This window comes from Gordonia sp. NPDC003585, assembly GCF_040610755.1.
Lineage (GTDB): Bacteria > Actinomycetota > Actinomycetes > Mycobacteriales > Mycobacteriaceae > Gordonia.
The window spans coordinates 1-82,954 of sequence record NZ_JBEXMX010000010.1; the positions used below are offsets into that span (position 1 = coordinate 1).

47 protein-coding genes and 1 pseudogene are annotated in these 82,954 nt (G+C 63.0%); 28 read left to right on the forward strand and 20 right to left on the reverse strand.

What is annotated here, in order from left to right; translation table 11 throughout:
• Positions 1-332, forward strand: a 332-nt coding sequence (locus ABZW74_RS04185) for an integrase core domain-containing protein (protein WP_355274190.1), incomplete at its 5' end; no start/stop codon positions are given.
• Positions 333-383: 51 nt separating this feature from the next.
• Here the strand turns inward: ABZW74_RS04185 and ABZW74_RS04190 are convergent.
• The gene (locus tag ABZW74_RS04190) at positions 384-1,307 is read right to left on the reverse strand and encodes a hypothetical protein (RefSeq protein WP_355274193.1); all 924 of its coding nucleotides are present in this window, start codon (positions 1,305-1,307) and stop codon (positions 384-386) included.
• 86 nt (positions 1,308-1,393) lie between these two features.
• On the opposite strand from ABZW74_RS04190, the gene ABZW74_RS04195 reads away from it, so the two are divergent.
• Both ABZW74_RS04195 and ABZW74_RS04200 read left to right on the forward strand, forming a co-directional pair.
• Complete coding sequence (locus tag ABZW74_RS04195) at positions 1,394-2,896, forward strand: SIR2 family protein (RefSeq protein WP_355274196.1); 1,503 nt, start codon at positions 1,394-1,396, stop codon at positions 2,894-2,896.
• Between the two features lie 287 nt (positions 2,897-3,183).
• Entirely contained in the window at positions 3,184-3,795 is a 612-nt protein-coding gene (locus ABZW74_RS04200; protein ID WP_355274198.1) for a DUF4190 domain-containing protein, read from the forward strand.
• 181 nt (positions 3,796-3,976) lie between these two features.
• Here ABZW74_RS04200 and ABZW74_RS04205 read toward each other — a convergent pair whose 3' ends face one another.
• Genes ABZW74_RS04205 through ABZW74_RS04215 form a run of 3 tightly spaced genes read right to left on the reverse strand, consistent with a single transcriptional unit; the run spans position 3,977 to position 7,483 of the window.
• On the reverse strand, positions 3,977-4,366 hold the full coding sequence (locus ABZW74_RS04205; RefSeq protein ID WP_355274201.1) for a hypothetical protein: 390 nt from the start codon (positions 4,364-4,366) through the stop codon (positions 3,977-3,979).
• A gap of 30 nt (positions 4,367-4,396) precedes the next feature.
• A complete protein-coding gene (locus ABZW74_RS04210; RefSeq protein WP_355274204.1) occupies positions 4,397-6,967 on the reverse strand; it encodes a trypsin-like peptidase domain-containing protein in 2,571 nt (856 codons plus the stop codon).
• 12 nt (positions 6,968-6,979) lie between these two features.
• Positions 6,980-7,483: a hypothetical protein gene (locus tag ABZW74_RS04215; RefSeq protein WP_355274207.1), complete on the reverse strand. Its 504-nt coding sequence runs from the start codon at positions 7,481-7,483 to the stop codon at positions 6,980-6,982.
• Positions 7,484-7,881: 398 nt separating this feature from the next.
• Here ABZW74_RS04215 and ABZW74_RS04220 point away from each other — a divergent pair, with 398 nt between their 5' ends.
• From ABZW74_RS04220 to ABZW74_RS04270, 11 genes are all read left to right on the forward strand, one after another.
• Positions 7,882-8,271 carry a very short patch repair endonuclease gene (locus ABZW74_RS04220; RefSeq protein ID WP_355274210.1) on the forward strand — a complete coding sequence of 130 codons (390 nt, stop codon included), beginning with the start codon at positions 7,882-7,884 and terminating at the stop codon, positions 8,269-8,271.
• 177 nt (positions 8,272-8,448) lie between these two features.
• Positions 8,449-10,278, forward strand: a complete 1,830-nt coding sequence (locus tag ABZW74_RS04225; protein ID WP_355274213.1) for a UvrD-helicase domain-containing protein — start codon at positions 8,449-8,451, stop codon at positions 10,276-10,278.
• A complete protein-coding gene (locus ABZW74_RS04230) occupies positions 10,275-13,460 on the forward strand; it encodes a helicase (protein WP_355274216.1) in 3,186 nt (1,061 codons plus the stop codon). The genes ABZW74_RS04225 and ABZW74_RS04230 overlap by 4 nt, the downstream gene beginning before the upstream one ends.
• A complete protein-coding gene (locus tag ABZW74_RS04235) occupies positions 13,457-15,196 on the forward strand; it encodes a DUF1998 domain-containing protein (protein ID WP_355274219.1) in 1,740 nt (579 codons plus the stop codon). The genes ABZW74_RS04230 and ABZW74_RS04235 overlap by 4 nt, the downstream gene beginning before the upstream one ends.
• Positions 15,197-15,231: 35 nt before the next feature.
• Positions 15,232-18,048 carry a DEAD/DEAH box helicase gene (locus ABZW74_RS04240; RefSeq protein ID WP_355274221.1) on the forward strand — a complete coding sequence of 939 codons (2,817 nt, stop codon included), beginning with the start codon at positions 15,232-15,234 and terminating at the stop codon, positions 18,046-18,048.
• A gap of 4 nt (positions 18,049-18,052) precedes the next feature.
• Positions 18,053-22,783 (forward strand): restriction endonuclease subunit M, encoded by a 4,731-nt coding sequence (locus ABZW74_RS04245; RefSeq protein WP_355274224.1) that lies wholly within the window; start codon positions 18,053-18,055, stop codon positions 22,781-22,783.
• Positions 22,780-29,031: a DEAD/DEAH box helicase gene (locus ABZW74_RS04250; RefSeq protein WP_355274227.1), complete on the forward strand. Its 6,252-nt coding sequence runs from the start codon at positions 22,780-22,782 to the stop codon at positions 29,029-29,031. Before ABZW74_RS04245 ends, ABZW74_RS04250 begins: the two co-directional genes overlap by 4 nt.
• Positions 29,028-31,187 carry a UvrD-helicase domain-containing protein gene (locus ABZW74_RS04255; RefSeq protein WP_355274230.1) on the forward strand — a complete coding sequence of 720 codons (2,160 nt, stop codon included), beginning with the start codon at positions 29,028-29,030 and terminating at the stop codon, positions 31,185-31,187. The genes ABZW74_RS04250 and ABZW74_RS04255 overlap by 4 nt, the downstream gene beginning before the upstream one ends.
• A gap of 39 nt (positions 31,188-31,226) precedes the next feature.
• The gene (locus ABZW74_RS04260; RefSeq protein ID WP_355274234.1) at positions 31,227-34,163 is read left to right on the forward strand and encodes an ATP-binding protein; all 2,937 of its coding nucleotides are present in this window, start codon (positions 31,227-31,229) and stop codon (positions 34,161-34,163) included.
• Positions 34,141-35,877 (forward strand): response regulator receiver domain, encoded by a 1,737-nt coding sequence (locus ABZW74_RS04265; protein WP_355274237.1) that lies wholly within the window; start codon positions 34,141-34,143, stop codon positions 35,875-35,877. Before ABZW74_RS04260 ends, ABZW74_RS04265 begins: the two co-directional genes overlap by 23 nt.
• Positions 35,878-35,881: 4 nt before the next feature.
• A complete protein-coding gene (locus ABZW74_RS04270; protein WP_355274240.1) occupies positions 35,882-37,669 on the forward strand; it encodes a UvrD-helicase domain-containing protein in 1,788 nt (595 codons plus the stop codon).
• A gap of 3 nt (positions 37,670-37,672) precedes the next feature.
• Here the strand turns inward: ABZW74_RS04270 and ABZW74_RS04275 are convergent, their stop codons facing one another.
• On the reverse strand, positions 37,673-39,988 hold the full coding sequence (locus ABZW74_RS04275) for a DUF262 domain-containing protein (protein WP_355274242.1): 2,316 nt from the start codon (positions 39,986-39,988) through the stop codon (positions 37,673-37,675).
• Between the two features lie 81 nt (positions 39,989-40,069).
• Between ABZW74_RS04275 and ABZW74_RS04280 the strand changes: the two genes are divergently transcribed.
• Positions 40,070-42,967, forward strand: a complete 2,898-nt coding sequence (locus ABZW74_RS04280; RefSeq protein WP_355274245.1) for a DEAD/DEAH box helicase family protein — start codon at positions 40,070-40,072, stop codon at positions 42,965-42,967.
• Between the two features lie 3 nt (positions 42,968-42,970).
• Here ABZW74_RS04280 and ABZW74_RS04285 read toward each other — a convergent pair whose 3' ends face one another.
• From ABZW74_RS04285 to ABZW74_RS04295, 3 genes are all read right to left on the reverse strand, one after another.
• Positions 42,971-44,086: a DNA cytosine methyltransferase gene (locus ABZW74_RS04285; protein ID WP_355274248.1), complete on the reverse strand. Its 1,116-nt coding sequence runs from the start codon at positions 44,084-44,086 to the stop codon at positions 42,971-42,973.
• Positions 44,087-44,158: 72 nt separating this feature from the next.
• Positions 44,159-44,662, reverse strand: a complete 504-nt coding sequence (locus ABZW74_RS04290; RefSeq protein WP_355274251.1) for a hypothetical protein — start codon at positions 44,660-44,662, stop codon at positions 44,159-44,161.
• Between the two features lie 26 nt (positions 44,663-44,688).
• Entirely contained in the window at positions 44,689-46,209 is a 1,521-nt protein-coding gene (locus ABZW74_RS04295) for a hypothetical protein (RefSeq protein ID WP_355274254.1), read from the reverse strand.
• A 190-nt stretch (positions 46,210-46,399) separates the two neighbouring features.
• On the opposite strand from ABZW74_RS04295, the pseudogene ABZW74_RS04300 reads away from it, so the two are divergent.
• Together ABZW74_RS04300 and ABZW74_RS04305 are read left to right on the forward strand one after the other, a co-directional pair.
• A pseudogene (locus ABZW74_RS04300) lies at positions 46,400-48,054 on the forward strand (NERD domain-containing protein/DEAD/DEAH box helicase).
• An 87-nt stretch (positions 48,055-48,141) separates the two neighbouring features.
• A complete protein-coding gene (locus ABZW74_RS04305; protein WP_355274256.1) occupies positions 48,142-51,543 on the forward strand; it encodes a DEAD/DEAH box helicase in 3,402 nt (1,133 codons plus the stop codon).
• A 335-nt stretch (positions 51,544-51,878) separates the two neighbouring features.
• On the opposite strand, the gene ABZW74_RS04310 is transcribed toward ABZW74_RS04305, so the two are convergent.
• The 3 genes from ABZW74_RS04310 to ABZW74_RS04320 all read right to left on the reverse strand — a co-directional run bounded on the left by ABZW74_RS04310 (position 51,879) and on the right by ABZW74_RS04320 (position 55,587).
• The gene (locus ABZW74_RS04310; protein WP_240856788.1) at positions 51,879-52,670 is read right to left on the reverse strand and encodes a DUF3883 domain-containing protein; all 792 of its coding nucleotides are present in this window, start codon (positions 52,668-52,670) and stop codon (positions 51,879-51,881) included.
• Positions 52,671-52,995: 325 nt separating this feature from the next.
• On the reverse strand, positions 52,996-54,000 hold the full coding sequence (locus ABZW74_RS04315) for an ADP-ribosylglycohydrolase family protein (RefSeq protein WP_355274260.1): 1,005 nt from the start codon (positions 53,998-54,000) through the stop codon (positions 52,996-52,998).
• Between the two features lie 312 nt (positions 54,001-54,312).
• Positions 54,313-55,587, reverse strand: a complete 1,275-nt coding sequence (locus tag ABZW74_RS04320) for a VWA domain-containing protein (protein WP_355274263.1) — start codon at positions 55,585-55,587, stop codon at positions 54,313-54,315.
• A 96-nt stretch (positions 55,588-55,683) separates the two neighbouring features.
• Between ABZW74_RS04320 and ABZW74_RS04325 the strand changes: the two genes are divergently transcribed.
• Both ABZW74_RS04325 and ABZW74_RS04330 read left to right on the forward strand, forming a co-directional pair.
• Positions 55,684-56,388: an NUDIX hydrolase gene (locus ABZW74_RS04325; protein ID WP_355274266.1), complete on the forward strand. Its 705-nt coding sequence runs from the start codon at positions 55,684-55,686 to the stop codon at positions 56,386-56,388.
• 172 nt (positions 56,389-56,560) lie between these two features.
• Positions 56,561-56,842, forward strand: coding sequence for a hypothetical protein (locus ABZW74_RS04330; protein ID WP_355274269.1), 282 nt, complete (start codon positions 56,561-56,563; stop codon positions 56,840-56,842).
• A gap of 622 nt (positions 56,843-57,464) precedes the next feature.
• Here the strand turns inward: ABZW74_RS04330 and ABZW74_RS04335 are convergent.
• Complete coding sequence (locus ABZW74_RS04335; protein ID WP_355274271.1) at positions 57,465-59,111, reverse strand: CotH kinase family protein; 1,647 nt, start codon at positions 59,109-59,111, stop codon at positions 57,465-57,467.
• Positions 59,112-59,227: 116 nt separating this feature from the next.
• Here ABZW74_RS04335 and ABZW74_RS04340 point away from each other — a divergent pair, with 116 nt between their 5' ends.
• Positions 59,228-60,916 carry a VWA domain-containing protein gene (locus ABZW74_RS04340; RefSeq protein WP_355274274.1) on the forward strand — a complete coding sequence of 563 codons (1,689 nt, stop codon included), beginning with the start codon at positions 59,228-59,230 and terminating at the stop codon, positions 60,914-60,916.
• A gap of 218 nt (positions 60,917-61,134) precedes the next feature.
• Here ABZW74_RS04340 and ABZW74_RS04345 read toward each other — a convergent pair whose 3' ends face one another.
• Together ABZW74_RS04345 and ABZW74_RS04350 are read right to left on the reverse strand one after the other, a co-directional pair.
• Positions 61,135-64,413, reverse strand: a complete 3,279-nt coding sequence (locus tag ABZW74_RS04345) for a BTAD domain-containing putative transcriptional regulator (protein ID WP_355274276.1) — start codon at positions 64,411-64,413, stop codon at positions 61,135-61,137.
• A 194-nt stretch (positions 64,414-64,607) separates the two neighbouring features.
• On the reverse strand, positions 64,608-66,074 hold the full coding sequence (locus ABZW74_RS04350; RefSeq protein ID WP_355274278.1) for a sugar porter family MFS transporter: 1,467 nt from the start codon (positions 66,072-66,074) through the stop codon (positions 64,608-64,610).
• Between the two features lie 193 nt (positions 66,075-66,267).
• Here ABZW74_RS04350 and ABZW74_RS04355 point away from each other — a divergent pair, with 193 nt between their 5' ends.
• Together ABZW74_RS04355 and ABZW74_RS04360 are read left to right on the forward strand one after the other, a co-directional pair.
• Positions 66,268-67,284: a Gfo/Idh/MocA family oxidoreductase gene (locus ABZW74_RS04355; protein ID WP_355274281.1), complete on the forward strand. Its 1,017-nt coding sequence runs from the start codon at positions 66,268-66,270 to the stop codon at positions 67,282-67,284.
• Positions 67,285-67,395: 111 nt separating this feature from the next.
• Entirely contained in the window at positions 67,396-68,316 is a 921-nt protein-coding gene (locus ABZW74_RS04360) for a hypothetical protein (protein ID WP_355274283.1), read from the forward strand.
• A 74-nt stretch (positions 68,317-68,390) separates the two neighbouring features.
• On the opposite strand, the gene ABZW74_RS04365 is transcribed toward ABZW74_RS04360, so the two are convergent.
• From ABZW74_RS04365 to iolC, 6 genes are all read right to left on the reverse strand, one after another.
• Positions 68,391-69,929: a CoA-acylating methylmalonate-semialdehyde dehydrogenase gene (locus tag ABZW74_RS04365; RefSeq protein ID WP_355274286.1), complete on the reverse strand. Its 1,539-nt coding sequence runs from the start codon at positions 69,927-69,929 to the stop codon at positions 68,391-68,393.
• Positions 69,930-70,164: 235 nt separating this feature from the next.
• Positions 70,165-71,256: a Gfo/Idh/MocA family oxidoreductase gene (locus tag ABZW74_RS04370; RefSeq protein ID WP_355274289.1), complete on the reverse strand. Its 1,092-nt coding sequence runs from the start codon at positions 71,254-71,256 to the stop codon at positions 70,165-70,167.
• Positions 71,253-73,292, reverse strand: coding sequence for a 3D-(3,5/4)-trihydroxycyclohexane-1,2-dione acylhydrolase (decyclizing) (iolD, locus tag ABZW74_RS04375; RefSeq protein WP_355274291.1), 2,040 nt, complete (start codon positions 73,290-73,292; stop codon positions 71,253-71,255). Before iolD ends, ABZW74_RS04370 begins: the two co-directional genes overlap by 4 nt.
• A gap of 111 nt (positions 73,293-73,403) precedes the next feature.
• A complete protein-coding gene (iolB, locus tag ABZW74_RS04380; protein WP_355274295.1) occupies positions 73,404-74,276 on the reverse strand; it encodes a 5-deoxy-glucuronate isomerase in 873 nt (290 codons plus the stop codon).
• Between the two features lie 9 nt (positions 74,277-74,285).
• The gene (locus ABZW74_RS04385; protein WP_240856804.1) at positions 74,286-75,200 is read right to left on the reverse strand and encodes an aldolase; all 915 of its coding nucleotides are present in this window, start codon (positions 75,198-75,200) and stop codon (positions 74,286-74,288) included.
• Positions 75,193-76,203 carry a 5-dehydro-2-deoxygluconokinase gene (iolC, locus tag ABZW74_RS04390; RefSeq protein WP_355274299.1) on the reverse strand — a complete coding sequence of 337 codons (1,011 nt, stop codon included), beginning with the start codon at positions 76,201-76,203 and terminating at the stop codon, positions 75,193-75,195. The genes ABZW74_RS04385 and iolC overlap by 8 nt, the downstream gene beginning before the upstream one ends.
• A gap of 122 nt (positions 76,204-76,325) precedes the next feature.
• Between iolC and ABZW74_RS04395 the strand changes: the two genes are divergently transcribed.
• From ABZW74_RS04395 to ABZW74_RS04420, 6 genes are all read left to right on the forward strand, one after another.
• Positions 76,326-77,531: a Gfo/Idh/MocA family oxidoreductase gene (locus ABZW74_RS04395; RefSeq protein ID WP_240856806.1), complete on the forward strand. Its 1,206-nt coding sequence runs from the start codon at positions 76,326-76,328 to the stop codon at positions 77,529-77,531.
• A gap of 279 nt (positions 77,532-77,810) precedes the next feature.
• The gene (locus ABZW74_RS04400) at positions 77,811-79,214 is read left to right on the forward strand and encodes an MFS transporter (RefSeq protein WP_355274301.1); all 1,404 of its coding nucleotides are present in this window, start codon (positions 77,811-77,813) and stop codon (positions 79,212-79,214) included.
• 122 nt (positions 79,215-79,336) lie between these two features.
• Positions 79,337-80,359, forward strand: coding sequence for a substrate-binding domain-containing protein (locus ABZW74_RS04405; protein WP_240856808.1), 1,023 nt, complete (start codon positions 79,337-79,339; stop codon positions 80,357-80,359).
• The gene (locus tag ABZW74_RS04410; RefSeq protein ID WP_240856809.1) at positions 80,356-81,414 is read left to right on the forward strand and encodes an ABC transporter permease; all 1,059 of its coding nucleotides are present in this window, start codon (positions 80,356-80,358) and stop codon (positions 81,412-81,414) included. The genes ABZW74_RS04405 and ABZW74_RS04410 overlap by 4 nt, the downstream gene beginning before the upstream one ends.
• Before the next feature lie 7 nt (positions 81,415-81,421).
• Entirely contained in the window at positions 81,422-82,240 is an 819-nt protein-coding gene (locus ABZW74_RS04415; protein WP_240856810.1) for an ATP-binding cassette domain-containing protein, read from the forward strand.
• Positions 82,237-82,954 (forward strand): substrate-binding domain-containing protein (locus ABZW74_RS04420; protein ID WP_355274306.1); only part of this gene is annotated, 718 nt, incomplete at its 3' end. The genes ABZW74_RS04415 and ABZW74_RS04420, both read left to right, overlap by 4 nt.

Consider the following 82,954-nt stretch of genomic DNA (forward strand, 5'->3'; position numbering starts at 1 on the left):
ATCATTCCGATGCGGGATCACAGTACACGGCGATTGTGTTCGGGCAGCGACTGGCCGAGGAGGGAATCGCGGCTTCTATTGGCAGTGTCGGGGATAGTTACGACAACGCCCTGGCCGAGTCGGTGAACTCCGACTACAAGAACGAACTCGTCGACAACCAGCCGCGATTTCACGGTGCGACCGAACTGTCACTGGGCACCGCTGAATGGGTGGCGTTCTACAACCGGGAGCGGCCTCACAGCTACTGCAACGACCTCACTCCCGACCACGCTGAGCAACTCCACTACGCTCACATGCGCACCCTCAATCCGGAGGAGGCACTCACAACCTGAGCTCTCCGGAAATGCCGGGATGGATCAATCATCACCTGTCGTGTGTGGCTCTCACGGACCCAGAACGATCGGGGTCGGGGGAGCGAAGCTTGTGTTGTCGGGGAGGGGTTGCTCGTCATTGTCCTCGCCGACCTGCTTTACCGTCTTCGCTTTGTTGAACGGTGAGTCACCTTGGCGGGCCAGCGAGTCCTCGTACCACTGGAACCATGGGTAGTTGTACTGGCGGTACTGTTCGATGGTCAGCGGCTTGTGAGGTGGGTTCGCGTTTGTGAGCTCCTGGCACGCAGCCGAATTGATGATCCGTACGACCGCTTTGGCTGGCGAACTGGTCTCCCAGTTCTCGGTGGGTTCGATCGGCGTCGCGATCGACTGAGTGATCGATCCGCCGGCGCCCAGCCCCATGCCATCGGCGCTGGCGTCGGGCACCGAGCCGCAGATCATCTCGGACATGTAGCGGAACTGGGGGCGCTCAGCCCACTTGTCTGCGCGCAGCGGTGCGACGACGAGTCGGATCGTGCCGTCGTCGGTGCCGGTCAACTGTTCGGCCACCGAGTACCCGCCTCCGAGCGGCATCGCCACGAACTGCCGCACCGTCGTCGGGTCGGCGTAGAAGCCGTCGAGCCACGGCTGGGTGGGAATCTCCACGTAGTCGTCGTCTGCGAAGTCGATCTCAGAGCGGAACGGCTCGCCGGTGATGGCGTTCAGCCCGCCGACACCGATCTTGACGAGAAACGGATAGCCCGAGTTCGTGGAGAAGTTCATCCACATCGCCTCCGACTGCCACATCGGGATCAGCGACTCACGCGCGCGAGGATCGAGAAACACGGGAAACTCGCCGAGGCTCGGCGGCAGGCCGTAGGTGGTCTCGTCGTCGGGCACGCGCAGGGTGCGCTCGAAGGTGATGCGCAGCGTCGCGTCCTCGTGGACCTCGGGGAAAGCGAAGACGAGGCTGTCGAGATCTTTGGTGGACGACATGGTGAATCTCCGTTCGTGATGTTGAAGACCACCGTACGAACCGGGTACGACAACGGGCGCGGGGCGACGGATCTACAGTGCTCAGCGTGACGTCTACTTCAGAGACCCGTGGCCACCTCTTCGTCCTCCATGGGCTCATCCAGAACTTCGACTATGACGCCGTCATCGTCCCGACCGACCACCGCTTCGACATCACGTCGAGCTGGCCGGAGTCGGTCACTGGCGCGCACGACGCGGCCAGACCTCAGAGCTGGCCGCGGCCCTTCGCTCGGAGCGCGGCCGGTAAACCGGTCTGGTTCATCAGCGTCGCCGATGAGCAGTTGCTGTCCGACGAGGAACTGATTCGTCGCGTCGCTGGCACTCTGTCAGAGATCGCCGGCGCGGAGTTGGCCAAGCCGGACGGTCGCGAACTTACTCGCATCGCGATTCCCGTACTTGGCATTGGGCGTGGGGGTCTTGGTGACCAGCGAGGTGCGATTCTCCGATCGTTGTTGGCGACGCTGCTGTCGTTCACGGCTAACAACCACATCGATGTCCTGCTCGTGGCCTCCAACCGGGCCGTCTTCAGCGCCGCGCAGCACGCTCGACGCGAACTCGCGCGGGAGGGATCTTCGGTGTGGGATCTGAACGACGACGAGATGGGCGAGGCGCGTCGGCTTGGTGGGCTCGCCGCCGATGGGCATCTTGCGTTGTTCCTGGGTGCGGGCGTCAGCATTGCCGCCGGACTGCCGACCTGGGATGGGCTCCTGGAAGAAGTAGGCGCCGATGCAGGCGAACGGCCAGCCGACTTCAAAGAGCTCGGAGCTCTCGACAAAGCCGAGTACCTCGCTGTAAAGATGGGGGCAGATGAACTGAATGCCAAGGTCCGGGCGGCGATCGGTGATCCCGCGAAAGTGGCTGTTGCACATGCTCTTCTCGCAGCGATGAATTGCCGCGAAGCCGTCACGACCAACTACGACGCTCTGTACGAGCGTGCCGTCGAAGCAACCGGAAGGCATAGTCCGACGATCTTGCCGTGGGAGTCGGTCGACCCGAAGCGGGAGTGGCTGCTAAAGCTGCATGGTGACGCGAGCCGGCCTGAGACGATAGTGCTCACCCGCAGGGACTTCGTCCTGTTCGACACGAAGTCGAAGCCCGCCGGGTCGCTTCTGCAGGCGCTACTCCTCACCAAGCACCTGCTCATCATCGGCGCCTCGCTCAACGACGACAACGTGATCCGACTCGCAATGGAGGTGGATGAGTACCTCGTACGGAGCGGATCACGCACAGCCCGTGGCACTTTCGTAGACGTGTCTGGGAAGCCAGCGAGGCAAGAACTCTGGACCCAACAATTCCGATGGCTCATCTGCGACGGTGACAGCAGGTCAGCACGTGCTCGACGCATGGAGATCCTGCTCGACGCGGTGAGTGCGTTCTCAACCGCCGACGCCCCGTGGGTACTCGACGAACGATTCGATGGGTTGCTGTCTGATCAAGATCGAGCGGTGACGAAGAACGCGCGAGCGTTGCTGGCCGCGACGGAATCGGGGAGCGGGCTGATTGCGCCGCTGCGGTCGGCGCTCAGCAACCTCAAGGGAGTACGGACGTGAGCGATGCGGCGCGTCGTGGACCGGTTGGTGACTGGACGGCCGGACGGAGTGGCCTGGGCTTTGGAGCGATAGCAGTTTGTTCGCCGAATTACATACTCTGATAGAAACTTTGGCAAGCGACGGTCGGAAGGCGACCCTGTACGCACACGTGCCGTGGTGGCCACCAGCCAAATTCGCAAAGGGCGCTGCCGTTGGTCCGACGAGGCGATGGGCGAGCTTGCCGGACTTCTCGAGAGGTTGGTGACGCGGCAACCGTCCCCAAGTAGATGACGCCTGAAACTTGAGCGATGCTGTGCAAGAATTCCAGCGAGCACTTCACCCGGATTACTGGAGCCGAATTGACCGATTACGAAGACAGTCAAGGCAGGTCGGCTGTACCGACACAGCCGACCGCGAGTGATTCACAGATCAAACCTGTTTGGCCGTTCGTATTCATCTCCGTGCTGTCGCTCCTGCTCGCGGCACTATCGTGGGTTTTCACCGGACTGATCTTCTCGATCGTTTGGATAGTGGTTGCTGTGCTAGGGGTGATCCTGGCAATTGTCCGGTCCCAGGCCAACAGCGCCCATCGTAGTGCGACCCCGTCCGGACCCATTGGCATGACCGTTGACGGCCGCCCGATCTATCCAATTGTTGGGTACACCCCAGATGGAATGCCAGTCACGGCCGACCATGCCGTCGGCGTCCGAACCCAATCCTTCGGGACGAACGGGCTAGCTATCGCATCGTTGATCCTAGCATTCTTCATTCCGATTGTCGGATTGGTCCTCGGATTCATCGCACGGTCCCAAATCGCTAAGAGCGGCCAGCAGGGTAGTGGATTGGCGTTGGCAGGCATACTCATCGGTGGCGTGTTCACCCTCCTTAATACGGTGGCGTTGATTGTCCTTCTCGCATAGCGAGCCAAGCAAGTTAGCGCCGCGCTAGGTGGGAAGATAGAGGTCCGCCAAGGCTCTGCGGATCTGGTACGGCATCGTCCTGTCGAGTCAGTTCATTCGAATTGCAGATGCCGGGCTCGATTTCGGCGTAGCGCGGACACAGCAATAACGGCGAGGTTGTAGTCAAGTCGCTCAATTTCGGCTAGTGAGGGTAGTGAGGCATCAATTCGTCGGCGCGAAAGACCTTGACTGCACCTTCATAGTCACTCTGGAAGGCGACGATGCATGCGGGGCCACCGAGCTCGAAGATCCAATCTAGGCAACCGCCGCAGGGTGTGAACATCTTGCGCGGGCTGACGATCAGGACGGCGATGGCGGGCCCATCGCCGGCGGTCGCCATGGTTGTCAGCGCATTCACTTCCGCATGGACGTCATGGGACCGGAACCGGTGCTCGACGTTGCAGCCGGCATAGATCTTCCCCTGTCGAGAAAGTACCGCGGCGCCCACCCTCGTACTTCCGTGCACCCGCGAGTGTTCACGGGCCGCCCAGGCCGCAGTAGAGAGCTCTTGCCATTCAACCGAATCAGTCAATTGGTCAGTCCCGGTGCTGATCGCGCTCTCTCAGCAGTGCTCTGCGATGAACTGGCTCTGCAATTGTTCAAGATTCGCTTGTTCACGTTCTGTCAAGTCCTCTCGGGGTACGTCGTTCAGCAAGGGCGTCACTGCCTCGCCCCAGCCTGTGTTGGCCCCACGCTGATTCGCCGAGCGTAGCAACTGCATACGACAACGCACGTCGAATGTGCTCAGCAGGTTCCGGCATCCATCGATGACAATCCATCGCATATCGGCGTCCCGCGCAGCAATCTCCATCAGCGAGCGAATAGCGCCATACTTGACCCATGGATATCCGTCGTTTGCTGCCGCGCCAAGTAGTAGTTCTATGACCGAGATAGTATTGGCTGATCCCATTGCGTGAATGGTGCGCCATCGAATTGACCTTGACCGCGAATCCTGATCTTCGAGTCGGCTCAGATAGAGCGTGGACAGCTCTTGGACTTGCTTCTCGGAAAGAGAGGTCCGGCGAATGACATTCGCGGCGGTCCAGCCGTAAAGAGGATCGGCGTGGGTCAATGCTTGAACGGTCCTGTCGGGTAGGCCGCTGTGGCCTGTGAAAAGGGTTCGCCAGGATTGATACCAGTCGGGAATGGTAATTTCATGAATTGTTTCTACAACCTCGACGAGATCGGCGACGTTCGACGCTGTGCGCATGGCGGCGGCGTGGGGGCCTCTGAATTTGGCTAGGAGGGTCTCGGCGTGTTCGGCAGAAGCGACGACCGGATCGAATCTCTTCTCTGCCAGATTCGCCAGCAGGGCAATCCTGAGCGTGGGGCTGATGGCCAGATCTCGCTCCTGTTCGACTATGCCCATTACTCGCATTGTGACCGCCCAGCTCCAGTCCTCAATCTTGCGTAGTAGCGCGTCTCCGTGCTCGGCATCCGCCACCTGGGAGGCCGCGAAGTTGAGTGGATCGATCGAGCTGGTGTGGAAGGTGACTGCATCGAGTAGGTCCTCGGGCCATGAGGCCGGGTTATCTTGAAGCATCCCAACAGATGCAAGATAGTCGTGGTAGAGCTGATGGGCGAAGCGCCACTCTCCGTCATTGCTGACGACAACCCCGGCTTTAGTGAGTAGACCCCAATCCCGTTTGGTTCCCTTTTTCTTGAATTCTTCCCTAGTGAACGACCTGCTGCGACTTGAAAGATATACATCTAGAGCACATTGCGCTACGCGATCTAGTTGATCGTGATTCAAATTGACTTGTTCGGTAAAGAAGAGATTTAGTGCTGATTCGCGGGTGCCGAGCTCTGGAGTGTCCCCTTTGAGCGCGAGTGTAAGGAAGAATGGAACTGAGAGTAGCGCGCGCACGTCGTCTGATAGATTCAGATATGTCCCAGATTCGAATCGCTCATCGACGTATCGGGAAACCACGATCCTGTCGATCGGATTAACTGATGAGGCCGTCCAAGATTCGTACCTAGGTGTAATTTCCCGGTCAGTCACCAGCGCAGATGCTCTCTGATTATTCCGGACGTGGTGATCGAGAATGTCAATTATTCGATCCGCAATTTTCGGCTCGACCTCGTTGAGGCCATCGACCATTATCAGGGCCAAGCCGGATTCTGTTGCACGCTCAAGAGACATTGCCCCAACGTCACCGACCGCGACGGAAAATAGGACGTCGATGGCTGCGGTCGTATTGTTCTTGAAATCGATCTTAGAAATTTCACTGCTCTTTCTTGGGGTCCATCTCTTAAGATCGATCAGAAACGGTACCTGTTCCAGGGCCTCGTCCCGCACTAGGTTTCTCAGGAGCGCTGTTTTTCCTGCGCCGGCTTGACCAGTGAGGACTATTCGACGATGTTCGCGAGTGGCCGATAATATTCTTGACCACTCCGCATTATCGTCGTCGATATGAATGGTTAGCGGAAATTCTGGTTTACTGGGATCGACTGCCAATTCTTCCAAGACTCGCATCGGGTAGTCCCCAAGGAAACTGGAGGCCGCTCGCAGTCCTGATTGCTTTGCAAGATGGGCATCAGTTTCTTTGTGATTCTCCCGAATGAGGTCGGAATCGAGCTCTAAGACTGCAGATATTGGGATTCCCCACCCTCCGCGGTCGGTGTCGCGCTGGCGGCTTGTCTTGAGGACGCCGCAGACCGCATCGCGCGCGGAATCCACCAGGGGGCCTCCACTCATTCCTGCAACGGCCTCACCGCCTTGAAGCTTGAGCAATGATCCACCGGGTGTAGTGTGTTGTCCGACATAGGTGAAGGTGGCGGGTTCCTCAGCGGGTACTTTCGATAGTGTCTTGGTGAATCCAGTTGTCTCAATCCGCGTGCCTGATTGAGGCATCTCGGCATCGAGGCGCATCACGTGCGCGTTTGGGGCTTCGTCGACGGCTATCAAACAGAGGTCTGGAAACGGGGAAATACCCTCTTTGGGCAGATCGTGCGTGAGTGGACGCTGTGCTAACACAGTGCCCCGCAACTCCTTCCCTCGGTGAAACAGGGTGACCGCGTCGCCCACCGCGCATCGCGCGACGTGAGCACACGTCAGGATCTTGTTGGGTGTGACGAAGAACCCCGTTCCATCGTCGCGTGGCCCACAAACTCTGACAATGGCGTCGCGCATCGAGTGCCGTGCCTATGGTTGCTGGTCTGAATAGAGTGCATCCAAAATGGCTACAGCGGCCCTAACGTTGTCGGGTTGCGTTCGAGGCATCGACACATCACTCGGGCCAGACGACGTTGAATCGTCGGAATCCAGCAGGCTTGCGACGGCTGTATAGGCGGCGCGTCCGCGCGCCTCCTCTACAGCAGCTGTGCGTTCGGCTTCCCCTGCGCGTTGAGCCAGCTGTCGGATACTCGCTCTGGCTTCGTTGGCGTCGTCCCTTGCTTCACTCGCATGCATGTCCGCAGCCTTGACGGCAGACTGATTGACTTCTCGGCCGAATAGCCATCCGACAGCCGTAAAGACGATCGCCTGGATGGCGGTGAAGATGTACACGCGCCGTTGCCAAACCTCGGGATCGGTGTCTGCGATGGCCAGAAGAATTACCGCCAAAGTTCCGAAAATCAGCAGGAGAACCACAGTGACGACCAACTGCCAGAGTTGCAGGCCAGCATCGGGGCGATCCTTCTTTTTCATGTGTTCAAGATAGCCTTGCATTCAGATCCGAGGTCGGAGCTCGTCGGATCTTAACCGAACTGCGGCTTCGATTGAGTGAATAGCTGCCCTGCGTGCTCGCGGTCCAGCCTGAAGCGATCGACGGAGGGTCGAGGTGTATCGAGCCCGCACTGAGCTTGGGTGGCTGGCAGTCCTCACAGATGCAGGGGCGGTTGTCGTCGCATCTGCCGCACACCGCGGTCAGAACGAGTGGCCCGCGGCGTGTTAAGTAGTCCACTGCCGACTGTCCCCCTTTTCGGATGAGACCTACAACGATCGGCGGTCAGGACTTGTTTGTACTCGGCGGCGATTGGATTTGATAGAACGATTTCGTGGCCTCTTTTCGACCCCCCGCCTCCTCCGATGTTGTTCGCTCGCGCATGAGTCGTCAGCGTTCCAAGGACACCGCTCCCGAGGTCGAGGTTCGCAAGGCTCTGCACGCGCGAGGACTCCGGTTCCGGACCGACGTGAAGCTCGAGCCGGATCTGCGGACTCGTGCGGATATTGCCTGGCGAGGGATCAGGCTCGCGATCTTCGTTGATGGCTGCTTCTGGCACGGATGTCCAGAGCACGCCACCCGTCCGGCGGCGAACAGGAAGTGGTGGGCCAAGAAGCTGGACGCAAACGTCGCTCGGGATCGTCGCACCGATGCATTGCTGCGGGAGCGTGGGTGGACGGTCAGACGCTATTGGGAGCACGAGTCCCCTGAGGCGATCGCAGCAGACATCGTTCATGTTGTCGAAGAGTTGCGAGAGGGTCGAACACCGTGACGCACGGCGTCGTCTGATCGGCCGACACTGAGGACAAGCCACCGAGAGCGGGAACTCGGACACGGCAGGGGATGTGGCCCATTTGTCCGACTGGGCGGGTACAAATCTTGGGGGAGCCTGCGCTGAACCGTGATTGCAGAAGCGGTTCGTCGGGTTTCATGTGGACAGTAGCGAGTGATGAGTGAGCAGGCACTGATGGCAGATGGTGAGGGACCAGACATCGAGCTCGATGAGACTCAGCGGCACGTCGTCGAGGCCGATGCGTCCGATCGTGTGGTGGTCATCGCCGGCGCGGGGCAAGGAAAAACCGAGGTGGTGACCGCGCGGCTCCAGTCCCTGATCGACGACGAGGACCTGTCCGCGTCCGTGGAGCTCCTCGTCTTGAGCTTCTCGCGGGCTGCCGTTCGCGCTGTCCGTTCCCGGCTGTCCGATCGTGATATCGCCGAGGTCAACGTCCGAACGTTCGACTCCTTCGCATCCCAGCTATTGCTCGAGGCCGATGTCGAGCCTGCAGTCGGATTTGAGGCGAGGATTCGTCAGGCTACCGAGTCGATCACCGGGAATGACGACGTCGCAGACCTGGTGGGATCTCTGCGACATGTCATCGTGGACGAGGTGCAGGATCTGGTCGGGGATCGCGCCGACTTCGTATGGGCATTGCTCTCGGCGCTACGAGAGGATGCAGGATTCACAGTCCTCGGAGACCCGCTCCAAGGCATCTACGACTTCGTCCTCGACGGGTCGGTCACACCCACGACATCGCCCGAACTCCTCAACCGCATTCGCACCGACCTCGGTGCCGACGAAGTCGGGTTGTCGACCAACTACCGAGCCCGAGGCGGAGATTGCATCAGAGCAGCGGAACTGGGTCCTCGTCTGCGAGGCGAGTCTGACGCGGCGGCAGCTCTGACCATTCTCCGCGACCTCCGGGACACGCTTCCGCGCCTCGACAGGGTCGAGAGCTGGTCGTTCCTCGACCTGTACGCCGGCCGAAGCGCAATCCTCTGCCGCAGCAATGCCGAGGTCTTGCGAATCTCCCGCGAACTCGTCGACGAGGGCATCACCCACGCGGTACGCCGGCCCGCCCAGGCATTCGGTGCGGCCAAATGGATCGGCACGGCACTGAGTTCAATGGCCGGTCCGGTGGTCGCCCGGTCCGATCTTGAGCACCGTCTCCAACAGATCCTGGACGAGGCGGACGCTGAAGACGCCTGGTATCTCCTGAAATCCGCCGAGCAACGAGGCCGGAGCATGGATCAGATCGACTTGGAACGTCTTCGCCGCAAGGTGATGGCTGGAACCGTACCGCTGACCCTGACCGAGGGCGATGACGCGAAGGTCATCGTCTCGACGATCCACCGCGCGAAGGGCCTCGAGTTTGACAACGTCTTTATCGCTGACTGGTCTGACCGACCGGATGACGGCGATCAATGGGCGTTGATTCGCCTCGAATACGTCGCGCTGACTCGGGCCCGGGACTCGGTGATCATGGTGTCCACGCCGCGACGGCGCTCGATGGTCGCTGAATACCGGTGGCTTCCGAATCGACTTCAGGAACGCGCCGGTCCCAGGGGCAAGACCAGAGCCCGATCCCTGGAGATCGGCTACGCCGACACATACGCCGCGCGTCCGGTCGCGGTCGGCAACCTCTCGGTAACGCAGGTCCAGGCCGCACTCGACAATCTGACACCTGGTGTGGCAGTTGAGGCGGAATTGGATCGGATGCGCTCCGACCTGCAACGCCCGGTTTATGTGCTGATGGTCGACGGTCAGCCGATCGGCCACACCACCGACGAGTTCGGTGCGGATTTCGCCACGGCGTTCAGGGTTCGACCGGGTCAGTGGCCGGCCGCGCTGACCGACATGGTCTTGATCTCGGTCGAGACAGTGGCAGGTGACCCGAACATCGCTTTCGAGGCAGGAGCCGGTCCGGGAGGGTTCTGGGTCGTGCCGAGAGTGGCAGGTCTTGCGCGACCGTTGTGGGATGTGATGGAGAAGGTGGGATGAGCGTGAACGAAGAGTTGGCCGGGAAGTACCGATTCCGCGAGGAGATGGTCGACGCCCTGCAGGACGACCTCATCGGGCCGGGGGATGGCGACGACGAGGTGATCGCTGAGGCGCCGCTGAGCAGGTACATCATTGGCGCCTTGTGGCCCCGAGCTGCAGATGAGAACGACGCAGAGGACGTAGGTCAGGAGCATGGCTCTGAGCCGGACGGAGCCGACGCGGATGCAGAGTCCGATGAGGGTAGCCCCGTGGCCCAGGCCCGTATGCGATTCCCGTCATCGGTCGGCATGACCTTCTCAGTGCGCGCATCGGCCCGATCTGTGACCATCACCCCGACTGCGGCACGATACGAGCTACTGGTCGACGACGATGAAGCAGCGGAGGGCTGGCGCCGGATCCCACTCGAGGCCGAAGGTGTCGGTCAGCAACTCCAGCGTCCGGGCGTTTATCGCGACGAAATCAGCCCAGGGCTGCAGTTGTATCGCTACGTGCGCCCCGAGCGCGATGGAGTGGTCACGGTTACCGTTGCCCTGAACAACACCGCCATAGCTGTCAAAGGTGATCTGCGCGATGCCATTTCCTGGTTCCAGGTCGGTATCACTGTCCAGACCCAGCACACAGACATCGTCGATCGATCGGTTGCCCGCAACATCGGAACCGACCCAGACCTCGACACTGCTGCATTGATGTATCGCAATGCGCATACCTTTGGGATCGGCCATGGGTGTGCTGCGGAATGGGACCTCGACGACGTTCACGACGGTGCGGTCGCGAAGGTGTCAACCACGTTCATACCCTCGCACGAGGTGCACCGCGCCAAGCCCGGCAAGGTCAAGGATCTCGATCTCTTGATGGCATCACTCGCCGACGACCCGATAGACACGATCAGTGCGAACCTTCGAGGACTCACCACCCAATACCGAGCGTGGATCGACAAGGTCGAAGCCGACGTTGCGGGCGGCGGCGCCTCGGTTGGGGACGATCTGAAACCGGTTGCGTCCCGGCACATCACGGACATGCGCAAGGCGGCCAACCGCATTGATGCCGGCATCCGCCTTCTCGAAGACAATCCGGAGGCACTCAGGGCCTTTCGATTGGCCAATCGCGCAATGCAATTGCAGCGCGCACGCCAGGATTGGGTACGTGGTGGTGCCGAGGGAGAGGTCGGCGACGGCGCGGATGCGGAATGGCGTCCGTTCCAGATCGCCTATGTCCTGCTGAACCTTCCAGGGATCACCGATCCGTCGCACGATGACAGGGAGGTTGCAGACCTCCTGTGGTTCCCGACCGGCGGTGGTAAGACCGAGGCGTATCTGGGCCTGGTGGCCTACGTGATCCTGCTGCGACGAATCCGTAACTCGTCGGCCATGGGTGTGGCAGTGATCATGCGATACACGCTGCGTCTGTTGACCATTCAGCAGTTCGAGCGTGCATCCATGCTCATGTGCTCGCTCGAGACGGTTCGGAAGGACAATTCCGATCTCGGGTCTCGGCCGTTCTCCATCGGCTTGTGGGTTGGTGCGGGTGCCACTCCGAACTCGGTCGCGGAGGCGCGGACATCGCTCAAGAAGCTCGCGATGGGTCAAGATCTCCAGGAAAAGAACCCGGTGCAGCTCACCCAGTGCCCGTGGTGTGGAACGTTCATGAACCACGAGAACTACTCCGCAGAGCGGCGCCCATTCGATCACCTCACGATCGCATGCAAGACACCCTCGTGCGACTTCCGCGGCGGACTTCCTGTTCACCTGGTTGATGAGGATGTCTATCGCGAGCGGCCGGAACTGATCCTGGGAACCGTCGACAAGTTCGCGATGATGGCCTGGAATGAAGACGTGGGCAAGCTTTTTGCCCGTGACGGAAAGGGAACCCCGCCCGAACTGATCATCCAGGACGAGTTGCATCTGATCTCAGGCCCGCTCGGATCGATGGTCGGGTTGTATGAAACGGCGGTCGACGCGGCATGTTCGGTTCCATCGCTCGATGACGAGTACAACCGGGCCAAGCCCAAGGTCATCGCCTCAACCGCGACCATCCGGCGAGCAGACGAACAGATCGAGGCCGTGTTCGACCGTTCCGCAGCGCTCTTCCCGCCACCCGGAATCGACCCCGACGAATCCTTCTTTGCCGAGCCCTCAGGCAAGGATGAACTCGGCACTCGCCGCTACGTCGGGGTGATGGCATCGGGCACCAGCCACGCAACCTTGCTGGTGCGCGTCTACACGGCACTGTTACAGGCAGCCAAAGACATTGACGGTGATGACGCCACCCGTGATCCCTACTGGACCCTGTTGGGCTACTTCAACAGCCTCCGCGTTCTGGGTAGCGCCAACCTTCAGGTCGAGGGGGATGTGAGAGAACGCCTGGGTGTCGTGGCGAAACGCAATGGAACCACCAAACGCGAACTGAAGGTGGTCAACGAGCTGACCAGTCGCGTCCCGTCGTCCGAGATCCCGGGGCGGCTGAAGGCATTGGAACGGAGACTTGGTGGCGCCCACGCTCCTGACGACGCCGTCCTGGCCACAAACATGATCTCGGTGGGCGTTGACATCGACCGACTGGGCCTGATGGCGGTGATGGGCCAGCCGCAGGCCAGTGCGGAATACATTCAGGCGACAAGCCGCGTGGGGCGTCAATACCCCGGTCTCGTGGTGACCATCTTCAACTCCGCTCGCTCACGGGATCGCTCCCACTACGAGAGCTTCCGGCCGTTCCATCAGTCGCTTTATCGCGCTGTAGAGGCAACCAGCGCAACGCCTTTCGCGGCGCGTGCACGGGACCGCGGGCTGCACGGTGTGCTGATCTCGATGGCCCGCCTGCTCATCGGAGCGCTGTCCGGCAATGGGGCCGCGCACCTGGCATCCGACAAGTGGGACGACCTGGCCGACGTCGCGCGCCTGATCGTCGATCGAGTTCGGCAGGTGGCACCGGAGGAGGCGGAGGCGACCGACGATGAGCTTGCCGCCCTGCTCAAGGTATGGGCAGACGCCGGTGATGCACGAGAAAACATGAAGTACCAGAACAAGAATCTGGAGGCTGCGCTGATGGTGCGGCCCGAGGACGCGCTGACCAAGGACGAGATCGAGTACTCCCAGCGTGAAGTCCCGTGGCCGACGCTTCAGAGCATGCGTGATGTCGACGCCGAGAGCAGCCTGTACCAGATTCCGTTGAGGAGGAAGCAATGAAGCGCACCAACGTCAAGGCTCGTCGTAGCCAGCTTCTCAGCACCTACGGCATAGGTGGTCTCTTCCCCTCTGAGACAACGAGTTTTATGATCGTCGGCCTGCACGAATGGCATGAGGACTCTTCCCCGGTGATCAGCGAGCCGCGCCTGGCGCGTTCTCTTGGGGTCCAAGAACTCAAGTCGCCGCCGGCCGGCGGAAAACGCGATGTACCGGTCGTAAGATTCCCGGAGACGCAGATCTGCCCTGGTTGTCGACGCATTGGGACCACGGCTCAACTCGGTGGCGATTGGAACGCATCTCATTGTCGATGCAAGGAAGGCCGCGCCGGTGCAGCGCTGTCACCCTTTCGTCTGATCACCGCATGCACACGCGGGCATATCGATGAGTTCCCCTTCTTTCAGTGGCTCCATCGGGAAAAAGGTGGGCCCAAAGATGTGAAGCACGAAATGCGAATGAGATCGCTGGGACGCACTTCTTCCCTCGATGACCTCGTGCTCGAATGCACCTGCGGGGTGGAGCCCCAGACCCTGGATGGAGCGACCAAGGCCGCGGCGATGAAGGGCATCATCGGGTGCAAGGGTCTGCGGCCCTGGCTCGGCGGCGAGTATTCCGAGGAGTGCGGGGAGACGCCGCGAGTGCTTCAGCGTGGTGCATCCAACGTGTGGTTCCCCGCAGTTCGCTCGGCGATCTCCATTCCGCCCTACTCGGAAGCTCTCGCAAAGTTTGTCAACAAGCACTGGTCGGTCCTGGAGGATCCGACCCTGGCCAGTGAAGCACTCATTCGCAAGGTCGCCAGGGACTCACGCCGCTACTCCTATGAGCAGATCCTCGCCGAGGTCGAGAGACGTCGTGGCGAGGAGGATTCGGACGATATCGACGAGCAACAACTCCGCCGCCAGGAGTTCCAGGCGCTGATGGATGGCCGCGAGGCATCCAAAGACGAGTCCGACTTCGTGTGTGAGATGTCGGTGACCAAAGGACAGTTTCCCGACGGGGTCCCGGACATCTTCACCGATCTCCGTAAGGTCACACGCCTCCGCGAGGTCCGCGCTCTGCGCGGATTCTCTCGCCTCTCCGGAGACTCCGATCCCGATACGCTCTGCAAGCTGTCCCCAGAGCCGCTCTACTGGCTGCCCGCGATCGAGGTCATCGGTGAGGGAATCTTCCTCGCGCTCGACCGCCAAGAACTGAAGGACTGGGCAGCAACACCTTTCGCCCAGGGCCGTCAACGCAAGCTCCAAGTCGCAGCCAACAAGCAGGCGCAGACGTTCAAGCGGCCACCCACCCAAGTCGATATCGCCAAGGTTGCTCTCCACACACTCGCCCATGTGCTGATCGATCAGCTCTCGCTCGACGCCGGGTACCCGGCGTCGTCGCTGCGCGAGCGATTGTTCGTCGACGACGACATGGCCGGAATCCTCATCTACACGGCCAGCTCTGACTCGGCCGGCAGCCTCGGTGGCGTCGCCTCGCAAGCGGACCCGACCAAGTTCGCGGCGGCCATCGAAGAAGGCTTGACCAGGTTGTCCTGGTGTTCATCCGACCCGGTCTGCATCGAGTCGCCCGCATCGGGAACCGATGCACTGAACATGGCCGCGTGCCATGCCTGCGTGCTGGCACCGGAGACATCCTGCGAGCTCAACAACACCCTGCTCGATCGCGCTCTCCTGTTCGGCACGCACGAGCCCGGCGAGGAGGACGCAGGCCTCTTCAGCGGGCACTACGCACAGGCATAGGCTGCGAACCGGACAGGATTCGAGGAGGCTGGGTCGTGGCAGATATCGCTGCAGGTGAACGCGTCATCGTTCGAGACGAGGAGTGGCTCGTCCGTTCGGTGCGTGCCACCGAGGTCGACGGCACCCGGGTCGAGGTCACCGGGGTCAGCGAACTGGTCCGCGACCAGGATGCAGTGTTCTTCGACCATACCGAACTCGACACCATCGACCGGCTCGACCCCCGTCAGGGCAAATTGGTCGCCGACGTCTCGCCCGGTTTCCGGCGAACCCGCCTGTGGTTGGAGTCGGTGCGCCGCAGCAGTCCGGTGCCCGCGGCCGACACGCGGATCGCCGTCGGACATCAGGCGCTCCTCGACCGCATGGACTACCAGCTCCGGCCGGCGGCCCAGGCGTTGGAGAACCTGCGCCCACGCATCCTCATCGGTGATGCCGTCGGGTTGGGCAAGACGCTGGAGATCGGCATCCTGCTCTCCGAACTGATCCGCCGCGGACGAGGTGAGCGCATTCTGGTAGTCACGCCCCGCGCGGTCCTCGAACAGTTTCAGCAGGAGCTGTGGACGCGCTTCGCCATTCCTCTGATCCGACTCGATTCCGCCGGCATCCAGAAGGTCAAGCAGACTCTTCCCAGCTCGCGTAACCCGTTCAGCTATTACAAGCGGGTCATCGTCTCCATCGACACCCTCAAGAACCCCCACCGCTACAAGCACCACCTCAAGAGCCAGCACTGGGATGCCGTCGTGATCGACGAGTGTCACAATCTGATCAACCGCGGAACCCAGAACAACGAGCTCGCCAAACTGCTTGCGGCGCAATCGGATGCGCTCATCCTGGCGAGCGCCACCCCGCACAACGGCAAGCAGGAGTCCTTTGCCGAGTTGATCAGCATGCTTGACCCGACAGCGATCGTCGATCCGAATGAGTACGCGGCCAAGGACATCAAACACCTCTATGTGCGACGTCACCGCAACTCTCCGGATGTCAAACTCGATGTGGCCCACAAGTGGAAGGCCCGCCGCAAGCCCGATGTGCTCGGAGTCGAACCCAACACTGCGGAGTTGCAGGTTCTCCGCGAACTGGAAGACGTGTGGCTGCATCCGACCGGACGCCCCGTCATCGAAGGTAAAGGCCGACAGCTCTTTCCGTGGACCCTGTACAAAGCGTTCCTCTCGTCGCCGCGCGCCCTGCGCGCCAGCATCGGGCGGCGACTGAAGACGATCGGCAACGAGCGTGACCGCGAGGCGGTGGCCCTGCTCCGACTCGACGATCTCGCCGCAAGAGCCGAGAAGACCGCCCCGGCGAAGCTCGGCGAACTCGTTTCCTACCTCGAAGCGATCGGTGTGGGCAAGGATTCCGACACCCGGGTGGTCATCTTCTCCGAGCGCATCGACACACTGGACTGGCTTCGCGCCGAACTGCAAGAGAAGCTCAAGTTCGCCGCCAAGGCTGGCAACGGTCTGCTCCCCGTAGAGGTTCTGCATGCCGGCCTCTCCGACGAGAAGATCCAATCGGTGGTGGAGGGATTCGGGCAGAAGGCGTCCGGGATCCGGATACTGGTCGCCTCCGACATGGCGTCAGAAGGGCTCAACCTCCACAAAGAGTGCCACCACCTGGTGCACTACGACCTGCCCTGGTCGTTCATCCGCATCCAGCAACGCAACGGCCGCATCGACCGGTACGGCCAGGTGCATTCACCCCAGATCACGGCGTTGGCCTTGACGACCGAGGAAGACGTCACTGACGACCTCAACGTCGTCACGAAACTGCTTCTGAAAGAGGACGAGGCCAACCGCGCACTCGGCGACGCTGAAGTGCTCCTGGATCTCCACGACGCCAAAATCGAGGAAGAGACCGTCATGGAGGCCATCCGCACCCATCAAGACCTCAACACGGTGATCTCCGAACCAACCCCGGAGAAGCTCAATCCCTTTGCCCGTCTGATGATCAAGGGCGGTGAGCATGAGAACGAGCCGGCTCCGGACACATCGGTCAGGTTGTCGTTCTTCGACGATGACGACAACTACCTGACCGAAGAGCTGGCCGACATCGCCACCGACAGGGGAGCAAAGAAGCTCGATGTGTACCGCGAGGCCGACAAGGACCTGATCGCCTTCACCCCACCCGACGACTTGATCACCCGATTCCGTGACCTCCCACCGGACTACCGTTCCGAACAAGGAATCGAAGAGCGCTTCCGCCTGACCGGGAGCCCCGACGTCGCCAGGGAGCGTCTCGCCCGCGCACAGAAGGCCGAGGACACCTCGTGGCCCGACGTCCACTTCCTCACCCCGATCCATCCGGTACTGGACTGGGCAGGGGACCGGGCGGTGGGACGCTTCGGGCGTAACGAGATCCCGGTCGTCACCGGCTCTGTCGACCGCATCTACTTCCTGACGCAGGCTGTATGGTCCAACGACGACGGACGACCGGCCATCGCCCACTGGGGTGCGGTCACTGGTTTGCCACGTTCCCCGGAGGTCGACGACTTCGAGACCATCGTCGAGATCTCGGGACTGAGCGAAGACGCCACCAACCCCGGCATCGACGAGGGCCGGCTTGCGGGACTGCAGAAACTCGTGCCCGCCGCAGTCGACGCCGCCCTCGCCCACATCAGGGACCGCCGTGAGGATTTCGAACAAGATCTTCTCGAACGCGTCGACCGATACCGGGCAGGCCTGACCCACTGGGAACAGTCGGCGCTGAAGATCGCCACCGAGCCAGGTAGACGCAAGGACAGCAGACTCGAGGTGGAGCACACCGCGGGCAGCTGGTCCACCATCATCGACTCCCTCGCCGCATCCGGGGACCCGTTTGTGCGCGTGGTCGGTGTCATCATTCCGAAGCCCAAGGGGTGACACGATGTTCGATTCCATCCACAATGTCAACGACTTCCTCTCTGAGCACTGGCTCGCCGAGGTCTTCCCGTCATCCCTGAAAACGCTGACGCGCCAATGGAAAGAATGGTCCGAGCAGGGCAAGTCGACACCCGTCAGAGGGCTGTCGTCCATCGCGGCCGGCTACATCAAGGACCTCGGAGACCTGCCCGATCCGACGGCCGACACCCTCGCCGACACGGTCACCGAGTTACACGGGATGCTGCTCGATGCCGTTGGCCTGAAGACCGATCCGATCATTCTCGAGACCCGGCAGGCCGAGACACCCATCGACGTGCCACTGCTGGCCAGGTATCCGAGTGCGACGACTACCGACTCCCTGCACATCTTGCAGGCGTACCCCGTGGCCAACGCCGATGCGCTGTTCGGCGGCGACGCCGAACTGGTGGAGCCGCTGACCATCCACGTGAGCAGCGAGAAATCCGAGTCGCTTTGCGGGGTCAGCGAGGCGATTACCCAAGTCTTCGTCAGCGACGACGCGCCCCGCTACCTGATGGTGGTCGCCGGCAGCGTGGTGCTCCTCACCGATGTTGTGCGCTGGTCGGAAGGCCGCTATCTCGCCTTCGACGTCGCCACCGCTCTCGACCGACGGGACGACAAGGCCAACGGCGAACTGTCTTGGCACGCCGGACTGTGGTCGGCCAATGCATTACTGCCCGATGAAGACGACGGCAAGGCCGAACTCGACCGGTACACGGAGAGCTCCGAGAAGCACGCCGTCGGCGTGAGCGAAGACCTCCGCGAAGGACTGCGGATATCAATCGAGAAGATTGCCAACGAAGTGCTCACGCGTCGGCGGGACAAAGGCCTCGCCGTCGAAGGCATCCCGGAACTACCACGTGATCTCACCACCCAATCGCTACGGTTTCTCTATCGCATCTTGTTCCTGCTCTTCGCCGAGGCGCGACCCGAACTCGGAGTGCTTCCGGTAGGAGCACGCGAGTACGAATCGGGATACGGGCTGGATCGACTCCGCGAACTCGTCCAAGTGCCGCTCACCGGGCGTTCAGCCGACGGGCATCATCTCCACGACTCTCTCGACCTTCTTTTCAGGCTCGTCAACACAGGCCACAACAGCGGCGGGCGGGACACGGAAGGTCTCGTCTTCGAGCCGCTTCGCTCCGATCTGTTCGATCCGTCGAAGACACCGCTTGTCGACGGCGAGGGCATGCGGATCAGCAACCGTGTGCTCCAGGAGGTATTGAACCTTCTCTTGCTTTCGAAGCCATCCAAGCGCAAGGGTTCTCAGCGTGGGTACATCTCCTACGCGCAGCTCGGCATCAACCAGCTCGGTGCCGTTTACGAAGGTCTGATGTCCTACAGCGGTTTGATCGCCACCGACGACATGGTGGAGGTGGCCAAGGACGGTAACGCCGACAAGGGCTCGTGGCTGGTGCCATCCAGCAAGTCCAGTGACTACGACGAGAAGGATATCGTGTGGCGCGAGGACCGACTCACTGGGCGCAAGGACATCGTCCGACACTCCAAGGGCAGCTTCGTCTTTCGCCTGTCGGGACGGGACCGCCAACGCAGCGCCTCGTACTACACCCCCGAGGTGTTGACCAAGTGCGTGGTGAAACATGCTCTCGCCGAGCTGATCAAGGACGACACCCCGGCGCAGGACATCCTCGAGTACCGCATCTGCGAGCCGGCGCTGGGCAGTGGCGCCTTCCTCAACGAGGCCATCAACCAGTTGGCCGCGGAGTATCTCAAGCGTCGGCAGGATGAGCTCGAAGAGCCGATCAAGCCGGAGAAGTACACCGAGGAACTTCAGAAGGTGAAGGCGTACCTCGCACTTCATCGCGCATATGGAGTCGACCTCAACTCGACTGCTGTCGAGTTGGCCGAAGTGTCGCTGTGGCTCAACGTGATGCACAGCGGACTGCGGGCACCGTGGTTCGGTCTGCATCTCCGCCGCGGCAATTCCCTCATCGGTGCGCGGCGCGCGACATACGATCTCACCGCGCTTGGCCGCGCGAAAAAGAGTTGGCTCAAGACGCCGCCGATGGACCGGCCGTTGTCGGAGGGCGCGATCGGCGACGGCGAGATCCACCACTTCCTGATGCCGGCCGATGGTTGGGCAGCGGTCGCGGACGCCAAACAGGCTAAAGAACTGGCTCCGGAAGCCGCGGCCGCGCTTCGTGAGTGGCGCAAGAGCGTGACCAAGAAGCCGAACCAGAAGCAGGCCGACCGGCTCCGAGCGCTGGCGACACGTGTGGAGCGACTGTGGGCGTTGGTATTACGTCGGATGGAAATCAGCGAGCAGCAAGTCTCCCGGCAGATCGACGTTTGGGGCGCCGACATCCCGTCGATCAGGGCTGCGGTGTCGCGCGAAAAGGTGGAGGAGGACCTTCACAACCCCGAAGGTCCGTATGAACGGCTCCGTCTGGCCATGGATGCGTGGTGCGCACTGTGGTTCTGGCCGCTCACTGGATCGGTCACCGATGATGAACAAGGCCATCCCGGCCCGCCGGATCTCGATGAGTGGATAGTGACGCTCGAAGAGCTCCTCGGCGCGGCGGGAATCAAGAAGGTTCACAAGGATCAGGGCTCTTTCCAAGATCTCGCCGAAGGCTACAAGGAACTCGCACAGATCGACAAGCGAGATCGAGAGTTCACGGGTATGCGATCCATCCCGGATCTGCTGCTGCGTCATCAGTGGTTGGGTGCGGCCCGCGAGATTGCTCAGGACCAGGGATTCTTCCACTGGGAGTTGGACTTCGCGCAGATCTTCCAGCGCGGAGGGTTCGATTTACAGGTGGGTAATCCGCCGTGGGTGAGACCACTGTGGCGCGATGATGTCTCTCTCGCAGAATTCGACCCATACTTCCTTCTCGAGGAAAAGATTCCGGATAGAATATTCAAGCAGCGGCGTTCTCGGGTCCTGGAGTCCGATGAGGCTTCAGTTGGTTATCTAATCGATTTGAGTTCCTGGGCGGGCACGGCCGAGTCTCTTGGTTCTCATGTCGAGCATCCGGTGCTCACTGGTGTCCAGACCAACCTGTACGCAAACTTCATGGAGTGCGTCTGGCGCAATTCAGGAGAATTCGGCATCGCGGGATTGCTGCATCCAGAGGGACACTTCACGGACCCAAAGGGTGGGGTATTGCGGAGTTCGGCCTATGCTCGCCTCCGCCGCCATTGGCAGTTTGTCAACGAGCTAATGCTCTTTGAAGAGATTGGGCACCCGAAGATGTACGGAATTCATATATACGGGGGTGTCCGGGATGAAGTCTCATTTATTCAGATTGCATCGCTTTTGAGTCCGGAGACGGTCGACAGCTCTATGGGCTGCGAACCTTCTGCGGGCAGAGACATACCCGGTATTCAGTATCCTTGGGGTGGATGGGATCTGCGCGGCCATCCATCACGGATCGAAACTATTACTGAGCCGGTCCTCCGTGACTGGGCGAGAATGTTTGATCCGCCAGGCACTCCGGCGACTCAAGCGAGACTCTTGAGACCCGTAACAAGAGAGCACGTCGAAGTCCTCCGCATATTGGCGAACTCGCCGAACCGACTTTCAGACTTGGGATATAGATGGACTCGCTGCTTCGACGAGGACAAAGGCAAGAAAGATGGCTACATAGAATGGCGTACTGAAGTCCCTTACTCGGCATCTGAATTGGTCTATCAGGGGCCGCATATATCGGTCGCGACTCCGTTTGCGAAAGAGCCCAACGAGAACTGTAAGAGCAAGGGAGACTACACCACCTGGGACCTCGAATCCCTTCCGGAATCGGTGATCCCACGAACCAATTACCAGCGTGCCTGCGACCGCGACTCCTACGACGCCGGTATCCCGAAGTGGGGCGATCGACCCGCGACGGACTACTGGCGGGTAGCGTGGAGGCGAATGACCCAACCTGGGTTGGAAAGATCACTCCACGCAGCCCTTGTCAGGCCGGGGGTAGCACATGTAAACACAGTCAACTCGTTGACTGTGTGTACATGTGCTACCACCTGTAAACAATTGTCGAGCCCTGAAGGGCTCTCCGACGTACGCAAGACCGGCCTTGTTGCCGGACTGTGGGCGTCACTTCCCTTCGACTACCTGGTAAAGGTCAGCGGGAAGTCTGACGTGCAAGCAGAACTCGTTGACCGGTTCCCTGCCCCGATCGATCATCCTGCAGCTCAACAACTCCTCCTACGGACGCTGCGCCTGAACTGTCTGACGCGCGACTACGAAGAGCTCTGGGATGCCCTCTACGAGAAGGGGTTTGCCGGCGATTCGTGGACTGCGCCGTTCGCCTCGCTGCTGGACCCCCTCGGGGTGAGTACGCGGAGGTGGACGATGAAGACCCCGCTCCGCACCGACTTCGAACGTCGTGCGGCACTCGTCGAGATCGATGCGCTGGCGGCGCTCATGCTCGGTCTGACCGCCGAACACCTCGCACTGATGTTCCGCGCCCAGTTCCCGGTGCTCCGCAAGTACGAGTACGAGATGTACTTCGACTGGAACGGGCGCAAGATCGCGAAAGATCACCACGCACAAGGAGTTCACCAGCAGAAGGACGATTACAAACTGCTCCAGGCATGGATGATCGGCGAGGACTGCGGCGACCTGCTCGACCGCTACACGCCGTTCGCGCCTGACGCTGACCACGATGAACCGTGGTTCTACAAACCGGATCGTGAAGCAGAGATGCGCGCGGCCTACGCAGAGTTCGAACAGCGATTGGCCGCTGGCGAATGACAGCTCCGAATCCGAGCCTCCCATCGCTGCTGGCGTTGGAGACCCAGGACTCGATCGTTGAGTACCTCTCGACGACCTTCGCGCTCTCGGACCCCGAAGCGCAACAGGCGCTTCGTGCATTCTTGGCCGATCCCGGTACCGGAATCTTCCGCGGTCCCTACCTGAAGATCAGGACGCCCTACCAGCCGGTCGGGACGGGATGGGTGTCACCGTTGGAGTGGATGCCAACGGGATTCAAACCCTTTCAACACCAGGCCGAGGCATTCGCTCGGTTGTCGACGAATGGCAAAGCAGCACAACCCACAATCGTCACCACGGGTACCGGGTCGGGTAAGACGGAGTCGTTTCTCGTTCCGTTGCTGGACCATTGCAGACGGGCTGTGGCGCGCGGTGAGAAGGGTATCAAGGCGATCATCCTGTATCCGATGAACGCTCTGGTCACCGACCAGGCTCGCCGCCTGGCGCAGTACATCCACGATGACAACCGCCTGGCGGGCGTGACGGCGGGTGTCTACATCGGCGGTAACGGCAAACGAAAGCATCTGAGCCGCCATGCTCTCGTCGATCACCGTGAGACCTTGCGAGAGAATCCGCCTGACATTCTGCTCACCAACTACCGCATGCTCGACTTGCTCCTGCTTCGCCGTGCAGACTCGAGTCTGTGGGCGGATGCGGCGCTGAGCCTGCAGTACCTCGTCCTCGACGAATTCCATACCTACGATGGCGCTCAAGGTACCGACGTTGCCATGCTCATCCGCCGCCTCGGTGCCAAGGTGGGTGTGGCCGGAGCAGGTGGGCCACTCGGACGCATCACGCCCGTTGCGACGTCCGCGACCTTGGGCGGCGGAACTCAGAGTTCGGCTCTCCGCGACTTCGCCGAAACCATCTTCGGCACCCGGTTCGCTCCCGACTCCCTCGTTGGTGAGAGTTCGTTGGCAGCCACCGACGTCGTGCAAGAGGTCGATTTCAAACTCGACATCCCCAGCGTTGACGACATCCTCTCCGCCCCGGCGCCGGTGAGCGACGACCCGGAGTCGTGGAAACCCCTCGCCCATGCGGTACTGGGCTCTGCCGCAGCCGAATCGGTCGACTTGAGCGATCCAGTGGCGATCGGAAACGCCCTGCGCCGCCATTTTCTCACCCGAGCCGTGATCGACGTGCTCGGCGACGAGCCCATGACCGTCGCGGACGCCGTGAACGGCATCGCACAAGCAGGCATCCTGCCCTGGGGTGTCCACAACTCCAGCAACCCCGGCGAAGCCCAAACCGCACTCCTGCGCTTCCTCGCGCTCATATCAATCGCCCGCACACGAGACGCAGGCGGATCGCTGCGGCCGCTGGTCAACGTGCAAGTGCAGACCTGGGTGCGAGAGCTCAGCCGCATGATGCGGGTTGTCGGGTCGAGTCCCGGCTTCCATTGGTGGCACGACGGCCCCGTAGAAGGGCAACGCCTGCTGCCGGCGACATACTGCCGCGTCTGCGGTCGCGCCGGGTGGATGGCCGCAACCACCGAACTAGGCGACAACCTTGCCGGCGAGGCATCAACCATCTGGCGCAACAGTGCGCGGCACTCCAGTCGGTCCAAGACGCGGGCGCTCCTCGCGGCAAATCCAGGTGAAGGCGGAGTTCGTTACCTCGACCCGGAGACACTGGAGCTGTACGCCACATCCGGCAGCAACACCATCGCTGTCCACGTCTCCGCGAGCGACGAGGATGCGGCCAATGAGGTCTGCCCGTCGTGTGGTGCGCGAAATGCCATCCGCTACGTGGGGTCAAGCGTCGCAACACTTCTCAGTGTCGGACTCACCACGGAGTTCGGTTCACGGGTTCTCCCCGACGATGAAAAGAAGACCCTGGTCTTCACCGACTCGGTACAGGATGCGGCCCACCGCGCCGCATTCATCGAGGGTCGCGCGTTCGCCTTCAACTTCAGATCGGCACTGTTCCGCGCGGTCCGCGACGGACGCCTGAGCCTCGACGAGGCAGGAAATGCGATGGCGGAGGACGCTTCGAGCGGCGAACTCTACGCTCTCACGCCCCCGGATTTCAGCCGACGGTTGACCGACGACGCCGACTGGCTCGACCACGACAACGGGACGCTACGTTCCCTTCTCGCGACCCGCCTCGCCTTCCAGTCACACCTCGAAATCGGACTCGGTTCCCGCACCGGTCGCACACTCGAGCTCACCTCATCACTCGCAGTCGACATCGACGTCGACCTTGACACCTTCGGCGCTCTCGCCCGCGACATCCATCAGAACCTCCCACAGCTGAGCCTCGGCGGCGTGCCCGACCCCGCTTTCTATCACCCCTGGCTTTTCGGCCTGATCGATCACCTGCGCATCGGAGGCGGCATCGCCCACCCGTGGCTCGCGCGCTACATCAAGGAAGAGGGCAAACGCTGGTCCATTTGGGGTGACAGCGCCGACGGCATGCCAAAGTTCCCCCGTGGCCGTCCCGCGCCGTCCTTTTACACGACAGGACCCTCCGGCGATTCCGACTTCCAATCTCTCAACCCACGCGGCGAATCCTGGCTCACCGACTGGACAAAACGATGCCTTGGCGTCACCGCCGGAGAAGCCAGGGCACTGCTCTCGGGTGTCGTCGAACAACTCGCGGGCACTTCCGGACCCCTGGTCCGGCGATCCGGGGAAAAGGGATCCCAGATCTATGGTCTCACACCCGAATCGGTGATCCTCGATGCCGTCGGTATCGCGCTCTTCGATTGTCCGACATGCCATCACGTGCAGCCGGCGTCATCGAACCGACTCGAGGTGTGGCGGGATGCTCCCTGCCCGAGGATGCGTTGTCCCGGGCATCTCGAGATCGGTGCAGCGGAGAACACGAACTTCTATCGGTCCATGTATCGCAGCGGCCGAATCCGTCGCATCGTCAGTGCAGAACACACTGGCCTGCTCGAGCGTGCCGAACGCGAGGAGGTCGAGACGCGATTCAAGGTCGGCGGTTCCGCTTCCGACCCCAACATCTTGGCCTGCACGCCCACCCTCGAGCTGGGTATCGACATCGGCGATCTCAGCACCGTCGCCCTGGCATCATTGCCGCGGTCCACCGCCAACTACCTTCAGCGCGTCGGCCGGGCCGGACGTTCCACCGGCAACGCGTTCGTTCTCGCAGCGGTGCCAACATCGCCGCGCGACCTCTACTACTTCGCCCAACCCGAGAACCTGATCGCGGGAGAAGTCCGGCCACCCGGTGCGTATCTCGAGGCCACTGAACTCCTGCAGCGTCAATACTTCGCCTTCTGCCTCGACAAAGTCGCCGCACAACAGCTTTCGGTCACGACCACCATGCCCACCAAACTGGCCGAGTGCCTCGACCACGGCATGGATGATGGCCAATGGCTCAGATCGGTCATCGACGTCTGCATCGATCATGCCGATCCGTTGGTCACAGAGTTCTCGGAGTTGTTCGCGTCCAAGATCTCCGACGATGCCCGCCTGCACCTACGGGAATTCGCACGCGATGATATTCGTGCCCTCGCCGCCGAGACCGCGGCCCGGTGGAAGACCGAGACCGACGAGATCCGCACCCGGATGAGCGGTCTGTCGGACACCATCGCCGTCCTCGACGCCCACGGTCACCTCGACGACGCCCAGAAAGAAGACCGCAAACGCTGTGCCGGAGAATTCCGGGCACTAAGCGAGCAACTCTACGAACGCGGCAGCATCGAAACCCTCACCGGACTGTCCGGCGTCGGACTCCTGCCGAACTACAACCTCCTCGACGACGCGACCACCCTCGATATCCACCTGTGGTGGACCGTCGGTGAATCCGGCGGTAAACCACAAACGGAGGCGCTCGACCTCAGCTACGAGCGGGGAAGCGCTACCGCCCTGACCGAACTCGCACCCGGCGCCTACTTCTACGCGGGAGGCAAGCGAGTCGAGATCGACGCGATGGACATCGGACCCGGCACCAAACCACACTGGCGCCGAACTCGTCTGTGTCCTGATTGTGGTTGGGGCACAACCACACTTGACACGGTCCACGCATGCCCACGTTGCCATTCCGGTGCCGTCGCAGATTCCGGATGTGCACACAACGTGCTCGAGCTACGCAAGGTATCGGCGGTGCATCGTCTCGATGACACCCTCATCGACGAGGACGCCGAGGATCGCACTCGCACCTTCTTCGGAACAATCACGGGTGTCGACATCGCGCCCGAGGACATCACGCAGGCGTGGCGTCACACCGGTGCCACCTTCGGTGCCGAGTACGCCCGAACCGCCACCATCCGCACGATCAACACCGGCTACGGCGACGCCCCGGGAGAGCCCATCACCATCGCCGGCGACGAACGCAACGCGCCCGGATTCACGACATGCGAACACTGTGGCGTCGTGGCCTCCAGAAACACCCGCACGGACGACGTGCGCCATCGCGGCTACTGCGTCACACGGCGAGGTGGCACGGAGAAATGGACACGTCTCCTGCTGTCCCACGAACTCCGAACACAGGCCGTCAGATTGCTGCTTCCGGTGTCCTTACTGAACTTCGAGACGACACTCGCATCATTCAAGGGGGCGCTGCTTCTCGGGCTACGCAAGGACTTCGGCGGCGATCCCCAGCATCTGGCTGTAGTGGCCTCCAGCATGACCGGCACTGAAGGGGCCACCCGCAGGTTCCTGGTGCTACACGACACGGTGCCCGGCGGAACCGGATACCTCGACCGCTTCGGTGAGCCCGACCGCTTGCGGCACATCCTCACCCTCGCCCGCGACACGCTCGCCGAATGTCCCTGTCGCACCGAAGAACTACGCGCATGTCATCGATGCCTGTATGGGGTGCTGCCTGCCCGCGACATGACGCACGCCTCCCGGGAAACCGCACTCGACCGTCTCGACGAGTTCCTCGGAAATTGGGAGGTCGAGAAAATCGGGACGGTCACCGGCATCGACATCGGCAAAGTGCAGCTCAGCGAACTGGAGATTCGTTTCCGCGAGCTGATGAAGAAGCAACTCGACTCGCGGGCCGGCTCCTCCTATGAGATCTCGATGGGGACAAACGGAGAAGAACTCGACATCCGCATCCCGGGACTCGACGGGCAACCTCGCAGATGGCGGATGCGGCCCCTCGTCCAAATGGTGGCTTCGGGCATCGCCACCGAACCCGACTTCCTGCTCACCCGGGTGGACGCGCAAACTGCGGATGTCGCAATTTATCTGGACGGCAAGCAGTTCCACGCAAGTGTGGAGCACAACCGCACCGCCGACGACGCGAAGAAGCGTGATGCGTTACGTCGTTCGGATGCACGAGTCTGGTCGATTTCGTGGGAGGACGTCACCGCGGTCGAAACCGGCAGCGCCAAGAACCGATCACAGGACATCGTTCATCAACACGTCAAGAACTCCGCAGCCGAGCAGGTGACCGATCCGCGGATCAAATACCTGTGGGACAACCCGATCGACTTCCTCATCGAATACCTCGCCGATCCGGACGCCGACGTCTGGGGTGACGGCGCCACCGCGACGACCCTGGCTTTGGTCACCGCCCCGGACAAACACGGTACCGATGAGCCCGTCTTCACCAGTCCCACACAGCTGGGTCAGGTACTCGCCGACATCGCAGTCGGAACCGACTCCCACGCTTCGGGTTCCGGAAGCATCATGGTGGTTCCGCGACACGGGTTGAGTGGGTTGCCGCTCCTGATCTGTGCCGACCCCGAGAACTTCGAACCCACCCTCGGAGTCTTCACCCTCCTCGATGACTCCGAGGAGTCGGTCGGCGGCAAGATCCACGACCAACGATGGCGTGCCTGGCTCCGATGGGGGAATCTCCTGCAATTCGTCCCGGTGCCGCACTTTGGCGATCTGCTGCCCCAACGCATGGCAGCCATCTGGACGACCGAATCCTTGGCCGATTTCCTCTCGGTACCGGTCCCCTTGGCGAGCACTTCGGCAGGCCGCAGCGACATCATCACCCCGCTGTCCGGCGAGTGGAAGATTGTCCACGAGTACGCCGATCCGGCTGTGTCGGGCCTCGTCGAGGAGTTGGCGGTGAAGGGGACGGCGATCCCCGAGGTCGGTATGGAGCTGGGCCCGGATCAATCCATTTGGCAGGTGGAACTCGGTTGGGAAGACCCACGAATCGCCGTCGTGACCGACGACGTCGACGACCGTGACCGATGGCTGGAGGAGAATGGCTGGCGGGTGTTCCGCATGTCGGCTGTGCCCGAGAACGGCCTAGTGGGCGAAGTTGTCGACGCAGTGACAGGAGGAAAATCATGACGAGATACGTGCAGATGCACGAGATGTTCCAGGAGTCCTACGACAAGCTCGACGGCAGCATCAAGGGCAAGGTCCTCAACTTCATGGTGAAGCTCCAACAGGATCCGGACGCCACCGGACTGGACTTCAAGAAGCCGAAGGGAGCTGCCAACAAGCACATTCGGACAGCACGGGTCAACGACAACTACCGTGCTGTCCTGGTGGACCCGGGCAAGGATTCGGCCCTCTTCCTGATCTCGGTGATGACCCACGACGACGCCTACGATTTCGCAGGCAAGGTCACACTCCAGGTCAACACCAAGACCGGAGCCGCCGAACTCTTCGACCGACGAGCACTTCAGGAAGCGGTCGACCAGGCGCCGACCAGCACCTCGGACTCCGACGTTCCCTTCATGCCCGCGGCAGTGAAACCGATCGACCTCGAACGTTTCGGTGTGGAGCCAGAACTTGCCGAGAAACTGACCGAGGTGGTCGGTGAAAAGGCCTTCCTCGCCATCGCAGAGGCCCTGCCCAACACCCAGGCCAGTGCGGTCCTCGACATGGCGTTCGGGAAGAGCCCCGATGAGGTGTGGAATTCCTACGCCATCGACGAACCCGGCCCGATCGATCCCGACGATATCCAGAAGGCATTCACCCGCCCCATCTCGCAGCTCAACTTCACCGCCGCTGCCGGCGACAACGAGGCCGAGCTCCGGGCCGTCCTCGAGGGAGACTTCGCCAAGTGGCGTGTGTGGCTCCATCCGCTGCAGCGCAAGCTTGCCGACCACGACGGTTGGAACGGTCCCTTCCGCGTCACCGGTGGTGCGGGGACCGGCAAGACTGTTACCGCGCTTCACCGAGCCCGGCACCTCGCGCGTCGGCTGGATCAGGAGAAAAGTGCGGCAAAGGTGCTACTGACCACCTACACCCGAAACCTGGTGCGCGCCATCGAAGCCCAGTTGATCGAGCTCGCAGGCAAGGAGATCACCCAGCGGGTGGAGGTCCTCAACGTGGACTCCCTCGCGCGCAAAGTGGTCGCTTCGACCGACACCGGCCGCGCTCTCGTCAGCTCATCCTCACTCGTCCCCGACGGTGACCAGCGGGTCGTGCAGCTGTGGAAGGTGGCCGCACAGCAGTCGGATCACCACTGGGAACCAACATTTCTCGCCGAGGAGTGGTCCATGGTCGTCTTGGGAAACTCGATAGAGAACGAGGCCGCGTACCTGCGCGTGGCCAGGAGTGGACGTGCCCAACGCCTTTCGCGACCTCAGCGTGCCGATGTCTGGAAGGTGATCGAACACTTCCAGCGATTGATGAGGGCTGACAGCCTGATCACCTTTACCGAGCTCGCCGCACGCGCTGCGTCGGCCCTCGGCGCGGACCCGAAGCTACGCGACAAGTTCGACTACCGATTCGCCATCGTGGACGAGGCACAGGATCTCCATCCCGCTCATTGGAAGATGGTACGTGCGCTGGTCGCGCCGGCAACCGACGATCTCTTCATCGTCGGTGACGCACACCAGCGGATCTACGGACGGCCAACACCACTGTCGCGCTACGGAATCGAGACCCGTGGACGTTCCCGGAGGCTGACGATCAACTACCGCACCAGCCGGGAGATTCTGCAATGGACCCTCCAGGTGGCCGACCCGGACGTCGACGACCTCGATGTCGAATCGGAAAGTCTGCAAGGCTCACGATCGGTGTTCGGTGGGCCTGCACCAGAGACAGCCGGCTTCGACAGTGTCGAGCACGAGAACGCCGGGATCGCGACATTCATCAAACGATGGGAAGAGCAGGGACTGCGCGCCGCTGACATCGCCGTCTTCACCTACGAGAAGCGACATGTCGCAGACATCGTACAATCGCTGGCCGCGGAAGGGATCAATGCCGCGGCAGTCGGCTCGAACACCGCCGAAGAGAAGCTCGGTGATGTGGTTCGTGTGATGACTATGCACAGAGCCAAGGGCCTCGAGTATCGCGGGGTGGTCCTGGCGAGGCTTGGAGAGAACGAGTTTCCACCCGCATACATTGCAAGCAAGACAGGTGATGATCTCGAACGCGAACTGAAGAAGCTCCGCAGCGTCCTCTACGTTGCCGGGTCCCGGGCGCGCGAGCGAATGGCCATATGCTGGACTGGTTCGCAAAGCGACTTCACAGGGCGGCCGGTGGTATAAGAGCTCTAACTATTGTTCATCCGGCACTTCGCGAGGTCGATGCCCAACAGCGGCGAGACAGAAAAACAGGAAACGATGGCAACGTTCAGAACAAGCGCACGCGCGGTAGACATGCTTGGCCGCCAGCAGATCGCAGGTATTCCCACAGCTATCTCGGAGATCTTCAAGAATGCCCACGACGCATATGCTTCGAATGTTCGCGCTGACTACTTTCCGGCGCGCCAGACCCTCGTGATCCGCGACAATGGCGTCGGAATGACCAGAAGCGAGTTCGTTGAAAGATGGCTCACGGTAGGTACCGATAGCAAGCTTAAAGACTCTAGCTTGCCTCCGATGATTCGAACTAAAGGGGCCGGAATCCGCCGCCAGATGGGCGAAAAGGGGATCGGCCGACTTGCCATCGCGACGCTTGGGAATCAACTGATAGTGGTAACGCGAGCGGGGGGTCAGGCGCGATCAGGTGTTGACGAGGGCATTACAGTCGCATTTGTTCAGTGGAGCACCTTTTCAATTCCAGGGCTAACGCTTGATGAGGTCCCTGTGCCGATTCGCACTGTAAGTACCTTGGATGAAGTAAACCCACATTTGGTACGAAGCCTCGCAACGGAATTTCGGGAGGAACTTGCCCAATCCAGCCGTGCTGTAAGTAGCGGACACTATTCGGGAATACTTGCTGAAGTGGACCAGCTATCACTAGATCCAAGGGTGTACATCACGCTTGGTGACAGGGAATTCTTGTCGGCGGGAGGCACTTCCTATCTCATCGCACCAGTTGGGCTTGACTTGGCAGAATCGGTAACTGTTCCCGGACATTCACTCACCAGCGAGGTTACAGAGTTTCAGAAGTTCCTGTTGGGGTTCTCCAATACGATGACAGAACGTTGGTCGAATGAGCGCATTGAAACAAGTTTCTTCATCCACGAAAATAGTTCGATTACTGATGCTATCGATCCGGAGTCAGAGTTCTGGACTCGGGATGATTTCGGGCGCTCCGACCACGTTGTCGAAGGAAATTTCGACCGATATGGAACCTTTGACGGGCAAATATCAGTTTACGGAAAAACTCCGACTTCATATGTTGAGCCATGGACGAAAGGCGCTGGAAGTACTACCGCGTGCGGTCCATTTTCGATAAAATTCGGATATCTACAGGGCAAATCATCAGAATCACGCTTGGCGCCGGACGACTATTCATTGATGTCTCATCGACTAGATGCCATTGGCGGTATCTACATTTATAGGGACGGAATACGGGTCTTGCCATATGGGAACTCCGACTACGATTATCTCGACATCGAGAAGAGGAGGTCAAAAAGGGCATCAACATACTTCTTCTCGTACCGTCGGATGTTTGGAGTGATAGAGTTAGACAGCTCAGTGAATCGTAATCTGCAGGAAAAGGCGGGAAGAGAGGGATTCAGGCAAAATCGTGCGTACCGTGAGTTTGTAGAAATCCTTCAGAACTTCTTCATACAACTAGCGGCGGAGTACTTTTCCGCAGATTCCGACCTAGGGCGTCAGTGGCTCGACACTCGCTCGGCCCATAACCGGAGGGCCGCCCTTGAGATCCTCAGAGAACGCGATGCAAAGAGCCGGAGAAAGTTCGTACGGAACCTACAAGACTGCGCAGATCGTCTGAATCGAGGGGAACTACAGCGGGAGGCTGATAGCGAGTTCGCCCGTTTCAAACGCAGTCTTAGTGAGAGCGTCTCACGTCTGACTTCGGTTGAACTAGTCGACAGTCTTGCGGTGACACTTGAGCGCTTGTCTGAGAAATACGACCTTGCGCGCCCGGTCGACCTACCACTCGCTGAGGACGAAGAGGAATTGTGGACCGAGTACCGCGAGATACTGCGCTCAAATGAATCGTATCTTGGGCGGCTGCAAGACGAGGCGGTAGAGTGTCTTACGCGCCTACCAGGGCCAGCTAAGTATTCGGCTGAGGATCTTGTTGATCGAAGGTTCGCGGAACTGTCCGAACAAATCCATGTCAGACTCCAGAGACGTAGCGAAATGACGCATCGAACCCTTGAGAACGCATTGAGTAAACTACACGAGTTCACTCAGCAAGGGCATCTAGCAATGGACGCACTTATTGAGCAGAAACACCTTAGTCGAGCTCAGTTTAACGATACTGCGCAGGCGGTAAATAGAGATTTTTTACTTCTAGACCAGGCACTTGCTGAGATTGAAGACGATGCTGGCCGATGGATGCGGCGTGCGTCTGGTGACGAACTATCGGAGCCGGGCCGGCGGGTGCTGAAGGAAGAGATAATGGATCTAGAAGAACGTCTGGAGCAGAATCTTGAGCTGCTTCAACTTGGCCAGACGGTCGAAATTCTGAGCCACGAACTGCAGGCTAGCACCACCGCGGTGCGAAAGGGCCTTAGGAACCTGAAGCCGTGGGCGAATGGCACACCGTCTCTTCAACCCATTGTTCGGGATCTAACTGCTGCCTTCACTCACCTGGACGGTCACCTTAGGCTGTTCACGCCGCTCCAGAGGCGGCTGTATCGCGAGCGGGTGGCCATAACTGGCCGTGAGGTCGAAGCATACGTCAAAGCTATCTTCGACGAGCGCCTTAAGAACCATGAGATTGAACTCGTAGTAACTGAAGACTTCCGCAATTGGACATTTGTGGGGTTTCCGAGCGTTCTCTATCCTGTCTTTGTAAATCTAATGGACAACTCTATTCATTGGCTTACCCGAAGCGATCTCGAGAGGAAGTCTATTCGACTTCACTATGACCAGAAACGCGAGTGGGTAACGATCGAGGATTCCGGTCCAGGTGTGAGGCCAAACGACTATGATCGCATATTTATGCGAGGGTTCGGCCGGCGACGCGGCGGCCGTGGACTAGGGCTCTACCTCGCGCGCCAGGTGCTTAGGGCTGAAGGTCTAGATCTGTGGCTTCATCGGTCGGGTCCGAATCCTGTCTTCGTTATTTCGAAGCATGACGGTGATGCTAATGGTTGACAACAGGATTCGTGCCGAGCGTTTTCTTCGGACTGCTGTCCTGGTTGATGACATGGCATTCGGGGATTCACCTGACGGTGTCATGACTGCTTCGTTGGAAGGAGGTTTGCCGGAGTTAGGCAACGATAGCGCTGGCCCGAGAAGACTTCAAGCCGATCTTGAGGGTGGGGATGCGGTGGTAGGGACTGAGGCGCTGGATGCGAAGAGTGTGATTTCTGGTTTCGCCGCCTTGGGAATTACCTGCGCAATCCTTCCGCCGGAAGGTCCAGATCTCCAGGGTGCTCGGAACGAATCTATCCTGGCCCTTGCGAAGACTGCGGACTTGGTGGTGCTGGATTGGGTGATAGATAGAGTTGAACAAACTGAAGGCGGTGGCTCCTTCTTCAGGCTGGACACGAACCTCAAGTTGTTGCTGGAGGTACTCAGCGCCGATCGAGCGAGCGGAAACCGTCTGAGACTTGTGTGTATATACACCGGACATCCGAACCTATCTGGTATCAGGGACGAGATCCTCAAGAAGTTGGGTGAAACCGCGAGCTCTGTATCACTGCCCGTACCGACATCGGCGATTGATTATATAGACTTCAATGGCGCACGAGTGGTTCTCGTCAATAAGTCGCTACGGGGTCCTCATGTTGCAAATGAGAGCCCTGATGAAGAAGGAGAAGTGGTCTATAAGAGGGTTGCGGAGAGCGACCTGGCTGCGTTCGCCGTCGGAAAATTTTCTGATTTCGTGTTGACCGGAACTCTCCCGGAGGCTGCCCTGGGTGCACTCACCGCTGTCCGAGACAACGCACATCTAATTCTGAGGCGATTCAGCAGCGACATGGACCCCGCTCTGTTGAATCACCGCGCACTGACTTCAGAAGCGGCTGCGGGCGAGTATCTTCTCGAGCTGATCGCGGACGAGGTTTCGTCGGTCGTGACCTCGTACGAGGCCGGTGCTTCGATAATGGCCGATTCTCGGGTAGAGGCGCGTATCCAGGAGTTGCTGGACAGCAATTCTGCAGAAGTCAGCTCTAATCATGACGAGATAAAGAAGTACTTCCTCGGGCGTTCTTCAAATATTCCAAAGAAGGATCGAGGAGTCGGCCTTCTGGTTCCAGGTAGTGAATCTGATGCCTCGAACGCTGTCGAAGTCGACAACAAGTTCTCTGTTCTATCATCCTTCGCGAGGGATGGGGCCAGCTACGGGCTAAGGGAAGTCGCACCGATCTTGAGTGTGGGTACGGTAATTGCGCCTGTTGGCGGGGATGGCCAGGGTTATCCATACTTTCTAATCTGTCTTCATCCAGCGTGTGATAGCGTCTTTCGCTCAGGTGACAATTCGCGGAAGAAGCAGTTCCCCTTCCTCGAGATGAAGGTGGTCGACGACGACTCGAGGAACTTTCATTTAATCGCGCAGGACAGAGGGAGCTATGTGCGTGCGTATGCAGAGAGCCTCTCATTCGCGAACTTGGTTGGGATTGATTTCCGGGCAGCCGATGATTGTGATTCAGTTCAGGCCGTTTGGCAGCGCAAGGATGCTCGTTGGTGCTTCGAGCCCACGGACACTGTCAAGTCGCTTAATGGTCCGCATGTTGATCAGTTTGTGTGGGTTGGCGACCTGCGCACGGGCAAAGCGCACAAGCTTCTTCAGTCGATCGCTAACCTGTCGTCGCGGATCGGTTTGAACGAGTACGAACACCTTCGGATACAGGCGAAGGACCTGTGATCGCGTGCTGAATAGCGAGGTCGAGCTGGACGCTTCCCAACGCGCGGTGGCAGAGGCGGCCAGCGACGCGCGCTTGCTCGTGATCGCCGGGGCGGGTCAGGGCAAGACCGAGGTGGTGGCGTCGCGCATCCAGTTCTTGGTGGATGAAGAGGATCTCTCGGCGTCCACCGAGATCATGGTGCTGAGCTTTTCCCGTGCAGCCGTACAAGCGGTCCGGACACGCCTCGAAGTGCATGACATTGCCCGCACTGACGTCCGGACCTTCGACTCGCTGGCCTCGTACTTGCTGTCGCAGAACGGAAAGGAACCCGTCGGCAGCTTCGACAATCGGGTTCGCCAGGCGACCCAGTTGCTGAACGACAAGTCGAACGATGTGGAGGGGATCGAAGACCTGCAACACCTGGTGCTCGACGAGGTCCAGGATCTGGTCGGCGACCGCGCGGAGATGATCTTGGCATTGCTCCGACGAATGGATGATGCGGCCGGTTTCACCGCACTCGGCGATCCTCTGCAGGGAATCTACGACTTCACTCTCGCCGAGTCGCGGAGCAAGAGGACCTCGACCGACTTCGCGGACTGTCTGGTCGACGTCTTTGGTGCGGAGAAAGTGAGCCTGGCGCGGAATTACCGCGCACGCGGTTTGTTTCCCAATGGAGTGGTCGACCTTGGCAATCAGCTACGTGCGCAGCAAGAGCGGGACGCAGCGGAGACGGTCACTCAGTTCGAAAGGACCTTGCCCCACTCGGGCGTGATCAAGAATTGGGGTTTCCTCGCTGAGCCCGACTCCGGGAGAACAGCGATTCTGTGTGCCACAAACGGCGAGGCGCTTCGAGTATCGCGATTCCTCACCGAGCAGGGAGTCGATCACGTCGTTCGTCGCCAGGCCAGGGAGTTCGGCGCTGCACGCTGGATCGCGGGCGTCTTCGAGGACTTCGCCGGACCGGAGGTCGACAGGGAGAGCGTCCAGTCGGTGATCGAGGCAAAGCTGGCCGCACGTCTTCAGGACGAGGCGTGGTACCTGCTGAAGGGAGCCGAAGGACGCTCTCGCAGCATGTACCAGCTCAACCTGCCCCGAGTGCGCAGTCTCATCACCTCTGGAGCACTGCCCTTGACCTTGACCGAACCCGACGAATCGCGCGTGATCGTGTCGACGATCCATCGGGCAAAGGGCTTGGAGTTCGACAGGGCCTACTTCGTGCATCCCAACAGCCCCATGGGAGATCAGGATGCGTGGCCGGCACTACGTCAGAAGTACGTGGCACTGAGCCGTGCGCGCGACGAAGTGGCCGTACTCGATATCCCCACCGGCTGGATGTGGTTCGACAAGCGCAACGGTCGTCAGCGCGAACGCAAGAAGAGCAAGCAGGGAAAGAAGTACAGCGCGGCAATAGAATTCGGCGCTGGCGATGTCCTGACGGCAAGGCCCGCATCGGATGACAGTGCTCGGGCGCGGGAGATTCAAGAGGTCCTCAAGGTTGCGTCACCGGGAGAGTCGGTGATCGGAACGGTCGAACCAGGTCTTTCGACGGATGACGTTCCGGTATTCGTGCTGCGGACCGATGCCGGGATGGAGTTGGGCGTCACCAACGAGTGGTTTGGGCGCGCCATCGCAGACGAGTTCGGATACCGATTCCGCGACGGTTGGGATGGTGTCGTGATCGACGGTCTTCGGTTGGTCGCCGTGGAAACCGTGGCCGGTGATCCGCACCTGACCGAGGAAGCCGGTCTCGGGTCGTCGGGTATGTGGCTGGTCCCCAGGGTCTTCGGACTGGTGACGCCGCACCTGCCGTGACGCTCAGTCACTTCCCCTGCGTCGAAATCGTTCGCGGACCTGCTCCAGGGTTTCTCCGGTTCGCTCCAGACGCCAATGGCGCCAACCATTCCGGTTGGTGCCGACCAGTTCGGACAAGGCGCCGGAAGGGCTCGCGAACTCGCGGCCACCTACCAATAGTCGGCCTGCCCTACTGATTCGGGCCGCGAACGAGCGCCCCTTACGGGGTTGTTCGTGGTAAACCCTGTCGCCCTCTTCGATGAATCCGGCGAGCATGAGGTCGCCGATGGTCTCCTCATACACCGCTCGGGTGCCTGTCACATCTGGGCTAACCGGTTCGAAGTGCGAGAAAACCGGACTCGATCCGGCCGAGTCGACAGCGGCGGACGACACCTCAGCAGGCATCTTCTCGATGTAAAGAGTTCCCGCTATCTCCCGAAAGGCGTACCCCGTCAGCGGGTCGCCACTCAGTGCCTCCAGAGAGCCGTGGTCGGCGGCAGTGAGGGAAACCCGATCCTCGACACGCGACACCGATCCGACGGGCAGCCCTTCAAAGAACTGCTGAATCTCGGTCCACGCCTCGTCTACCCAATTCAATGTATCCGGCGGGGTCTCTTCATCGATGTCGTCGTCGGGCTCGATGGCCGGCGCGGAATCAGGGTGCGGCCATGTCGCGCAGAATCCCTGTGCGAGGCGGGAGCCACGAACAGTGATCTCGACACCCGAAAGTGATTCGGGCAGTCGAGCATTCAGCGTGAGATCCGAGGCGGACAACAATCCGCGACGTGATTCCCAAGTGGTTGCCTTGGCCAGGTCTCGAGGACGTGAGAACAGGGTCAGGTTGCCCAACGCTCCGCGAAGGGTGTCGTCCACGTCGTCGCCTGAAGTCGCAAGCAAGGCGTACTCCATGGCGCTGAGGCCGGGAATCTCCCCTGTGTCCGACCGGAGCCCTCGCTCGCAGCCGCGCAACACCATGCGCATCCGAGCACGTGTGAGGTTCTTGAATATCGGTGCTGAGATCAGCGCGTCCCGGATCTCGTCATCGGTTGGCCACCGCCCGGATTCCGAGGTGTTGTCAAGCAAGAACTCACGCACTGTCGGTGCGTAGGGTGCAGTGCTGCGCTTCAGAAGCTTGAGCAGATCGAGCAGCATGCGGTTGTAGTTCTTGCTGGTCGACCGCAGCACCGCGCGCCGAACGAGCCACGACTCGATGTACCCGAAGGCGTCGGCGCGATCGGCCTCATCGGCCACGCGATCGAGGTACAGCACAACCGGTGATATGACCGTCGTATCGAGTGTCTCGGCCGTCTCGAGGAGGCGTCCGTGGGCATCGTTCTCACCCGATCGATCGACAATGCCGCGGTAGAGATCGCTGCACTCCGCGATCTCCTGTGTCAGGGCGACAAGATCGTCTCGCGACATCCCAAAGGACATGTCCTTGAAACGGTTGAACAGCCCGGTTGCCAGGACCTCGTCTCCGGTCCGCATCGTGAGGTAGTGGGCGAAGAACGCGTCGACGCGCGTCCTGATCAAGCGGCCTTGCCGAACCTCCTCTTGCCAAAACGGTGTCTCCAGTCGACGCCAATGGTCGTCGAAGATCTGCTCGACGTCGGCGCCGGCGCGTTCCAACTGCTGGAACAGTGAGTTCTTGACGAGGTCGCTGGGCAGCAGCGGGGTACCGCGATCGTTGAGGCTCTCGAAGATCACCTGAGCGTTGTCGTTGGCCGTGAGTTCGATGACGACCAACTGCAAACCGATTCGCAGGGCGTCCACCAGCGATTTGATGGCGGCACGATCGGAGTCGTTCTCGGCCAGCCACGTCAGTGCTTCCTCATAGAAGAACTGGTACGCATCAGCCAGCCGGGAATCTGACTCGTCCTTCGAGGCGGTGTGATCGACGATCGAGGCGAAGACCTCACGGTCCCGGAGCGTCGGCCACACCTTGTACGGCGCGAAGTCTGCTGTCGACAATTGATCTTCGTTTGTGACGAGTTTGTTCAGCGCCTTGATGAAGACGCGCTCAACCTCAGCAGTGGAGAACGCATCCCGGATGGCGCAAAGAGCGATCTGCAGCGTTGTGATGCGCTGCTGTCCATCGATGACCTGCAGCACGCTGATGTCTGCAGAGTCCTTGTCGGTCGAATCGAGGACGACAGCGCCGAGGAAGTGCGGTTCGGACGAGGAGTCGGTCGACATCGAATCCGCCACCGCGACGATGTCAGCCCACAGCGGTTCCCAGTTGCGGACCCGATTCCACACGTACGGTCTTTGGAAGACGGGTACAACCAGGCACTGCTCGCCTTCGAACAATTCGCGGACAAGTTTGCCCTCGGCCTTCATGGCGGTGAACCTCGTCGGTGTGAGTTGATCTAATACTTGGAGATCAACCTAGCGGACGTCAGCGACAGGGGACACGGGACAATGCAGACACTCGGTGATTCGGTTCTTGGTGAGATCACCCGGGTCGGCCCGCTCACTTCCGTTGAACTGGCCGAGCGCCTATCGCAGACGGTGACGGCCGTGCAGAAGGTCCTGCTCGACAACGACCAGGTATTCGTTCAACCACCGGAAGGCGCCGACGAATGGCGAGTCGTCTCGCCGGACGATCTCGCGACGCGACTCGGGATGACCAGGCCGCTTCGTCCTTGGCAGGCGGAGGCATTTCAGAAGTGGTTTGCTGCGGGACGGTCCGGAGTCATCGAGGCCGTCACCGGCGCCGGAAAGACCGATGTTGGAATCGCTGCCATTGCTGAAGCGCGTCGCCGCGGAGTGCCGACGTTGCTCTTGGTCCCTGACCGAGACCTCGTCGATCACTGGCGCAGCATATTGGAGGCGGCGTTTCCCGGAGTCGAGATCGGTGCCCCCGACGGGTCCAAGGCTCTCGCGATCCGCGAACAGATCGTGGTCACGACCGTCGCAGGCCTGGGCAAGCGACACCTCACGGCCTTTCGGGATAGCGGACTACTCGTGGTCGACGAGCTGCAACGTCTCGGTGTCGCCGACTACACGGACGTCGTCTTCCCGCGTCAGGAGATCACCGAGAAGCTTGGGTTGACGGCGTCATACGAATGGTCGAATCCCCAGGCCGAACGCATCCTTCGACCATATTTCGGTGACCTGATCGAGGGCTGCGACTACCGGCGCGCGGTCGACGAATCGATTCTCGGTGAACCTCTGGTGTTGACGGTCGGTGTCAGATTCTCGGTCTCGGAACGGGAGAAGTACGACGAGCTCACTCGGCGAATTGATCGGGCCGAACGCAAGCTCCGCGACACCGGTGTCGATCTCAGCGGCGGTGTGTATGACACTGCTGTTGAGATCGACTCCGGATCACTCGTCGGTGAAATCAGTTTCCTGGCGCGTGAGTACCTGGAGGCAGTCGACGATCGTCGATGGGTGTTGTCTGAGTGCAAGTCCAAGGCGGCCGCAGTTGAGGTCATCGCACGAGGCGTCAAAGATGCCCGACGCACGACGGTCTTCACGGCCTCTCATGAAATGTCCACGGCCATCGCGAAGGCAGCACGGAACTCTGATGTGGTGACCGAAGCCGTTCCAGAGAACGGCGACGTTGCATTCATCCTCGGTCGCTATGCGAGTGGGTCGATCGACTTGCTTGCGACCTCGCGTTTGCTCGACGAGGGCGTGGCCATTCCCACCTCACCCGTAGGCGTGGTGACGGCTGCAGCCCGGACTCGCGCGCAGATGTTGCAGCGCATGGGTCGTGTCGTGCATCCGGCCGATTGGCCTGGTAGAACGGCGATGGTGGTCGTGTATGTGAATGCGACCATCGAGGACCCTGATGTGGGTTCGCGCGCCGAGACCCATCTCGATGAGTTGTTCGCGGTAGCAGTCGAGCGCGATGACCTCGATCCACGCGAGGCTGCGCGCCGGTTGGAGGAGTGGCTCTCGCAGGCACCGTTGCCCGACGAGGTCGACGACGCGGACGACGCCGCAACTGTGGTCGAGCCAGTGGTATGGAATCCGCGCGACGCGATCTTGGACATCTTCGACGAGCACGAGAGCGTTATCACGTGGCGTGAGTTGCGCGGGCTTCTGCCTGATCTAGAGGTTGAACAGGCCTTGATGCAGGGCATCGACAGCATCACTTGGATGAAGGTCGCCGACGAGATCGTTGGCGTAGGTGGCCGGGAGTCGCGGGCCGTAGACGATCGCGTTCTCGCTCTCGACGGGTTGGCGCGGACGTTCTCTGTCATCGGTGCCGAGCCCGCTGAGGCAGCCCGGATTCGCGGCGTCCTTTGTGAACGCGATTCGCTATTTACCTCGGTCTCATTGGATCGCCTGAACGAATTCTGGGTGGCGCTCGGCGGTCACGTGGCCGAGTTCGAATCACACAGCGAAGTGGCAAATGATGAGCCCGATGCGAGTGCGGACAACGAAACGGATGAACCGGGTCAGGCGCCTGAGGCTGTAAGCGATTTGCGCACACCAGAAGTCAAGTCCAATGTGGCACCGGCGCTTCGGGTGGTCATCGATCAGGTTGAATCGCTCGGCTGGACTGCACGCAGGTCCGAGGGGCATTCACCGGGAATACTGGTCATCAGCAATGCGGACGGCAAAAAACGATGGGTGCGCGTGCACAGCGGCGTGGGAGGCAGCTGGCGCATCAGCAAGCAGGATGGAGAGCTCAGGCATACCGCCCCGGAACTCGACGCGGTGGTCTTCCTCGATCGCGGGGAGACCCCACCTGCTTTCTACGTAGCGCCGGTCGGGCCCTACTCGGAACGTGTCAAGCAGGTGGTCGAGGCAGAAACGAAGAGTAACCCCCGCCTTCGGTATGAAGGTTTCTTGAGTATTGAGCCGTGGGTCGTCAAGGATGGACTCAACCGGTGGGATTTGCTGAAACTGTCTGAACACCAGATCGATTCGGTTACTGACGGTGCTGTGGTGTCAGACCGGCACACCGCTACATCGGTGAAAACGGAGCCAGGTCTGGCGGAGGCGGCGACCGAGTCACAGTTGGCCGCCGATACCGTACAAGAGGAAGTGCCGGTGCCGACGACGGCTGGAAAGCACTGGGTAGATGGTGAACTGCGTGTTTTCCTCGAGTACGAGGGTTGCCGCGTGGTCGGCTTCTTTGATCCGAATTCTTCGAAGCTGCGGATTGCGCTTGCGCAGGGCGCAACTGCGCTGGTGGGCAGGGTCTTCCGCAACCCGGCCGTGGCCGCTGGAACGGTGAAGTCGAAGGTCTCGAAGAGAACCGTCTTCGGCGTTGGATTCAACGATTGGGTCGTCGACGAGAACACGCGGGAAACGCTGGCAGGCTATCTGTCCGAAATTCCTTCTGGCGCTTCGGTATAGGGCTTATCGGTCGAGTAGGACCAAGGGCGCATCGTGCGCGTCGAGCGGTCGCATGGAAATGGTGCCGGTCTTGGTGACCTCCCACGAACTCCGGACCGCGGTGTCGAGGTCTTTCATGTTGACGGTTGTCCCGAGTGCTGCCGCAATGATGTGCACTGCGAGCCTTGGAGGTATCGCGTTGCCGATTTGTTGTCCGATATCGTTGCCGGACCACGGGTAGTCGGCGGGGAATGTCTGAAGGCGGCCTGCCTCTTGATGGGTGAACCGGCTGAAGTCATCGTTGGCGAGGTGTAGACGATTGCGCATGATTTTTCCGGTGACGGTTGCCGATGGTTCGTCGGACCTGCGGCGCCCACGGTTGCGCGGATCACCGCCACTTCCGTAGTTGGAGATCACCGTAAAGGCCGACTTCCTGTCGAGCGCATCGGCCATCGAGACCCAGGGCTCGCGATCGGGCTTGGCTTGGCTTGGCATTCCTTTGCGAAAGGCCTGGTGGGTGGTCTCCGGAAGTTTGACATCCTCGTCTTCGAGGCGCGCAATCAGCACAGCACGTCGGCGGGTCTGCGGCACACCGAACTCTTCTGTGCGGACGATATCGTGGTCCACTCCGTATCCGTAGCGCTCGAGAACCACGCGAAATGCGGTCCAGACGGGCAGCACTTGCGGCACTTGCTCTAGCACAATGGCTTCGAAGGGAGCGTCGGCCCTCAAGGCCTCGAGCACCCACCGCATGGGTTCGAGGACCAAACCGGTTCGTTCGTCTTCGAACACCGTGAGGCTGTCTTCCGCGTCGTCGCCGTCGGCCATCCTGGCCACCAACGCAACGATCTCGTCCAGCGACCTTCGCCCGGTGCCGCTACCTGCGACCGTGAATGTCTGACACGGCGGGCCGCCAGTGAGGACTGTTGCTTCCGGGAAATCTGCGGGGCCATGGTCTGTGACATCTCCCTGCACTGTGTGCAGGCCTGCTGCTTCGCGGGTTGCGCAGGCGTTGTCGTCCAGTTCTATGCCCGTCGTGGGGATTCCGAGCCAGGCGGCGCCGACATCCAGGCCGCCCGGGCCGGCGAAGAGGTCGATGATTCGGGGTTGCGGGTCGAACAAATCATCACCCTGTTCCATACCGTCGATAGTAGCCGGCCGTATGCGTCCAGCTGAGGATCTGCTGGGTGTGGTCGCTGACGACGATCAGTATCAGGCGCGCGGCAGTAGGTAGGCGAGCACGTCATCCCAGGTCCGGAAGGAATCTTGCCCGAAGTGGATGTGCTTGCCTTGCTCCCACTTGTCCACGCCGCGTGCCGTTCTGTCGTCGATGATGTAGTCGCCGCGATTGAGGTTCTTGTGGTGCGACAGAATCAGCCGCTTGTAAGCAGGCGAGGTCTCGTCGCGGCCGAGGTGCATCTTGACCCAGAGCAGCTTCTCGGTCCACGCGAGTGGGTTGTCCCACGGTGCCGTCGACAGGATGTACGTGTCGAACTCCTTGGCCAATCGGTGGTATGCCTCGATGGCCCCGGGCATCGGGTCCATCAGCGAAAAGATGCCGGACACGTCGTCGAGGTTGTCCTTGAAGGTCTCCTGCTCGACCTCGCTGAGCCGGTCGATACCGGACTGGAAGTCGACGAGGGTATTGTCCATGTCGATGTAGAGCACCTTCTTCGGTGCCTGGGCTGCGGTTGCACTGTCGTCGCGTTCGGTCATGGTTCTCCTTATCACGGTACGAATCGTCAGCCGATTCGGTTGAACAACGTTCCTTCGATCCCGGAGTCCGTCAGGAACTGCTCCAGCGTCGGGGTGTCGCCGAAACGCTCGGCGATCGTCGTCAGCAGATCGTCGTCGGCGTTGAGCCCGAGTAGCGTGCGCAGCCGAGTGGTCTCCTCTGTCGAGAACGCCTTGGTGAACTCGTACTCGTCGTGTCCGAAGAAGCGCTCGACGCCGCGGCCGACGTCGTGGCCTTCGATGCGCAGCGCTCCGTTGTCGTCGAGTGCGATCACTCGGAACATGGTTCCGTCGCTGTCGTGCCTGTTGGTGAGCACCAGGCTGCGGGGGTGCTGCCGGTGTGTCGGCTGCTGTGGATTCGGGTTCATTTCAACCTTTCTGGTGATCGTGGCCGGACCGCCCAGCACGACGAGGCGCAGCGCCGCGCGAAGCTGTTCGGTGGTGGCGCGCCAGACCTGTTCTTCGTGCCGGCAGGCGGCTGCTTCCTCGGCATCACCGGCGTCCTCGGCTTCGTCGGCGGAGTTGCTCCACTCGATCGACTGCTGCTGGGTGACGCGGATGTAGTCGAGGATCGCGGACTGGTCGTGGTCGCAGATCACCGCGACCTCGTGCGCGCTCAGTGAGGTGCCGTCGTCATCGAGCACGACGAGCGTCTGCAGCGGGTCGGGCAGACTGCCGTCGTCGGGCTCAGAAGGGCTGTCCGCGTGCGTGATCGCCGAGATGACCTCGGGGGCGGAGTCGGTCATGAACTCGAACCAGCGGCCGAGACCGTTGACGAGATTCACCCGATGGAACACGCGTACGTCCAGGGTCATGAACGCCATGACCGAGGTCTCGTGCAGGACCAGCTTCACGCCGGGAAACTGGACCGACTCGGTGGCAACGTATTCCGCAGCTTTCGCCGTGTCGGGCACCTCGTCGACAAGCGTCGTGAACAGCTCCACCGTTGGTTCCTCGCCGAGCACGCGAAGCCACGACGGGGCCGTGTTGGTGGGCAGAGCGATATCACCGTCCTCGTCGGGTTGGATGCGCTGCCCGGCGATGTCGGAGATCACCTCGATGACGCAGCGCAGCAGATGATCTCGTGAATCGGGGACGGTGGCGATGGCGAGCGACGCCTCGCGCGGCATCGGCGCGGCGTCGGCCAGCATTGCGGGATGGACGACCTCCCAGATCTCACGCAGTGTCCACACCGCCAGGTGGGCGAGTTCGTCGACGCGTCGGCGCGAGACCTCGTAGATCAGGCGTCCGTCATTCAGGAGTCGCCAGTTGGCTCCCTGCATCTGCTTCACATGGACCACCCAGAACTCCCGGGTGCTGTGCAGGTCGGACACCTGCACCGTGGCACGCACCCGGTGCGCGCGGGTCACGGTGAAGGTGATGACGCCGTGCGGTCCCTCCGGGAACTCGTCGGACTGTGCGACGGTCAACTCGCTGCCGATCGGCAGGGTGCTGAGACGGTCGGCGAGGTCGTTGCGGAACGCCCGCCAGGCGTCGTCGACGAGGGTGTCGAAATTGAAGCCGGTCATGATGGCTCCTCTCTTTGGGTGATAGCTCCCTGAGTGATCTCACCGGGGCTTCGAGGCTCGTCGCTTGCGCTCCTCGCACCTCAGCCATCGGTTGAGGGCCATCGCTCCTCGTGCCAAGCTGATGGGTCGGGAATCAACTTGCATCCTCAGAATAGGAGGGGGGTACGACAGTTTCGGGCATCATGGCGGCATGGTGCAGACCTACCCCGAGAACCCGCGGTTCGCAGCGTCGAGCGAGGAGAAAGTGTGGAAAATGCTCACCGGGCAGCTACTCGACGAGGACTTCGTCGTTGCCGGTCAGCGCGTCACCGACCACGACAAGGACCATGAGATCGACTTCGTGGTGGCCATCGAGGGCGCGGGGATCGTGTGCGTCGAGGTCAAGGGCGGCGACGTCTGGCACGACGGCGAGTCGTGGTGGCAGGAACGAACTGGGCAGCCTCCCAAGCGGATTGATCCCGTCGAGCAGGTGCGGTTTGGGTGCTACGCGTTGCGGGAGTTCGTCGAATCCGATCCGCGGTGGACGCAGGGTCGGGTGCGGTGGGATCACGTGGTGGTGTTCCCGCACACCGAGTTCGAGCCGGCATTTGCGGTGCCGGACTGTCCGCGGTGGAAGGTGATCGATCGCAACCAGCTTGATCACCTGATGCCGCTGATCAGGAAGGTGCTTCTGGACAAGAGCGGCGACCTGCCCGTTGTCGACGCGGCCGGCATCGAGCAGTTGCGTACGGCGCTGGGCGGTCGGGGTCTGCCGCAGCGCGACGTCGTGGCTCGGGCGTTGGAGAACGAGGATGTCGCGGATTCGCTGACCGAACACCAGGCCGTGGTACTCGGGCCATCCGGAGCCTGCACCGAGTGGAGATCCGCGGCGGTGCGGGGAGCGGTAAGACGTTCCTGGCGGTGGAACAGGCTCGGCGACTGGCGAAGTCGGGCCAACGCGTCGCACTGATCTGCTACTCGCATGGCCTCGCGTCGTACCTGGAGCGGCTCACCGCGACGTGGAAGCGGCAGGAGCGTCCGGCCTATGTGGGCGAGTTTCACGACCTCGGTGTGCAGTGGGGCGCACCGAGCGGGCCCGACGAGCTCGAACGGACCAAGGCGGCGTCGGAGTTCTGGGAGCACGACCTGCCGCGACTGATGCTCGAGAAAGCACTGGAGCTCCCACCGGGGCAGCGGTTCGACGCGATCGTCGTCGATGAGGCGCAGGATTTCGCCGACTCCTGGTGGCGTCCGCTGCTCGCGAGCCTGCGTGACGAGGATGCGAGCGGCATCTACGTGTTCAGCGACGAGGGGCAGCGTGTGTTCGATCGGCAAGGGTCGCCGCCGGTTCCGTTGGTGCCGCTGATCCTCGACCATAATCTGCGTAACACCAAGCAGATCGCCGAAGCATTCAAACCGCTTGTCGGACAGCGTATGCAATTGCGTGGCGGTGATGGCGCGGAGGTGCGGTTCGTGCCGTGCGCCCCCGACGACGCGTTGGGAATGGCCGACGATCAGGTCGAGGCGCTGATGGAGGAGGGCTGGCGGGCCGAGGACATCGCGTTGCTGACGACCGGGAGCCGCCACCCCGAGCAGGTGGAGCGGCAGAGCGAGGGCAACAAGTCGTACTGGGCGACGTTCTGGGATACCGAGCAGGTGTTCTACGGGCACGTCCTTGGTTTCAAGGGGCTCGAACGACGCGTCGTGGTGCTGGCGCTCAACGAGTCGAAACCGCGTGATCGGTCGCGGGAACGCCTTTATGTGGGGCTGTCGCGAGCGCGGGATCAGCTCGTCGTGTGCGGCGACCCGGAGTTCGTGCGGGAGGTCGGCGGAGGGGAAGTGGTGAGGCGGTTGGGGATGGTGTGACGCACGAGGTCAGAGGCAATTTCGGTCGCTGCGACACCCCCGTGTGCAGTCTGTCTCCGGCCGTCACGCGCAGTATTCTCGACCATCGTGACCACCCCTTCGCTCACCGTCAGTGTCGCCGAGTTGGGCAGGAGATTCACGTCCAACACCATCGCGAACGGGCGGGCGTCTTCGGGTGGGCGGAGCGTGCAGGACCATGAGTGGTCGGAAGACGGCTTGACGCTGACCGGCACAGTCTCGGGCGATAAAGGCTTTCATCACAGCTACCGTCAACACATCCGTTTTCGTGGCGAACCCGCGGTCGCGAGCATCAGTCACACGGTGTGCACCTGCCCTGCACGCACCGACTGCAAGCATGTGGTTGCGTTGTTGCTGGCGGCGAGCAGAGCGACCGCAGCACCTGCACCTGCTCCTGCGCCTGCGCTGCCAGGCATCGTCGCGCCAACTCGGTCCACGACAGTGACACCGCTACCCCGGACGTGGCGGTCGGCGGTCAGAGACATCGTCGGCGGTTCTTCGGCGTCGACGAACTCGGGAGGGAAACCGTTGGCGCTGGCGGTCGGGCGGACCACCCCGACCCGCCACGGGGACGGTGTGCTGACCCTGCGCCCAATGACAGTCGGCGCGCGCGGCAATTGGATCAAGACCGGTGCCACGTGGCGCGACGTCGTGTCGCCCTACGCCGCCGGGCTCGACCCCAACCAGCAGGCCTCCTTGCGCGCAATGTATCGCGTGCTGGCCGGTGGAGCCTACGGATACTCGTCCACCGACGACACCGTGTCGCTGGCCGCCCCGCCGCGCGCGTTGTGGCGACTACTCACCGACGTCGCCGCCGACGGCGTCGAACTGATCGCCGAACCGTCGCTGCGCGTGAACGAGATCCGGGTTGGTCGGGCGTCGCTGGGTTATGCGATCACCGCACATCCCGACGGTGCCCAGCTGTTCGGGGAACTCGTCATCGACGGCGAGGTGATCGACGCCGCCGAAGTCGACACCATCGGCTTGCCTGACCCGCACGGGGTGTGGCGCATCGCCGATGGGGTGCTGACTCTTGCGCCGCTCGAGCAGGCCGTGACAGCACGCGAGTTCGAGGCGCTGCAAGAGGGTTCGGAGATCGTCATCCCGTCGGCCGACCTCGCCGAGTTCAGTCTCGACGTGCTGCCCAATCTTTCGCAGCGTCGCGCTGTGACAGTCGCCGACGGTGTGCTTACGCCACCGAAAGTTGAAGGCCCCGAAGCGGTTTTGACTGTCACCGACTCCGAGAATGGTGCTCGCTACTCCTGGAGCGTCGGCTATCGGGTCAACGACGCCAACGTCGTGTTCGACCCATCCCAGCCCATCGGTGCCACGGCCTACCGCGACGAGGCCGCCGAAGAGGAACTGTGGACGCGCATCACACCCGACATGCAGACGGTGGCATTCCTGAACTCCCACTGGACGTATCACACGATCCTGCGGCTGGTCACCGAAGCTCGGCGTGCCCCCACCCAGGATGCGATCGACGCCATCGAACGCCTCGACGCAGCTGCCTCGCACTTCGATGCGGTGGCCGAGGCGTCGGTGACGATGCTGCGTCACCCGATGACCTTGACGCTGCCGGAACTGGCCGTGCTCTGCGGTGAAGTGATTCCGGCAATGCGCGAGCAGCCCGACATCCGCGTCGACTACCGGTGCGCCGACGAGTACCGTCCAGCGGCGCATCAGCCCGAGATCGCCTTCAGCGCCGACGACCAGCCGGGCAACGACTGGTTTGGTCTCGAGGTCACCGTCACCGTCGGCGAACTGGCACTCCCGATCGCGGACGTGATCGCCCAATTGGCCACCGGGGCAACACACATGCTGTTGCCGGACAATGAGTACATCGCGCTCGACACTCCCGAGCTGCTGCGGCTTACCGGGTTGCTCGTCGAGGCTCGAACGCTTGGCGAGATTGACGCCGACCGCGTCAGCACGCGCAGCCTCAACGCCACATTCTGGGAGGAACTGCTCGCGCTGGGCGTCGTCGACAAACAACTCGAGCAGTGGCGTCAACGGATGGCACGGTTGGCGAAAGCCAGGCCACCCCGACCGGTGAAGCCGTCTCCACTACTGAAGGCCGACCTGCGGCAGTATCAGCAAGACGGCCTGAACTGGCTGTCGTTCCTATGGAAGAACGAGCTTGGCGGTGTCCTCGCCGACGACATGGGGTTGGGCAAGACAGTGCAGACCCTCGCGTTGGTGGCCCGTGCCGTCGATGCGGACAAGGGCGCTCGGTTCCTGGTGGTCGCACCCACGAGCGTGGTGCCCAACTGGGTCGCCGAGTGTCGTAAGTTCGTTCCCGGGCTGAAGGTTTCGGCGGTCACGGCGACGGGCAAGCGCAGCGAGATCCCGTTCGACGAGCAGGTCGACGGCGCGCACATCGTCGTCACGTCGTACACCTTGCTGCGATTAGGGTTCGACGACTTCGACCGATTCCAGTGGAACGGTGTCATCTTCGACGAAGCGCAGTTCATCAAGAACCACACCGGCAAGACGCACCAGTGCGCGCGCCGGATCGAGGCGCCGTTCAAGTTGGCCATCACCGGCACGCCCATGGAGAACAACCTGATGGAGTTGTGGTCGCTCCTGTCGGTGACCGCGCCCGGCCTGTTCCCGTCGCCGACCACCTTCACCAACTACTTCCGCAAACCCATCGAATCCGGTTCGGCACCTGAGCGTCTCGACACGCTGCGGCGTCGGATCAAGCCGCTCATGTTGCGTCGCACCAAGGACCAGGTTGCCATCGACCTGCCGCCCAAGCAGGAGCAGGCGATGGTGCTGGATCTGTCGTCGAAGCACCGCAAGATCTACGACACCCGCCTCGCGCGGGAACGCCAGAAGGTGCTCGGACTGCTCGGCGACTGGGAGAAGAACCGCTTCCAGGTGTTCCGCTCGCTGAGCATGCTGCGCCAGCTGAGTTTGCATGCCGCGCTGGTCGATTCGTCACACAACGCGGTGAACTCGGCCAAGGTCGACTACCTGTCGGAGCAGTTGCCGGCGTTGGTCGACGAGGGACACAGCGCGCTCGTGTTCAGCCAGTTCACCCGTTTCCTCGACATCGTGCGCGCCCACCTCGACGAGGCGGGTATCACCTACAGCTACCTCGACGGCTCGATGTCGGCGAAGCAGCGCGATAAAGCTGTGCGGCAGTTCACCTCCGGCGTCAACCAGGTCTTCCTGATCAGCCTCAAAGCCGGCGGGTTCGGGCTCAACCTGACCGAGGCCGACTACTGCTTCGTGTGCGACCCCTGGTGGAACCCGGCCGCCGAAGCGCAGGCCGTCGACCGTGCCCACCGCATCGGACAGCAGCGTCCCGTCAACGTGTACCGACTGGTGTCGGCGGACACCATCGAAGAACGCGTCGTGCGACTCCAGGAACGCAAGCGAGCCCTGTTCGACGCGGTCGTGGATGACGGGGAGCTATTCGGAACCGCGTTGAGCGCGGCGGATATTCGGGAGATGTTGGCGTAGGGAGCCAGATAGCGACCAGCACCGATATCGCCTGCAAGCAATATCGTTTCGAAGTAATGTTTGTTTCATGCGTGGAAACGAGCGACTCGCGGAGATGCTGGCTGACCCCGAAACCGCGCAGCGAGTGGGTGTCATCCGCGCCGAGATGGCGCAGGCCGACCGCGCTCACGCGAGTCTCCCCACGGAATCCGACGATAGCGAGGGGCAAGAGTAACTTGCCCCGGACTGGAGTGGCTAAGCAGTCCTTGGAGCCGACATCTGCGGCGGAGCCGCCGCGATGGCGAGGTCCGCGAGCACCGATAGGCGGCGGACAGGCACGAAACCGAGCAGGAGTTCTACGGAGTTGTCCAGTCGAAGGTCTTCGCCGTCAGCTCCTCGTACCGGGGTTCAAACGGCATCACCCGGAAGTCGCCAGAAAGCTCATCGACGTCGTCGCCGTCGAACGTGATGCCGGACCAGATCCCGATGACGCACCGGCCAGGATTGTTCCGAGCATGGTCGACCTCACCCTTCGTGACGATCACCGTCGCCCCGTTCGACTGTGTGCCCTTGGCCTCGAGGTAGCAGACCTCGCGCCCACGGGTGGCTTTGGCGTCGTACGGATGCGTCAGATGGGTGTCTTCAACTGTCCAGCCTTCTGACTCGAAGTGTGCCATCAGGCGATTCTGGGCTGCCATCTCGATCTTGATTCGTATCGCGGTGAGGGTCTGGTGTCCCTGGCCGCCTCCCGGCGCGGCAGGTGGCAGTGTCTGGGCGATGTGCTCAGACCACAGCTGATCGACGCCCGCGGACACTTCTGGGCGCACTTGGGTGCCGCTGCTTTGTGGCCTCCAATTCTGCCCTGGGAATGCCGCTTTCAGATCCTCGATGTCGAGTCGATCCTCTGTTGCGACGATGCGATCCCACTCGACGTCAATGTAGTTCGCGGTCTTGGAGCTGTCGGCCCAGTGCTGGTCGGACTCGATGTGTGAGATCGCGATCCCGCTACCGACGATTCCACGACCGGCGGTCCCCTGACGAAGCAGGTAAACGCGGTCGCCGGGCTCGATACCTTGGCGCCGCCCACCAGTGGACCAACTCTCAGTCCACGGGACACCCGACGCGGTTGAGACTATCGCCTCGGCCATACCTTCATCGGAGGTGCGGGCCGGATTCCACGTAAGGAGGAATGCTGATGGGGGTATCCACATGTCTCGCGTGTCTTTGGGCATCTCGGGTGCGGTCGCCGCCATCGTGCGGGTCTCCAATCAGACGCGTTGGTAGTGCTTAAGGTCAGCAGCTGAGCCACGACGCCGAGTTCGCATCCGTACCGTCTTCATCTATCCAGACTGATCGTCGGAACTGGCCAGAGTCGGTGCCGTCACCAGGCCGCTTTGAGCGGGGTGATTCGATTTCCACGGCTGTGGTGGGTGTCAACTGTCATGTTCTTGATCGCCAACCTCGATTGCGGCGTTACTGCTCGATGATGTGCCGAACTTGAGCGGCGAGCGCGACGAGATCCTGGTGGTCACTCGGTCGATCTCCTCGTGTGGGCCAGCCGTTGACGTCGCTGCGCCAGCTTGCGGGAATCGCCTCCGCGCCCCACCGACCACCGAGAAGTCCGCCGGCGATGGCTGCAACCGTGTCGGTGTCGTGGCCGATGCGGATCGCGTTGTGCAGCGAGTGCTGGAAGTGTTCTGAGGGCGTGTCGGCGGGTACGGGTGTCTGCATGATGGCGGCAGCCGCAGCCTGTAGTGCGGAGACGGTAAAGCCGTTGGGATTGAACGACTTCGGGTCGTCGGTGGCGGCGGCGTCGAGCCATCGTGACCATTGAGCGGCGCGCTCGGTGGGTAGGAGGTCGAGACCGGCGCGGATGTCGAAGCGGCCGTCGAGCACGGCGATGCGGATGGCCTCACACCAGACCACGCAGGAGTCGCCCGCAAGTGGGTCGGCGTGCGTCAGCGAGGCGACGGCACGTGCGGCCTCGGCGAGGTGGTCGCGTTTGTCGAGGTGAGCGAGTGCAACCGGGGCGGTGCGCATGAGTGCGCCGTTGCCGGCGGATCGCGGGCGGTGGTCCGCGTACTTCTGAGACTCCTCGCGCATGATGCGGCCGAGGCCTTGCTCGCCTGTGCGCAAACGATCGCGTGTGGCGTGCAGGACGTGGCTGGTTTGCACACCGATGTCGGGCGGACCGTCGTCGAGCCAGCGCAGGCAGTTCCCTGCGATGGCGTCGAGTGCGTCGTCGGTGGTGAGGTCCGCGCCGGTGGCAGCGACCTCGGCGATGGCGACGGCCATCGAGGTGTCGTCGCTCCACTCGCCGGGAGCGAAGTTGCCCAGTCCGCCGCCGAGCATCTGGGCCTCCTCGCCGGCGCGGAGGACGATGCGATCGAACTCGTAGGGAACGCCGAGAGCGTCACCGACGGCGGTGCCGAGGAGAACGCCTGCGGCGCGGTCGAAATGGGTGGGGGAGAGGTGCAATGTGGTGGCCCTTCTTTGGGTGCCTGCGTGAGTGGTCTCGACACGACGCCTCGCCCAGGGGCTCGGTGTCGGCTCGACCAGCGGGGTGGGGCTCGGTGTCGGCTCGACCAGCGGTGGATGGCTGAGCCTCGAGGGTTTGGGACGTCGTGTCGCCAGCCCTTCGAGGCTCGCAAGCTCGCACCTCAGGGAGCGGTAGGGGCGGGATCGCGCTTGTCGCACCTCAGGGAGCGGGGGAGCGGTGTGCGTTCGTGGCGCCCATTGATCGGTGAGGTGTGGGCTCGCAAGCTCGCACCTCGGATCGCGGTGGGGAAGTCAACTCCGCCGCCGACCACGCTTGCGGTTCTGTTCGTGGTACGAGTGATACGCCATCTTGGACATCACGTTTGCCCCGGCCTCGTGGGCCATCGCGCGCATTCGACGGATCTCCTTGCGTTCGTCGGCGATCGGGCCTGCGACGGCGTCGGGAGCGATGGCGCAAGCGTGATCGATCCGGAGGACCGACTGAGTGAGCCATTCGTTACCGGCGTCGACGTCACCGGACTCGTACGCCTTCGCTGCCTTGTTCTTGTGGTCCTGGGCCTCTTGGAAGAGTCTCTCCGACTCGACCGTTGGGTCGGGCACGCGGCCGGTGGCCTCGTCGCCGGGAACCACGTTGACCATGACGGGCACGGTGACGGTGTGCTCGACGAGGTCGGGCATCTCGACGTACTGCAATTCGAGACGGGCGATCTGAGTGAGACCGAGCGCAGACAGGCGGTCGATGCCGAGTCGCAGCAACAGCTTTCGCTGCTCGTCGGCGTACAGGTCGCCGAGCTCGATCATCACCTGACCGTCGCCGATCTGGTTGGCGGGCAGATCGTTGTAGAGTTGCAGCGACTGCACCTGCGGTTCGTAGTGCACCGTGACGCTCACGGCTTGCGCCACCTTCGACAGCAGGCCGTCGACCTCACCGGCGATCGCAGCGCTCGCCGCGTCGGGATTGTCGGCGAACACGTGGTTGCCGTTGCCGGCGCGCGCCATCGCCGAGAGCATCGTCTCGTCGTAGCGGCGGCCGTAGCCCAGCGTCGACGTGACGATCGCATCGCCCGCGGATTGTGCTGTCACGTCGGCCATCTGGTCGGCGTCGCGGATGCCGGCGTTGACGTGGCCGTCGCTGATGACGAGCACGGTACCGCCGCGGATGTCGGCGTCTCCGGTGGCGCGCCGCAGTTCGCGCAGGCCGCGCAGGTAGCCCGACGACAGGTCGGTCGACCCGCCAGGATAGACCGCCTTGATGCGCTCGATGGCGTCGGCCTTGTCGGCCAGGGGAGCGGCCGGGATCACCACTTGTGCCTCGTTGTCGAAGGTGACGAGGCCGAAAACGTCGGTGGGGTCGAGGCGCTGCACCAGGGCGATGAGCGCCTGCTTGGCTCCGTCGATGGGCGCGCCTTGCATCGAACCGGAGCGGTCGAGCACGACCTGTAGCGCGGTCGCGGCGCGGTCTGTGGTCGAAGGGCCTGCGGGAGCCTCGATCTCGAGGAGCACATTCACTTCGTCGGCGGCCTCGTGAGCCACCACATTGACATCCAGAGCGGCGGAGAACTTCATCGCTCTACTCCCTTCTCCGCCTCGGCGTCGGGCCGAAGCGACTTTGCGTGAAAATGAGATTACTACTTTGCGCAGACTTTCGCATAGTCTTTGTCCATGGCGTCTGCGAAGAGCGCTCGTTTGAACGACTACCCGCGGCCGAATGTCGCCGTCGACATCGCCGTGCTGACCGTCATCGATGGCCGCGTGCACGTGGTGGTGCAGCAGTCCGACGATGGGCCGGCCTTGCCGGGGCGGTTCATCCGTGAGCGGCGAACCGTCGGCGAGACGGTGCGGGAAGTGCTCGAACTCAAGCTCGGGCTCTCGCCCGACCACGTTCACCCGCACCTGCTGGAGGTGTTCAGTGAACCTGACCGAGATCCGCGAGGGTGGACGATCTCGATCGCGCATTCCGTGGCACTGCCGTCCGACGAGCTCCACCACGTGGCCGGTGAGCTGCAACCGCTCACCGAGGAGGGACGGTTGGAGTCAGGTGAGCGGTTGCTCTACGACCATGACCTCATAGTGGCAGCAGCCGCCGACAGTTTTCGTCGGCGCTACGAGGACCGGCCCGACCCGGACGGGTTGCTGCGTCCGCCATACACGCTCACCGACCTGCGTGAGCTGCATGAAGCCGTGCTCGGGCGGCGACTCATGCGCGACTCGTTCAACCGTCGCGTCGAGCCGCTGCTGGCGCCATTGGCGGATCCGACGGGCAAACCGCAGACACGCGTCGGGGGTGGTCGGCCGGCGCGGTTGTTCACCCCGAGCGGACCGCCGACGGCGACATTCGGGTGGCGGTTGCCGAGTGCGGAGGAGTAGGTGGGTCGCGATCCCACGTGTGTCGCGGAGCGTGCGGACCTTGCGATGTCAGGGGTGGGTCCTATCGTGGCCCGTATCCATGCACCGTGTGCTCGGCCCGGCTCACGCCGTCCACGCATGATCTACGCTGGATCTACATCGCGACGCCTCACCCCGGTTAGGAGAGTTCGACATGACTGTCCTTGATGCCCCAACGCTGGCAGGCTCGCGCGACAAGGCGCAGGAACTGCTCAGCAGCTTGCCGATGGACCTCAGCAATTCAGACGTCACGCTCGATTGCGGCGATCTGATCGCTGCAACTGCGTCGTTCGCTGACGAACTTGTGCGCGAGATTCTCGTGGTCCGACATGCACGTAGCCTGCGAGCAGTGCGTCTCGGCGACGAGGATTTCAGTACCTACCTGGTGCAGCGAGCGGCCGCGCGCGAGGTCAGGGATCGGCTATCGCTTTCCTAGCCCCGCTCCTCATAGGCGCGTAGCGCGGCGCTGAACTGTGCGCTCCTCGTTATCAGAGCCGACACATTCGGCGCTGCGTGGTCTTCGTCGAGTGGATCTCGTGGTTGGCCGAACAGCAGGTAGTAAGTGCGCAAAGCATTCGAGTACGCATTTGCTCGCTCCCGCACCCATCGGTCGTCGCAGCCCTCTATTGCCCGCGCAAACGCACGGGAGGCGGCGGCCAATTCATGACCGGTTGCCGCAGTCTCATCGCCAGTGACACGGTAGTTGGCGTACGCGGCCTCCAAGCGGTCGCACGACTCCGCCGCGCGGTCCACCCGACGTTTACGTCTTTCTGCGTTGCGGTTTCGACGTCCCACCAGTTCGGCCGTCAAGTAGGCCGCGAACATCCCGACTACGGTGATCGACCCGGTTATCGCTGGGGCAATCCACACGGGTGCACACGAATTCACGTCCCCGCCTCCACTCTTGTCGCCCGTCCCGCAGGGCTTGGGCAACCAGCTTAGGTAGGAAGTACGACACCCCATGGGTGGGTGAAAGGACTCTCCACAAGGGGGACGAAGGCAGGCGACAGCGTGTCGAGATCGATCAGCGTGAGGTGGGCTCGATCAGCAGTGACGGGTCACGAGAAGAACAGCTTCGACGCGACGCTGTCCTGGTGCACGCGTCTGGCACCCTTAGGTGAGGCGTCAGCGCCGAACTTGACCTTCAATCCTGTTCGGATGCTGGATAGTTCGAAGTAGCCGCTCTGGCTGAAGGGTTCGTCGGCGTCGACGGCGGTCACGGCGAACTCTTCGGCGTGATCGGTGTTGTCGCCGGGGCTCGTGTAGAGCATCTTGTGTCCCTTGCTGGTGACGAGTCCCTTGCTGGCGTGTAAGTTTCGACCACTCGCCTTGTTGGTCAACGACTTTCCCGTGCCGAGATCGCCAGCGGTCCACAGGTCCGAATCCTGGACGTCGGCCGGACGCGGACGGTGGGTGACCTCGAAGTTGATCGACTCGGGTGGGATGGCTTCGGTGGATGCGTGCAGGCAGTCGTTGGTGGCGTCGTCGCGGATGTACACAGCGTCGGAGGCGGTGAGCCCGCCCGCGAGGTATCCGGCGGACAACGCCAGACGCAGTTGCTTGCGCACGGTGCCGAGTTCGGTTGGCAGGTTGGGGACGCCGAGTGGGGTGAGGATGCCCTGCAACTTCTCGATCATCGGGATTGACACCGACTGCTGCACATCGCGGCCGAACACCGTCTGCCGCAGGTCGCGGATCTGATCGAGGAGTTGGGCGTGGCGCGTCGGATCCTTACGCACCATGTCCGCCAGCATGCCGTCGTCGCCCATGAAGAAGTGGCGCTTGGGTTGCAGGATCTGGTCGAGGCCCCAGGGGATCAGCGTGAAGTGCACATTGTCGAGGCCGGGTGCGGCGACGGCGGCGACGTCGTTGTAGACGTAGGTGTTGTTCGTGTTGCGCGAGTAGCCATCCCAGTGTTTGAGGAAGAAGTCCATGGCGTAGAGCCGGATGAACTGGTCGAGGTCGAACACGTCCGCGGCGCCGGCGATGCCGTGGGCTTTGAGATGGTTGATCGCGAGTCGGAGGTCGGCCTTGTCGTCGAACTCCGAGAGGTCTTCGACGCCGATGAAATCGAAGCGCTTGTCGATGAAGTCGTCGGTGTGCTCGATCTCGTACAGGTTGCCGTCGCGGTGGGCGAAGTTGCGTTCGATGTAGCGCGGCATCACCGGTTCGACGCTGACGAACACGCCGGGCGCAGGAGCGGTCGGGATGCCCTGCCCGATCGGCCTGCCGTTCACCAGCACCCGCACGATGTTGCATCGGGAGTAGGGAAGGCCGGCGAGCTCGAACAGCTTGTATCCCACCACTTGCCGGGCGAATGACGGGTCCTGGATCGAGTTGTTCAGGGTCAGATATCGCGATCCGATCAGCCCGGTGATGAGTGGCTTGTTTGCCTCGTTGTCCTTGGCGAAATCGATGTGCAGACAAGGCTTGTCGCTGCGGATGGACCCGCAGAAGGACTTCTTCTTGATCCCGACGTTGGTGAAGGTGGTCTTCGGTGGGAACGACGTACCGGAGATCTCTACGGACGACGCCCGACGCCAGGTGTAGCGCGCACCTTTCGTCCAATCGAAGTTGCACCGACCGCCCTTCGGCTGCTCGTTGCGCACGAACTCCCAGTCCGCGGGCGGCATGGTGATCTTCACCGTCACGACGTTGTCGAGGGCGTAGAGCGAATCGAGCTTCTGTTGTTCTTCTGCGGACATGTACCGACTCTGCGCCCGGTGAAGCCGGGTGTCGTGAGTAGTGCACTACGCGATCTCGAGGACTCGACGCCGGCCATTCCACGCGAATCGGGTACGGCCGTTGTAGGGTCCTTCGCATGCCCGCGCGTCGACGACAAATCATTCGGAATCGTGCGCTTCCGATTCTCTGGCTGACCGTCGTTGCCGCGCTGTTGCTCGCCGGCTGCAGCGTCGACGGAACGCCGACCAAGGAGACGGACCAACAGGTCCAACCGAATCCGGTGCCGACGATGGTCGTGCTCGACGCCTCCGATTCGATGAACACCGCCGACGCCCCCGGGCCGCGGTTGGATGCGGCCAAGGCTGCGGTGACCTCGCTGGCCGGTGGATTACCAGCCGGAACACCCTTCGGGGTCGTCGCGTTCGGATCGCAGAAGGTGGCCCGCGAGACGACGCAGACCGTAGGGTGCGCCGATGTGCGGACTGTCGTACCGCTCGGACCTCTGAACACCACGGCGCTGCAAGGCGCTCTCAATGGGCTCGAGGCCAAGGGCTACACGCCGATCGCGTTGGCGCTCCAGCAGGCCGACGAGCAGCTTCCGGCGAGTGGTCCGGCGTCGATCGTCTTGGTGTCCGACGGTGAGTCGACCTGCCAGCCGCCGCCGTGCGAGACCGCCGCAGCCATTCACCAGCAGCGCCCGGACGTCACGATCAGCGCGGTCGGGTTCCGGACCGACGACCCGTCGCTCGCCTGCATCGCCGAGAAGGGCGGCGGGCTGTTCGTCACCGCCGACAACGCCGCACAGCTGTCCGCACGACTCGCTGCGGCGCAGAACGCGCAGGCAGCCACCACGCGTCTCACCCCGACCTCACGGGGTGGGATCACGATCGGGCAGTCGCTGTCCGATGTCCGAGCAGCGAATCCGAGCTTCCCGACCTCTGGCCGCACCGACGGCGACCGCACCATCTACCGCTGGATCGACTGCGACTACGCCTTCGTCGACGACGTGCTCGTGGAGATCGCGCCGGGTGATCCGCCGGGATCTGCGGGCACCACGATCGACGGGGTATCGAGCGGGACGCCGGGTTCGCGGGCCGTCGAGTTGTACGGCGAACCACTCGAAGACTCCGACAACGTGGCCGTGTTCACCGCCGACCAGGCGGCCGGTACCGCCTACCGGATCGGCTACGAGGGTGGCGACACGATCGCCGACGGCACCGTCACCACGGTGATCCTTTGCCACTGCCTGCCGTCGAAGAAATCGTCCGACGGTGGGCCGGAGGTGGTCAAGGTGATCGCCGTCGATCAGTCGGGCAACCCGATCAACGGATTCGCCGTCACCGGCAGTACGCAATCCTGGGACAGCAGCACGATTGGATACTGCTCCAACGCCATTGGTGCGATCACACTGGGCGTGTATCACTGTGGTTCCACCGCAGACTCGGCCAGCGTCTGCTGGCCGTCGCAGGGGCGGCTGCTGTGCGCGTACTCGCCTTTCAAGACGGAACTGACCGCCTACAGCTATTCGGGAACTCTCCCATCGCTCGATCAGCCGGATCCAGACGTATCGCCATGGGGATTGGAACTCGCCAACGGTGCCCGCTGCGTCAAGGTCCTCGGTGGAGCCTTCCCACAAGGACCCGTCGGTTACCTGTATTCATACTCGTGTGCATCGGGCTCGGATTACACTTTCGTTTTCGTGCCGACCGATTCGAAGCAACTCTTCGACAAGTCCGGGTCGACGTGGACGGTCACCTACGGTGAGAGCGACTCAGTGCCAACACAGGTAGCGGTGACGAAGGCGTATTACTCTGCGGCGCAGTGATTTACCTGTTGCAGTGACGCGAAGAGTCCCGGTTCCGATGGCTGAGGTGCGAGCCTGCGAGCGTCGAAGCCGCTGGCGAGATTGCGTGTCGGCTCACCAGCCCCTTCGAGGCTCCTCGCTTGCGCTCGTCGCACCTCAGGGAGCGGATGGAGGGTTGGTGTGATCTCGACACGACGCCTCGCCTGGCGGCTCGGTGTCGGCTCGATCAGCGGAGGTACTCAACGCATCTGATCGACCTCGGCGAGCCCCCGCCGGATCTTCTCTTCCACCTCGACGACCATCGCCCGATGGCGTTCGGCGGCATCGGGTTTGCCGATGAGGTCGGCGAGTTCGGCGAGCACGACGTCCATCGGACCGAAAGCCACACTGCCGGAGTTGAGTCCGGCGATGGTGCCGGTGTACTCGGAGAGCTCGGCGTAGAGTTCGCGCGCTTCGTCGACCAGGCCGAGGCGGACCAGCGCGCGGGCGTGGAAGACCTCCAGCGCCGACCAGTAATAGTCGCGCAGCGGTTGGGGTTTCAGCTCCGCGATGACGTGGGCTTCGGCGGTTCGGCCGGCGTCGATGAGTCCGACGGCGTAGACCCAGCCGATGCGGTCGGGGACGCGGGTGTACAGCTCGAGGAGGTCGTCGATGAGGTGTGCGAGGGAGCCTTGGTACCAGGCGACCAGGATTCGGCTGAGCAGCAACAGGTCTGCGCCGTTGGGAAGGCCCGCGTCGATCAGGGTTTTCGACGCCGATTGGTAGCTTCGTGTTGCCGCGTCGAGGTCGCCGCGGAGAGCATCCAGCACGGCGTTGTAGACGGACAGGACAACGACCATTTCGCCTACGCGTCCGCTGGTTGCGCTGCGCAGACCGCTGTTCATTTGCGCCACCGCACCGGGCAGATCACCCTCGGCGCTGAGTGCCTGGAACATGCCCCAGTGGGCGGTAGCGATGTAGGCAAGATCGCCGAGTTCCTTTGCTGCGCTAAGGAAATCGGCGGCGACAACCGGGAACTCCACCCGTGAGTCCGGGCCGAGGTGAGTGAACACCTGGGCGTTGAGGGCCGCGCACTCGAGTTCCAGGTCGCCGATCTGGCGCGCCAAGCTCACCGCCTCTGCCGCATAACGGACAGCGTTGTCCTGGTCGTTGCCCTCGAACTCCAAAGCAGCAGTGACCAGGAGCCTGATTCGGTCGACCCCTGTTGTGGTGGGCAGCATCTCGAGTACGGCGCTCGTCATGATCGGATCCGCGGCACCGTGGGGTCGGGTGGTCCAGATGTGTGGTGTGCGCCAGCAGGTCAGGACATCCAGAACGACCCGCGGTTCGTCCATCGCCTGCGCAAGACCCAAGGCCTCGTTACGGAGTGCGCGGGCGTCGGTGACGTGGCCCTGGTAGGCGTACGCGGTGACCAGATTGCGCATCGAGTCGATCAGGGCGATACGGTCGGCGGCGTCGGCGGTGGGATGGTCGTGCCCGGCCATTCGATGGAGTTCGACGCTGGCACGCCACAACGTCAGCGAGTCGCCCTTGAACGCCGTGGCAAAGCGCTGCTGGGCAGCAGGTTCCACCATGGTGAGGGCTTCGACTGCGGTTGTCGTCCCGGCGCCCAGCCAGGCGTGGTGGGCGAGTTCGTCGGGGTCGTGGTGCGGGCGGGATCGCAGGATCTGCATGGTCTGCCAATGAATTCGACGCCGACGTAGTGCCGGTATGGCGTCGTACGCGGCGTCGCGGACGAGGACGTGGTTGAACCGGATCCGATCGACGGTGGTGGTGAGCAGGCCTGCGACGACGGCGGAGTCGATGGCATCGAGGACCACATCTTCTGTGTCCGTGTCGGTGTCACCTGGCCAGAGTGCGACCAGGAGGTCGATGTCGGCGTACCGACCGCAGACCGCGGCCAGCCGCAGCATCGACGCGGTCTCCGGGGGTAGCCGGTCGATGCGACGCAGCAACACTTCTCGTACGCCCACCGGTACCGACATCAAGGCTTGTCGCGGTCCACGGGAAGCGACCAGTTTGGCCAGTTCCCGGACGAAGAGGGGATTGCCGTCGGTGCGGTCGCGGAGCAGGTCGAAGGTGGGTGTGTCGAGTGGCCAGAGCCCGACAGATCGCGCGATGTCTTCGATCCCGGCGTCGGACAATCCCTGCAGTGCAATCAGATCCGCGGTCACCGCCACCAGTGACGCCACGGTGGCGAGGAGCTCCGACTCGGCTTCCGACGGTCGGTATGTGGCCAGTACCAGTACTGGGCGGCGTGCCATCCAGGTCACGGCCTGCCGCAAGATCTGCAAGGTGGCGCTGTCGGCGCGGTGCACGTCGTCGAGAACGAGGAGCACGCCGCCGGCCGGCTTTTCGACGGCGGTGACCACACGTCGCGCCAACTGAAACGGGTCCTCGACGTCATGATCGGTGTCGAGACCCTCGAGGACCTCGCGCCATGCCCACGCCGCCGGCGCGCCGTCGACCTCGGGGCAGTGCCCGACAGCGGTGGACCACCCCTGGCCGCGAAGACTGTCGGCGAAAGTCTGTGCGAGAGTGGACTTGCCGCCACCGGCCTCGGCGGTGACCCAGACGACACGTAGGCCGGTCTCGGTCGCGGTGCGCGCGTGCTCGGCAAGTTTCTCGAGTTCGGTTTCTCGCCCGGCAGGTTGCAGAGGGGAAGGCTCTGGGGGTTCGGTTTCGGGTGGTGACACTTCAAGCGGAACCGGGGTGCGCGTCACGACTGACGCGCGCAACGCCGGGTCGTGTCGCAAGATCGCTTGTTCGAGTTGACCGATGGCCGGTCCGGGATCGACGCCGAGTTCGTCGGCGAGATAGGTGCGTACGGCGCGCAGCGTGTCCATGGCGTCGGCCTGACGGCCGAGTTGGTATTGAGCGTGTGCGAGGAGCCGGAACAGTTCTTCGCGCGTCGGATGGTCGGCGCACAGAGTGGGGAGCGTGGCGACCACTTCGTCGGGCCGGCCCAGGTCGAGGGCCGCGGAAGCTCGTTGTTCGAGTGCGGTCATGCGCAGTTCGGTGAGGCGGGTGACCTCGGGGACCGCCCACGCCTGTGTTGCGTACGGGCCGTACGGTTCGCCGGTCCAAAGGTCGAGCGCTTGGGTCAGCCGTCGGTGGCGATCGGCCGCGGTGCTTCCGGACTCGGTGACCAGATCGTCGAACTCCCAGACATCGACGGCCTCGCGTGGCAGCCGCAGCGCGTAGCCGGGCGGTTCGCTGACCAGCAAGCGAGCGGGTGCGCGAGGTGGGCGGTCGGGTTCGAGGAGTCGACGCAGGTTGGAGATGTGGGCTTGCAGACTGGCCAGTGCCTTCGGTGGCGGTTCACCGTTCCAGAGGTCGTCGATCAGCCGGTCCGTCGACACCACGTGGCCACCCGCGGCGATCAGTCGCGCGAGCACGGCCCGTTGGCCGCGGGCGCCGAGCTCGGCGGGTTGCGAATCCATGTCCAAGCGCAGGGCACCCAGCATCGACAGACGCACCTGCCGTGGGTGCGCATGATCGGCGATGCGCTCCGACATCGTCTCCTGCTCTCGTGCTCTGACCTGCCTCGGAGAGCCTAGTCGAGGCGTCCGTCCAGCGGTGGTCGAACAGGGGAGAGGGTCGACTCGCGCGGGTGTCGGCGCGGGCAGATTTCGGCGCAATCGTCGCAGACGGGAAAGTACACCAACGTGACGTTGGTGTACTTTCTACCGCGCAAAGTTCGCTTGCGACGTCAGGAGTGGATCTTCCCCCGTAGGTGATGGGTGTAGATCGCACCGGTGGTGACGTCCTCTTCGACCTCTTCCAGTGTCCGGCCACGGGTTTCGGGGGCCTGGGTGTAGACGAAGGCGAGGGCGAACAGCCCGATGATGCCGAACATGAAGAACGTTCCGGTGATGCCGATGGCCTCGACGATGGTCGGGAAGAACAGGCCGAGGAAGGCGTTGGTCATCCAGAGGCAGAACACCGAGATGCCGATCGCGAGTCCGCGGATCTGCAGCGGGAAGATCTCCGACAGCAGCACCCAGGTGGCGACGTTGAGGAAGGTCTGCATCGAGCCGACGAAGCCGACGATCAGGACCAGCAGAACGTACGGCCGGATCGAATTGCCTTCGGGGATCGCGAGGGAAGCGATACCGATGAGGAAGTGGAACGTGGTGGTGGAGGCGTAGCCGACGATCAGCGTGGTGCGTCGGTTGATGCGATTCATGAGCCACAGTGCGGTTGCCGAGCCGACGACCGCGATGATGCCGGGTGCGATGTTGGCGATCAACGCCGCGTTGGATGTGAAACCGGCATCCTTGAGCACCGATTGGCCGTAGTACATGATCGCGTTGATGCCGGTCAGCTGTTGGGCGACACCAAGTCCGATGCCCACCAACACGATTCGTCGAACCCATCGGCTGTCGCGGATCGCGCTCCAGGTGCCGTGGACCTGCTTCTCCTCGAGTTCCTTGACCTCGGCGATCATGTCGACCTCGGCGCGGGCGCGCTGCTGGCTGCGGATGGTGGAGAGCACCTCGTAGGCTTCGTCGCGTCGGCCCTGCGAGATCAGCCAACGCGGTGACTCCGGCACGCGAATCATGCCGACCATCAAGCAGATTGCGGGCAACGCGGCGATCGCGAGCATGTAGCGCCACACGCCCTCGTGCTCACCCCAGACGTTGCCGATGATGGCGTTGATGACGAAGGCGGCCAGCTGTCCGACGACGATCATCAACTCGTTGCGGCCGGCCAGCGAACCGCGGATCTCGTAGGGGGCAACCTCGGCCAGATAGACCGGGACGACGGTCGACGCGCCGCCGACCGCGAGGCCCAGAATGATGCGGCCGATCACCATGACGCCGAAGCCGGGCGAGAAGACGCAGGTGATGGTGCCGAGGAGGAACAGGACGGCCAGGCCGACGATGGTCTGGCGTCGGCCCAGCTTGTCGGCGACGCGTCCGCCGATCATCGCGCCGAATGCCGCGGCAAAAAGCAAGGAGCTGGTGACCACGCCTTCGGTGAAGGCCGTGAGTCCCAGCTCCTCTTTCATCGGCTCGAGTGCGCCGTTGATGACGCCCGTGTCGTAGCCGAACAGCAGACCGCCCAGTGTCGCGATGAGCGCGACGGAATGCAGGCGCCGCCGGAAGGGCCCGTGGCCCAGCGGCGGCAGCTTGGAATGGTCGGTGATAGTTCGGGGACTCTCGGCAGTGGTCATCGGAAAACTCCTTGTGCGTTACTTCGACGCGCTGTGGTGATCGCCGTCACAGGTCAGCATAGCGCATGACGGCTATATGTCCTAACAAACTGTCAAATTAGTTTGTGATGCTCGTCGCTAGGAGGTGAACCGTTGATCTGCCGACGTGGCACGCCTAGGATCGACCACACATGTCAGGACAAAGGAGTTGACGATGCGTCTTGGGCTGGTCGGATACGGTGCCGGTGGACGGCTTTTTCACGCTCCCTACATCGCGGCGGTCGAAGAGATCGATCTCGTCGGGGTAGTGACGCGCAACCCCGATCGTAGGCGTGAGGTGGCCTCCGACCTGCCCGGTGTCGCCGTGTACGACACCCTCGGCGACCTCCTCGACGCGGGCGTAGACGCGGTCACCATCACCACGCCGCCGGACACCCGACACGACCTCGTCCTGGAGGCCATCGGTCGCGGCGTCCACGTCGTCGCCGACAAGCCGTTCGCGCCCGACGCGGCGGGTGGTCGGGAACTGGCCGACGCCGCGCAGCGTGCCGGCGTCCTGCTCAGTGTCTTCCACAACCGTCGCTTCGACGCCGACCTCACCACCATCGCCGACGTGCTGCCCAAGCTCGGACAGGTGTGGCGATGCGAGTCGCGTTTCGACCTGGACGAGCCTGGCAGCCTCGACGCAGGTCCCTCGGGCGGGTTGCTCCGCGACCTCGGCGCGCACCTCGTCGACCAGATGCTGGTGCTGTTCGGGCCGGCCGAGTCGGTGTCTGCGCATCTCGACGTCGTCGATCAGCGCGAGGGTCGCACGGATTGTGGCTTCGCTGTGTCGATGACCCACCGGTCTGGCGTCTACTCGACGGTGAGCGCGAGCAAGATCAACCACATCGCGGCACGGCAGTGGCGCATCTACGGGTCGCTGGGCACGTACGCCAGTGACGGCACTGACGCGCAAGTGGATCAGATCAAGTCGGGTAAGCGCCCGGCGGATGACCTCTCCGCGTGGGGGTTCGAAGACCCGACTCGGCTTGGCGCGGTCTACACCGCCGCCGGCGCCGAGGTGATTCCGTCGGCCCAGGGGCGCTACGACGAGTACTATCGCCGCTTCGCCGCCGCCGTCGACCATGCTGCGCCACAGCCGGTTCCGGCGTCGGAGGGTATTGCCGTGCTGGAGGTACTCGACGCCGCGCGTCGGAGCGCCGTCGAGGGGATCACGGTTCGGCTCTGAGGTCCACACACAGAACTACCATCTACACAGGAGATCCCGTGTGTAGATGGTAGTTCTGTGTGTGCGGAAACGCGATGGAACCGGATTCGGGTCGCCTGCGTCCAACCTGGTATGCAGACATTTCCCACTGACGCCAACGGCATCATCTTCCGCCAGACTGCCATCGACCGCGGGTTCACCGACAATCAGCTCGCGAGGGCGGTCGAGAACAAACAGATCGAGCGCATCTGGCCCGGTGCGTTCCTGCCGAAACAGACGCTCACGCGCGAAGAACGACACAAACGAACGGCGATCGCCGCGGGAACGCCCAGCGGTGGATCGACAGCGCTGGCCGACGAATCGGCCGCAGTCCTGCATGGACTGTCGCTACTCAATGCGCGGTGGAACAAGGTGCATGTGGCCAGCGGGCTGAAGTCCGGTGGCCGTATCGACAAACGCAAGCACATCCACTCCGGACCGCTCGACGCCGCCGACGTGGTGACCGTGGAAGGCGTGAAGGTGACTTCCCTCGAGCAGACGGCGGTCAGCATCGCGTGCTCGCGAGGCTTCTATGAGGCCTTGGCGGTGTTCGACTCGGCTTTGCGGCTCGGGGCCGATCGCGACGTGATGGCCGGCAAGCTCGAGAGTTACCGGCCGGGCGTACTCATCGGACGACGCGGTCTCCACTACGCAAATGGGAAATCGGAGAATGCGGGCGAGTCATGGGGCCGCGGCCAGATCATCGACGACGGTCTGCCGATTCCTGACCTGCAACAGGAATTCCACGACAGGGAGGGCGAGTTCATCGGTCGATGCGACTACGCATGGTCGGGCAAGTTGGTCGCGGAGTTCGACGGCATGCGCAAGTATCAGGGTGATCTCCGAAAAGGGGAATCGCCTTTCGATGCGATGAAGCGGGAGAAGATTCGCGAAGACGCGCTGCGCCGGATAGGCGTGATGGTGATCCGCTGGATCTGGGCAGACCTGAAGGACTTCAAGGTGGCGGCGATGGTCCGGGAATGGCTGGACCAGTTCGGTTTGCTGGCCGCCTGACGGTCAGAGGGCACACCGAAAACTCCCATCTACACAAGGGATCTCGTGTGTAGATGGGAGTTCTGTGTGTGTCCTCAGGCGTTCTGCGGGAAGCCCAGGTTCAGGCCGCCGTGGCTCGGGTCGAGCCAGCGGGTGGTGATGGCCTTGGTGCGGGTGAAGAAGTGCACACCCTCGGTGCCGTGGGCGTGGGTGTCGCCGAACAGCGACGCCTTCCAGCCACCAAAGCTGAAGTAGGCCATGGGAACCGGGATCGGCACGTTGATGCCGATCATACCCACCTCGACCTCGTTCTGGAACCGACGTGCGGCGCCACCGTCGTTGGTGAAGATCGCGGTGCCGTTGCCGTACTGGTTGGCGTTGATGAGGTCGATGGCCTCGTCGTAGGAGTCGACGCGCACGACGGAGAGCACCGGGCCGAAGATCTCGTCGGTGTAGACGCTCATGTCGGTGGTGACGTTGTCGATCAGCGTCGGGCCGAGCCAGAAACCTTCTGTGTAATCCCCCGTCGCTTCGCTCGCCCCTGACCCGCCATCCACCTCCACGGTACGGCCGTCGAGAACCAGTGTGGCACCGTCGGCTTCGCCGGCGTCGACGTACGAAGCAACCTTGTCGCGATGCACCCTGGTAACCAGCGGACCCATGTCGGAATCCTTGGTGCCGTCGCCAGTCTTGATGGTCCTGGCGCGCTCGGCGATCTTGGCGACGAGGTCGTCGGCGATGTCGCCGACGGCGACGCACGCCGAGATGGCCATGCAACGCTCACCGGCAGAACCGAATCCGGCGTTGACCATAGCGTCGGCAGCAAGGTCGAGGTCGGCGTCGGGCAGCACGATGGCGTGGTTCTTGGCGCCGCCCAGCGCCTGCACGCGCTTACCTGCGGCGGTGCCGGTGGCGTACACGTACTGCGCGATCGGAGTGGAGCCGACAAAGCTGATGGCCTTGATCGACGGGTTGGTCAGCAGCTCGTCGACGGCGAGTTTGTCGCCCTGCAGAACGTTGAACACGCCGTCGGGCAGGCCCGCTTCCTTCCACAGCGCTGCCAGCCACAGCGATGCCGACGGGTCCTTCTCGGACGGCTTGAGGACGACGGTGTTGCCGGCGGCAATCGCGATGGGGAAGAACCACATCGGGACCATGGCCGGGAAGTTGAACGGCGAGATGATGCCGACCGGGCCGAGCGGCTGGTACACGGAATGGACGTCGACCTTGGTCGAGGCGTTCTCGGTGTACCCACCCTTGAGCAGATGCGGGATACCGCAGGCGAATTCGACGACCTCCTGGCCGCGCGACACCTCACCGAGGGCGTCGGAGACGACCTTGCCGTGCTCGGAGGTGATGATCTCCGCGAGTTCGCCCTTGCGCTCGTTGAGCAGCTCGCGGAATTTGAACAGGATCGAGGTGCGTTTGGCGAGGCTGGTGTCGCGCCAGGCCGGGAAGGCGGCGGCTGCGGCGTCGATGACGGCGCGCGCGTCCTCGAGGTTGGCCAGCGCGACATCCTTGGTGATCTCGCCGGTGGCCGGGTTGGTCACCGGGGCGGTGTTGGTCGACGTTCCGGGGAACGCCTTGTTGTTCACCCAGTGTGAGACGGTGCGGGTGATGGCGGGTGCAGACATGGGGGTACTCCTGTGTGGGTTCTTTCGCTCCCTGAGGTGCGAGCTTGCGATCTGTTTTCGCTCCCTGAGGTGCGAGCTTGCGATCTGTTTTCGCTCCCTGAGGTGCGAGCTTGCGAGCCTCGAAGGGTGGTGGTGCGAGCGCCCTTCGAGGCTCGTCGCTAGCGCTCCTCGCACCTCAGGGAGCGGGGTGGTTGCGTTTGGTGGGTAATACAGGGGGTGGGTTGAGTTGGGTTGTTCAGCTGAGCGACGCGCGGTCGACCATCTCGACCTTCTGCGGCTCACCGGTTTCCAGGGACTTGACGCCGGCCGCGCACACGGCGGCGGCGGCGTAGCCGTCCCAGGCGCCCGGGCCGTCGACGTTGGTGCCGGCGTGCACGGCGTTGACCCAGCGCTGGATCTCGGTGTCGTAGGCCCGGCCGAAGCGTTCGACGAAGGATGGGGTGATGTCGCCACCCCAGATGCCGGCGATCTTGCGTCCGTCGCTGCTACCATTCGGCCCGCTCGCTCCGCTCCCGGCGCCGGCATCCGATTGAACCGGGTTGCGCTGCTTACGGACAACGCCGCCCTGGTCGAGTCCGATGAAGGCCGAACCGAATTCGCCGACCACCTCGGTGCGCACCTCGTAGGCGACGCCGGTGGTGACGAAGCACTCGACGTCGATGTGGCGGCCCGAGCTGGTGGTGAAGATCGCGATCTGCGGATCCTTCAGTCCCTCGGGCGCATTCGGGTTGGCGCCGGGGGTGATGATCTGGACCGACGCGATCTCCTCGTCGAACAGGAAGCGCGTCACGTCGACCTCGTGGACGAGCGAGTCCTTGACGATCATCGCCGAGTCGAAACTCGGTGGGACGGCCGGATTGCGGTGCACGCAGTGCGCGACGAGCAGCTGCCCGAACGTGCCGTTGTCGATGAGCGTCTTGAGCTGTTCGTACTCGTCGTCGAAGCGGCGCATGAAGCCGACCTGGATCAGCTTGCGGCCCGACTCGGCCTCCCGCTTCACCACCTCGAGCGACGTGGCGACGTCGGTGGTCAGCGGCTTCTCGCACATCACCGGCTTGTTGTGTTCGATACACGCGAGCAGTTGTTTCTCGTGCGTCGGACCGGGGGTGGCGAGGATGACGGCGTCCACCTCGGGGTCGGCGATCGCGTCGAGCGGGTCGTTGATGACCCGACACCCGGGGATGGTCGCGGCGAGTTGCTCGGCCTTCTCCGGGAAGTAGTCGTTGAGGACGCTGACCCGAGCGCCCTTGGTGCGCTGAGTGATTCGGGCGACGTGGTCGGCGCCCATCATGCCGACGCCGAGGACGGCAACACGGAGTTCTGTCATGACTGTTCTCCCTGAGGGTTGGTCGGGTTGAAGTAGGGCCGCTGGACGGCCTTCCACTGGGCGTAGACGTCGTAGGCCTGCTGGGTCGAATCCAGCGTCGACACCTCGGAAACCGGTACATCCCACCAGGACTCGCTGTCCGGTGCGCCGATCATCGGGTCGGTTTCGACGTGGATGACAGTGGTGACCTCGGCGACCTTGGCCTTCTTGATCGCTTCGGTGAACTCGGCCGCGGAGGTGGCGCGGATGACGTCGGCACCGAGCGAGGCCGCGTTGGCCGCGAGGTCTACGGGGAGAGTGCCACCTTCGAGACGGCCGTTGTCGCCGCGGTACCGGTAGTTGGTGCCGAACCGCTGCGATCCAAGCGATTCCGAGAGGGAACCGATCGACGCGAACCCGTGGTTCTGCACCAGCACGACGATGACCTTGAGGTTCTCCTGCAACGCGGTGACCAGTTCGGTGGCCATCATGAGATACGACCCGTCGCCGACCATGACGAACACGTCTCGGTCCGGGCAGGCCATCTTGACGCCCAGCCCGCCGGCGACCTCGTAGCCCATGCACGAGTAGCCGTACTCGACGTGGTAGCCCTTGGAATCGCGAGTGCGCCAGAGCTTGTGGAGATCGCCAGGCATGGAGCCCGCGGCGCAGACGACGACGTCGCGCGGGTCGGAGGTCTCGTTGACCAGACCGATCACCGAACCTTGCGTGAGGGCTTCCTCGCCGGTCGCGACGTTGGTGCCGACGGCGGTGGGTGAGTAGGCCTGTTCCACGATGTCGTCCCATTCGCGGGCCAGCGTGCCGACCCGCTCGCGGTAGGCGGCGTCGACCTGGTAGTCGGCCAGCAGCTCGTCGAGCGCATCGATCGACTCTCGTGCGTCGGCGACGACGCTGTAACCACTGTGCTTGACCGAATCCAGCGACGCCACATTGATGTTCACGAACCGGACACCGTCGCCGGTGAAGGCGGTACGCGACGCGGTGGTGAAATCGCTGTAGCGGGTGCCGATACCGATCACCACATCTGCCTCGGCGGCAAGCGCATTGGCGGCGGTGGTGCCGGTCGAGCCGATCGCGCCCACCGATTGCGGGTGATCGTAGGGCAGTGATCCCTTGCCTGCCTGGCTCTGGCCCACCGGAATTCCGGTGCGCTCGCAGAACCGGGCGAGCGACTCGGTGGCGCCACTGTAGATGACACCACCACCGGCGACGATGAGTGGACGCTTGGCCGACGCGATGATCTCGGCGGCATCGGCGATCACGCGTCGTTCCGGGAGTGGACGCGATATATGCCAGGTGCGCTGCGCGAACAGCGATTCCGGCCAGTCGAACGCCTCGGCCTGCACATCCTGCGGGATGGCGACCGTCGCGGCGCCGGTCTCGGCGGGATCGGTCAGCACGCGCATTGCGCCGAGCAGTGCACCCGGCAGCTGCTCGGGCCGCCACACGCGGTCGAAGTAGCGCGACACCGGCTTGAACGCGTCGTTGACGGTGACATCACCCGACGACGGGAGTTCGAGCTCCTGCAGCACCGGCGCGGTGGCGCGGGTGGCGAAGGTGTCGGCGGGCAGCAACAGCACCGGAATACGGTTGATGGTGGCCAGCGCGGCGCCGGTGAGCATGTTGGTGGCGCCGGGTCCGACGGATGCGGTCACGGCCCAGGCCTGCAGCCGGTCCTTCATGCGGGCGTACCCAACCGCCGAGTGCACCATGGCCTGTTCGTTGCGGCCCAGCACGTACTTCAGCGATGGCTCGCGGCGGCGATTCGGCCCGCTCGCTTCGCTCCCGGCGCCGGCAGCTTCGACGTCGTCGATCTCGTTCTGCAGCAACGCCTGGCCCAGGCCGGCGACGTTGCCATGGCCGAAGATGCCGAAACAGCCGGCGAAGAATTTGGTGCGTTCGCCGTCGCGTTCGACGTACTGGTTGGCGAGGAACCGCACGGTCGCCTGGGAGACGGTCAGACGTACCGTCGACTCACCGTGTGGGGTGCGCACGCCGGTGACGCCGCCGGCGCGTCCGGAGTTGATCGGTGCCACGATTGCTTCTTTCTCGGGTGGGGTCGGTTGTCGGGTTGTGTGATCTCGACACGGTGCCTCGCTTCGCTCGGTACCGGCTCGATCAGCGTGGGCGGCTCGGTACCGGCTCGATCAACGGGCCGGGCCGTGCAAGGGGAGTCGGGGGTCGATCTCCCGGTGTTCCCAGCTGCCGCGCAGCCAGGTGTGGGCCGGGTCGTCGCAGATGCGCCAGGCGCGTTCGTCGCCCGGTCCGGCCATCACGTTCAGGTAGTACATGTGGTAGCCGGGGGCGGCGATGGACGGTCCGTGGTAGCCATGCGGGACCAGCACCACGTCGCCGCTGCGGACCTCCTCGAGGACCTCGATCGGACGCTCGGGGGTGCCGTACACGCGGTGATAGCCGAAACCGGCTGTGCCGTCGGGTCCTTCAGAGATCTCAAAGTAGTAGATCTCCTCGAGCTGCGACTCCACGTCGGAGTTCTCGTCGTGTTTGTGTGCCGGGTAGCTCGACCAGTTGCCGCCGGGGGTGATGACCTCGCAGGCGATGATCGAGTCGGCCTCGAAGGCGTCGGCAGTTCCGAAGTTGTGGACCTGGCGACTGCAGTTGCCTGCCCCGCGCAGTTCGACGGGGACGTCAGCGGCGGGAACATATCGGAACGGCAACGACTTCGACGCACGGGCACCGCAGAGAGCGAATCGTCCACCAGCACTGCTGGTGAGGGTGAACTCCGAATCGCGACCGACGTAGGCGAAGTCGCTCGGGCCGTCGAAAACGCTTGCGCGACCGGTCAGCTCGAACGTCGTGTCGCCGGATGCGACACTGGCGGAGCCACTCAGCGGCACGACGATGATCTCGTCGGGTCCGGTTGTCCGGGTGAGGGATTCGCCCGCACCGAGTTCGGCGACGAACAGCGATGATTCGCTCCATCCGGCGGATTCGGGTGTCACGTCGACGGTCAGCGGCGCGGTCGCCGAGCCCGCCGGGATGTACCACTTGCTGTTCATGGCCCTCTCTCAGCTCACCAGGTTCACGGCGGTGTCGACCGCGGTCGACACGTCGTCGTCGGACGGGTACAGGAGTGTGCGGCCGACGATGAGACCGCGCACCGACGGAATGGACAGGGCGCGTTCCCAACTCGCGAAGGTCTCGTCGGGCGCGGTTTGCGGGTCGCCGCCGAGCAGCAGGGTCGGCATGGTGGTGGCGTCCATGACGCGCTCCATCTCGTCGACCACCGGAAGCTTGAGCCAGGTGTAGGCGGAGGTGGAGCCGAGTCCCTGCACGATGTGCATCGACTTGATCACGGCGTCGGCCGAGAGGTCGTTGCGGACCTTGCCGTCGAGCCGGCTGGACATGAACGGCTCGAGCATGGCGATCGATCCGCCCGCGGCGAGTTCGTCGACCGCAGCGGCACACGCGGTCATCATGTTCAGGGTGCCCGGATCGTCGAGGTCGACGCGACACAGCATCTTGGCGCCGTTGAGACCGGCGTCGATGGTCCAGCGTGCGGTCGCGGCGGTCATGCGGTCGTCGAGTTCGAAGGACGCGCCGGCCAGGCCACCGCGATTCATCGACGAGAAGACCACCTTGTTCTCCAGGGCGCCCAGCAGCAGCAGGTCGTCGAGGATATCGGAGGTGGCGAGCACGCCGTCGACGCCGGGGTTGGCCAGCGCGGTGCGCAGTCGATCGAGGAGGTCGGTGCGGCTGTTCATCGCGGTCGGCCGGTTGCCGACGGCGAGCGCGCCGCGGGCGGGGTGGTCGGCGGCGACGATCATGAGCCGCTCGTCGCCGATCACGGTCGGGCGCGGCCGGCGTCGGGCCCAGGCCTGGCCGATCGCGGCCGGATTCTGCGTGCGGACCGCGGTGACCTCGGCGTATGTGGAGCACATGGGGGTTGTCATTGGAGGGCTGGTGATGGTGATGTCAGACATGGGCGCTCTCTTGGGTGCGGGAGGTGGGCTCGGCTGAATCGGCCAGATCGGCGACTTCGACGGCGGTGGGCATCGCGGTGGAGCATTCGAGGCGGCCGGCGACGATCGCACCGGCGGCGTTGGCGTGACGGAGGATCTTCTCCAGCGGCCAGCCCGCGAGCAGTCCGTGGCAGAGACTTCCGCCGAAGCTGTCGCCTGCGCCGAGGCCGTTGACGACGTCGACCGGGATCGGCGGAACCTCGACCGACTCGTGACGGGTCTTGCCGAGAACTCCCTTCGGGCCCTGCTTGACGATGGCCAGCTCGACGCCGAGGTCGAGCAGGGCGTCGGCCGCGCGCTGCGGATCGGTCTCGCCGACCGCGACCTCGCACTCCTCGCGATTGCCGACGGCAACGGTGACGTGCTGCAGTGCGCGTCGAACCTGGGTGGTCGCCTCTGCGGGCGACTGCCAGAACATCGGGCGATAGTCGAGGTCGAGGACGGTCAGTGACTGGCGCCCGCGGGCTTCCCAGGCGGCGAAATGCGCTGCGCGGGAGGGTTCTTCGGAGAGGCCGGTCACCGTCGACCAGTAGAGGCGGGCGTCGTGCACCGCGGCGGTGTCGATCTCGTCGGCGCGGACCTGCAGGTCGGGGGCCGTCGGCTTGCGGTAGAAGTACAGCGGGAAGTCGTCGGGCGGGAAGATCTCGCAGAAGGTGACGGGTGTGGCGTACTCGTCGTCGACCCGCACGTACCGGTTGTCGACGCCGAGCCGGGCCAGTTCGGCGCGCACGAAGCGACCGAACGCGTCGTCACCCGCGCCGGAGATCAGCGCGCTGCGACGTCCGAGCCGGGCTGCGGCGACGGCGACGTTCGCCGCGCTGCCGCCGAGGAACTTGCCGAAGCTCTCGACTTCTTCGAGGCCGACGCCGACCTGGTGCGGGTAGATGTCGACGCCACTCCGGCCGATGGCCAGCACGTCGAAGATCGGGGTGGGGGCTGGTTGCTGGGTGGTGGAACCGCTCATGGCATCTACTGTGCGTCACACCACACCGCAAAGTCAAGACTTTGTTAGGACATTATTACCTGGCATGATGGACGTGTCTCCGGTCACACGACCACGAACCCATAGGGAGAGGAGCGACGCGCATGTCCATCGACACCGCCGTCGACATCGCAACGCCGACATCGGACACACACCTGACCATCCCCGTCGCCATCGTCGGTTTCGGCTGGATGGGCCGCGTGCACGCGCAGGCCTATGCACGCGTACGACACCACTATCCGACGCTGCGGCCGCTGCCGAAACTGTCCGTCATCGCCGACGAACTCGGTGATCGTGCTCAAGCCGCCGCCGAGCAGTTCGACGTCGCATCGGTCGTCACCGACTGGCGAGACGTGATCGCCGACAACACCATTCGGGCCGTCAGCGTGACCGCACCGAACTTCCTGCATCGCGAGATCGGCGTCGCTGTTGCGAATGCGGGTAAGCATCTGTGGATCGAGAAGCCGGTCGGGCTGTCGGCGGCGGATGCCCGCGCAGTGGCTGACGCTGCGTCGGACGCCGGTGTGGTGACGGCTGTCGGCTTCAACTACCGCAACGTGCCGGCGGTCGAAGCTGCGCGCGAGATGATCGCGGCCGGGGAGATCGGCGAGATCACCCACGCCCGATTCCGCCTGTTCAGCGACTACGCCGCCCACCCGGACGGTGCGCTGACCTGGCGCTATTCGCGTGACCGCGGCGGCAACGGGGTGCTCGGCGATCTCGCGTCGCACGGCGCCGATCTCGTCTGGTACCTGCTCGGCGACATCGACTCGCTGATCGCGGACACCGCCACGTTCATCACGGAACGGTCGAAGCCGACGGGCGCGACCGCAGGCCACCAGCTCGCGGTCGGCGGTGAGCGCGGACCGGTCGAGAACGAGGATTACGTGAGCGCGCAGCTGCGCTTGGCGTCGGGCGCACGGTGTGTGCTCGAGGCCAGCCGGGTGTCGGTGGGCGAACAGAACTCCTACGGCTTCGAGATCCACGGGACCAAGGGAATCGTGCGCTGGGATTACCGCCGCATGGGCGAACTCGAGGTCGGCACCGGGGGCGCCTACCAGGACCAATCGGTCGCCACCCGCTACGTCGGGCCTGGTGCCGGCGACTACGCCGCCTTCCAGCCGGGGGCCGCAAATCCCATGGGCTACGACGACCTCAAGGTCATCGAGGCTGCCCGCTTCTGCGCGTCGATCGCGGGGCCGGAGCGCCTCGGGGCGAACATTCTTGACGCCGTTCGCAGCGCCGAAGTGCTCGACGCGATGTCGGAGTCGGTGCGCTCGGGAACGTGGGTGTCGCCGGTGCGCGTCTGATCCTTGGTGACCGTGCGTCCCAAATCGCTGACCGCGCGTCGTGGACCGTTGACCGTGCGTCTCGAAGGGTGCCCTTCCGCCGGCTGAGGCGCGAGCCTGCGAGCCTCGAAGCCCCTGGCGAGACGACAACGTTGGCTCGCGAGGTTTCGATACGCGCCGGGCTCGCAGGCTCGCGCGACGCTACTCAACCAGCAGGTGGTATCCGCAGTTCAGGGATGTGGCCAACAGATCGGGACGCACGGTCAACGGCTTGGGACGCACGGTCAACGAGGAGGTGGCATGGACAGAACGGCCGAACGCACGACGTTTCCGCGTGCGCTGGCGCTGCTCGGGGCGTCGGCGATGTTCATGGAGATCCTCGATGCGACGATCGTCGTCACCGCACTCCCGGCGATTGCGTCGGACTTCGGGGTGTCGGCGCTCGACGCGACCGGGGTGGTCACGTCGTACCTGATGACGCTGGCCGTGGTGATCCCGGTCAGCGGGTGGGCGGCGCAGCGGTGGGGTGTGCGGCCGGTGTTCCTCACCGCGATGGCCGTGTTCACGCTCGCCTCGCTGGGCTGTGCGCTGGCCGGGGGCCTGGGCTGGCTGATCGCTGCGCGGGTGATCCAGGCCGCGGGTGGGGCGATGATGGTGCCGGTCGGTCGGCTGGCGGTGCTGCGGTCCGTCGACCGATCGGACCTGGTCCGTGCGATCGCCTATCTCACCTGGCCGGCGCTGGTTGCGCCCGTCGTCGCACCGGTGCTGGGCGGGCTCATCGTCACCCATTGGAGCTGGCGCGTCATCTTCTACATCAATGTGCCGCTCGGGGTCGTCGGGCTGGTTGCCGCGGCCATCATCTGCCGACCGGACAAGACTTCCGTTCAGCCACGTCGGCTCGACGTGCCCGGTCTCGTGGGCTCGGCGATCGCCATCGCGGCGATCATGGTGGTCGCGCACGAACTGACCGGGTCGCCGCCGCGGTGGGTCGTGGTGGGAGTCGGGGCCGCGATCGCGATACTCGCCGGCGCATGGACCATTCGCCACCTGCGTCGCGCCACCGATCCGTTGCTCGATCTCTCTGCACTGCAGCATCATTCGTTCGCGTCGGTGATGTCCTACGGGTCTCTCTACCGCGCCGTCATCACCGCCGTGCCCTTCCTGGTGCCGATCATGTTCCAGGTGCGATTCGGCTGGTCGCCGACCGCCGCGGGGGCGATGGTTACGGCACTGTTCGTCGGAAATCTCGCGATCAAACCGTTCACCACGACGCTGATGCGCGTCCTCGGCATCAAACGCGTCCTCGTGTACGACACCGCAATCTCGGTCGCCGGATTCGTCGCGCTGGCCTTCGTCGGTCCAGCGATCGCGACCGGGATCATCGCGGCACTGCTGGTGGTCTCCGGCGCGCTGCGTTCCATCGGCTTCTCCGCGTACAACACCCTCGCGTTCACCGACGTCGGACCCGACGAACTGCCACACGCCAACGCGCTTCATGCTGCGGCTCAGGAACTGTCGGCAGCGCTCGGAGTCGCGGCTGCGGCGGTTGCCGTGGCGGTGGGCGCCTCCCTGGGGGCCGATGCGCTGCCGGCAGGTCCGTACGGATTCGCGTTCCTGCTGCTCGCGGTGCTCACGATCGTGATGGTCGTGGGTGCGCTGAGGCTCCCCAGGGACGCCGGTGACGTGTCGGTTGGGCGACACTGACCAACCAATTCATCTGAATGTCTGGACAAAGTCTTGACACGCACCGTGTGACGGGTATTACATCTTCTCAGTGGGAGTGACACCCTCGACACTCCTCGTACGGATCGAAGGGATCGACAACGATGTTCTCCACAGAGCGCCCACGGCGCCGTCGCACCGGCCGGTCGGTCGGCCTGGTCGCGATTCTCGCCTCGGCCGTGGTGGCCGCGGCCGCGTGTTCTTCCACCGGCGGCAAGCCCGACGACTCCGCGAACGGCGCCGGCGTCGGCAACGCCGGTACCGAAGAGCTGACCATTGCGATGATCACGCACGAGGTTCCCGGCGACTCGTTCTGGGACCTCATCCGCAAGGGCGCGGAGATGGCCGCCAAGAAGGACAACGTCAAGCTCCAGTACTCCTCGGACCCAGAGGCACCCAACCAGGCCAACCTCGTCCAGACGGCCATCGACAGCAAGGTCGACGGTATCGCGGTGACACTGGCCAAGCCCGACGCCATGGCCCCGGCGGTGCGCAACGCCATCGCCGCCGGAATCCCGGTGGTGGCCTTCAACTCCGGCTTCAACGACTGGCAGCAACTGGGCGTGCAGCAGTACTTCGGCCAGGACGAGACGATCGCGGGCCGCGCCGTCGGCGAGCGTCTCACCAAGGAGGGCCGCAAGAATGTGCTCTGCGTGATCCAGGAGCAGGGCCAGGTCGCTCTCGAATCCCGTTGCGCCGGCGTCAAACAGGGCTTCACCGGCGGTTCGTTCCAGATCTTGTATGTCAACAGCAAGGACATGCCGTCGGTCGAGGCGACCATGACCGCCAAGCTGCAACAGGATTCGGCCATCGACACCGTGGTCACCCTCGGTGCCCCGATCGCGCAGACGGCGGTCCAGTCCAAGGGCAATGCAGGTTCTGACGCCGAGGTCGTCACCTTCGACACCAACGCGGCCCTCGTGCCGCTGATCGAAGGCGGTCAGGTCAAGTGGGCCGTCGATCAGCAGCCGTATCTGCAGGGCTACTTGGCGATCGACTCGCTGTGGCTCTACCTCACCAACGGAAACACCATCGGCGGCGGTCAGGCAGTCCTCACCGGACCGGCATTCATCGACTCCACCAACATCGGCAAGGTCGCTGACTATGCGAAGGCAGGCACACGATGAGTACCCAAGCAGATCTTGATCTGAGTACGCACAAACCGGTCACCGACGAACGGGTCAAGCGGCAGAAGCCGGTTCAGCGCCTGCTCGTGCGGCCGGAGGTCGGCGCCCTGTTCGGCGCGATCGCCATCTTCATCTTCTTCTGCATCGTGGCGCCCACCTTCCGGACGCCCGAGGCACTCGCGACCATCCTCTACGCGAGTTCGACGATCGGCATCATGGCCTGCGGCGTCGCGGTGCTGATGATCGGCGGCGAGTTCGACCTGTCGACCGGTGTCGCAGTGACTTTCGCATCGTTGGCGGCGTCGATGCTCGCCTACAATCTGCACCTCAACGTGTGGATGGGTGCGTTGCTCGCGCTGGGATGCTCGCTCGCCGTGGGCTTCTTCAACGGCTATCTGGTGATGAAGACGAAGATACCGTCGTTCCTCATCACGTTGTCCACGTTCCTGATGCTGACCGGTATCAACCTCGCGGTCACCAAGATGGTCACCGGTCAGGTTGCGACACCGTCGATCTCGGACATGCAGGGCTACGACTCGGCGCAGAAGGTCTTCGCGTCGTCCTTCGAACTGTTCGGTGTCTCGGTGCGGATCACCGTGGTGTGGTGGATCGTCTTCACCCTTGTCGCCACCTGGGTGCTGATGCGGACTCGCGTCGGCAACTGGATCTTCGCGGTCGGCGGTAACCAGGATTCGGCTCGGGCCGTGGGTGTTCCGGTCACCGCGGTCAAGATCGGCATGTTCATGTTCGTCGGGTTCTGCGCCTGGTTCGTCGGTATGCACCTGCTGTTCGCCTTCGACACCGTGCAGTCCGGCCAGGGCGTCGGCAACGAGTTCTTCTACATCATCGCGGCTGTCGTCGGCGGCTGTCTGCTCACCGGCGGCTACGGCACGGCAGTGGGTGCCGCCATCGGTGCCTTCATCTACGGCATGGTCAATCAGGGCATCGTCTACGCCGGCTGGAACCCCGACTGGTTCAAGTTCTTCATGGGTGTGATGCTGCTGTTCGCGGTCATCGCCAACAACACCTTCCGTAACTACGCCGCAAAGAGGTGACCGGACAATGAGTTCAGCAGTGGAAACCCGACCCGAATCCGAATCCAGCGACGGCAAGGTGCCGTTGATCGAGCTGCGTAACGTCGGCAAGTCCTACGGCGCGATCATCGCGCTCAAGGACATCAGCCTGCGTGTCAACGCCGGTGAGGTCACCTGCGTCCTCGGCGACAACGGCGCCGGCAAGTCGACGCTCATCAAGATCATGGCCGGCCTGCACCAGCAGACCGACGGTGAACTCCTCGTCGACGGTGAGGAGACGCGGTTCGACTCGCCCAAGCACGCCCTGAACAGTGGAATCGCCACCGTGTACCAGGATCTCGCCGTCGTCGGCCTGATGCCGGTGTGGCGCAACTTCTTTCTCGGCCAGGAGATCCGCAAGGGTCCGTTCCGGATGCTCGACATCCAGGCCATGCGCGCCACCACCAAGGAAGAGCTGTTCAAGATGGGCATCGACCTGCCCGACGTCGACGCCCCGATCGGCTCCCTGTCGGGCGGCCAGCGTCAGTGTGTGGCGATCTCGCGCGCCATCTATTTCGGTGCGCGCGTGCTGATCCTCGACGAGCCCACCGCCGCTCTCGGCGTCAAGCAGTCGGGCACCGTGCTGCGCTACATCTCGGCCGCCCGTGACCAGGGCTTCGGCGTCGTGTTCATCACGCACAACCCGCATCACGCGCACATGGTCGGCGATCACTTCGTGTTGCTCAACCGTGGTCGCCAGAAGCTGGACTGCACCTACGACGAGATCACTCTCGAGGAGCTCACCCAGCAGATGGCCGGCGGCGACGAACTCGACACTCTCAGCCACGAATTGCGGCGCACCGAGTGACGAACGTCGGCGTGGTCCTCAGCGCGCGAAGCCCGTTCGAATGGGACCTCGTCGACGACCTGTACGAGGCCGCGGACGGTGCCGGCTACCGGCTCGTCCTCGGTCTCTACGGACCACGCCGCAGCCGGCATCGGGTGACGGCCGAACTCGCCGAAAGCTGTTCGGCCGTCATCGTTGTCGGGCCTGATCGGGCCGACCGGCTCGACGCGGTGTCGGGTCCGTTGGTGATCATCGGGGAACGCATCCCCGACCTCGACGCGGTGACCGTCGGCACCGACGAGTGGCTCGGCGGCGAACTGGCCACCCAGCACCTCATCGACCTCGGGCACACCACCATCGCGCATCTAGATGGCGGCGAGAACTCCGGTGCAGCCGAACGACTTCGCGGCTACCACGACGCGATGGCCGCCGCCGGATTACGCGAGCATGTCCGCGTCTTCGACGGCGACTACAGCGAACGCTCGGGGGCTCGTGTGGCCGACGAGATCATCGACGGCGACGACGCGCCGACGGCGGTGTTCGCCGCCAACGACCGGTCCGCCATCGGCCTGGTCACCGAGCTCCGACGCCGCGGAGTGCGTGTGCCCGAGGATATCTCGGTCGTCGGATACGACGACAGCGAACCCGCCGCGCTCGCGCACATCGCGCTCACCTCGGTCCGTCAGGACACTGCGGGGTTGGCCTCCGCGGCGATGTCGGCGGTGGGCTCGTTGG

What these genes read in the sequence shown, in the direction of transcription:
- ABZW74_RS04190 (WP_355274193.1), bottom strand. Translation starts at nt 1,307, where the DNA reads ATGTCGTCCACCAAAGATCTCGACAGCCTCGTCTTCGCTTTCCCCGAG.
- ABZW74_RS04200 (WP_355274198.1), top strand. Translation starts at nt 3,184, where the DNA reads ATGCTGTGCAAGAATTCCAGCGAGCACTTCACCCGGATTACTGGAGCC.
- ABZW74_RS04210 (WP_355274204.1), bottom strand. Translation starts at nt 6,967, where the DNA reads ATGCGCGACGCCATTGTCAGAGTTTGTGGGCCACGCGACGATGGAACG.
- ABZW74_RS04215 (WP_355274207.1), bottom strand. Translation starts at nt 7,483, where the DNA reads ATGAAAAAGAAGGATCGCCCCGATGCTGGCCTGCAACTCTGGCAGTTG.
- ABZW74_RS04220 (WP_355274210.1), top strand. Translation starts at nt 7,882, where the DNA reads ATGAGTCGTCAGCGTTCCAAGGACACCGCTCCCGAGGTCGAGGTTCGC.
- ABZW74_RS04225 (WP_355274213.1), top strand. Translation starts at nt 8,449, where the DNA reads ATGAGTGAGCAGGCACTGATGGCAGATGGTGAGGGACCAGACATCGAG.
- ABZW74_RS04230 (WP_355274216.1), top strand. Translation starts at nt 10,275, where the DNA reads ATGAGCGTGAACGAAGAGTTGGCCGGGAAGTACCGATTCCGCGAGGAG.
- ABZW74_RS04235 (WP_355274219.1), top strand. Translation starts at nt 13,457, where the DNA reads ATGAAGCGCACCAACGTCAAGGCTCGTCGTAGCCAGCTTCTCAGCACC.
- ABZW74_RS04245 (WP_355274224.1), top strand. Translation starts at nt 18,053, where the DNA reads ATGTTCGATTCCATCCACAATGTCAACGACTTCCTCTCTGAGCACTGG.
- ABZW74_RS04250 (WP_355274227.1), top strand. Translation starts at nt 22,780, where the DNA reads ATGACAGCTCCGAATCCGAGCCTCCCATCGCTGCTGGCGTTGGAGACC.
- ABZW74_RS04255 (WP_355274230.1), top strand. Translation starts at nt 29,028, where the DNA reads ATGACGAGATACGTGCAGATGCACGAGATGTTCCAGGAGTCCTACGAC.
- ABZW74_RS04260 (WP_355274234.1), top strand. Translation starts at nt 31,227, where the DNA reads ATGCCCAACAGCGGCGAGACAGAAAAACAGGAAACGATGGCAACGTTC.
- ABZW74_RS04265 (WP_355274237.1), top strand. Translation starts at nt 34,141, where the DNA reads ATGACGGTGATGCTAATGGTTGACAACAGGATTCGTGCCGAGCGTTTT.
- ABZW74_RS04275 (WP_355274242.1), bottom strand. Translation starts at nt 39,988, where the DNA reads ATGAAGGCCGAGGGCAAACTTGTCCGCGAATTGTTCGAAGGCGAGCAG.
- ABZW74_RS04280 (WP_355274245.1), top strand. Translation starts at nt 40,070, where the DNA reads ATGCAGACACTCGGTGATTCGGTTCTTGGTGAGATCACCCGGGTCGGC.
- ABZW74_RS04285 (WP_355274248.1), bottom strand. Translation starts at nt 44,086, where the DNA reads ATGGAACAGGGTGATGATTTGTTCGACCCGCAACCCCGAATCATCGAC.
- ABZW74_RS04290 (WP_355274251.1), bottom strand. Translation starts at nt 44,662, where the DNA reads ATGACCGAACGCGACGACAGTGCAACCGCAGCCCAGGCACCGAAGAAG.
- ABZW74_RS04295 (WP_355274254.1), bottom strand. Translation starts at nt 46,209, where the DNA reads ATGACCGGCTTCAATTTCGACACCCTCGTCGACGACGCCTGGCGGGCG.
- ABZW74_RS04310 (WP_240856788.1), bottom strand. Translation starts at nt 52,670, where the DNA reads ATGGCCGAGGCGATAGTCTCAACCGCGTCGGGTGTCCCGTGGACTGAG.
- ABZW74_RS04320 (WP_355274263.1), bottom strand. Translation starts at nt 55,587, where the DNA reads ATGAAGTTCTCCGCCGCTCTGGATGTCAATGTGGTGGCTCACGAGGCC.
- ABZW74_RS04325 (WP_355274266.1), top strand. Translation starts at nt 55,684, where the DNA reads ATGGCGTCTGCGAAGAGCGCTCGTTTGAACGACTACCCGCGGCCGAAT.
- ABZW74_RS04330 (WP_355274269.1), top strand. Translation starts at nt 56,561, where the DNA reads ATGACTGTCCTTGATGCCCCAACGCTGGCAGGCTCGCGCGACAAGGCG.
- ABZW74_RS04335 (WP_355274271.1), bottom strand. Translation starts at nt 59,111, where the DNA reads ATGTCCGCAGAAGAACAACAGAAGCTCGATTCGCTCTACGCCCTCGAC.
- ABZW74_RS04340 (WP_355274274.1), top strand. Translation starts at nt 59,228, where the DNA reads ATGCCCGCGCGTCGACGACAAATCATTCGGAATCGTGCGCTTCCGATT.
- ABZW74_RS04345 (WP_355274276.1), bottom strand. Translation starts at nt 64,413, where the DNA reads ATGTCGGAGCGCATCGCCGATCATGCGCACCCACGGCAGGTGCGTCTG.
- ABZW74_RS04350 (WP_355274278.1), bottom strand. Translation starts at nt 66,074, where the DNA reads ATGACCACTGCCGAGAGTCCCCGAACTATCACCGACCATTCCAAGCTG.
- ABZW74_RS04355 (WP_355274281.1), top strand. Translation starts at nt 66,268, where the DNA reads ATGCGTCTTGGGCTGGTCGGATACGGTGCCGGTGGACGGCTTTTTCAC.
- ABZW74_RS04360 (WP_355274283.1), top strand. Translation starts at nt 67,396, where the DNA reads ATGCAGACATTTCCCACTGACGCCAACGGCATCATCTTCCGCCAGACT.
- ABZW74_RS04365 (WP_355274286.1), bottom strand. Translation starts at nt 69,929, where the DNA reads ATGTCTGCACCCGCCATCACCCGCACCGTCTCACACTGGGTGAACAAC.
- ABZW74_RS04370 (WP_355274289.1), bottom strand. Translation starts at nt 71,256, where the DNA reads ATGACAGAACTCCGTGTTGCCGTCCTCGGCGTCGGCATGATGGGCGCC.
- iolB (WP_355274295.1), bottom strand. Translation starts at nt 74,276, where the DNA reads ATGAACAGCAAGTGGTACATCCCGGCGGGCTCGGCGACCGCGCCGCTG.
- ABZW74_RS04385 (WP_240856804.1), bottom strand. Translation starts at nt 75,200, where the DNA reads ATGTCTGACATCACCATCACCAGCCCTCCAATGACAACCCCCATGTGC.
- iolC (WP_355274299.1), bottom strand. Translation starts at nt 76,203, where the DNA reads ATGAGCGGTTCCACCACCCAGCAACCAGCCCCCACCCCGATCTTCGAC.
- ABZW74_RS04395 (WP_240856806.1), top strand. Translation starts at nt 76,326, where the DNA reads ATGTCCATCGACACCGCCGTCGACATCGCAACGCCGACATCGGACACA.
- ABZW74_RS04400 (WP_355274301.1), top strand. Translation starts at nt 77,811, where the DNA reads ATGGACAGAACGGCCGAACGCACGACGTTTCCGCGTGCGCTGGCGCTG.
- ABZW74_RS04405 (WP_240856808.1), top strand. Translation starts at nt 79,337, where the DNA reads ATGTTCTCCACAGAGCGCCCACGGCGCCGTCGCACCGGCCGGTCGGTC.
- ABZW74_RS04410 (WP_240856809.1), top strand. Translation starts at nt 80,356, where the DNA reads ATGAGTACCCAAGCAGATCTTGATCTGAGTACGCACAAACCGGTCACC.
- ABZW74_RS04415 (WP_240856810.1), top strand. Translation starts at nt 81,422, where the DNA reads ATGAGTTCAGCAGTGGAAACCCGACCCGAATCCGAATCCAGCGACGGC.